The following is a 115343-nucleotide window of genomic DNA, read 5'->3' as shown; positions in this document are numbered from 1 at the left end:
ACTCGGCCTCCCTGATGTAGGATGTGTAGGCGGTGAACACGGCCTGGAAGAGGGCTAGCGCCGCCAGCATAGGCGGCAGGCTGAACCCTGGCTCCAGCAGGCTACTATGCTCCAAAGCCCCAGCCGCCACAGCCATGGCAAGGGTGAAGAGGGCCTGAGTAGCCAGGAGCACCGGGTTCCTGGCGGCCAGGAGCAGCTCCTTCCTCACCAGCCAGAGGAAAGCCCTAGACAGCTGGGCCACCCCCCTCTAGGAGGCCTCCGCCAGAACCCCCTCCTCGAGCGTGTAAACCCTGTGGGCTAGCCCCAGGTAGCGGGGGTCGGGGAGCGGTGTCGTCATGAGGAGTGCCAGGCCCTCCCCCAGGGCTAGCCTGAGGAGCCTGGAGAGGGCCTCCGAGGCCCCCTGGTCGAGGCCCGTGAAAGGCTCGTCCAGGAGGAGGAGGCTGGGGAAGCCTAGGAGGGCCCTAACCATGTCGAGCCTCCTACGCCATCCGAAGCTGAGCTGTGACGCCAGGCTGCCGCTATACCTCTCCAGCCCCATGAGCCTCCAGGCCTCCGCCGCTAGGGGCGACCTATCGAGCCCCGAGCCGTGGAGGGCGGAGAAGAACTCGATGTTCTCCCTGACAGTTAGATCCCCGTAGACCATGGGGGTGTGGCCCACATACCCCACGCACCCCCGGGGCCCCCGGGGGCAGCGCCACCACACCCTGCCGCGGGAGGGCTCCATCAGCCCGGCCGCCAGCCGCAGCATTGTCGTCTTCCCCGAGCCGTTCGCCCCGGACACAACCACCGCCTCCCCGGGCTCCAGGGCCAGGGTAACCCCCCGCAGCACCCAGCGGCCGCCGAGCATCTTCCAAACCCCTTCAAGCCTTAGCAGGGCTGCCAACGCCGGGGCCCTCCTAAGCAGCCTACCACGCGGGGCTGGAGGTGACTGCTGGGGGAGGCTCTAGCATTCCAGGCCTGGGAGCAGATATTCCCTGTAGCCTGTGCAGAGGGCGTTGGCCGCTGCGTTAGCCTCGGGCTGGGTCAGCGGTTTGAGCGGCCTCCTAACCTCGCCTGTCACGGGAGCGCCTAGCACGTGCAACACCGCCTTCAAGACGGAGGGGAGGCTCCTCTTCCCGAGTATCCTGGAGAGCTTGAGGACCTTGGCCTGGAGCCCCGCCACCCTCTCCACAGGCCCCTTCTCCAGGCTATCCGCGAGCTCTACCGCCAGCCTGGGGGCTACGTTGGAGTAGGCGTCAACCACGCCGTCTCCGCCGGAGAGGGATGTGTGGACGAGCATCTCCAGCCCCCCGGCGAGGACCTCGAACCCGGGGTTCCTCTCCTTAACGGCGGCCAGGCCCGCTATGTAGGCGGCGTCGGTGACCGTAGCCTTTATCCCGTCGACAACACCCGCCTCCACAAGGGCCTCAACCTGGTCTAGGGCTAGGGTGTAGCCCATCCTCTCGGGGAATATGTAGATGTATGTTGGCAGCCCCCCGGCCCTCCTCTTGATCTCGCCGTAGAACTCCCTCAGGAAGTCTGTCGAGGGCTTGAAGTAGATTGGGGGCACGGCCATCACCGCGTGGGCCCCGTGGCCCGCGGCCTCCTCCGCCAGCCTGTAGGACTCCTCAGGCCTGTACCCCGAGACGCCCGCCACTAGCCTGAGCCCCGCTATGGCGCTTGAGGCTACTGCGAAGAACGCCTCAGCCCTCTCGTGGGGGTCGAGGAGGTACCACTCGCCCGTGGTGCCCGGGACGAAGACACCGTCAACCCCGCTCTCCGAGAGTCTGGAGGCGAGCCAGGAGGCGGCGGCCTTGTCGACGGAGCCGCCTCGGAGGGGGGTTACCATGGGGACTATAACCTTGGGTTTAGCCAAAACATCGCACCGAGAAACTATAGTGGACGCCGGGGGATTTATCCGGCGGAGGCCTAAGGGATAACTACCCGGCAGCACCACTATCACCAGGGCCGGGTGCAGGGTTTTGGAGATAAGGCCCAGGGCGCCTAGGGAGGCTGTGGAGAGGCTCAAGGCTGTGGAGGAGAAGTGGCAGGAGAGGTGGCGCGAGGCCAGGCTGTTCGAGGCCGACCCCCAGCCGGGGAAGAGGAAGTTCTTCATAACCTTCCCCTACCCCTACGTCAACGCCTACCCCCACCTGGGGAGCGCGTTCACCATCCTCAGGGTAGACATCATGGCCAGGTACAAGAGGATGAGGGGCTACAACGTCCTCTTCCCCCAGGGGTGGCACGCCACCGGAGGCCCAATAGTGAGCTCCGCCCTCAGGGTTAGGGAGGGCGACCCCAGGATAATCAAGGCGCTGAGGGACATGGGCATACCCGAGGAGGATATACCGAGGTTCAGGGACCCCAGGTACTGGGTCGAGTTCTTCACGAAAGCCTGGAGGAGGGACCTGGAGAGGTATGGGATGAGCATAGACTGGAGGAGGGAGTTCTACACCACCAGCCTCAACCCCGCCTACTCCAGGTTCATAGAGTGGCAGTACCTGAAGCTGAGGGAGAAGGGGTTTGTGGGGAAGGGCCGCCACCCGGTGGTGTGGTGCCCCAAGGAGCAGAAGGTGGTGGGGGACCACGATAGGCCCGACGAGTACGCCGGCATAGGCCCCCAGGAGGCGGTGATCATAAAGTTCAGGGGCAGGGACGGGCTGGTATACCCGGCCCTCACCTACAGGCCCGAAACGGTATTCGGCGTCACCAACCTCTGGGTCCACCCAGACGCCACCTACCTCGTGGCGGAGGTGGACGGGGGGGAGAGGTGGATCATTGGGGAGCAGGGAGCCAGGGAGCTGGCTGACCAGGGCCACAGAGTGGTGATCCTCGAGAGGGTCGAGGGGAGGAGGCTGCTGGGGAGGATAGTGGTCAACCCAGCCGACGGCAGGGAGGTTCCCGTGCTGCCGGCAAGCTTCGTGAGGCCAGACCTGGGCACGGGGGTTGTAATGAGCGTCCCCGCCCACGCTCCCTACGACTACGTCGCCCTCATGGAGCTGAAGAGGAGGCCGGAGACCCTGAGGGAGTACGGTCTGGAGCCGGGGGTTGTGGAGGCCCTGGAGCCTATACAGCTGATAGCCGTCCCCCGGGCTGAGGGGCTCCTGGTGGTTGAGGAGGTTAGGAGGAGGGGTGTGGAGAGCCAGCTGGATAGGGAGAAGCTGGACGAGGCCACCAGGGAGGTTTATGCGAGGGAGTTCTACGAGGGGATAATGCTCGAGACGACGGGCAGGTTCAGCGGGTTGAAGGTGGCCGAGGCTAAGGAGAAGGTTGTGGAGTGGCTGGAGTCCATGGGGGCGGCCCTCAGGATCTACACCCTCCCCCAGGAGGTCTACTGCAGGTGCGGGGCCAGGACGCATGTGAAGATCGTTGAGGACCAGTGGTTCCTCCTCTACAGCAAGCCCGAGTGGAAGGCGCTGGCGAGGGAGGCGGTGGCGAGGATGGAGTTCCTCCCCGGCCACGTGAGGAGGGATTTCGAGGCTAACATAGAGGCGCTGAGGGACTGGGCCTTCACCCACAAGGGCGAGCTCGGCACCCCCCTCCCCTGGGATAGGGAGTGGGTTATAGAGAGCCTCAGCGACTCCACAATATACATGGCCTACTACACCATAGCCAAGTACACCCAGCACCCCGAGAAGTACGGCGTAGAGCCGGAGATGCTGACGCCCGAGGTCTTCGACTACGTCTTCCTAGGCGTGGGCGACCCCGGGGAGGTGTCCAGGAGGAGCGGCATACCCCAGGGGCTGCTGGAGGAGATGAGGAGGGAGTTCCTATACTGGTACCCGCTGGACATGAGGATAAGCGGCAAGGACCTCATACCCAACCACCTAGTCTTCTTCATATTCCACCACACAGCCATATTCCCCAGGGAGCTGTGGCCCAGGGCCATAGGGGTGAACGGCTGGGTCCTGGTAGCGGGGGAGAAGATGAGCAAGTCCAAGGGCAACTTCATCCTCCTAAGGCAGGCCCTAGACTGGTGGGGCGCCGACGCCACCAGGTGGGCCGAGGTCCTCGCGGGCGCCGACTCGGGGCTCGACGACGCGAACTTCGAGCCCAGCGTCGCCGACAGCGCCGTCTCAATCCTAAGCCAGTGGATAGACTTCGTAAGGGAGAACTACGGGAGGGCGGCGAGGAGGGAGGAGAGGTGGATAGACAGGTGGTTCGAGAGCAGGCTAAACTCCACCATAGCCAGGGTCACGAGGCTCATGGAGGAGGCAAACTTCAAGACAGCCCTGGTGGAGGCGTGGTACAAGCTGCAGGAGAGCTACAGGTGGTACCTAAGGAGGGCCGGGGGCGAGCCCAGGGAGGACCTCCTAAGGAGGTTCATAGAGGTCCAGACCCTACTCATAGCCCCCTTCGCACCCCACACCGCAGAGGAGGCCTGGGAGGCCATGGGAAGGGAGGGCTTCGCCTCCACAGCCCCATGGCCGGAGGCGGCGGAGGATAAGATAAGCCCCGAGGCGGAGGCCGCCGAGGAGACGGTGCAGGCCGTGCTCGAGGATGCGAGGGAGGTCCTCAAGCTCCTGGGAGGCGCCGACACACTCGTGGTGACAGTGGCGGCCGAGTGGAAGTACAGGGCTGTCGAGGCCGTCAGGAGGGCGAGGGAGAGGGGCGCCAGCATGAAGGAGGCCCTCAGAGAAGCCTTCAACATAGACGGCGTGGACAAGAGGGAGGCGGCAAGGCTGGTCCAGCAGCTCACAAGGGCGCCCGAGGTCCTCAGGAGAGCAGCCCCCCGCCAGGTGGAGCTGGAGGCCCTCAGGGACGCCGCCCAGCTACTGGAGGCCGAGCTGGGGGTTAGGGTTGTGGTGGAGACTGAGGAGGAGGGCGGGAGCCCCAGGAGGGCCAACGCCCTCCCAGGCAGGCCCGCCCTATACGCGGAGAAGAGGGGTGGCTAGAGGGCTTGTCCACCAGTATCCCCGTGGCTGACGCACACATGCACACAAACCCCGTGAGAGGCCTGGGGGCTAGGGAGGCGGCTAGGAGGTTCAGGAGGGAGGGGGGCTGGTTCGCCGCCCTCCTAACCCTCACAACCTGGAGCTACGGCCTAGCCCCAACAGGGGTGGAGGCCTACAGGAGGATGTACGAGATACACCTCCGGGAGTGCAACGCCGCCCGCGGGGAGGGGCTGAGGGTGGCGTGCTTCGCCGGCGTCCACCCCGCTGAGGTTGACAGGATGATAGACAAGTACCGCCAGCCCCCGGAGAAGGCCCTCGAGACCGCCCTAGGGGCGGTTGAGGTCCTCAGGAGGCTCTGCAGGGAGGGTGCTATAGAGGGTGTGGGTGAGGTGGGGAGGCAGCACTACAAGACCAGCCCCCTCAGGGTGGCTATAGCAATGGCTGTCATGGAGGAGGCTGTGGCAGCCGCCCTGGAGGAGGGCTGCCTGGTGCAGCTCCACCTCGAGAACGAGGGGCCCGCCACCGTGGAGACGGTGGACAGGATACTCCGGAGAGCGGGGGCCACGGGGGCTAGGAGGGGCATGGTTATATTCCACCACGCAACCCTCAGGGTGGCGAGGGAGGCTGTGGCCAGGGGGTACAACGCCACCATACCCGGGGTCCCCAAGCTCCTCGAACACGCCATAGCCAGAGAGCCACCCCATTACCTGGTGGAGAGCGACTACCTCGACGACCCCGCCAGGCCAGGCGCAGTAGTAGAACCCTGGCTCCTAGCCAGGAAGCTAAGGGAAGTAGCCTCCACAAGCCTAGAGGCGGAGGAGTGGGTTAGGAAGGCGAGCATAGACCTCGTGGAGAAAGTCTTCCACACAAGGCCGCCATAAACCCTTAAAAGAACCCCGAGAGCCCTAGGCAACCTTTAATACCAAAAAGCTAAACGCCCACGATCCGATAAAACGGTATTACTATCAAAACCATTTTAACAAGACCAAACACAAAAAACTATCTATAGACACAAAACAGAGTGGTGAGACCCGAGGTGAAGGTTAGGAGGGGTATCTCGCCGGTTATAGCAACAGTCATAATAGTAGCGGTGGCGATAGCCATAAGCATAGCAGTAGCAGGATGGCTCTTCGGACTATGGGGAAGCTTCGCAACAGGAAGCCCACAAATACAAGTATCAGCAGCAAAAATCATTTATGATAAAGGCGCTGACCCAAATAGTACTGCTGACGATCAAATGAAGGTTAGCATATACATAGTTAACACTGGCAGTGGAAGCGACAAGATATTGAGCGTAGGTTTATCCATAAACAACGAGTTTTGTGATATAACCGCTAAGTTTAATAACACTACTATAAATGCTAATTCCAGCGGCTGGTATGACTCAAATGCAATAGCTTTGGGAGGCGCAAGTCCTGATTGCAACTTTACCAGCGTGAACCCAGGCGATACAGCTGTGGTTGTTGTTAGTTTCGAGAAAAGCGGACAGACAAGTGTACCTGTAACGATAACGGAAGGCACAGTGCAATAGTTAAGTCTCCAACATTAATTATTTATATTTAATTTTTGTTTCATACATCATACATCATATTTCATATTACATATTAATTAAGGCTCTGTGGGCTCCTAGTCTTCATCACCCCCTCTCTTTCTTTTGGGGTTCTGTGCCAACCACAGTCGTCATCGCCACCATTGCCAGTATTGTTTCCGCCAGTCTTCTCTGTATCCGTGCTCGCCTATTAGTGGTACGAAGAGGAACTCTATGTCCCTCCACTCCCTCACCCGGCCCTCGGGCGTCTTCTCTATCACCGTGAGGACCTGGAGGTCTGGGGTTCCTATGGGTATCACCATTCTCCCGCCGGATGCTAGCTGTTCCACCAGGGGTTTGGGGGGTTTGGGGGCGGCGGCGGCCACTTTTATCCTCTGGTAGGGGGCGTGCTGTGGGAGGCCCCTGCTCCCGTCGCCCACCACAACCTCCACTACCCCCAGGTAGCCCGCCCTCCCTAGGTTCTCCCTGGCGTACTCAGCCAGCTCGGGTATCCTCTCCACCGCGTACACCCTGCCCCCGGGGGATACGAGCTCCGCCAGGAGGGCGGACTGGTAGCCGCTGCCCGCCCCCACGTCCAGCACCCTATCCCCGGGCCTGGGGTCGAGGAGCTGGAGCATCCTCCCCACCACCCCGGGGGCGCTTATCGTCTGGCCGTGGCCTATGGGGAGGGGCCTGTCCTCATACGCCATCCCCCTGTACTCCGGGGGCACGAAGAGGTGGCGGGGCACCCGGGCCATGGCCTCGAGCACCCGGCTGCTGGTGACCAGCCCGCTCCTCCTCAGCTGCTCCACCATCCTAAGCCTAGCCTCCCTGTAGGGGTCGCCCTCCCTTAACACAGTCCACCTCCGAGACGTCCCGGTTGTTGGAGGGGGTGTGGAGGGTTCTAAAACGGCCCTTGGCACCGGGCTTTTCAACCGTCCACCCGAACTGGAGGCCGCCCGGAGGGGTGGAAACTATAAGGTTTTGGCTCCTAGGGATTGTGTGGAGGCCGCGGGTCCGCCCCTGGGGGGTTGTTGTTGGCTGAGGCTGGGCTTGAGGTTGTGGGTAGGTGGGTGTTCTTCCAGGCCTGGGGGCACCCTAACGTTAGGGCTACCCATAGGACAACGTTCGAGATCACGAGCGACGACTATCTGACCCCCAGGGGCGACTGCATCATAGGGATCAGGAGCAGCGTGACACCCAGGAGCCTCCCCCAGTGGTTTAAGAGCCTGGCTAGGAGCCGCGACTCGATCATAATAGTCGTCCTCTGCTCCGGCGGGGTCTGCGACACCGCCGTCGGCAGGGGCCACCCCGGGCTGAGCTTCGGCGACGGGAGGAGGATGGTGTTTAGGAGGAGCAGCCACGTCGGCCCGGAGACGGTTATGATAGGGAGCTCCAAGGCCGCCACCGACCTGAGGAGGGACCTCGTGGAGGTCCTCAGGCGGGGGGCTGTGCTGAGGGTTGGTATGACTGTGGTGAGGAGGAGCGAGGTGGAGGGCGGGGGGCTGCAGCCCCCCTCCGCGGGCCCCCAATATGATAGCGATGGGAGGGCGGGGGCCCGGGGCGTTCTAAACTAAAGGCATTCTAGTAGCCTCTAGGGGGTCCCCCAGGCTACTCACCGTACTCTCCCAGCTGCTCGAGCACGAGCTCGTAGTACTCCTCCCTCGCCTGCTCTATCTCCTCCTTCTCCCTCTGCCTCTTCTTAACCACGTTCACCGTCTTGGTCGTCAGCACGTGGTCCTTGACCTTCTCCACGCCCTTGTACCTGCTGAGGTCCTCGGGCTTGGCCTCTACTGTGTAGCCGCAGCTGCTGCAGACTAGCAGCCTCTTCTCGCCATCCTTCCTGGGCAGCATGACGCCGCCGCACTTGGGGCAGAACTTCACGGGCCATCACCTCCAAGACTGCTGGTGTCCAACTCCTTAAAGACGGCGAGAGGTTATAAGTTTTCCCCCGGGTGGTTTAGAGGGGCCTCCCCCCGAGGGCCCTGGGGTCTATCCAGTAAACACCCTGTGGAGCCAGCCTCCTGAACCACCCTGGTGTCCCCCTCCTCCATCCCCCCCTCACAGGCACCGGGGCCCCGCAGCGGGGGCACCCTCCGCCCTTGGCGAGCTCCATGGCGTCCAGCAGCCCCTCCCTCCTGGTGGCTACCACTGTGCCGCAGCGGGGGCAACGGGTGTCGAGCCTGCTGTAGGGGGGTGAGTGTATGTACACAGGCCAGTGGAGCCTCTCAAGCTCCCCGGCGAGCCTGGTTAGGGGCCCGCCGCCCCCGTGGTCTAGGGCCACGATGTGGAGGGGCGCCCCGGCTTCTCTCGCCGCCTGGAGGGGGGGTGCTAGGAGCGTCGTCTCCACGGGCCGGGGGGTGTAGACTATTATCTCCACCCACACACCCGCCCCGGCGGCCCTCTCCACGGCCCTGGCCAGGGCGAGGTTCGAGCCCCCGCCCCAGAGGAGATAGGTGTACTCCACAGCCAGAGCCTCAAGGAGGCCCAGCTCCCCGCCGCCCGGCTCCAGGAGGCCCTGGGTCCTCGCCACCAGGGGGAGGCCGAGGCGGGAGGCGCAGGGGGCGTGGAGCCACGACTCCAGCCCGTCGAGCACCACGGCCTCCACACCCCACCTCCCCGCGACCCCCCGGAGCTTGTCTAGCCCCACAGCGTAGGCCGGGAAGCTGCCTGGCCTGGAGATCCACTCGCACACCTCCAAACCCCACTCGAGGCAGCCCCTCGAGACGCCAGCCGGAGGCCTGGGGGCTCCGTGGGGGCCAGTATAGAGCCTTAGAGCAAGCCCCCCGGGCTTGTAGTGGTGGAGGGGGATAGACTCGACCGTCGACACCCCGATGGCTGTGACCGCGAGGCCGCTGCACCCCTCCACGGCGCCGCCTCCACCCGGGCTTGTGGTTTGGCGTCTAAGACTGTTTTATATGAGCCGCCCTCCTCCCCCCATAGGCGGGGGGGTCCCGGGGGTGCCTGTCTGGAGGGGGCTGGCTGGGGAGGCGCTGCGGCTCTACTCCTCTCTGAAGAGCGTGTCGGGCTGGCGGGGGGTGCATGCAGGGTCTTCGAGGCCGGCTGTCGAGGTTGTGAGGGGCTATCTTGAGGATGGCCTGGGGGTCCAGTCTAGGCTTCACGAGTTCTGGGTTGACGCCTGGGTCCTGAGGTCCTCGGGCCTCGAACCCCCCGCCCCCTGGCACTCCGTGGGCCCCTATGTTCTGGGGGGTGATGTTGAGGGTAGGCCTCTGGTGCTTGAGGGGGATCCAAGCCTGGCCCGCAGCTGGAGGGGGGTGGACGCGGGGGGGCGTGTGGTCGTGGCCCGGGCTCCGGGTGTTGTGGACGATCTCAAGGCGGCTGCCCTCCTGGCGGCGGAGGCGGGGGCTGAGGCGCTCCTGGTGGAGTCTAGGGACCCGAGGGTTATAGTGACGGGGGGTGACTGGGGGTATAGCACCAGCGTGGGGAGCCCCACCCCCATACCCGTGGCCACAGTCCCCCTGGGCTACTCGGCCCGCGCCCTGCGGGCGGGGTTTGTGAGGGTTTGGGTGGATGCTTGTGTAGAGAGGAGGAGGGACTACAACCTCGTGGCTGTGGATGGTGGGCGCGGGGGGGTGGTGCTGGCCGGGGCGCACCTGGACCACTGGTACACAGGGTTCACGGACAACATACTGGGTGTGGCCCAGGCCGTAGAGACCGTGAGGAGGCTGAGGGGGAGGGGGCTGGCGGCGGGTGTTGTGGTGTTCGGGGCTGAGGAGCACGGCATGCCCGGTATGGCCTCTTGGTACTGGGGGGCGGGTAGCATGAGCTACGCCCGCCTCCTCCGGGAGAGCGGGGCGGCGGAGGGGGTGGAGGCCTATATAAACTTCGACGTCGCCGGCTACAGGTGCCTGGTGGCGAGCGGGGCCCCCCAGCTGGTGGGCCGCGCCCTGGAGGCGGGTGCCGTGGAGAGGTGCTGCGAGTGCCCAGAGTGCGACAGCATCATGATGGCCTGGGCGGGGATACCCACGCTCTCCCTCCACAGCCTCTGGTGCCCCGGGGTGGAGGAGGTGTACCACACTCCTAGGGACACCCCGGACAGGGTCTCGTGGCCCACCGCCTGGGCTGCTGTTGAGGCAGCCGTGAGGAGCATGGCACAGGGGCCCGAGTGGCCGAGGCTGGCCGCCCACTTCCGCTCAGCCCTCTCAGGGGCGGGGTTGAGGGGGAGGAGGCTGCTCTACATACTCGAGTCTATAGCCAGGAGGGCGGGCTGGGGGCCGCTGTTCAGAGAGGCGTCCAGGAGGCTCCTGAAGGTTGTCCACTACGGCAGCCTCAGGTGGGAGTCCAGGCCCCTGGAGGCCCTCTACATGCCGGAGGCCGCCCTGTTCAAGAGGGTTCTCGAGGACCTCGATAGGGGCAGGCCGCCTCTCGCAGTTGTGGAGGTCGGGAGGGAGGAGAGGATGCTCTACTCCCTCTCCCCCACACCACCCCCCAGAGCCATAAGCCGCAGCATACTCTGGGAGCAGCTGGAGTCCAACCTCTACATGCTGGAGGGGGAGGTTGAGGACCTCAGGAGGAGCCTCGTTCGCTAGCCTGGCATGGGGGGTTGAAGGCGCGTGGTGGAGGGGGCTGCCTTGCGCCAGAGGCTTGCTCGGCTCGCCGCGTGCAACATCCACCTGGCGGCGGCGCTGCTGACGCTGGGCCTTGCCATCGCCCTCCACCACCCGGGGCTGGAGTCGCCGATATACTCCGACATAGTCAGCCTCTACCTAGACAGGATAGCCAGGACCGCCCCCCAGGGGGGCGGGGGCCTCCTCCTGCCCTACAGGGACTTCTACCTAGAGTACCCCCCTCTAGTCGGTCTCCTATGGCTCCTCTCGGCCAACATCCGCCTCCCCGGTCTGGGAGGGCTGGAGAGCCACTACATAATCCAGGCTCTCGCAGCCACGGCCATGGGGCTGCTCTCGGTGGAGGCTGTTAGGAGGCTTGCGGGGGTTGAGAGGGCGTTGGCCGCCGCCCTCCTACCCAGCATGGCCGTCTACTCCGTCTACAACTGGGACCTCCTGGCGGCGGCCCCGATGCTCTGGGGCCTCTACATGTTCACCCGAGGCAGGAGCCTGGCCGCCGGCATACTGCTAGGCCTGGGAGGGGCGGCCAAGCTGCTCCCCCTGCTAGCCGCGGCCGCCCTCCCCGTGGCCGCCGGGAGGCGGGGGCTCTGGGCGGCGGCCGCGGCTTTCGCGGTCACCGCCGCCTCCTTCCTCGCCGCCGAGGCCCTGGCGCCGGGTTATATAGAGGATTTCTACCGCCACCACTCGGGCTGGTATATAGAGGGGAGCTGGCTCCTAGTGTTCGGAGACCCCTTCAGCCCCGGGCTCAGGAGGGCCTCCCAGGTCCTCGCAGCCCTGGCTGTACTAGCCGCGCTGGCCGCCTCTAGGCTGCTCAGGCTCGACCCTATAACAGCAGCGTTCACAACCCTCTCAGCCTACCTGCTAGGCACCTACGTCTACACTCCCCAGATGAACCTCCTCCCAGCACTCCTAGCCCTATCGACACCCCTCTTCACACCAGCACTCTACCCCCTCCTCCTAGCCCAGGACACCGCCACAGCCGCGGTCATACTGACTTGGCACACCACCCCCAACCCCCTAGCACCCCTAGCCCCCCCAACGATAGCCACCTACATAAAAGCCGCCCTCCTCCTAGCCATAGCCGGGGCGATAATCCACAGGGCCTACAGACGCCGGGGCACAAGCCCGGGAGCCCCCCAGGCCAGCCTAAACCCCGGAGAGTAGACCCTATACTGGGGGGTTGCTGGAGGGTGGTTGGGAGGGCCTCGCTGCCCGTGGCTGTCGCCATGCTACTCCTGGCAGTTTTAGCTGGCTCATACGCCACCCTCTACTGGAGCGCCTCCCAGGCACTGGAGGACCTCAGGGTCAGGCTTGTGGACTTCGACCGTTTCACCCTACCGCTTCATTCTGTTTATAGTTGTAGAGTTTTGTATCTGTGGTAGGGTGTTCCACCTCGCCCACACGGGCTTGGGCACCCGCGTGGGCTCATGGGTGGCGGTCGGGCCGAACGGCACGCGGCCCCCATCTAGGGTGGGGCCTGCGGGGCTTGGAGCAGCGCTCCCATCACCCCGCAGGGCTCTAAGGAGGAGGTTCCAGGTGGCTACTACATCACGATGCCACTGCTCCCCGCCCTTCCTACACCTTCCCCCCCTCGAGCCATTACTATAGGCGAGCGGAGCGTTATGTAGCGGGCATAGCCTTGAAGTGTTCTTTGGGTTCACATAGACTACTTGGACGCCATACTCCCTTGCCTTCTCCTCTATTGCTCTCTGAACACCTCTGAAGGATGCTTGGAAAATCCTATGCCTTAACTGCTTGTCCTTTACTTTCCTAATCATATTGTTGGCCGGTCTCTTGCCTAACTCCTCAATGACAATGGCATATTGCTTCTCATAAGCGGTTCTAACAATTATGTTAGCAATCTTCCCCCTAACGTCCTGTTTCTTCTTACGCTCTCTGAGCTTCCTCAAAATCATTCTCTTAATCCTCGACTTCACGCCATAGAGTTCATCATATTTCTGTTGCACCTTCTTCCTACGATAGTAGTAGCCTAGGACTAGCTTCCTCATGCCAGTCTCGAAGAGGATGGCAGCGCCGTCAACCAGAATCGTTACATTATTTTCGTTAACATCAACAGGTAGGTATCCTCTAGTCTTATACTCATCAACTTCTTTAACGAGAGTTAGGTAGACTATAATCCGTCTATTTTTCCTGTCAAGCTTCATCTTAGCCTCGGAAGCCAGCCTCCACCCCCTATTAACGTACCTCCAGTATTGCCTGTGAGGCTCGAGCTCCACCTTAATCCACCCCTTGTGAGTCACTATCCTGATAAAGGTTAAACCGATGGGCTTCCATAGGTGGTCGTCGAGCCATATTACGACGCTTCTAACCTCCGGGTGCTCCCTCCTAGTTAAACCCCGCTTCTTCAGCCTAAGGAAGCTCTTAGCCCTGGTGGAGGCGTCCTGGCAGGTCGTGTAGGCGTAGTGCGAGGGTAGATGCGGGTATAGTTTCCTCATCTCGCGGTACTTTAAAGCTTTAAGCCTAATGAAGCTCCGTATCCCATTCCTGACGGCATGCATTACCAGCTGCTCAACCATGTTGCGGTACATACCTTCAAGCTCGACGAGAGCATTGAATTTTTTCCTCGGTAACGGAGCGCTTCTAACGATAACCGTTCTAGCAACCCTAGCCATCCCTCTCAACCTCCTCTAGGAGCTCCCTGAATCCCTGGACTAGCTTTCTTTTCCTATGACTCCTCATCCCGTAGAGCTTGCCTGCGAATGAGGTAACTATAGCTAACAAATCCTCAACCAGCTCCTGGTAGGCATCCTTGGGCTCCTCGCTATAGATAACCTCTATCCTCACGCCGCACTTCTTGAAGAAGTACTCCAGGTACTCAAAGCCAAACCTCGTAAGCCTGTCCTTGTAGGTAACAACTACTACATCTACTTGCCTATCAGCCACGTATTTGAAGAGCTTCAGCAAACCTCTACGGCTAGTTTTTAGCCCGCTCGCTACATCACTTAGGATATCAACTACCTTGTATCCCTTAGCAGAACAATACTGTGTAAGGTATTGAATCTGCCTCTCCAGGTCACTCCTCTGGTCGTTAGAGCTAACACGTGCATAGATGACAGCCCTAACTTCCCTTTCCTCCACTTTTCCCCCAATTATCCTCTCTACCTCGCTCTCTGGAATCATCCAACGTCCAGTAGGAGTCTGGACAGCACGTATCTTGCCAGAGTAAATCCACCTCTTCAAAGTAACATAATGAATACCCAACCGCCTACTCGCTTCCCTCGGATGTAATAGCCTCTCGCTCAACCGCTACACTCCACTATAGAATGCTACAATATACTATAATTTAAATGTTTCTGCCCCGTTGGAGGGGGTGTGGCGGTTATTATTGAGAATCCTACGAGGTTCGGCTTTAGGGTTGAGAGGGTGGAGGTTAGGGTCTACGCCTCCTCAGGCGGGAGCCTGGAGGAGGTCGCCGTGCTGTACTCGAGATCCCCCGTCCACCTGGAACCCGGGTCGTCGAGGACTGTTTACATGGATGTTAGTGTGAGCGCGTTTAGAATCCTAGCCTCCATCCTGGGTGGCGCGGACTTCACGCTGGAGGTGTGGGTGGAGGCGAAACCCTACCTTGGCCCCCTCCCCCTGCCGGAGGTGCGGGGGGCGAAGAGTATAGCCGGGGGGCGGCCGCCGGGTTAAATCCTCGCGGGCCTCCCTTACGTTAGACTGGGTGCGGCCTTTTGCCACTGGATATGGGGCCTGGGGAGCAGAGGGAGCTGGCCAGGATTCTCGGGGCCGCTGTTGAGAGGGTTTTGGAGGCTTCGAGGCTGGACTGGAGGGTGAGGAGCCTCCTGGAGCAACGCGGCCTATGCCGCTCCCGAGCCGTGGTCCTCGCGCTGGGTAAGGGGGCGCTGCAGATGGCCCGTGGGGCGCTGGAGTGTCTCGAGCCTGAGGGGGGTGTGGTGGTTAAGCCCCGGGGTATGAGGGGGGGTGTTGAGGGGCTCGAGGTCGTGGAGGGTAGCCACCCCCTGCCCGACGAGTGGAGCCTCAGGGCGGGTAGGAGGCTGCTGGAGTGGGCCGGCTCCGCGGGGGAGGGCGACACTGTGGTGGTGCTGGTCTCGGGGGGCGGGAGCGCGCTGGCCGAGGTGCCTATGGGGGGGCTGGCTCTCGAGGACCTGAGGGAGGTTAACATGCTCCTCCTCAAGTCCGGCGCCTCTATACACGAGATCAACACGGTGAGGAAGCACCTCTCGAGGATAAAGGGCGGGAGGCTGGCCGCCGCGGCATACCCAGCGAGGGTGCTGGGGGTTTATGCGAGCGACGTGCCCGGGGACAGGCTGGACATGATAGCCTCCGGCCCCACGGTGCCCGACCCCACGACGTATCGCGACGCCCTGGCGGTGCTCGAGAGGTACGGCCTCCGGGGCTCCACGCCGCCAAGGGTGGTGGAGCTGCTGGAGGCGGGCGCCCGGGGCGAGGTTGAGGAGACTCCCAAGCCCGGGGACGAGAGGCTCTCCACCACTGAGAACAGCCTGGCGGCCTCCAACATGGACGTCCTCCAGGACCTCGCCTCCTGGCTGGGCGGCATGGGGTTCAACACCCTTATACTGACCTCGAGGCTGGAGGGCGAGTCCAGGGAGGTCGGCCGCGCCCTGGCTAGCATAGCCCTCGAGGCCCTAGACAGGGGGGTGCCCGTGGAGCCCCCGGCGGCCATACTGGCTGGGGGGGAGACTACTGTGACTGTGAGGGGAGGCGGTAGGGGGGGTAGGAACATGGAGCTCGCCCTGGCCTGGAGCCTGGCAATGGCCTACTGGAGCCCAGAGTCGCCGGCGGCCATACTGGCTATGGATACCGACGGTATAGACGGGAGGAGCGACGCGGCCGGGGCTGTGGCCTGGCCCTGGCTCCCCGTGGCCCTCAGGGAGGCGGGGCTCGACCCGTACCAGCTGCTGGCGGAGAACGATAGCGAGAGGGCCTTCGCCTACGCGGGCAGCCTTGTTTCCACAGGGCTCACGGGCACCAACCTAAACAGCATAGTCGTAATGCTGCTAGGGCCTCCTCCTAAAGCCTATCACGGCGAAACCTAGGGTGTAGAAGGCGGATGCTAGGGCTAGGGCTATGAGGGTGTTCCTAACCCTGTCCATCAATATCCTCAGCGCCTCTATAAACCCGTTCACCAGCTCCGCCTCCGAATGCTGGTTCAAACCGCCCCTAAGGACCTCCTCCAGGGGGCCCGCCACGGCCGATAGGGGTCTGAAGGCCTGTATGACGCTGTACATGCTGTACACGTAGAGAACAGCCCCGGCTAGGAGCAGCAGCACCCCCGCCCTCGAGCTCGGTGGCGGGTACTTGAGGGATAGGAGGGAGTAGACCACCGGGGGGAGGAGGGGGAGGAGATAGAGCGTCGCCACAATGTAGCTGAGCCTAACCCCAGCTGCTATGGAGGACATGTCGCCCGATAGCCTGGAGAGTATGAGTCCCGTGACCACGCCCGCCGCTAGGGCGCCGAGCCTGGAGAGCCAGGTGAAGAGGTGGAAGGCCCTCCTCGCTATGGAGGGCCAGTAGCCCGCTATCCTCTCCCACTCCCTTGAGAAGAGGATGGTGCCGAGTATCCATAGGAAGAGGGCGGCCGCTATGCCCAGGGCGTTCCCGGCCAAGATAGACCTCAGCCCCCCGGTTATGTAGGCCACGAGGGCAGCGGCGTCGCCGGGCTCGAAGCCGCCCTGGCTCTCGAGCTGGAGCGCCAGCCTCTCCGCGCTGGCGAGCACGGATTTTACGCTGCTGAAGAGGCCTAGTATGAAGACTAGGTAGAGGGCCGACACGACCTTGAGAAGGCCGCCTATGAACCCCAGCCAGCCCAGGGTTATAGGGGTCCTCGGCTTGCTAGACTTCTCCTGTGAGGACCTCGAGAAGAGCTTTACCAACCTCAACCTCCCTCCCTGCAAGCTCCCCGGGGTCTATCCGCTCGAACCCCCCGGTGTGGAGCAGGTCGGAGACTATCAACACGCCAGCCGAGCGGAAGCCCCGTATCCATGATAGGCTGAAGAGCGTGTGGAGCTCCATCTCCACAGCCGCCATACCCAGGCTGCTCCACCTACCCGCCGCCTCGGGAGTCTCGGCGTAGAAGGCGTCGCTGGAGAGGACGGGGGCTAGCACCACCCTCCCCCCAAGCCTGGTGTAGAGGCCCCTGTATATCCTCGAGGTGAGGAGGGGGTCGGGGGAGGCTGGGAGGCATATGGGCCTCTCCCCCGCGTACTGTATGCTCCCCCCCGCGCCCCAGTAGCAGCCGGCCCCCGCAGCCACAACCACGTCCCCCAGCCTAAGGTCCTTGGAGAGGCCGCCTGAGGTGCCCAGCCTCACCATAACCTCGGCCCCCAGCATCCTCAGCTCCTCGAATACGATGGCGGCGGAGGGCCCGCCTATGCCGTGGGTGGCTATCGTCACCTCGGAGCCGTTGAAGGATCCGGTGTAGACCCTAAGCCCCCTGGCTGAGGAGACTAGCCTGGCGTCCTCTAGTAGGCTGGAGGCCAGCCTGTCAGCCCTCCCGGGGTCGCCGACCGCCACGGCGAGGGGGGCTATATCCCCGGGGCCGGCCTCGAGGTGGACAGGCTTCCTCACAGCCCACACCCCCGCTCCTCCTAGCCCTAAGCCCCCTGGGGGGTCTGCTGGCGTTTCCACATCCTCGGGTAGAGGCCCCTCTCCATTATTATCCTGGTGGGGCCCACCACTATACCCCTCTCAGCCTGGAGAATCTCCTCCGCGCTCGCTAGGGCTTTCCCCAGGCCTATGAGCTCGCCCTTGAGGGTCATCAGGGCGACCATACCCCCCTTCTCCACCCCCTCCTCCACAGCGGCCACGCCAGGAGCGGCTAGCTGGGCCCCGTGTGTTAGGCTCTCTACCGCGGAGTCCCTCACGAGCACCTTGGGTATGTGGCACACGCTATACTCCCCGGGTATGACCACCCTCCTTAGAAGGTCGTCCTTACCCTCCTCCCGCCACCTTATGACGGCATAGGCCACGTCGTCCAGCCTCACCATGAGGCCGCTGTCCTCGCTGAAGGGGCCTGTCCTAACCCTCCTAAGCTCCCTCATGTGCGCCCCAACGCCGAGCACCAGCCCTATGTCCCAGCAGAGCTTCCTCATGTACGTCCCGGCCTCGCAGTCCACCCTCAGCAGGGCGTACTTCCCTGTGTACTCTAGCAGCTCTATCCTGAATATCCTCCTCGTCCTCAGAGCCCTCTTCACGCTGCTCCTCAGAGGCGGCTTCTGGTATATCTCCCCCTCGAAAAGCCTGAGGACCTCCCTCAGCCTCCCCTCCTCCACGGGCCTGTGCAGCTGCATCACGCACACGTACTCCTTGCTGCTGTGCATCACCGTCCCTATGATCCTCGTCATCCTCTCCAGGGCCACGGGGAGCACTCCGGTTACCTTAGGATATCCCCGCCCCGCAGCCCCCAGAGGGCTGGCTGGGGCTCTAGGGTCCCCCCGTGGCCCGCCCTGGATACTCCCAGCATTCTCTTTATCCACGCCACCACCTCGTGGCTCGTCGGCCCCGGAGGCTTGTCCACCACTATCATGCCGTACCTGAGGTAAACCTCCAGCGGCCTCTCGGGGGGTATGTAGCCGTGTCTAGGGTCTGTGGGCTCGTCGTACTTATAGAGTATCCGGGAGGTGTTGCCGCATATGGACTTGACCCTCTCTATGAACCTAGCCCCCATGCTCCTCGCGTCGACAGCCTCCTCAACCATGCCTCTAGACGCACCCCTAAACTCCCGGGGTTCATATGCCCTTAACTATTTACGTGGACTGCAGGGAGCTATATAGGGAGCCTCTACTTTATCGGCCCCACATCCGGGTAGCCCTGTCTAAGCCCCAGCCCGGCCTGCTTCACTAGGGCCTCAGGCCCCTCCCTCAACAGTGCTGCGAGGTTCTCAGCGTGCTTCCTAGCCCTGTCAACAGCTATGGCCGCGAGCTCCTCGGGGTCCTCGGCCTCGTCCTCGTGGACTGTAACGTCTATAACTATCTTGCCAGTGAGGACCTCAACCATTATAAGCCCGACGCTGGCTGCGAGGTAGCTTAGCTTGTCCGCCTCCCTACGGCCCACCCAGCCGAGGGTTATAACCCCCTCGCAGCCCATCGCCAGCAGCCTCCTGGCGGCGCCGGGCAGGTCCTTTATCCCCGGCACCGTGTGCCTGACTATCCTGTAGCCCGGGAGCCTCCTCCTCAGGACCTCTAGGGCCACGCCCCCCATGTCAACCCGGGCAAAGGTGGTGTCAGCCACTCCAACACACTTCTCCACGGCTACACGCCTCCACTATCTCCTCGCCCGTCAAGAGGGGTATTCTCCTCTCCCTCGCTATAGCCTCGGCCTCCCTAAGCCCCAGGCTCCACCTCTCCCCTAGCATCTCGGCTATCACAAAGCTCGGGGGCAGGCCCGCTAGCCTACCCAGGGCTACCGTGAGCTCGGTATGGCCCCTCCTCCTATCCAGGCTGCGGGCCAGCAGTATGGGCACGTGGCCTGGCGACATGAACTCTTCAACAAGCATCCTACGGGCCTCCTCAACCATCCCCCCATAAGCCTTCTCAACCACCCTGTGGAGCCCAGAGATAGTTACCCCCCTGTCCTCATCGCTTATCCCGGTCTTCACGGAGACGTGGTTAACCCATATGGAGAAAGCCGGGGGGTCGCCATAGCTGGGCGTCTTTGAGGCTAGGGGTGCGAGGCTCTCCTGGGTTAGGAGGAGTTCCTGCGCGAAGGGGAGGCCAAGCAGCCTCCCAACCCTCTCGCTCGTCACATAGCATATGAGGCCCCCCGCCACCGTCCTGAGGGTGTAGACCTCCCTCCAGGAAACCGTGCCAGCGTAGTAGACGAGGTCCACCTCGCCCTCACGCCTGTCCCCATCATATATCATAATCGGCATCCCGTTCCTCAGCGACTCGACAGCCCTCGCTATGGAGCCCTCCAAGCTAGGCCTGTACCTGCCCTCCAACACGCAGACACCTTCGCCAGGAGCTTAGCCCTGCCTCCCCGGCCAGAGCGCGCCCAGACGCATCTATTTATATTGACTCTAGATCCGCGAGGAGTAATATTTAGCTGTTACGAATAAATGCGCCCCCCGTCAGCCGACCTCGACATAAACCTCCTCCAGCACCTCTCTGACCAGCCTCGACGACTCGGAGGATAAGGTTATGTTGTCTGCATCTCTTGGGAACTTGCCGTCGCCGATGTAGATAGCTTCAACCCCCCTCCTCGGTATCGGGTCCAGGGCTTTGAACGTGAGGGACTCGCCCCACTCGGTGACCATTATGTACGAGGGCACTATCTCGCCGGTCCTTAGGCTCGTGAAGAACTCTGGCGTCCAGAGTGAGGGGCCTAGGGGTGTGGAGACGGCTCCCACGCTGCCCCCCCACAATCCCGCTAGAGCGGCTACTCCCCGGGATCCGGCGAGGGCTAGGAGGTGGTCCTCGAATATCGACTCAGCCTCTATAGCCACGTAGAAGTCTCCGCCCCCTCTGGTCGCAAACTCGAGGTTAACGTTGGAATAATATACCATGGGGGCTCCATAATCCTCCGACACCCTGGATATGAGAGAGTCCCAGGGGGAGGCGGCTATCAATACCGCCTCGACACCCTCAGAGGAGGCCTGCTGGTATGCCACCCTCGAGAACAGCTCGCTCCCGTATATATACAGCCTGTGGCCGGAAGCCTCCTTGGCCAGCTTGGATATGCTTAGCCTGAACCCCTCCTCCACAAGGCGTGACAAGGCTCTAACGAGGAGCTGGGAAGCCTTGTCAAGCCTCTCGAAAACACTTTGAACCTCCAACCCCTCCTCCACACTCCTCTGGATAACCCTGCTGGCCACCGAGAGGTAGAGCACAGTAGTGTTTATCAGGGGGGAGGAGGAGAGGTAGACGCCTCCGAGTTCAGACACCATCATGATGAAGCCCCTGTCGGCTATGTCAAGGTATGAGAGGGAATTGGCAATCTCCTCTAGGCTCCTACCCTCTCCAACCCGGCTTTTTATAGTATCCTTGACTATCAAGTTGAAGATCATTACTGATACTTCAATCCTCTTATGAATTCCCTCTCCATACCTGACACCCAGTGCCTCATAACTCATAGGATTACCCCGAATAAACAAACCCAGCTACTCGAATGTATTTGATGTAACATACAAAATACTTATTCATTAGCGAGAGCTACAGGCCCATTTAGGCGTGGTGCAGCGGCTGCAATATAGACCCCAGCTCTAAACGTTTTAATACCCAGCCTATCCTCTCAATCTAATTATCACAAGCCAATAATTAATCAGGGAGGCGCGGAACAGCCCTCAAGAGCATCCACGGCTAACGACCCGGGGGGGTTGTGATACCTTTGGGCGAGGGTGATTGTCAGTTTTTAACCTTCGGCTTTAACACGGGTTTCCCGGGAATATTCTGGGTTCACCTAGTGGGTGCATCCGCTTGGGCGTCATAGATGTGCTTGCTGCAGTCGGCGAGAGGTTTCCCGCGGTTAGGAAGCCTGAGAGGAAGCCCACCCTCTATCGGAGGCTCGCCTGGACGGGCGTCATACTGGTTCTATACTTTATAATGTCCAACATCCCGCTGTACGGCATACCACCGCAGAACATAGGGGGCCAGGTCGACCTGCAGAGGATAATATTCGCTAGCTCCGCCGGGACTCTGATGGAGCTTGGTATAGGGCCGATCGTGACCGCGAGCCTGATAATCCAGGTCCTCGTCGGGGCAAAGATAGTGAAGCTAGACCTCGCGGACCCCGAGGGAAGGAGGAAGTTCACAAGCGCCCAGAAGGTCCTGGCCCTCGCCTTCGCAGCCCTGGAGGCCGTGGCCTTCACTGTGGGCGGGAGGTACTGGGTGGGGACGGCTATACAGCCGGGGCCCCTTGACTACGCTATAGTCTCGCTACAGCTATTCCTTGGCGCCCTACTCGTGATATACTTTGACGAGGTCATGCAGAAGGGTTGGGGCATCGGCAGCGCTATAAGCCTCTTCATACTCGCGGGGGTGGCCCAGGGTGTTGTGTGGAGCATGTTCGGCACCATACCCGGGGTGGCTCTCGACTACGGCCTCGTACCAGCCCTCCTTTCCAACCCCGACCTAACCCTGCTTGCAAGGCCCAACGGCTTCCCCGACCTCACAGGCTTCTTCGCGACCCTAGCCGCGATAATACTACTCGTGTACCTCCAGGCTATGAGGGTTGAGATACCCATAACCTCGGAGAGGTTCAAGGGGATCAGGAGCAGGGTGCCTCTCCAGTTCATATACGTGACCAACATACCCATACTGCTGGTCGGGATACTCGTCTCCGACCTGCTGCTCGTCCAGGGGCTTCTGGCGGACTACCTGGGGGTGGATAGCAGGGCCTACCAGATCTACTCGAGCATAGTCTACTACCTCTCCCCCCCGAGGGGGGTGGTGCAGAGCATAGCCGACCCTGCCAAGACTGCCGTCTTCATAGTGTCGTGGACGCTCCTCTCCATAGTATTCGGCTACATGTGGGTTGAGATAGCCGGGCTCAACCCAAGGGAGCAGGCCGAGAGGCTGGTGAAGGGAGGCCTGGCAATACCCGGTATGAGGAGCGATCCCCGGGTCCTGGAGAGGGTGCTTAGGAGGTACATATACCCGCTGACATTCCTGAGCAGCCTTATAGTAGCGGCCCTCGTCATAGTAGCCGATATTCTCGGCGCCTACGGCACCGGCACCGGCCTCCTCCTAGCGGTGGGTATAATAAACCAGTACTACGCTATGATAACGAGGGAGAGGGCCCTCGAGACCTATCCGCTGCTGAGGAGGATACTGGGCGAGGAGGTGGTTTGACGGTGAGGCACCCCTTCAGAGTCGTGGTGGTCACTGGGGTACCCGGGGTCGGCAAGACCACCGTGATAAGGGAGGTTCAGAGGCTCGCCGAGAAGGAGGGTGTGAGGCTTCACGTGGTAAACTTCGGCAGCTTCATGCTCGACACGGCAGTCAAGCTGGGGCTGGTCGAGGATAGGGACAAGATCAGGACTCTCCCCCTCAGGAGCCAGCTAGAGCTTCAGAGGGAGGCTGCCAAGAGGATAGTTGACGAGGCCTCCAAAACCCTCGGAGGCGACGGGGTGCTCATAGTTGACACCCACGCCCTCGTCAAGACAGTTGCGGGCTACTGGCCAGGCCTGCCAAAGCACGTCCTCGACGAGCTGAAGCCGGACATGATAGCAGTTGTGGAGGCATCCCCCGAGGAGGTTGCAGCCCGCCAGGCTAGAGACACCACGAGGTACAGGGTTGACATAGGCGGCGTCGAGGGCGTGAGGAGGCTTATGGAGAACGCCAGGGCCGCTAGCATAGCAAGCGCCATACAATATGCCAGCACGGTAGCGATAATAGAGAACAGGGAGGGCCAGGCGTCGAAGGCTGCGGAGGACCTCCTGAAGCTGATAAAGAACCTCTAGCCCCTAGGGGGCGGGGGCCGGCATGGTTGTCTACCTAGTACCCGTAGCCACCGGGTTTCTCTCGGTCTACCTCGCCAAGACCCTCTACAACAGGCTTGTCCCCCGGGAGGCTGTTTTGTGGGCTATGGAGGTGTCGAGCAGGTATAGGGAGCTTGAGAGGGAGGCGGCTAGGAGTAGGAGGGCTGCTAAGAAGCTGAGGGAGGCGGCTCCTGAGGCTAGGAGGGCCAGGAGCATTATATTCAGGAGTATTATAGTCAAGATCGGCCTCCTCATGGCTATCTACACAGTACTGGGGGTGGCAGCCCTCACACTGGTCCCAGCCATACCCTCACCCTACAGGCTACCCCTACTCACCATAGACACCCCCCAGGGTCCCATGCTCAGCTCCCTCTTCGCCCACTTCTTCTCCTTCCTCTACGCTGCCCTCCTGTATAGGGATGAGATGGTGTAGTGTGGTAGCATTAAACAGTATTTACGTCCAGAATATCTTTCGGTAGCTGGCTGTGGGCAGGCTGGAATCCGCTGCAGGCTCGATAGCTGCTGGCGTTAGGGGCGCCTCGAGCCTACTCGACTCAGCCCTGGAGAGGGGGGTGAAGCTGTTTGAGGCGAGGGAGCCTAAGGGTGGTATGCAGCCGGGGCTGTGCAGCAGGCTGGAGAGGCTGAACGCCGTTATAATATGCAGGGGCGGGCTCGAGGATAACAGCCCCAACAGGCTTCTTAGCTATAAGGACGTCTACCCGCTCCCCAGGGAGCCCGCGGGCTGGGGCACAGGCCTGCCCCTCGACACCGGTGGAGAGCCCTGGGTGGTCTCGGCCCTGAAGGCCAGGGGGTTCAAACCGTATGCGAGGACCTCGATGGACATCCTAGCCCTGGGGACCTCGGGCTTCAACCCGGTCCTAGGAGACACCCTAAACCCCAGAAACCCCAGGTACACTACTGGAGGTAGCTCGGGGGGAGCCGCATCCACAGCACTGCTCGCGCCAGGCCTCCTAGCCCTGGCCAGCGACGCCGGGGGGTCGGCTAGGATACCGGCGGGCTATACCGGGGTCTTGGGGCTGAAGCTCAGGAGGGGTGACTATAGGGGGCACAGGGGTATGGCTCCCAGCGTCGAGGCACCGGGCATCCTCTCCCTCAGCATAAAGACCCTGATAAGGGGTCTCGAGGCCCTGGGCTACCGGGGTGTGGGGGAGAGGGCTATCCTGGCTGCCGGGGCCGCTGCCGAGGGTTTAGCCACCATAACACTACTCACCCCCGAGGACCTGGGGCTCCTCTGCAGGGAAGCCCTGGACCCCGGGGCCTGCGCCGTCTATGAGGAGCAGGTTGAGTCGGCGAGGTCCTCGGGCGCGTTCTCCACGGCCAGCATAAGGCTCCACAGCCTCTACAGGACGCTGGAGCCTGTTAGAGCTACTGTCACCCTCTCGGAGGCGGCTGAGTGGGCGGGGAGGCACTGCGGCGGGGAGTGTATGGCTAGGCTTCCCGAGAGGCTCAGGGAGCTGCTAAGGCTCGGGTCCATGCTCCACGCCTGGAGAGAGGCGGCGGAGGGGGTTCTGGAGAAGCTTAGGACCTCAACCCCTATACCCGACTCCCCAGTGCTTGCCACGCCGGCCGTCGCAACCGGGGGGTGCATCCCCGTGGAGGATGCGGGTAGGATCGCCTACACAAGGAGGGCCATAGTATTCACATCCCTAGCCAACGCGCTAGACCTGTACAGCATCTCCATACCCCTCGGACCGTCCCGGCTTGACTGCGGAGCCCCGGCTCCACTACTGCTCACATCCGGGAGCCTCGAGGCCCTCCTTGCAGCCGCCATACTGCTACCCTACAGGGCGGAGCCCATCCATTAATAGCCTCCGCCTAACAGGAGCGGTATCCTTGGGTGCTGCGGAGTGGTCAGGCCTGCCCTGAGGAGCAGGAGCCTGAGGAGGGTCTACCGCAGGACTCCAGGGGGCTATACGGTTGTTCACTATGAGAGGCGCAAGCCGGGGCCCGCCAGGTGTGCTAGGTGCGGGAGGCCTCTAGGCGGGGTCCCGAGAGGCAGGCCCCCCAGGGTTAGGAGGCTGAGCAAGACGGCTAAGAGGCCGGAGAGGCCCTACGGAGGGGTGCTTTGCAGCACATGCCTAGCGGAGCTGATATTCGAGGCGATAGCAGGGTCGTCGTGATATCAGGGCCCCCGGGCTCCGGCAAGTCCACCTACGCCAAGAGGCTTGCGGAGGACCTGGGGCTCTCATACTACAGTACAGGAACTATATTCCGCAGCCTAGCCCGGGAAAGGGGCCTCAGCCTGGCGGAGATGAGCAGGCTCGCCGAGGAGGATCCAAGGATAGACTTAGAGATTGATAGGAGGACCCTGGGCGTCGCCTCCCGGGGCGGCGTGGTTATAGACAGCCATCTCGCCGCCTGGCTACTCAAGGATACTGCACACTACCTCGTGCTCGTCAAAGCCCCAATGTGGGTTAGGGTTAGGCGTATAGCCCGGCGAGACGGCGTTACCCTTAGAAGGGCGCTTGTGGAGACTCTCGAGAGGGAGTGGAGCCAGAGGATGAGGTTCAAGAGGTACTATGGCATCGACGTGACCGACACAACCATATTCCACCTTATAGTGGACACCAGCAGGTACGGCGTCGAGGACACATACAGGCTAGTCCTCGAGGGGGCCAGGAGGAGGGGCCTCTGAAAACCCTTAAAATCCCTCGCACGGCCTAGGCGAATGTGGGTGGACAGTATGGCTAAGGTTGTCGAGGTTGGGAGGATATGCGTCAAGACTAGGGGTAGGGAGGCCGGTAGGAAGTGTGTGATAGTTGATATTATAGACGAGAACTTCGTTCTCGTTACGGGGCCCAAGAGCCTCACAGGCGTTAGGAGGAGGAGGGCCAACATAGACCACATCGAGATACTCGACAAGAAAGTCGAGATCCAGAAGGGGGCGAGCGACGAGGAGGTCCTCAAAGCCATCGAGGAGGCCGGGCTGGCCGACTTCATGAGAGAGCCTGTGAGGATAGCGAGGGTATCGCCCTTCACACTCTAACCCTCCTCCCAAACAATTTCGAAGACACAATCCCTCTCAACCCACTCACACATCCTCAACAGCCTCTCAACACCACCCAGATCCACCCTATACAGAGTGCCCTCCCGGCACCCAGCCTCCAGGCCTCTCTCAAGCCTCTCAACCCTAACACCAGGCCTTAAAGGAGGCCATTTAGCCAGCCCCGGCCACCCTCCCTAAGAGGGAAGCCCCAGGGGAATTTCAGTTTTAAAGGTACGGGATCACACCCCGTTAGAGTGGTGTACACGCTAGAGGGGTTACGTTGCGCGCGTCCCCATGTAGGGCTGCGGGAGTCTATGGTGGTTGGATGTGGAGAGGAAGCCTAGGGGTGTCAGCATTAGGAGGAGGGTATCCATACTGATGGATGTTTGGGAGAGGCTGCTCGAGGAGTGGGAGAAGGGGGCTCTCACGCGGGAGAGGGCCGTGGAGATACTGAAGGAGGTGTACAGTAGGGAGAGGATAAAGCCTCTGAAGGGCGCGGCGAACCCGCCCGACCTTTTCGAGAAGGAGCTGGCAAGCCTCTATGTGGTGGGCAAGTATGGCATGGGGCTGGAGAGCGATTATCCAGAGCTCTTCGACAAGGTGTTCCACGACGAGATAAGGTATGAGGAGGCCATAAAGATACTGCTGACGGAAGAGCCCTCAACCGCGAGGATGAAGGTCGAGACTCTGCTCGGGGGGAGCTTCGACGAAAACACTATAGCCAGGATGCTGAGACTGAAGCTCGCCGAAGTCTACTTCGGCTTCTCAAACCAAGACTCGCTCAAGACACTGCTCAAAAGGCTCTCCGAGGCTTTCCCAGAGTACAAGGACATGGCCTCCAAGTACGCCAGATTCTACATAGCCTTCAAAATAGCCGACAACATACAGAAGGGGGAGGTGAGAGACAGGCTAACCAAGGAAGCTACAAAGCAGGCCCTAGCCCTCGAGTTCTCATGGCTAGGGAGGAAGGTGCTCCCCGACGACAAATACATAAGAGTCATAGCGGAAGACGTGTTCAACCTAAACAACAGGATACTAGACTCAATCCTACCAAAATCGAAGGGAAGAAGGGGGAGAAGAGAGGAGAAGAGGCTCGAACCCCCGGAGAAATAGAAGGCGGATAGACAGGACCTCCAACCCGCCAGCGGACCGCCCCGACCTCTCAACCCCTATAGCCCAAGATCTCTGGGCAGGGCTGGATGTTATGAGCTTTCAAGCAGAGTTGGGGTTGCGTGAGCCTCTTACATACCCTGGTAGCCACCGCATTATTTAACCGCTATTAGAGCCTTGAGAATGTCTGTCCTGGTTATTATGCCCAGTGGTCTGCCAGCATAGTCTATAACCACTAGTCTCCCCACGCCGTTGAAGTCCATGTACCTCATAGCCTCGTATATGCTCTCGTCCTCGTTTATAGTAAACACTGTTTTCCTCATATACCTGTCAACTGTCGCATCGAGGTCCTCGCCCCGGGCTATGAGCATTGATATGTCTGTGGTGGTTATGAACCCTATGATGTTATTCTTGTCGTCGACTATCGGAGCCCCTCTAATGCCGTGGCTGTAGAGGAACTTGGCCACCTCCCTAACTGTCATGTTGTGCCTTACCGTTAGGAGCTTTCTAGATATCAGGCTGTTAACCTTGATATTCGGTATCACGGTCATCTTGGATATAACTATCATCAGTTGTCTAGCCTCTTTGCTCACCTTCTCTACCCTCCCCTCCAACGCAAACTTCCGTACGGGCACGCTCTCAACCCTAACCAGATCGCCCTTTTCAACAGGGGCTATGTTGCCCGAGACCGTTACCACGGCCTTCATAGTGTCGCTCCCGAATATACCCATTATCTCCATATCGAGCGCGGCGTACCGGTACTGGTTACCATCCTTCTCCACTATAACCTGCCCGTAGGTGACGTGGCTGAGAGTAGGGGTCTGAACACCTATAACCTCGTAGGCCTTCAGAGTCGGCATGTAACCTCCAGCGGGGCCCGTGCGGCTCTCAACGAGCCCCAGGCTCTTGAGCCACATTATAACGTTCCTCACAGTACCCTCGTCCTTGCCAAGCGCCTCTGCAACCTCCTTACTCTTTATCATCCTCTTGTGCCTCTCATAGAGCGACACAAGAGTCTCAAGAACCTCCCTCTGAAGGCTGGTAAGCATCTTCAAGTCCATAGACCCTCGACTAAATTTGTCACGGTTTAACCGTATAAAACTTTTATATAGAAAATTGAAAGAAACCTAGCGTTCCATAAGCCTATAGCCAGAGAATAATCATAAGGGAGGGTCTCGAGTCCGACGTCAAGCATAAAACTGTGGATTTAGGCATATATTTTCATAACCTTCCCTACATAAGGCTTCATATCGGGCTTCTCCCTAAGATACTTCTCAAGCGCCCTCCGTATTATCTCACTCTTAGTCAGGTTCTTCCTCCTAGCATACTCTTCAAGCAGCTCCAGCAGATCCTCCTCTATCTTGAAACTGACGACGCGCACGCCTCCTCAACCCCCAAACCATAGTTTATAGAGTCTTTTTTCGTGAAATACATTACTCTAATGGGATTCCAGTCTTATTCTCCATGGGGAAAGACATGGACAGATTAATTTAAATACTAGGACTACAGTATTCTTCTTTATGGGGAAAGACATGCCAACGGTTCACCTCTCACTCCCCGATAGCGTGTATAGCGAGCTGAAGAAGAGGGCTGCCGAGCTCGGCGTTCAGGTCACCGACATTATAAAGTTTTACATAAAGATGGGGCTTAACAAAGGGTTCGCCTCAGAGCCGAGCGAGGAATCTACTAAAACCCTGCTCGCTCTAAGCAGGAAGGTGGACAAGCTTGAAAAAGACTATAGGATGAAGCTCACACTCCTCGAAGGCAAGTACAGACAGATGGAAGACGCTATAACCTATCTTATAGAGAGGGTTGAGATGCTAGAGGAGACTGTAATGTCACTTAAGGCATACTCTGCGATAAGGCCTGCGAAGAACGAGTGAGGACGCTAGCAGAGAGGCCTGCAACCTAGCCTTCTAAGGAGTCTCCTGCCCCTGCTTCTAGCCTCAGCTGCTCTCAACCCAGGGTTCGATGCGAGGTCCTCCTCCAAGTTGAGCTCAGTATAGACGCACCTATCGTTGAGTATAGAGTTAGCCTCGTAGATGCTCCTACTATTGGCCACAGCGTGTGGGAGGGGAGTTAGTGACACCACCTTATCTATATCCATTATTGCCGTGGTGGCCTGGAGAGGATCTAGCTCGATAACCCTGCTACCCCCCCTTATACTCCTTCCCCCCCACTCGCCCTTGAAAGCCCAGACTGGGGCTTTCGAGGCTTCACTCACGAAATAACGCTCAATCCTATCTAGAGCCCCTGCGTCCAGTCTTGTTATGCTGGTGAAGCCCACCAACCCCCCTTCTCTGGCAACGTCGGCTATCCTCTTGAGGACGTAGCTCCTAGGTAGCTCACCGTCTACGCCGTAACCGTGTACTGCAAGGAGCTTCACACCAATGTTAACTTCCTTAAGGGACGAGAGGCTGACGGCATCTGCGAGCGGGCTCCACAGGTCCTCCTCGCAGCCCAGGGCAAGCGCGTCGCCCCCGGAATCAAGGGCTATGATAGCGTCGAGCCCGTAGAAATCCTCCAGGGTCTCGAGAGCGTTTGCAAGGCCCAAGGCTCCCCCGTCAACTCCGAGTGCCACGGCCTCAACGCCAAGCACTCTAGAAGCCCTAACTATCTGGGGGATGAACCTCACACCCCCCCTCTCAACATACTCCCAGCCCCTAACTATTGCGGCATGCTCTGCTATCTTCTGAGACCCTATTATGCTCTCCACCGGAATCGGCCCTGGGGTTGGGTCTACAACCCTCCTCTCCCAGACGATGCTGCCCAGTATAGGCCTCGCCCCAATCCTCTCCAGCCGTCTGTAGAGGTGTATGGCGCCGAGGGCATCTCCACCTCCTCCTGCACCGAAAACCAGGACCTTAGCGTCGGCGAGGTCTTCTAAATCCCCTATACGCTTCAAAGCCTCCCCACCACCGCTTGTACTCCGGTTCATAGGAAAATACATGTTACTTATAATTGAAAAATACTATCTACTCCTTTCAACAACCAGTCCGGCTAGAGTTAGGGCTATAGCCACGATCAACACCCAAACGCTTAGAGGCAACCCCAGCACAACCTTAGCAGGGCTCAGGGAGATCCCCCCTCCCATCGCCAGCTGGTAGAGGACGTTGGCAGCAACTATTAAGGGCCCCGCGGCTATGGAAGATATTGCAAAAGCCGGGTTTACCTTCAGCCCGAGCCAAGCTGCTATGGTAACGGGGGCCAGTCCAAGCAGCATAACACTGCTTAACACAGACAGCTGGACTATATAGCCTATCCTGGAGGCTGCAAAAGCAGCCATCAAAACGGTGAAGAGAGCCGCCGCCCCGTATCCGAGCCTCAGCCTCTCCCTCTCCCCTAGCCTGAGCACTAGCAACCCTATATCCCTCGAGGCGCTGCTCGCCAGGGCGAGTATAATGCTGTCTGCTGTGGAGACCGAAGCCGCCACAATACTGGTGAAAACCAGCGCCGCCAGCAGGGGGTGCGCCAGGGATAAGAGTTGGGGGGTAACCTGGTCCCTGCCCTGGGGGTCTATGTCTACTATCCCCAGCTCCACCCCCGCTCTAGCGAGAAAACCTATGGCCACAACCAGGAGAGTATAGTAGAGACCGAAGAGGGCGAAGTAGAGTATCATCCTCCTGAGGCTCTCCTCGTCCTTCGGCATATAGAGTCTCTGGACCACCTGAGGGTTGGTTACGGCGAAGAAGACCCATGGAGTCACAAAGCCTATCAGCAGGCTCGAACTCCACATCCTAAAAAGCCCTGCAGACTCCATGGCTGTGAGGACCTCGCCCGCCCCAGCCCCCGAGAACACCCTGGAGGCTAACCATAGGAACAGCAGGGTACCGGCTGTGAGCATCCACAACCCCTGGAAAGCGTCTGTAAGAACAACGCCCCTAACCCCCGCAACCAGCGACCAGGCTAGGAGGATCAACAAGGCCGCCCCAACCGCCGCTATATAAGCTCCAGTGTTGTCTGGGCTATACCCGGCTATAGCTACTATGGTCTCCGCAATACCCTTCAGCTGGGCCGATGCATAGGGTACAAGGGACACCAGGAAAACAAGGCTGGCAGCCAGAGCAACCCAAGGGCTGCCCAAGAGGTCGGCCAGCATCTCGCCAGGGCTAACCCAGCCCCTTTCCCTAGACATCCTCCAAACCCTATGGGAGAATATTGAGAGCAGCACAACAGTAGCCACAAGATAGGAGAGCTCGAAAACAAGACTGCCAATACCCGTAAAATAAGCGAGGCCTACGAGACCGACGATCATAAAGCTGCTGTAAGTAGTGGCGGCATAGGTCATAGCCGATAGAAACCCAGTTAGCCTCCTACCCGCGAGGTAGAACTCCCCCTCCCCACGAGCCATTCTCCTCCTAGCATAAACAGTTATCAAGGAGCCAAGAGCCAGGTAGAGAAGGAGGACTAGGAGGCTGACGACAACAGCCTGACCAGCCACCCTCCACCACCCCGTTTAAAAGCTAAATCCAACAGCTAAAAGATTAGTACTATAGTTTAGACGTGAAGCACGAGATAGACCGGGGCCTCGATCAGATCGCGGGGATCCAGAGCCGGGTGATAAGAAGGCTGAGCACCGTAGTAGAGTATTTATGGAATTTATAGAAAAGAAATGTGTGGTGGGTTAAGGCGGAACGCCCCCGGGCTCTCACAGCGTTCCAGCTGTTATCTTCTAAGTAGGAAGAACGCTGCTCCCAGGGCGGCTAGTACTATTATCACTGCGGCCGCTATAACCGCTGTATTCGTCTCCGTAACCGTAGTAGTCTCAGTAACTGTCTCCGTAACGGTGGCTGTCTCGGTCTCCGTAGTAGTCTCCGTCTGGGTCTTAGTCACAGTCTCGGTGACCGTCTCGGTCTGTGTTATGACCTTCTCAACCACTATGAAAGTGCCCTGAGTGAACCCGACCATAGTGGCTATTACCTTTGACACGAACTCCGGGCCGTCTAGCTGTACCCCGTAGTACTCGGGGGCGGTCATAGGCTCGTAGCCGCCGTACATGGTCTCGCTGCTGGCGAATATTAGCACGTTATCCTTAACCTCAGCCATCATCAGCGGGAAGGGCCCGGTGTTGTAGAAGTCGCTTAGGGGGTCGTAGAGCACTGCTGGGAGGCCGCCGTTACTCGGGTCCTGGTGCTGCACGCTCCTCGAGTTCTCCGTGGTCCTGACTATGACATACACATTGTCCGGCTTCTTCTCAGGCTCCTTAATCGGGTTAGCGGGGGTGCCGTCGGTGCCTATCACGAAGAGGCCGCCTGGACCGTGGAAGAGCACCTTGCCGCCGTTGGGCAGGCCTTCCTTTAGGAATGAGAAGACGCCTTCAGGATCGACGATGCCCACTACCCTGTAGGACCTCTCGGCGTTGCTCTCGTCATCCTCCACGCTGATATAATCGATCCTAATACTGCTTTCCAGAGCCTCTAGAACCTGGTTTACAACCTGCTGAGCGGTCTCGCTACCCTGGGCTGGGTAGTCGCTGTCCCCAGCCACCCAGACAGCCTTCTTCCCCTGGGAGGCCCAGCTTGCAATAGCTGAGACCTCATCGTTGGAGAGCAGAGAAGCGGCCTGGCCTATGAGCAGCACGTCCACGTCGGAGAGGTTATCCGGCGTTAGCCCCCCATACCTCTTCTCCTGGAACAGCCCGAGAATATCAGGCGTTATGTTCGCCTCCTGAGACTCGTCGGCGAGTATGAGAACCCAGATGCAGCCCGCACAGCTCGACACTATAGTGTCGAGACCCTCTGTACCCTGGCCGTGGCTAACGTCTACCGCCACCATCACTCCTCCGGGAGATGCTAGGGATGAAGCGGACATCAGTAGGGGAGCGATGAGTAGACTAGCCATGAGGATCGCTAGCACAGGCCTAGCCAATACATTCCACCCTGCCAGCACGTCCGGATTCCCATTCAAACCTCTAGGGCTAATAAGAGGGCCTCCCCCTGTTTTCAGCTGCGTGTAAAACCGGTTTTGACACGTCCACTTCAACAGGAGGCCTTCCACTATAAAGGGGTTTACTAGGAATAGGGTGAATTACGGTGTGGTGTTTGAGAACGCCCGTAGCTGGAGCTTCCCTACTCCTCCTCGCAGCGCTAGCGTTACTCGCCCCTCTAGCAAGCCCGATCCCGGGTGCTCCGGAGGCCACGGCAACTGCTGCTATAAGCGAGGCTCCCGAGCCTTGGCAGGCTGTACTCCAGTCCGTCGAAACTGAGGCCCGAATCCTAGATCCCACCTGGGCAAAGCCCCTTGCGGCCAGGCCCGGCGACTCTATAGAGGTGGAGCTTAGCACCTATGTAGAAGTAGCCACAGCGTATGTGGTTAACGTTGAGACGGGATCTAGGGTAGATCTCACGGTAGAGTCCGTAGAGAAGATGGCCGATTCGGTGTCAATAAAGGATGGCTACGTGGTGGGCGCAGCACTGGCTAGACTCTCTTTACCCTCGGACGCGGCCCCGGGCCTCTACAATCTTTACCTAGTGCTCTCCGATGGCGATATCATCTGGATGCCGCACTCCCTTATAGTGTATGACGCCCCGCCGGAGGAGCTTGTTATCCTACACCTGACCGACACGCAGCTTGGGGCTATAGACAAGGGTATATTGAACGATCTAAAGCTTGCAAGGTACGTCGCCCTTATCAACACACTCAAGTACGAGCTGGGCCTAAACCTCGTAGTGGTTACGGGGGATATTAGCGACATCGGCATCAACGTAAGCTCCTATAGAAACTGGGTCTTCGCTATGAACCAGCTGCTCGTCCCTGCGTTTACAGCGCCCGGCAACCATGACTGGGCCCAGGTTCCGGGCCTGAAAGCGTTCTTGCTCGACTTCTACGGCAAATACAACGTTCCAGCCAGATACTGGGCTGCAAAGTGGGGCAACTTCCTGTTTATAGGGCTGGACAGCCAGTCGGAAGGGTATGTCGAGCCGGAGGGCCTGGACTTCCTTGAGAACGTTCTGTCGCAGTACAGTGGAGAAAACGTGGTCGCCATGATAATGTTCCACCACCCCATATTCTCGGACCCAGGAAGGTATAAGGGAGACCCAGAGAGCTTTAGAGGAGCCCTCTACGGCAGCTGGGAATCCCACTTCGACCTAGTGGAGAGGTTTTTCGACATAATAAACAAGTATGAAATAGTCAAGGTGGTCTTCGCAGGCCATGTGCACCGGGACGCCGACGCCATCTACTTTAGACAGGACAACACTGCCGTCTACTTCATAACCACAACCACATCAATGCACGGCCACCCCCAGGGCTACTTCTGGGGGGCTAAGGTAGTTAGGGTGACGGCAGACGGTCAGGTGGAGGTTATATCGCTAGACCGTGAGTACAGGCTTGAGAAGGGGAGCATAGACACCACTGGCTTCGAGGTATACTCATCCTACGGAACCGGCGGTAAGTCCTACTCCTGGATATACAATATCGAGGACTTCGGGGTAGCGCTAGAGAGGCTAACACTGGTCTACCCCCTATCCAAGGCGGTCCCAGCGGAAGTTTACAAGAACAACCTCATAGCTGAGGGCCTCACTCCGGTAGACATCAGGATTGTGGACCAAGGGCTCTACTACCTGGGTATAGGCACGTTCGAAATAGACAGCAGCATAGGGAAGACGGTGATGTACGGCGAGCCCGATGAAACGCCGCCGCAGATAGAGGTCCAGTCTGTAGTGCCAAGCAAGCCTTTCCCAGGCTCCATAGTGACTATACAGGTGAAAGTGTCCGACGTCGGCTGGGGCATAGAGAGGATATACGCTGAGGTCCTGGGGACGGGCGATGAGGTGCCAGTGTTCTCCGGTCTAGACCCCTCAATCTACGTGATAAGAACCCAGGCGGTACCAGGCATGGAGGGCATAAAAGTGACAGCGGTAGACATTGCTGGAAACACCAGCGAGGCTGTTATAGAGCTTGAAGTGCCTGCACCCCAGACCACGACAACCACTCAACCACCCGAGACAACTGAAACTACTGAGACGGAAACGGCAAAGGAGACCGTCCCGGAGACGACAACGATGGAAGAGACGGTGGAAACAACGACAACGGGAGAGAAGACCAGCGTGACCACAACCACCGTGGAGACAGGGGAGAAAACTGCTACAGCCACAACGGTTGAGACTGGGCAAACAGTAGGCGGCGGTTTCGACAGCTCTCTCATAATACTGGGGGCTGCGGTGGCCGCTGCCATCATAATACTAGCAGCTGCTGTATACAGGTCGAGGGCTGGATAGAGAGCTTTGGGAGACAACTGGTTTATGAGAACATTAGGGCTACGGCCGCAACCGACATCAGCGCCGCTGAAACATGTTTTTTAGAGGGCTTCTCATCCTCTCCCCCTACAACCGCCGATATGAGAGCAGTGTTTACTGGGAATAGACCGAAGAGCACGGAGGCCTCAGGCACGGGTATTAGCTCTAGCGAGGAGTATCTAGACGCCTGGGCGAAAGCGACCACAACGCCTGCGGCGAGTGCTGTGTAGAGGGCTGGCCTTCCCCACGAGACCCTTCTGAGCTCGACCGTGGCCAAGGCAAGAGGGTAGGCCCCCGTGTAGGAGGCTATTACCCCCGTTATCGGGGAGTCAGCGTGGAACCCGATCCATCTAACCGCCACCGTTGTGGAGGCGAATATCATGGTGGCCGCGGCCGCTGCAAGTACTGCTCTCGTACGGCTAACGTTCTGGAGCGGCCGTCCCGACGGGTTTCTCGCCGCTATGTAGGCTGCTGTGGTGACCAGGATTAGAGCTGCTAGTACTTGGGGCCTTAGAGCCTCCCCTAGAAGCAGCACAGCCAGGAGGCTGGAGAGCATGGGTGTGGCGGACACTATAATTGCCGCGCTAGACGCTCCCAGACCGGCTACTGCCGTGTAGAAGAAGAGTCTTCCGAAGTAGAAGTGGCCGGCCCCTATGATACAGTATAGAATGAGGTACTCCACCCCGGGGAGGGGAGGCTCTCCCAGAAGCAGCGCCGCAACAGCCAGGCTCGGTATGCCTGAGGTTAGGGAGAGAAACAGTATGCCGACCGGGCTTATATCCCTCGACGCCTTTCTAACGAGCACGTCAGACACTGCAAACAGCAGGCTGGCGGTGTACGCAAGGGCGTACCCCAATAGTGAAGACACGGCTGTATCCCAGAGTGGCCTTCGCATATGTGAAAAGGTAAAATGTATAGTATCTTATAATTCCCGAGAAGTTGAGAGATGATCTGCTAAGAAGGGGTGGGGCCTGTTTGCCTCCTATAATTCCTCCTCTTCCTCCTCAAGCTCCTCCCAGAGCTCCTCCTCTTCCTCAAGCTCCTCTAGCTCCTCCTCGTCGAAAAACTCCTCCTCTTCCAGCTCTTCCTCCTCCTCTTCCTCCCAGAGCTCCTCTTCCTCCTCTTCCCTAGAGTAGACTAGTCTCTTCAATGTAGTCGCCCTCCTACCCCGGTTTAAGGGGTTATCGCCTATGATTTTAAGCGTTAAACATTGTATCAGGCGAGATTATATATAGCCGTTAGCTAATTTAGCATCCACAGCTGTTTACACAATAACCTGGAACCGGTGTCCCTGCGGGGGTGGCTCTGCGGTAGCTGCTGAAGTCTACAGTATCGGGGGCCTGGAGAGGATAGCCCTCCCTTCAAGCCTGGCCAGGGAGCTTCTAAGCGTCTGTAATAGCTGGGGGTATAGCGTCGAAAACCGCCCCTCCCCGGTGAGAGTGGGTAGTCTAGTTTTTGAGGTAGAGTGTCGAGACGGCGAGGCCATCCTGTCAACTGGGGGGTCTAGGTTCGTTGTCGACGAGCACGCAGCATCCCTCGGCGGAAGGAGCATGGCCATCGTGGATGGCCATGGCTTTGTAGGTGCTGCTGAGGCGTACAGAGGCTCATACTACAAGCTCGTCCCCCTACCCGGTGGGAAGCCTCCTACTCTTGAGATAAACGGGATTCACATGCATAGGGTTGTGGACGTCGATCCCTGGAGGGATGCGGCGTCGAAGTCTTCCCTAGTTGTGAAAAGGGGGTTCAGGGTGCTCGACGTGTGCACCGGGCTAGGGTACACTGCGGTAGCCTCACTAGATAGGGGAGCCTCGCTCGTCTATACGGTTGAGGTGGACGAGGTCGTGCTCCAGCTGGCCTCTATCAACCCATGGAGCTACCGCCTTAGGGATGGCAGGGTAAGAGTTGTGCTTGGAGACGCTGTGGAGACTGTCTCCATCTTCAGGGACTCTGTCTTCGACGCTATCATACACGACCCCCCAAGGTTTTCAAAGTCGACAAGCAGGCTTTACACCATGGACCTCTACAAAGAGTTCCACAGAGTTCTTAGGAGAGGCGGCAGGCTTTTCCACTATACAGGTGAGCCCGGGAGGATTAGGGGGCTGAACCTTCCTGGGAGGGTGGCTAGGCTCCTAAGAGAGGCTGGGTTCGAGGTCCTCGGTTTTAGGAGGAGGGCGCTCGGCCTTGTTGCTGTGAAGAGGTGAGGTCTAGCTGGCGGTAGCGGCGGGTAGGCCCGGGCTGGAGAGTACTCCGGCCTAGATGTGGAGCGGCTCTGTAACATGGTTCAGCGGCTTTCGGGTAATTACAGGGTCTTACACACCCTGCCCGAGATTATATGTGGCACCCCTAAAGATGTGGCGGAAGCTCGGGGTGAAGCATGAAGTGGTTATAGACATAGTCAGGAGGCTCGGCATAATAGGATGGGGCCCGGGCGGTAAGGCCGGGCATCAAACTGGTTATGGAGAGGAGGGTGTAGACTACGACGAGATACTGGCTAGGCTTCAGCTTACAAAGACGGAAGTCGACTCCATGAAGAACATTGTGCTAGCGGAGATAAACAGGTTCTACGACAAAATGCTGGACGCCGCTAGGAGGAGGGACTACGATGCCCTACATATACACGCGGCCGAGATCGTTTTGAAGAAGAGGATACTAAAGGCTCTAACAATGTACTCGAGGCTTATCGAGCTGGCCATAGTGAGGATACAGGACGCCAGGAGCATAGAATCCCTTGCCAAGGCGCTGGCGCCTCTCGAGTTCGCCATGAGGGCTATGGACGAGTACCTAGCGGCTACAAGCCCCGAGATAGCGGCGAGGCTAACTAGCATTGTGCAGTCGACCGAGAGGGTGGTGAGGTCTACGGCGCTTACAGTAAACAACATACCCGTCCCAGCCGCAACTGTGGAGCTAGACCCTGAGATAAAGAGGGAGATAAGGAGGGTGTTGAGCGAGGTCAGCAGGGAGGTCGACGACCTCGTCCCCGACCCCGAGCGGATCGTGGGTGGAAAGGGTGGGGACGACGATATAGACCAGAGGGTCTACGACTACGTCAAGAGGAGCGGTGGAGTGGTGAGGATAAGCAAGATAGCAGCCGAGCTAGGCGTGGAGAAGGAGGAAATCATAAAATCCCTTAGAAGGCTCCAGCAGAAGGGTCTCATACGCATTGCATCAGGCAGAGAGGCCTCCCCAGGCTAGCATGGCCGGAGAGCCGGGGGGCTTGTGAACTGTAGGGGGTGGCTTGAGTGAGGGCGGTGCCCTACCTGGAGGGTAGCGCGAAGAAGTATGCCTTAGCCGCTGTTGACGCGGAGAAGAGGGGGGACTACGAGTCCGCTATTATCAACCTTAACAAGGCTATAGAGTATCTTACGGAGATTGTTAGAAACTACCCCGACTACCCTCTAGCCCACATTTACAGGAGGCTGATAGCCCAGTATCGGAAGAAGGCTAAGGACCTCGAGAGGAAGGCGAGAATGATACCGGCGTCTGGCGATGAGGTCTACGTAGACACTAGGGGAGAGGATGGGGGTGGTGATGGTGATGAGGCTCCAGAGTTCGTGTTGAAGGAAAAGCCCAGCATAACCTTCGAGGATATAGCGGGGCTGGAGGAGGCTAAGAAGGCTATCAGGGAGGCCATAGTCTTCCCGGTTAAGAGGCCCGACCTCTTCCCCCTGGGCTGGCCTAGGGGGATACTTCTATACGGCCCCCCGGGCACGGGTAAGACTATGCTGGCGTCGGCCGTGGCCAACGAGATCGACGGAGAGTTCCTCTACGTCGACGCCGCCAACATCATGAGCAAGTGGCTGGGTGAGGGCGAGAAGAACGTTAAGAAGCTGTTCAACTACGCCCGCAAGAAGGCTAAGGAGGGGAAGCCCGTCGTAATATTCATAGACGAGGTCGACGCCCTACTCGGAGTCCACGGCTCGGAGGTGGGGGGCGAGGTTAGAGTTAGAAACCAGTTCCTAAAGGAGATGGATGGCATACAGGACAAGGGCAGCAGGCTTCACGTTTACGTCATAGCCGCTACAAACAAGCCCTGGAAGCTGGACGAGCCTTTTATAAGGAGGTTCCAGAAGAGGATCTACGTCCCCCTGCCGAGCAGGGAGACTAGGAGGAGGATGTTGGAGATGTACACCAGAAAGCTGAGGCTCTCCGGCGACGTCGACCTAGACAGGCTCTCGGAGATGCTAGAGGGGTATACAGGGAGCGACATTGCAGATATAGTGAGGGAGGCCTACATGGCCACTGTCAGGGAGCTGTTCGAGAAGGGTAAGATCGACGGGGAGCCCAGGCCTATAACTATGAGTGACTTCAAAGAGATACTCCAGAGGAGGAGGCCGAGCGTCGACCACAGGCTGCTTAAGGCTTACGAGGAGTGGACGGAGAGGTTCGCGGCAGTCTAGACTACCAAAAGACTTAAAAATACCGGGAGTGAAACTCTGTTAGTGGCCCGGCCCGGCCATAGCGGCCGGGTAACACCCGGACTCGTTTCGAACCCGGAAGTTAAGCCGGCCGCGTTGGAGGCTCCAGTGGGGTCCGAGAGGCCCTGCAGGGGCCTCCAAGCCGGGGCCGGGCCGCTACAGCAGGTTGGTGCCCCCCTCATGGCCCCTAGCATTGGAAGCCAGATAGTCTACACCCTCCTATTCCTAATCCCCCTTGGATCGGTAACCACCTACTCCTCCCTAGCAAGAGCCTCGGGGCTGCACCCTAGAGCAGTGGGGAGGATACTCGCTAGAAATCCAACCCCCATAGTCGTCCCCTGCCATAGAGTTGTTAGGAGCGATGGAAGGATAGGCGGCTACTCTATGGGCGGCCCCGAGGTTAAGGCCGCCCTCTTGAGGCTTGAGGGGGTGAGGCTAGTCCGGTCTAATGGGTCCTACCTTGTGCACCCCAGCCACATCATAGACCTGGCCAGCCTCCTGCTAGACCCTCCTGGCGATACAGAAGCTTTATCAACCGCAAAGCCTGATTAAAGAGCGGGAGCAGCGGGTGGACAAGATGGCTACAAAGGGGGGCAAGCAGTTGGTAAACCCGTTCAAATACCTTAAGGAGCATCTCAACAGCCAGATATACGTTAAGCTGAAGGATGGTAGCGAGTACGTGGGGAAGCTAGTGGCTACCGACACGACAATGAACCTAATACTGGACGACGCTATAGAGGTTGCGGATAACGGGACAAGGCTGGTCGCCAAGATCGGCAGAGTACTTATAAAAGGTAGCATGGTCGAGTTCATAAGCTTCGACGCGAGCACGGCGGCCGAGAAGGCGCTGACAGGCGTGTAATCGAAGGGGGGCCCAAGCTATCCTCCTACCCTTAAAGGAAGTCTAGAACACTCCTCCTACTACCCCTGCCCGACTTCATAAGGCTGTACGCCTTCTTCAAGTCAACCCTCCTAAACTCGAGGCCCAGAGACTCTAGGAGGCTGCGCGCCGTGTCCGAAATGTCTGGAGCCACTAGTATCCCCCTGACCCTTGCCTGCGTCGGATAGTCTCTTACATAGCCCTCCAGCTGTCTTACCGCGGACTCGTCAGCCTTGACTCGCTTGATCTCTACTATAACAATGTTACCCTCACCGTCAACACCATATAGGTCGGCCTTGCCGGTGGGCGTCCTCTTCTCCTCAGCGAAGAACCTTATATCCTCTCCCAGAAGCTCCCTCGGGTTGGAGGCCACCGCCCTTCTCAGGTCGTCCTCGGTCATGTACATCCAGAAGGCGCCCTCCTCTGGGAACCTGACCCACGCTATGTACCATACCCTGCTGCAGGTTATAGTGAGGACCTCGCGGGGCGTCCTCCGGTAGAACTTCATGGTTAGTGTGCCCTTCTCCACCGAAACCTCTGTGTGGGATGTGTTGGGCTGCCAGTTTAGGGGCCTAAACCCGCGGGGGCCGTGGAGTATGACAGCACCCCCCGGCTTGACTATGAGGAGCTTGTCGCCCTCGGTCGAGACGCTCGCCCCACGCCCCTCATACTGTGAGCTGCAGAAGCCTGCGGCAACCACCATAGAAGACCCGTCGATAAGCCTCTTCAGCAGGTCTGCAGCCTCCTCTACAGTGGGGCTTGATGCAACGCCAAACCTCCCGCCCTCCTGCTGCTCCCCAGGCACCAGCCTCCCCCAAACCCCGAGTCTATCCCACCTAATTAGGGGTCTACCCTTTTGAAGAGATTGGTGTTGAGCTATAGGCGTCTCCCGGGTGCAGCGTTATGGCTAGGTTTAGGAGGGGTTTAACGGATCTCGGCGACAGGGTTAGGAGCATCGGAGATGTCATGGAGCACCCCCTGGTGGAGCTGGGGGTTTCATACGCGGCCCTCCTGTCTGTTATAGTCGTTGTAGTGGAGTACACTATGCAGCTTAGCAGGGACTACCTCATAAGACTCTACCTTATAGATCTCGTCCTAGTACTTATACTCTGGATCGACTATGCCTACCGTGCGTACAAGAGTGGAGACCCTCGGGGCTATTTGAAGAAGACTTTCTACGAGATACCCACACTTATACCAGCCGGCCTGTTAGCGCTTATCGAGGGTCATCTAGCGGGTCTAGGGTTCTTCAGGCTCGTAAGGCTGCTAAGGTTACTTAGAATCCTGCTCATCATATCCAGGGGGAGCAAGTTCCTTTCAGCCGTAGCAGATGCTGCGGAAAAGATAAAGTTCTACCACCTCTTCGGCGCTGTAATGCTCACGGTCCTCTACGGCGCCTTCGCCATATACCTAGTCGAGTATCCAGACCCGGAGAGCAGCATAAAGTCGGTCTTCGACGCCCTATGGTGGGCCATTGTCACAGCCACCACTGTAGGCTACGGGGACGTAGTCCCAGCAACCCCCGTAGGGAAAATGATAGGCATAGCTGTAATGCTTACCGGCATAAGCGCTCTAACCCTCCTCATAGGCACGGTATCGAACATGTTCCAGAGGATAATAGGTGGAGAGCTCGAGGAGCGGTGCACCCCCACCAAGCTCGCCGAGATGGTCTCATCCATGAGCGAAGAAGAGTTTGAGGACCTCATAAATACCCTTAGAAGTCTTAGAAGGCTGGAGAAGAGACTGGACTAAGCTAGATTAGGTAATATTATATTTGGAGGAGCCTCCACCCCATCGCCCGCAGGAACGGCTCTACCTCTCCCAAGGACTATATCGACTGCTCCTCCACCGGCTGCCTCCACACGTCGTAGAGGAACCTAGAGAGGCCCCTGAGCATCTCCTCAACTCCACTCAGCGTTACGGGCCCGGAGCCCTGTGCGTAAGCACCCACACCCCCGCCGGCACCCGGGCTGGCTATCCACCCGCCCCAGCGGGATGTCCTCACCCTCCTACACTTCTCAACACCACCTTGGGAGGGAACTGCGCCAGCCAAGTGTTGAAGCAAGCTGGCCTCAGCCTCGCCTCCATGCCCGAGCTCCCGGCCCGGCAGGAAGGCCCAGTAGTTTGCCACGCCAACCACCATGGATAGCCTCCTCGACGCCTCTCTCGCCGCCGCCTCGAGCACGCTAGTGTTGCCGCCATGGCCGTTCACAACAGCCGCCCTTTCAAACCCCCAGCCCTTCAAGCTGGAGAGCAGGTCGAAGAGTATGGAATGGAGTGTAGATAGGGAGAGGCTTATGGTTCCAGGGTAGCCCGACCACTCGGGGCTGAAGCCATAGTATAGCGTTGGCAGGAGGAGGCAGGTGATACCGTGCTCGCGCTCCAACAGCTCGCAGGCGCCCCGGGCTGCAGCCTCAGCCAGGATAGCGTCGGTGCCCAGGGGTAGGTTGCAGTGCTGCTCCACACTCCCTACGGGTATCACAGGCAGCGTCCTCCCCGGAAGCTCCGCCGCCTGAAAGCTGGAGATCCTGACGAGATCTAGCGGCATCTAAACCCAGCACCCCTGAGGCTCTCTAGAGCCCTCTCAACCTCACCCCTGGGGTCATGGCTTCCTGTAATGGCCCCGCCTATGACAATTATAGAGGCACCAGCTGATGCCAGGGCTCCCGCCTCCCTAGGCTTGACACCCCCAGCCACAGCTATGGTAGCATCTATCTCCGAGGACATCCTCCTGACCAGGTCGACTCTCGAGGAGGCTGTGACCCCAAGAGCCCTCTGGACGTCTAGGCCTAGGTGTAGAAGCACTATGTGGACCCCAGCCTCCACAGCCCTTTTAGCGTCGCCCAGTGGATCCCTGCTGACGACGAGGTCGCCGTAAACGGCGAGGCCGCGGGTGCCAGCAGCATCTGAGGCCTGTTTCAGGGTGACTTCGTGGGCCGCGGCCACAACAGTGAACGCGTCGCCCCCAGCTGACGCAACTATATCCGCCTCCACGTCGCTAGCATCGGCCGTCTTAGTGTCGACAACAACCGGGGCTTCCCCCCCTGCAACACCCCTGAGCGCCGCCACAGAGTCCCTCGCCCCATAGGCCTTCAAAAGCGGGGTCCCAACCTCTAGGGCCAGCCCTCTCCACACGCCTATTCTTGAGGCCAGCGCTACAGCGTCCCAGAGGCTTGTGTAGTCGAGAGCCACTTGGAGAACGTAGCCGCACTCCGCTAGGGAGGATCCTAGCCTCCCAGGTACTCTAAGCGGGCCCGCCACCCCGCGTCTACCTCCAGTGCGAATCAATATTGTAATGTGGAAGGAATAACTAGCCTCCACATTAAGTATCTATAGCTGAGACGATGCGAAGTCTGGGGGGTGTCTTGATTTATGGCAGGGGATGTTATGGAGGTTGAGGTTGCCGGAGTCAAGTTCGTCCTCCGCAAGGACCTCAGGTACACGGAGAGCGACGAGTGGGCTAGGCTGGAGGACGGGATAGCCACAGTGGGTATAACAGACTTTGCCCAGAAGGAGTTGAAGGATGTCGTGGGGGTCGAGCTGCCCGAGAAGGGGAGGAAGGTTAGGAAGGGAGAGGCTGTGGCGACAGTAGAGTCCATAAAGGCTACCGCCGATATCTATGCCCCACTCTCCGGGGAGATAGTCGACGTTAACGAGAAGCTACTGGACCAGCCCGAGCTCATAAACGACGACCCGTACGGCGAGGGCTGGATATTCAAGATAAAAGTGGAGGATCCCCGAGAGTTCGAGACTCTCCTCACAGCCGAGCAGTATGTGGAAAGTGTGAGGAAGAGGAAGGAAGAGTAGGGGGGAGGACCCCCCCCGGCTGTTGCGTTGGGAAAAATAAAGCAGTATCGAACCTCAAAATATATGTATTGGGACCCGGGGTGGTCTCTTGCCTAAACCCGAGGTAATAGAGCACGACGTGGTTGTGGTTGGCACCGGGATAGCTGGCCTGAGGGCGGCGGTTGAGATTAAGAGGAGGTATGGGGACAAGCTCGATGTAGGCCTCGTGAGCAAGATACATTTGATGCGTAGCCACAGTATAAGCGCCGAGGGGGGGACGGCCGCTGTCATATATAAGGAGGAGGGGGACAGCTATGCTCTCCACGCGTGGGACACTATAAAGGGGAGCGACTTCCTCGCCGACCAGGATGCGGTGTGGATATTCGTCAAGCTCATGCCAGAGGAGGTCAGGCTGCTGGAGCACTGGGGTATGCCCTGGAGCAGGAGGCCTGATGGCAGGCTGGCCGTCAGGGCTTTCGGGGGCCACAGCGTCAAGAGAACACTATTCGCCGGCGACAAGACGGGATTCTACGAGATGCACACCCTCTACAACAAGCTCCTCCAGTACGACGGGTGGGAGAGGTATGACGAGTGGTATGCCACCAACATCGTGGTGGAGGACGGGGAGTTCAGGGGAGTCTTCGCCATAAACCCGAAGGACGGCGACATATACCTGTTCAAGGCGAAGGCGGGTATAATAGCGACGGGAGGGGCTGGAAGGCTCTACAACTTCGCCACCTACGCCCACACGGTAACCGGGGACGGCTGGGGAATGGCGCTTAGGGCTGGTCTCCCCCTGAAGGACCCCGAGTTCTTCCAGTTCCACCCAACGGGCCTCGTGCCGAGCGGCATATTGATAACGGAGGGTGCCAGAGGCGAGGGCGGCTACCTGCTCAACAACAGGGGCGAGAGGTTTATGCTCAGGAAGGAATGCGCCCCGAAGATGGCGGAGATAGCACCGAGAGATATAGTTTCTAGGTGTATCATAAGGGAGATACTCGAGGGCAGGGGGTTTAGGGACGAGGTCTCTGGCCTCGAGTACGTGCTGCTAGACCTTAGACACCTCGGCGAGGATAAGATAAACGAGCGTCTACCCGCGGTGAGGGAGATAGCTATAAGGTATGCTGGCATAGACCCGGTTGAAGAGCCGCTGCCTGTAAGGCCCGTCGCCCACTACACCATGGGCGGTATAAGGACTGACAGCTACTACAGGGTGCTAGACGCGGAGGGAAGGTGGGTTAGGGGCTTGTTCGCCGCCGGCGAGGTGGCGGCGGCCAGCATACACGGTGCTAACAGGCTGGGGAGTAACAGCACTGCAGAATGCCTGACTTCTGGTAGGATAGCCGGGATGCTGGCCGCCGAGTACGCGCTTAAGGCGGAGGCCAGGGGTGTGGAGCCTGAGAGGTTTGAAAGGGAGGAGAGCTGGGTTTACGGCCTGTTGAAGAGGGAGTCGGGAACCCCCAGCTACGTGATAAAGAGGGAGCTGAGGGACACCATGGGTAAGTACTTCTACGTCATTAGAGATGAAGAGGGCATGAGGAGAGGGCTCCTCACTATACTGAAGCTGAGGAAGATGTTCAGGGAGGATGTATATGTCGAGGACAAGGGGCGAATATACAACACAGACCTGATAGCAGCGCTGGAGACGGCTAACATGCTGGACGCAGCCCTGGCAGTTGCCAAGGCCGCTCTCAACAGGGCTGAAAGCAGAGGAGCCCACTACAGGGTAGACTATCCGAAGAGGGATGATGAGAACTGGCTGAAACACACTCTGGTAACCTCAAGCGGGGAGGACGACGTGAGGATAGACTACGAGCCGGTTAGAATAACTACTTGGAAACCTGTTGAGAGGAAGTACTGATTTAGGAGGGGTTTTAGCCCCGGCCTCTAGTGGTCTCGGAGTAGGCTTGGTGAGAGGGGTGTTGGGAGGTGGCTAGGAGGCCTAGGGACCTTGTGAGGTATCTCGACTTGAGGCCCGGGTGGAGGGCGTTTATAGACCCCTTCATACTGAACATATGGAACAACCCTGAGAGACTGGCCTTCCACATGCACAGGATAACGGGTGTGATAACGGCCTTCTTCATTTTCTTCCACATAATATCGACCAGTGCGCCCGCCAGGGGCGGTTGGGAGGCGTGGCTTGAGGAGGTGGCCAACCTCGACGGCATCACGCCCATATCAATCCTCTTCTACATAGCTATGGGCGCTGTACTCTTCCACGGCCTCAACGGCGTCCGCCTCCTCCTGGTCGAGGCACTGGCTCTGGGGATAGGGAGGCCGGAGAAGCCCAAGCCACCCTACATTGCCCCGAGCCTGAGGGGGTTCCAGAGGAGGCTGATACACGTGGTATTTGCCCTCTGGATAGTATTGTGGATAGCCTTAGGGTATGTGCTCTTCCTGACCTAGGGGGTGTGGGTTGTGGCTGTGAAGTCTAGCTACATGCAGCTCCTCCAGTATGTCACGGCCGCCCTCCTGGTTATACTTGTGTCGTGGCATCTAGCCCTCAGGCTGCCGTGGCTGCACGGAGTCGACGGTTTTATACAAACCCTTATGCCTGAGGTGGTCTATAGAGAGATAACGAGCTTCAGCCTCGTGCTCTTGCTCCTCGCCTACACCGCCCTCATACACGGTGTCAACGGGCTGAGGATAATACTCCTGGAGGTGCACCATGGTGAGCTGTGGGATAAGGCTGTGAACGCAGCGGCCGTCTTAACGCTTCTAGTCTTCGGCGCGCTAGCCACCTACACGGTAGTCGGGGTGGAGCCTCCGCTCTAGCACGGGGGGTGGTGTCGGGCTATGGCTCTGTTCGACCCCAAGGTGGCTACTCTCGCGCCGCCCAGGAAGGTTAGGTTTGTAATCAGAAAGTACGACCCTGAGAGCGGGAGGAGCTGGTGGCAGGAGCACGAGGTAGAGACGTACAGGGGCATGACCGTTCTGGACGCGCTGCTAAAGATTAAGGAGGAGCAGGACCACACTCTGACCCTGAGGTACAGCTGCCGTATGGCTGTCTGCGGCAGCTGCGGTATGACTATAAACGGGACTCCCAGGCTCGCGTGCCAGACGCAGGTTGCCCAGGTTGCCAGGGAGGATAACCCCGTTGTCAGGGTCGAGCCTATGTACAACTTCAAGGTGGTCAAGGACCTTCTAACAGACTTCACCGAGTTCTTCGAGAAGCATAGGCGCGTGAAACCCTACCTCATCAGGAGGGATGTGGAGGAGCAGGAGAACCCTACGCTAGAGTACAAGCTCCTGCCAGAGGAGTACGAGCAGTTCTACCAGTACAGCCTTTGCATAGCCTGCGGCCTCTGCGTGGCGGCCTGCCCAATATTCGCCAGCGACACCAAATTCCTAGGCCCCCAGGCCCTGGCCCAGGCGTACAGGTTCGTTGTCGACCCTAGGGACGAGGGTTATTTGGTGAGGCTGGAGATAGTTGACTCTATAGACGGAGTGTTCGGCTGCCACTTCGCCGCAAGCTGCAGCGCAGTGTGCCCGAAGGAGGTCGACCCGGCGGGGGCGATACAGAGGCTGAGGAGCCTCCTCCTCAAGTACAGGCTGGGACTCTACAGGAAGAGGATAAACGGGGTTGTACCCCCGATGGAGGCCAAGAAGGAGAGGATCCCGCTGCCGCCAGAGGCGCAGCCTCTCGAGGGCGTTGACGTGGAGAAGCTCGAGGAGACGCCGCCGGAGATACCTGTGGAGAAGCTGGTAGGCTAGCGGGTGTAGGGCGGGGTAAGCCCGTAACCCCGCCGCCCTCACGGGGCAGCCCCGCAGCGGCTTGCCCTCGGGCTGGACAGCGGTTCTGCACACCCCGCCCACGCCGCCTCCAGATATTTTCTCTTCGCTGCTGTGCTTTTCACCGTTAGCCTGTCTAAACCGGGTTATGCTTAAATCTCCCGGGTGTTATCGGTTGCTTCTCAGGTGCCCGGTGTGGGGAGAACTGGTGTTAAGCTTGTCTTTCCGGGGCTTGTAGTGGCCGTCCTGGTGGCCTCTCTCATAGCCGCTCCTCTTCTAGGTGTGTCTGCCTCAGCTTCTGATAGAACCATTAAGGTGCTGAACTATAGCGAGTACATCGACTATGAGGTGCTGAGGATCTTCGAGGATAGGTATGGTATTAAGGTTGTTTACGACGAGTATGAGAGTGCTGAGGAGGCGTGGCCCTATCTGAAGGCTGGTGGCGGCGGCTACGACGTGATAATAATAGCCCACTCGCACGTGAAGCTGGCCATAGAGCAGGGGCTTGTTAGGAAGCTTGACAAGACATTGATACCCAACCTTGCCAACCTAGACCCCCGGATAGCCTCCCACCCGGCTGACCCGAGCCAGGACTATGCAGTGCCCTACATGTGGGGTACCACGGGGATAGCCTATGTTAAGGGCTGCGTCACCGAGCCCCCGCGGGCGTGGAAGGAGTTCCTTACCAAATCCTTTATGGAGAGGTATAGTGGTAAGGTGAGTCTTCTCTCCGAATTCTCCGAGGTTGTCGAGGCTGGCATGATAGCGTTGGGGATAGACCCTAGCGATAGGTCCTCGTGGACCAAGGAGAATATAGACAAGGTGGTGGAGCTTATCGTGGGTCTCAAGCCCTACCTTGCGGGCTTCTACGGCGCGAGCCAGTACATACCAGGGCTTGTCAACGGCGAGCTGTGCCTAGCCCAGGCCTGGAACGGGGACGCCCTCATAGCCGCGGACGAGAACCCCGAGGTGGGCTACGTTGCCCCCGAGGACGGAACCCTCTTCTGGGTCGACTACATGGTGATACCCCGGGACGCCCACGACGTTGAGGCCGCCCACCTCTTCATAAACTTCCTGCTAGAGCCCGAGATAGCGGCTATGAACCTCAAGGCTGTCTGGTACGCCCCCTCTATCAAGAAAAGCTTGCTGGAGCCTCTGGCGAGGAGCGACCCAGAGCTCAGGGAGGTCCTAGACAACCCGCTAGTCTACCCGCCCAGCAACACCAAGCTAATACCAAGCCCCGTGCTAGATAGCGAGATGCAGAGCCTAGTAGAAGACGCGAGATCCCGGATACTGGCATCACAGCCCAGCAACCTAGACTCAACACTAGTAATAGTGGTCGGCGTTGTTGTGCTGGTAGTAGCCGCAGCCTTCCTATACAGGCTCTCCCGGGGCGCGTCAAGAAGCTAGGCGCAGCACCGACCGCAATGATGACGCACGGTTAAGTTTTAACCGTTAAGCCCCCCACCAACACTCTAGACCAAACCCGGGGGGGCGGTGGCTGCCTGTTGGGCGGCGTAGAGGTTAGGCTTGAGGGCGTCTACGCCAGCTACGGCGAGGTTGAGGCCCTGAGGGGGGTTAGCTTCAGCTTTCCAGAATCCTCCATAACCGCGGTCCTAGGCCCCAGCGGGTGCGGTAAGACCACTATGCTGAAGGTTATAGCCGGCCTCCTGAGGCCTGCTAAGGGTAGGGTTCTATTCGGGGGTGTCGACTACACCAGCCTCCCTCCTGAGAGGAGGAACGTGGGCTTCGTGTTCCAGGACCTCGCCCTCTTCCCCCATATGACGGTCTACGATAACGTGGCTTTCGGCCTCAGGGCTAGAGGCTTCAGCGAGAGCGGGGTTAGGAGGCAGGTTGAGTGGGCGCTGGAGACTGTAGGCCTAACACCCCCCCGGGAGTACTGGGGCAGGAGGGTTACCAGCCTCAGCGGCGGGCAGCAGCAGAGGGTGGCTCTTGCGAGGGCTATAGCCTACGAGCCTCCGGTGCTCCTTCTCGACGAGCCCCTCTCGCACCTGGATTTCAAGATAAGGCAGCGCCTCCTCGGCGAGCTGAAGAGGCTGCAGAGGAAGCTTGGCTCGACAATGATATACGTGACCCACGACCAGTGGGAGGCTATGGAGCTTGCGGACACACTGGTTATAATGAGGGCTGGCCGGATAGTGCAGCATGGGAGCCCCGTCGAGGTCTACACCAAGCCCTCCAGCGTGTATGTGGCCACGTTCTTCGGCGACGCGAATATACTGCCTAAGGAGCTTCTCAACCCTGGGAGCGGGGATGGGTCGGCTGTTGTTGTCAGGCCGGAGGACCTAGAGATAGTTAGGAACGGCTCGTCTATACCACCAGAGTGGCCGAGGCTTGAGGCGGTTGTCGAGGACCTCGTGTTCCAGGGCCCCCTGATAAGGGTGGAGCTCAGGTGGAAGGGGGGCAGGCTTAAGGCCGTAGTTCCTAGGAGCATGGCGGCGAGCCTCCCCCGGCCCGGGGAGCTGGTCTCGGTAACCTGGAGTCCTGAGAGGGGCGTGGATGTTGCGCTCGACTAAGGTCCCGGCTGCAGCTGCACTCCTGGCTGCACCAGCCGTCCTCTACCTACTAGCATTCTTCTACGCCCCCCTAGCCTACCTCGCGGTGTACAGCGGGGAGAAGGGGCTGCTGGCGCCGTATATTGAGGTCCTCACCAGGCCACACTACCACTTGATTATACTCAACAGCGCCGCAGTAGCGGCGGCGACAGCCCTGGTAGTGACGCTTCTAGCATTAGCCCCAAGCTACTACATCGCCCTGGAGGCTGGGAGGAGGGAGAGGATAATCCTCCTCGCCCTCTTCGTCTCGCCCTTCATAGTAGACGTGCTGCTCAGGACCCTCAGCATAAAGCTCGTACTATCCCTCGCGGGCATAGGGCCCGGGTGGAAGGCTACTTTCATTGGCCTCGTCTACGAGAACCTCCCCCTAGGCATCCTCTTCGCCTTCGCCGGTGTTAGCAGCGTCTCCAGAAGCCTCGTAGAGGCGGCTAGAACCCTTGGGGCTGGGAGGCTCCAGGTGTACAGGAGCATAGTCGCCCCGCTGGCCCTACCATGGCTGGCGGCAGGGTTCGTGGTGGTCTTCCTCGTAAGCTTCACAGACTACGTGGTACCAAGCCTACTCGGGGGGACCACTGGCTTCACTGTCGGCAGCCTCATATACCACCTCATACTCTCCGGGGACAGGTGGGATCTTGGGGGTGCCGTCACCCTCTTGGTAACACTGCTGAGCGCCACAGCCGCCTACGCCGTCTTCAGGCAGGCTTATAGGGTGTTGTGAATGCCCGGGGTAACGCCCTCAAAGGCTGTAACGTACGCCATCCTATCTGCAATGTACCTCCCCATAGTCCTGCTCGCCCTCCAGAGCCTAAACCCCAGCCCCTACATTGGAGTGTGGGAGGGCTTCACACTGAAGTGGTATGGTATGATGCTGGGTGATGAGAGGCTGCAGGACGCAGCCTACAACAGCCTCCTCATAGCGGCTGCCAGCGCTGTGGCTAGCACCCTTCTAGGCGCTGCAGCCGGGCTCGCGGTCAGGAGGCGGGGTGGGGTGGGGCTCGTGGACGCCATAATGTACCCGCCCCTCGTCCTCCCTGAGATAGCTGAGGCAGCCGCCCTCCTACTCTTCCTGACAGCGCTTGGCGTCGGCCTCGGTCTGAAGACTGTGATTATAGGGCATACGGCGTTCAACATAGCCTACGTCTACGTCGTCGCCGCCCCGGCGCTGCAGAGGGCTTCGAGCCTTGAGAACGCCGCCAGAACCCTAGGAGCAACACCCCTCAGGGCCTTGGTGAGCGTGACCATACCACTCGCTGCCCCCGCCATCGTCTCTGGCTTCACCCTCGCGCTCATACTCAGCTTCACCGACTTCATAAAAACGCTGTTCACGAGAGGCCCGGGCATAGAGACCATACCCATACTACTCTGGAACAGGGCTAGAAGGCCTGGCCTGTCGGAGTTCTCCAGCTTCAGCTACCTGGCGGCTATAACCATGGTCCTCCTAGCCGTGTCCCTGGCGGCCGCCCTAGCCTACGTCATCCTCACGGCGAGGCTCGGCGGGAGGAGGTTTAGAGGGGAGACATAATACTCCCCCGGGGCCTCCACATATGGTTTGGGCTGCTGTGTAATGACTGTCTACACTAGGGACTTCACAGGCCTCCTCAAAGCTATAGACTCAGGCGGCAGGGTTCTGATAGCATATATTATGAACCCGGACGGTATAATCTCGGCCTACCACGTTATGAGGCTGCTCAGGCCGGCTGCACGTGATGAGGCTGTTTTGAAGCCCGTTCACTCGTGGAGGCCTGTTATAAAGGCTCCCAGCGAGAAGTTCGACCTCGCCATATACCTAGGCGTCGCGCCCGAAGAGGGTGTTGACGCCTCCAGCTCCTACGCCATACTATACAGGAGGGGGCCACGGCTTAGGAGCGCCATAGTGCTAGACCCGGGCGTGCCAGAGGCCGTCTCGATAGACGCCAAGCTATCCCTAGGCGCCGGAGACTACCACCCGCTGATGGCTGCCGCCAGCATAGTCGCCGTCGCATGGAACGCCTCCAGGGAAAACGCGCTCTACAGGAGGTTCATGGGGGAGGCCGGGCTAGACTCCTCGACAGACTACTGGATACCTGAGACGGTTGCATCAAACCTGGAGGGAGTTGAGGAGGCATGCAAGGTGGAGGCCGCCTCATGGTACCCGAGGCTCTTCAGCTACGATACGGCAGAGCCGGCTAAGTCTGCGTTCGAGGACGCTATGCTGGCTAGTCTTAGGGCGCAGGAGGATCTTGAGGCTGAGGAGCTGGCCTCCAGGCTCGAGGGAGAGGCTGGAAGCATGTGTGGTTGGAGGCTGGGGAGGGTGGACTACACCGGGTTCATACACAAGAGGGTGGCCAGGATCCTCTGGGGGAGGCTGAGGGAGCCGGTGTTCATATACGGTGTCAACCGCTGCGGCGGCCAGCCCGTATTCTCCCTAGCGGGAGGAGGGCGGGGGCTCGTTAGGATTGTCGAGGAGGCCTCCCCCTACTGGTATGGCGGTGAGGGGGGAGGCGAGGCTTTCTACTCGGGCTACCTTGGGAAGACGCCTTCCAGGGAGGACCTCGCCCCCATACTGTGCGGGGGGAGGCGAGGCGGTGGGGAGGCGTAGGAGCGATATATTCGAGGCTGTCAGGCGCATAATGAATTACCCCCTGGAGGATAGAGGCGATTACAGGATAGTGTATAGGCACAGGGTTGAAGGTGTTGGCGAGGTTCTCAGGGAGGCCAGGCTGGAGAGCGTCGTCAGAGTCGACAAGTGGGCTGTACATCTTGTAAACGGGGACTCAATACCCCTCCACAGGATAGTTGAGATTAGAGGACCTCGGGGGGAGACTGTCTGGCGCAGGGGGTTGGGTTGGCTGGAGGACCTATCGAGCCGGAGGAGGACTGCGGGCTAGCGAAAAGAATTGTGGCCGAGTGCAGCTGCAAAGGCTCCGGGCTAACCACCTCAAGCCTCATATGCACCTGCAACGGCGGAAAACTCGTTGTCAAAGACTATTCGAAGAAGAGTCTAAAATGGCTCGTCACACTACCCTACATCCCCGTCTACAGGTACATCTATAGCCCTGAGGGGAGGCTTAGGAACGAGCTGGCATGGTACCGCCGCCTCAGGGGGGCCTACCCGGTTCCAAGGATAATAACCTACTGCATGGAAGAGAGGCCGCTGCTTGTGCGAGAGTTCATAGATGGCGAGCCTGCTTCGGACAGTGTTGACGAGAACGCCTGGAGGGAGCTGGGCTTCGGCCTCGCGAGGCTGCACTTCGCAGTGGGGGCTGTGCTGGGGGATCCCAACCCGGGCAACTTCATATACAGAGGGGGGAGGGTGTGGCTCGTGGACTTCGAGCAGGCCGACGACTACACCCCCTACAAGGCAGCCTGGGACCTCCTAGTCCTGGCGGCAACAACAATAGCACTAGCCTCCCCGCTTAAGTGGAGGTTTGTGGAGATGGCCCTAAGCAGCTATAGGGAGGCCGCCGGAGATAGGTGGAGCGAGGTCCTAGATGCGCTTGGTGATGTTAGGCTGAAGCTCCTAAACCCCCTCCTAGTCTCTCCCCTCCACGCGATCCGATTCTACAGGCTAGCCCGCTCCCTATGAAGCGTTAAAATATGGCGGACAGGTACTGGAGCCTCCTCAAACCCTGGAGGCCCTACACCCCGGTTTAAATACACTCTCCCCCGCAAATATTGGTTGGTGTAGAAAGAGCATATACCGCGCTATAAAAACCTGGGGTGCTGTCCGGTGAAGTTCCTGAGATGCAAGGAGATACCCCCCTACACGGGCAAGACCGTCTCCATCATAGGAGCTGGCCCAGCTGGCCTCGGCGCAGCCGGGTTCCTCAGGTGCAGGGGCCACGAGGTAGTTGTCTACGATATGATGCCCGAGCCAGGAGGCATGATGATGTTCGGCATACCAGACGACCGTATACCAAAGGACAATATAAGGAAGAGCGTGAGGGAGCTTGTTGAGGGGGGTGTCAGGATAATCCTGAACACCAAGGTTGGCAGGGATATAAGCCTGGAGGACATAATCAAGGCCAGCGACGCCGTCCTAATAGCGACAGGCACCTGGAAGCCTCGGAGGCTCGGCGCCCCTGGCGAGGACCTCCCGTGGGTCCTCCCGGCGGCCGACTGGCTGGTCGAGGTCCACATGGCGAGGTACGGCTACCTCCCCTGGTCTAAGGTCCCGAAGGTAAGCGGCCGCATTCTGGTAGTGGGGGGCGGCCTAACGGCGGCCGACGCAGTACACGTACCCCTAACCTACCCCGAGTTCAAGGACGGCGTGAAGAAAGTCGTCCTAAGCTACAGGAGGACCCGAGACTACGCACCCATGAGGAAGAACGAGTTTGAGAGGCTCATAAAGATGGGGGCCGAAGCCTGGGAGCTAACCCAGCCCATAGCCTTCTACGAGGAGGGGGGCAGGAGGGTTGTCAAGTTCGTCAGAATGGAGCTCAAGGCAGGCGACTCCGGCAGGCCAAAGCCAGTCCCCATAGAGGGCAGCGAGTTCGAAGCAGAGTTCGACTGGGCGCTACTTGCCATAGGCGAGGTTCCCACACCACCCTTCAGCAACGGCTGCTGTGGAATAGAGCTGAACCCCGACGGCACCATAAAGACGAATGAGAACTTCATGACGACGAGAAAGGGTGTGTTCGCCAGCGGAGACGTTAGACACGGGCCCAGCCTAATAGGAAAAGCCCTGAAATCAGGTCTAGACGCCGCCCAGAAGATCCACCTATACCTCTCGGGCCAGCTCTAAACCTAACAAAAGCCTGCTACGAATAGGAGGAAAAGCAAGACAAAAATCTAAACACCCTCGAAGGGATCTATCTAGAAGGGCACCCCCGGGGATGCACGACGGGCTATATGCCGATTGCAACGCCTCCGCAACATGACTGTGTGAGGAGGTGTCGCGGCTGCTCACCCCCAGGTAGCCCGGGGGTGCCCTAGTTTACAGTTTCCCCGGCCAGGCCTCTAGGCAGGCGTGTTCTACATCTTTATCCCGGCGCTCTCGCTCTCCAGCCTCACCTGCTCCTTGATTTTGAGCTTTAGCTCATCGTTTTCGAAGGGTATGCTCTCGAGGGTCGAGCCTTCAAACTTTACTATACCCCTCCTCGACAGGTTTACCAGGGTCTTGTACGCGATGTACGCTGCTATCCTGTCGTCGCCCGAGCTTGAGGCTGCTATCTTTTTGGCTATTAAGTAGAGGGCCTTGGCCTGCCTGAGGTTCCTAACAGCCGCGGTTTCACCGTCCTCAACCATGTCGACGAGCACCTTGTATATGCTTAGGGGTAGTACAACGCTTACCGTAGCCCCCTCTATGGCGACGCTCACATCATCTCCTGGAACGTCATCGTCAACATAGGCGACGCTAGTCTCCGGGTATATAGCCACCGGGACGCCCCCGTACTCGTCGTCGTCCGCCACTATGAGCACGGCCTCGAACCTCTTACCCACAGCGCCTTCGACTACAGTCTTAACGAGAGCCCAGACCTTGAACAGGGCCTCCTCAAGCCTCTCTACATCCTCTAAGCTCCCTGCAAAATCTAGGTCCTCCCCGGCCGAGAATGCCTCTGCAGGCGCCTCAGGGGCCAGGGCGAGGCTCCCGGCCTTTGCGTAGAGGGCTTTACCACCGCTCAAATCCTGCCTGCGGGGTAGTGCCGAGAGGAGGAATTCCTGCTCAATCTCCTCAACCTTACTCGAGAACCATCTCAGGATTCTCATGTACACCAGATAGCCCGCCACCATGCCCGCGGCGAACGAGGCTGCAACGAGGTAGACTAGGCTGGTGTGGAGGGTTACAATGCTTGAGGCTATAAACGCGGTAACCGCGAGGATCCAGCCTATCGCGGCTCCGAAGAGAAGCCCTCCCACGTAAATTCTTAAGCCTCAACACCTCCTCCCGGCAGCCAGAATTAAACTGTATAGAACGGGGGGGTTTAAAACACTGCCAACCACCCGGGGGGTCTGCGCGGCCTCCGGGTACAAGGCCTCCTCACCACCCGGGCTCCAGGCCGGGGGTTTGGGGCTGCCCATCGTTCTTCACAGGCCGCGCTCCACAAATATACCTGGCACCAGGCGTCTAAAGAGTATTCTTCTGGGAGTGACTGGCGCCTTGGGGTCTAGGGGGCGTGGTGGCCTGAGGCTTGGTGTGCTGAGCGTTTTCGACCCCTGGGACAGCCCCCTCTGCGTCTGCCCATTCAAATACAGCCTAAACCCCTACACCGGATGCAGCATAGGCTGCAGGTATTGCTACGCTACAGCGTATATCGGGGTTAAGCCTTCGACGCCCAAGAGGAGCCTCGTTAGGAGGCTTGAGAGAGACCTAGGCAGGATCCCCCCGGGGTCCCTGGTCAACATAGGGACGTCTAGCGACCCCTACCCCCCTGAGGAGGAGGAGCTGGGCCTCACCAGGGTGGCCCTCGAGGTCCTCACCCCCCGCGGCTACAGGCTCCTCATAACTACCAAGGGCACCCTCTACGCGTGGAGGGACCTCGACATTCTCTCCAGGGCTAACGCAGCAGTGACGCCCTCTATAACCGGGCTTGACGGTAACACCCTCTTGAGGGTAGTAGAGCCTGGAGCGCCTGGCCAAGGTGAGAGGATAGAAGCCGCGGCCGCCGCCGTGAAGGCGGGGGTGCCTGTCGGCGTTAGGGTAGACCCGGTTATACCCTATGTGAACGACGACCCGTATGAGCTTAGGGAGCTTGTGGCCAAGCTCGCTATGGCTGGAGTGAGGTTCATAGTGACAAGCACCTACAAGGCAAGACCCGACAACCTGTCCAGGATGCGCCGGGCTCTGGGAGCCGAGGCTGAGAAGCTGTACAGGCTTTACAGGGAGAGGGGTGTCTACATGCACGGCTACATATATCTGCCCGAGGATCTGAGGAGGAGCCTCCTAAAGCCGGTTATAGAGGAGGCCGCCAGGCTAGGCCTCGAGTACGCCACGTGCAGGGAGGGGTTCACGGGTAGGACGTGGTTCAAAGCGGGGAGCTGCGACGGCAGCCACCTCATACCCACCAGGGTTAGACCGGAGAGGGCGTTAGCCCTGGAGAGGTGGATGGGAGGAGAGGGCTCGTGACCCTGCTTCTCGTCGGGTGGGGCTACGCCCCCGGAATGCAGACTCTCGAGGCTCTGGAGGCTGTGCACAGAGCCGACGTTGTCTACGTAGAGTCTTACACTATGCCTGGCTCCGACTGGCTCTATAGGAGCGTTGCCGAGGCCGCGGGTGATGGTAGGGTGGTTAGGGCGTCTAGGAGCGACCTCGAGGAGAGGTCCAGTGAGATAGTGTCAATGGCTATCGACAGGGTGGTAGCCGTGGTCACTGCCGGCGACCCCATGGTAGCAACCACGCACTCCAGCCTAGCCGCAGAGGCGCTGGAGGCCGGGGTCAGGGTCAGGTACATACCGGGGGTAAGCGGTGTTCAGGCCGCGCGGGGCGCGACTATGCTGAGCTTCTACAGGTTCGGGGGCACCGTAACCCTTCCGGGCCCCTGGAGGGGTGTGACGCCCCTCAGCGTGGCTAGGAGGATATACCTCAACCTCTGCGCCGACCTACACACTACAGCCCTGCTAGACGTCGACGACCAGGGTGTCCAGCTCGACCCCAGCGTCGGCGTTAGACTGCTGCTCCGCGGTGACGAGGAGTATAGTAGCCTCGCTGGGGCTCCAGCCCTCCTAGCAAGGCTCCCCGCCATACTCGTGTCTGCTGGGGTGGGCGGCGATCATAGAGTCCTCTACTGGAGCAGCCTCGGGGAGCTGGCTAGGGCGGGGGTGGAAAGGGGGGTCTACTCCATGATCGTTCCAGCCAGGCTCTCCCCCGTCGAGGAGTGGCTGCTGGCGGTTGCTGCTGGGGAGCAGAGCCCCTTAGAGTTCGACAGGGATGTCTATAAGATTGTGGGTGAGAACTGCAAAAAAGGCGTCTATATGGAGCCCGTTTAGACTTCCACACTCAACCCTGCTCCTCGACCGGCACCCACTCGTAGGTTAGGTAGCCCTCCGGCTCCCTCTTAACAACCTCTAGCCTAACCTTCATACCCCTCCTAAGCTTCGCGGGGTCGCCCCTGACCCAGGCGAGTATGTTTAGGTCCTCCGCTACCTTCCCTATCCCCACAACGTAGTCGGGGTAATGGCTGAACGTGTAGGGCTTCGTGTTTATAACGGTGAAGGTCAGCAGAACGCCCTCCCGGGGTATCTCAACCCACTCCACCTCGCTGTCCGGGGCGTCGGGGCAGTCCACCTGCGGGGGGAAGTATATCTTACCCGTCTTGACGCATCTTGTGGCCAGTATCTTACCCTCGGTAAGCCCCTCGAAGAACCTCCTTATCTTCTCGATGCTTATGGCGAACCTCAGCCTCAGCTCCCTCTGGTCGAACCACATGGCCACACCAGTCTTCTGGTCTAGGAGTATGGGGAGCCCCATGCTCCTCTTCATCTCCTCCGCGAAAGCCTCAACCTGCGCCATAAACTCGTCCATAAGCCTCTTCTGGCTCACGCGAACCACCCCCCTACTGCTCAATACCTCCTAGGCTTGTCGAGGCCGTAGACCGTTACGAAGGCGTAGTGCCCGGTCCCCCCAACGTTGTGGGCTAGGCTCCTGCCACGCTTTATCTCCGCCTGCCTGCCCTTCTCCACCCTACCCTGGAGCTGTCTCACGTGCTCTACAGCCATGCTGACGCCAGTAGCACCTATCGGGTGGCCCTTGGCCTTGAGCCCTCCGTCTAGGTTAACGGGTATGAGACCGCCTATGTACGTCTGCTCCTCTCTAACCAGCTTGTAGCCCTCACCCAGCCTGGCGAAGCCCATGGCCTCGTAGGCCAGTATCTCTGCTATAGTGAAGGCGTCGTGGACGTTGGCGAAGTCGAAGTGCTTGTACGAGCCTTCAAGCTCTATCCCGAGCTTCTTGAAGGCCCTCTCAGCAGCCAGCCTGCTAGCCCTGTGAACCAGAAAGTCGGGCCTCTTGCTGAGGTTGCTCGTGTCGCTCGCCATGCCTATGGAGTGGATCCACACCGGGCTGTCTGTAAGCTTCTTGGCGAGGTCCTCGCTTGCCATAACAACCGCGGCGGCCCCATCTGTTATGGGGCTGCTGTCGTAGAGCTTCAGGGGCCAGGCCACGTACCTGGACTGTAGGCACTGCTCCAGGGTTATTGCACGGGGGAAGTGTGCCTTGGGGTTCATGCTTGCGTGGTGATGGTTCTTGACTGCCACCCTGCAGAGGTCCTCCTCTGTAGCCCCGAACTCGCTCATATACGCGGTGGCGTAGAGGGCGTAGTAGCCTGGGAAGGTGAGGCCGAAGTTCTCGAACTCCCAGAAGTAGTTACCAGCCCTCCCTATCATCTCGACCACTATGGGGGTGGGGCTCTCGTTCATCTTCTCGACACCAACAACAAGCACTAAATCGGCCTCACCCGCAGCTATAGCATCGTGGGCGGCCTTTATCGCGGCGCTCCCTGTGGCGCAGGCGGCCTCCACCCTGTAAACAGGCTTCCCGCTTATCCCGGCGTACTCGAGGAGGACAATGCTAGACAGGTACTCGCTGCTCCACCCTCCGGCGTTGCCCACTACAACCTGGTCAACATCCTTCAGCTCTATTCCAGCCTCGGAGGCCGCCTCCCTCATAGCCTCCCATGCGAGCTCCGCAATGTTAACGTCGTTCCTGACACCGAACTTCGAGTGTCCGGTGCCTACTATGGCAACAGGCCTACCCAAGCTATGCACCTAATAAACAGGGTTTCACCGAGGAGTAAAGACTGGGCCTGCCATGGGGGCTTATTATACTGGTAAGAAAGCAGCTTAAATATCGCCGCCGCAGGACCTAGGCGGAGGAAACCTCCTTCAGGAACGCCGCCGCCACGGTGAGGAGAACAGCGCTCGCCGAGGTCCTGTGATCTAGCACGCCGGGATCAACCCTCCACCCGTGAAGCCTAGCCAGCTCGGCCACAAGGCTTGGCTCAGGACTGCCATACCCCTCCAGAGCCTCTATGCTCGACGCCAGAAGAGTTCTAAGCCCCTCGGGCCCTAGAGAGGCGAGTATCTGATATATCCCTGGCCCAGCCTCCCCTAGAACCCTCAGCGAGCCCTCTATGTCCCTTAGATGCACAGTCTCCCCCAAGAGGTATTCGAGCTCGGTTAGGGCGACGGAGAGGAGCCTCTCGTCGCTGGACACCATGGAGGCCGTTACACTCGCCACGAATATGTCTACAGAGGAAAGCAAGTCGGAGAACAGAACCGCCCTAGTGGCTGAGTCCAGAGGGCCGACCCTCGAGTCCACAGTCCTCTCAAACGACAATCCCCGGGCACCCCAGGTGTGTCTGTTAGAGGGGGCGGCTGAATAGGAGGTTGAAACCCCGTATTACCGGGGAGTATCGAGCCTGGTGGTGGGCCCGGGGGGATTCGAACCCCCGACCTCCCGGTTATCAGCCGGGCGCTCTACCAGGCTGAGCTACGGGCCCAGGCCACTATTCCCGGTTTAACAGCCAGGGCTTATTAAGCCTAGAAGGCGGTGAGACCGGCATGGTTAAAAATAGATGGCCCGCCAGCGGGCTATCCAGCCTTAGCCTCGCTGTCGCCCTGCTCCCCCTTGGCTTCCTGCCCGGCCTCTCCCGCCGCCCTAGCCCTTATCTCTTCTATCTCCCGCTCGGGGAGGGTCCTTGAGGGGGGCTCGGGTATTATGCCCTGTGGTCTCAGGAAGAGTATGGCCAGTATGAGGGCGCCTATAAGCACGAACTCCAGGCCAGCGGCGAACTTGTCTGTGTCGAAGCCTAGAGCATCTACTCTAAGGAGCCTAGCCAGCTCGGCCTTGTAGAGCCTTATGGGCCCTAGTATGGCCGCGCCTGTGACGACGCTGGCCACCGCCACTCCCCTGTTGCTCGACATTCCCCCCAGTATCATGAGGGCCCAGGGCCAGAAGGTCCATAGCATCCTGTCGAATATCGAGACGGCTGCAACCGAGCTTCCCGCCAGCAGCGGGTTTATCGAGTATAGAACCCCCGCAAGGGCCGCGAGGGCGCTTCCCACCACCATAGAGTTCCTCCTGACCCTGGCCACGTCCTTGCCCAGGGCCTTCGAGGCGTCCTCATCATCCCGCACAGCCCTCATCAGCCTTCCAGCGGGCGAGTTGTAGAGCCTCTCCATGTATACATAGACCAGCACAGCTATAGCCAACGTGAGCAGTATGGAGGCGAGGCCAGGGTCCCCTGTCCAGGCGAGGAGGCTGGGGAGCGTGAGGCCTACTGTGGGTGTGGAGCCCATTAGCCACACACTGTAGGTCGTGTATATCCTGAGCGCCTCAGAGGTAACCAGCAGCATGATAGCCAGATAGTCCCCCCTAAGCCTTAGAGCCGGGTAGGAGGCCAGCAGGCCCAGGAGGCCTCCAAGGGCTAGGGCAGAGGCTATTGCGACTACAAGTATAGCTATAGACTCCAGCGGCCTGTTGGGGAAGAACTCGCTGTTAAGCCTCTCCAGTGTTGTGGTGTTCTCCGCTATAACTAGGGAGGGGTCCATGCCCGCTAGCGCCGCCGCTATCCTGGCGGCTAGGTTGCCTACTACTATGCCCCCCACGGCGAAGAACATCGCCTGCCCGAAGTCGGGTATGCCTGTGACCCCCGCCTTCAGGTTTAGGGAGGCGGTCAGCACGTAGTACACAGCCACATAGGCTACTATGAACTCCACGAGAAACACAACGTCCACCGAAGGCACAGCAACCACCCCCTAACCAGCCCTAAGCCTGAGCCTGGCCAGCCTTGCCTGGATTTTTTCTGAGAATAGAGTGGCCAGCCCCTGTGGCGCGAAGAGCAGCGTCAAAGCCACTGCGAGCATAGAGAGCATCTTGTTATATCTCGTGACGTCTATGCCGGTGAGGTCTGTTATCAGTGAGGATACAAAGATCTCCACACCGCCTATTATGAAGCCTCCCCCTATGGAGCCGAAGACGCTGTTCACACCCCCAACTATGCTGCCAGCGAAGGCGCTTACTATTATCTCGTCGGCCGGGCTAGTGGCTGTGACGGGCTTCACAATGTCGCCCATGAAGAGTATGAGGAAGCCTGCGAAGCCCGCTGTGGCACCGCTTATTATCCAGGCTATCGTGTACACCTGCTCCACGTTTATGCCGAGGACCTCAGCCAGCGAGGGGTTCTCTATCGACGCCCTCATCTTAACCCCGAGTTTCGTCCTGAATAGCAGTATGTAGAGCATTAGGGCCACCACCAGGCTGCCTAGGAAGGAGAGTATCATTATGCTCCTGAGCCTGTAGCCTAGGAAGGCCAGGTCGATCCTGGCGTCGAAGGCGTGTAGGGAGAGGCTTGTAGTCTCCCTGCCGAAGACGCCGCTGACGAGCTCCTTTACGGATATGTGGGTTCCCAGTATGAACAGCGCGGCTATCACGAAAAAGTCGAACGCCAGCGTCGCTATCATCAGCTTGAGGAAGTCGGCGCCCCGGTCTATCAGGGGCTTAAGCACAAGGTAGTACTCAGCAAGGGCCACCACTATACCGGCCAGCACCGCGAATACAATTCCCACCGCCAGCACGTCAGGCGCTATCAGCCCGGTAACCTCTACAGGGCCTAGAGACGCTTTAAACCGGCCTACACCACTGTCCCTCACAAGGTCTACGTAGAGCGCCATCGCGGCCGCGGCGGCGTACGCCCCGACGTTCGCTATCCTCGGATGGGCGAAGTTGAACACCCTAGTGGTGATGTAGGCCAGCGTTATGCCTAGGCTCAGAAGGGCTATAACCCCCGAGTACGCTAGCATGTCAAACAATACCTTAACATCAACCAAAGCCGCCACCCCCTAGACGCCTAGATACATCTTGGCCAGGTCCTTCCTGGCCAGGAGCTCTTCAGCGGGGCCGTCGAACGCGATCCTCCCGTTAACCACCAGCACCCCCTTGTCCCCTATCTCCAGGGAGGCCTTGACGTTCTGCTCGACGAGGACGACGGTGTAGCCCTCCCTGTTGAGTATCCTGACGTAGGAGAGAACCTCTTTAGCCAGCTTTGGAGAGAGGCCTGCGGTCGGCTCGTCTATCAGGAAGACCTTAGGCTTCCGCATTATACCTATAGCCATGGCAAGCATCTGCCTCTCTCCGCCGCTCAGCGTGCCGGCCTTCTGGCCCAGCCTCTCCTTTAGGCGGGGGAACATGCTGAAAACCTCCTCCAGCCTCTCTCTGAAAACATCCTCGGGCAGGTCGTAGCCCGCTAGCCTGAGGTTCTCGTAGACAGTCAGCTCCCTGAATATATTCTCAAGCTGGAATATGAAGGTCATCCCGATCTTAGCCCTCTCGTGGGGCGGCAGCCGGGTAACATCCCTGTCCTCGAAGAGCACCCTACCCTTGTAGACCGTTGTAAACCCGAACATCGTCTTCAGCAGCGTGCTCTTGCCAGCCCCGTTGGGCCCTACTATAACCGTTATCAGCCCGCGGGGTATCTCGAGGCTTACGTCGAAGAGAGTCTGGAGCTTCCCGTAGCCTGCGCTGACGTCCTCAAGCTTTATAATCCAGTCCCCCACGGCTACCCACCCAGGTAGCTATCCAGCACGACGGGGTTGTTGAGGACCTCGTCTGGCTTGCCCGAAGCTATCACCCTACCCATGCTCATAGCGTAAACCCAGTCGACATACTCCTTCACAAGCCCTATCCTGTGCTCTATTATGAGGAACGTAATCCCCTTCTCCCTGGCCAGATACTTTATCCTCTCCATTATAGACCCCGCGAGCCTCGGGTTCACGCCAGCGGCGGGCTCATCCATAATTATCATCTCCGCGCCCTTCATTATAGACCTGGCAATCTCGAGGAGCTTCATTTGGCCTCCGCTAAGCTCTCCCGACCTCCTATCCCACATGTGGTCAAGGCCTACCCAGCCCAGTATCTCGAAAGCCCTGGCCGCCGCCCTCTTCTCAAACCCCAGCCACAGCCTCCTAGCCAGGCCAGCTAGATACACGTTCTCCCCGGGGCTATCCGCCGCAGTGAGAACGTTCTCCAGCACAGTGAGGTTTGCGAAGGGCTTGGGTATCTGGAAAGTCCTGACAAGGCCTAGCTTCGATATCTCGTGGGGGCTCATACCAGTTATATCCCTACCCTTAAACAGCACCCTACCCCCATCGGGCTTGTAGAAGCCAGAGATAACGTTAACCAATGTAGTCTTGCCTGATCCGTTAGGGCCTATGAGAAGAGTCACCTTGCCCCGCTCTATCTCAAGGCCGACCTTGTCTAGCGCCACTATACCGCCGAATCTCTTCTCCAGGTCCTCCACCCTGAGTATAATATCCCCCGCCATTACACGCAGCCTCTACCCCAGTGTGGAAATCACGACTTACTACTATAAACTTTACCTTAAACATAATTCTACACAAATCAAAAATAACAATAGAGGCGGCCAGTCCCCCGAGTGGAGGGTCGGGCCTGGAGGTTTAGAGAGTCAATTGTAAAAATAGGGGAGTATGTGGTTGGGCGTTTTTTCCCGCCTGCTTTACCTAGACCTGAGGAAGAAGTAGGCTGCTGCGGCTAGCACTATAACCACTATTATTATGGCGGCTATGAGGGTTGTTGATACACCGCCCTCCTCGGCTGTCTCAGTCTCCTCTGGAGTCTCAGTGGGGCTTGTGGCCTGTGTGGGGCTCGGCGTGGTTGTGGTGGTTGTCTCCTCCGCGGCGGCGAACTTCTCCTGGAACAGCTGTGGGAACGTCTTGCCCACGCCCTCTATAGTAACCCACTCGTTCTTATCCTCTACACCCTTGTAGACGCCAGCCTTGACCCACTTGTACTCCCCGCCGACCTCTGCGACTATGTACCAGTCATAGTCTGCCGTGGCCCTGTCGCCGCCCTCGTCCAGGGGGAACTTGCCTGTGGCCGCGTATTTGGCGAACTCATCGCTGGTTGTTATCTGGGGCAGCAGCTGCTTTACCTGGTTAACCATCTCGTCAGGGTTGTCCATGGGGCCCGCCTGGAGTAGGGCTAGGGCTATGGCCCAGACTGCATCGTAGGCCGCTAGAGAGTAGGCGTCGGGCTCCTCCCCTATCTTCGCCACAACCTCCTGCCTAACCTTCTCCTGGGCCGCCGTTGCAGCGGGCGAGAATATCGGGTTTATGAAGAGGGTTGAGGTTGCGAACTCCCTTGCTAGCGGGTCTGTCGTGAACTCGCTCAGCTGAGCCGTACCGTCGCTCCCTATCCAGAGCACGCCCTCGAGCGTCTCGTAATCGGCGGCGGCGCTGAACAGCTCTACAACCTCCTTGAAGCCTATAGCAACAACGGCTACCTTATCCTCCCCGTACTTGCTCACCAGGCTCTCCATATCACCGTTGGCCTGGCTGGCTATGCCGGAGAAGTTGGGGGACTCCGGGTTGTAGCTGTACACGCTGGCAACCTCAACACCCTCGCCCTCTAGAACCTCTTTAGTGGCCTCCATGAGGCCGTTGCCCCAAGTGTCGGCCCTGTTTATAATCACAACGCCCTTTATACCGAGGTCCCTGACTAGGGCGCCTATCGCCTTGCTCTGCACATCGTCGGTGGGGCAGAACCTGAACACGTTGTCTCCAGCTATCTTGAGCTCTATGGCGGTGCTGGAGGGGCTTATTATCAGCACGTTGTTCTGGTCGGCCAGGTCCTTGAGCTTCTTCACCTCAGCGCTAGTCATAGGGCCGACTATAAACTTTATCCCCTGGGCCACCAGGGAGTTGAACTTCTGCACCGCCACATCAGGCTTCGTCTGCGTATCCTCAACCTTGAGCTCAAACCTGAACCACGCGTTCTTGCTCTCGAGATAAGCGTTGACATCCTCGACAGCCACCTGCACGGCGGCCTGGGCCCTGACGCCGTAGCTCTGGAGATCGCCGGTGAGCGGGAGGAGGGCGCCTATCGTTATTGTAGTGGGCTGGGCCGCCGCGGTGTATAGTGCGGGGGTGGAGAGGAATATTGGCGCTATTAAAGCAACGGCCAGAAGTAAAGCCCCGATCTTAGCCGCATTCATATATCTTCACCTTTATCCACAGCCCATATTCAGTAGAACCCGTTATATAGTGACTATAAAAAGCTTGACCCACCATGAGATACTATTATTATATGTAAAATTGTGGGTCTTAAACAGGATAAGGGAGGAGGCCGTCTATAAAGATACTGGGTGGAGGAGGTGGGCCATGTCGAGGGAGTTGTGGAGCCCCATAGCCTGGTGAAGCTTCTGGAGGACCTGCTTCGGGGCGAGAATGATGAGGCGCCGAGGTCCTCGATATCCCTGGGCGGCTCGTGGCTGGGTGCCATGGTTGCTGGTGGTATGGGCTACTTCTCCGCGAAGATAGTCGGCGTCTACCCCGAGAACCCTGGTAGGGGGCTGCCTCTTGTGAGGGGTGTTCTTCTCCTCTTCAGGGGCAGTGATGGCGAGAAGCTTCTCGATATCCCCGCGGAGGAGCCTACGGGGTGGAGGACGGCGGCCGCCTCCGCCCTGGCGCTCTCCAAGCTCGGTTTTAGGGGGGGCGGGGTTCTCGGGGTTATAGGGGCGGGGGTGCAGGCTAGATACCACCTCAGGGTTCTCCTACAAATCTTCAGGTTCGACGAGATCCTTGTGGCGAGCAGGAGGATGGAGACTGGGGAGAGGCTGGCCCGGGAGTTCGGCGGTAGGAGGGTGGGGAGGAGGGATCTCCTCAGACGCTCCGATGTTGTCGTGGCGGCTACCAACAGTAGGGAGCCCGTTGTGGAGGGAGATTTCCTGAGGAGCGGGGCTTATGTGGTCAGCGTTGGAGCCCCGAGGCCTGTTAGGGAGCTAGACGACTCTGTGAAGAGGAGGGCGAGCTGCATACTAGTCGACTCCGCCATAGCCTGCGAGGAGAGCGATGACGCCTGCGGTGTTGAGGCGGTGACGCTTAGGGACTATGTGAGGGGCGCGGCCTCCTGCCGCTGGGGCGACGTCTACGTTTACAAGAGCGTTGGAACCCCCCTCTTCGACCTAGCCATCGCGATACACATCTACGAGAGGCTGAGCGGGAGGGGGAAGGTCAGTACTAGTAGCAGCGAGTAGATGAGCGCGGAAGCCACAGACCTCCAGCCCGGTACAGATATCTTTATGGCTGCCCCCGGGTGGCGGCCGGCCGTCATCATGTATATGAGGAGGGCTAGGAGGGCGAATAGCGATAGCTGGGGCATGTAAACCGAGGCCAGTAGCGAGGCTACGACGACGAGGAGGGATATAGCCTGGTGCATACGCTCCCCCACAACACCCCTTATGATGTGGCCACCGTCGAGCATGCCAACGGGTATCAGGTTCAAGAATGTGACTATGAATACTACATAGCTTGCGAACGCTAGGGGGCTTAGAACGACGACCCTGTCAGAGGGGAGTCCGAGGGCGCCGCCGAGAAGCAGCATTACCAGCGGCATCAGCGGTATGCCTATGAGGTCGCCCCTCGCAGCCGCCTCCTGGGGCGGTAGGAGGAGGCTGTGCTGCAGGCCAACCACCGCCAGCGGCACCGCAACGACGAACCCTGCCAGAGGCCCCATGACAGCCATGACCGTTAGAGAGTCTAGAGTCGGGGGTAGCCACCTCATGTTTATGACCGCGCCGAAGGTCCCCAGGAACCCTAGCTGTAGCGGGGGGGCGGGTATCATGTATGGGAGGCTGGCTGGAACCCTGTTAAGCCTCATAACGATCCAATGCCCCATCTCGTGCACCAGAAGGGGGAATAGCAGGCCGACTAGATAGGCCAGGGGGCTCCAGCTAAGGCCTCTGGAGGGGTCCGATAGGGCCAGGCCCGACATGTAGACTGTGGCTAGAGTGGCGGCGGCGAGGGCCAGAGCGAGGGCCCTCCTCCTCGCCCCCGCCTCGGGCCTGTGTATATAGAGTACGAGCCCCAGCTCCTCCCTAGAGAAGTAGGGGTAGCAGCCTGAAGCCGTTAAATCCTTGTAGAGAGAGGCCATAACATCCTCTAGATCCCCGCCCCTCAGGGGTAGCCCTAGGTGTACGGCGAGCCTTCCACCGCCCCTTTTAACCTCCAGGATCTCGAAATGCCTGGAGACTATCTCCACACAGTCTATCAAGGCGGACGCTACACCACCCTCAACACACGTTTGAAGCCGGGCATCAACCACGAGGCCCGGGCTGGAGTGGTCTAGACGTACTCACCCCCCAGTATCTCCCTAGCCAGCTCCGCAAGACGGGATAGCGGTAGGGACTGGCCTCCTCCCCCAGGGAGGTACCTGTAGATCGAGACGGGGAGTATGCCGTTGTCCACCTCATAGCGGGCTATGTCTAGCGGTCTCCGAGAGCCCACCCTCTCGGGGTCTACTAGGGGCGGTGCTCCTATGCTGAGCTGGAAGGCCCTGACCCCTATTATCCGGGCCCGCTCATACTTGGTCAAGTACGGCGGCCCTATATCCACGTCATCGACCACCTTCGGGTATGAAGTGTACCTCTCCACCATGGAACCCCGTACCCCCGCAAACCCTCTTTATTACCGGGGAGCCGTTAAATCTTGGGCGCCGCCACCCCCGCGGGCACGCCAGCTATATATGGGCTCCCCCGTCGACGGGTATAACCGCCCCCGTTATGAAAGAGGCCCTCTCCGAGGCTAGAAACGCCACGACACTTGCAAGCTCCTCCGGCTTGCCGACCCTCCCCATAGGTATCCTGGAGGCCATAGCCTTAAGCGCCTCCTCCACAGTAACTCCGCTCCTCCTGGCCCTTTCCTCCGCGAGGCTCCTTACCCTGTCCGTCAGTATCAGGCTGGGTAGTACCGCGTTCACAGTCACCCCGTGGGGGGCCAGCTCGAGGGCCAGAGTTCTAACCACGCCTATAACAGGCAGCCTCATTATATTGCTGAGGGCGAGATCCGCCCAGGGCCTTAGGAGGGTCACACTACCTATGTAGACCATCCTCCCCCACCCCTTCTCGACCATCTGCTCCGCAGCCCTACGGCCCACCCACACAGCGCTCCTCGCCAACAGCTGGTAAGACTCGTCCCAATCCCCCACATCAAGCTCCATGAACCTGCCCGGCCTAGGGCCCCCTGTGCTGTAGACCAGTATGTCGGCTCCCCCCAGATCCCGGGCTCTGTTGAATAGCCTATCTATATCGCCAGGCTCCCTAATGTCCCCCGATACTATATCTACCTCGGCATCCTCTACAAGGGATTTTATCTTAGAGGCGGCTGTCTCGAGTTTCTCTCTGCTACGGCTGAAGAGAAGTAGCCTAGCACCATTCCTAGCCAGCTCGAGGGCGGAGGCGAAACCTAATCCGCTGCTACCAGCAGTAACAACAGCCAGCTTACCCCTTATGCCGAGATCCAACCAGCAACACCGGGTTACTAAGGGTTAGTGACTGCGTCTAATACGTTAAACGTCTAAAACAACCTATACCCCTGCCTCCGAGGATATAACTTCCGGGAGGATCAGGGGCTGGCCCGGTGCAGAAAACCGTGGATGGAGAGTTGGAATTAGAGTTTGGAATCCAGGACCATGGGATCAGTATTTGGAGGGAGGGCCAAAAACGCTAGTTAAACGGGGTTTAGAACTCGAATTTGCTGCCGCCGCCCTCCTCCTCTTCCTCCTCGCCGGCCTTACCCTTCTTCTCCTTCTTCTTCGGCGGGGCTGCGGCTATGACGTCGTCGATCTTCAGTATGCTTATGGCTGCCTCGCTGGCGCTCTTTATCACCTGCTTCTTGACTAGCACAGGCTCGTAGACGTTTATCTTGGTCATGTCCTCCTCTATCTTGCCCTCCAGCACGTTGACTCCGGCGAACTTGTAGCCCTGGCTGTGGAGGCTCCTCAGCTTGAGGAGGGTCTCTAGGGCGTCCATGCCGGCGCTCTCTGCCAGCACTGTGGGTATCGTCTCTAGGGCCTCGGCGTAGGCTTCAATGGCTAGCTGCTGCTTGCCGCCGACGCTCCTGGCGAACTCTTTGAGCTTGAGGGCTAGCTCGACCTCCACGGCGCCCCCGCCGCCCACTATCTTGGGCTCCCTCAGTATGTTCCTCAGGCCGTGGAGCGCGTCCTTTATGTTCCTCTCGGCCTCGTCGAGCAGCATGTCGTTAGCGCCTCTCAGCAGTATGGTGACGCTCTTCGGGTTCTTGGCGCCCTCTATGAACACCATCTTATCCTCTCCGACCTTCCTCTCCTCAACCAGCTCGGCGTAGCCGAGGTACTCGGGCTTCATGTCCCTCAGGCTCGTCACAATCTTGGCGCCTGTGGCCTTAGCCACCTTCTCTATGTCGCTCCTCTTCACCCTCCTCACAGCCAGTATACCCTTCTTCGCCAGGAAGTGCTGGGCCACCTCGTCGATGCCCTTCTGGGTGATCACGACGTTAGCACCGGTAGCGGCGATCTTCTCAACCATATCCCTCAGCATCCTAGTCTCCTCCTCTAGGAAGCTCTCAAGCTTCTCTATGTCGGTCACCCTTATCTTGGTCGTTAGCTCGGGCTTCTGGACCTCGAGCGGGGCGTCTAGGACCAGTATCTTGGCGTTCTCTACCCTCTTAGGCATGGCGGGGTGGACAACCTCCTTGTCGAGCACTATACCCCTGACTAGCTTGCTGTCTAGCAGGCTACCGCCCTTCTTCTTCTCAATCTTGACGTAGTCCAGGTCTATGTCGTAGCCTCCGTCGGGCCTCTTCTCAGCCACAGTCCTTATAGCGTCGATAACCATGCTGATAATCTTATCCCTCTCGGGGCCGCTGCCCACAAACTTGCTGGCCAGAGTCGTCTCAGCTATCCTCCTGAGGACGCTGTCATCCTCAACCTCGACGGGAACCGCTGCCTCGTCCACAAGCCTCAAGGCCTCCTCCATGGCTTTCGTGTAGCCCTCTATGATTATCGTGGGGTGCAGGTTCTCGTCGAGAAGCTTCTCAGCCTTCTCAAGGAGGGCGCCAGCCAGGACTACCACGCTTGTGGTGCCGTCGCCTACCTCGGCGTCCTGCGCCTTAGCAACCTCCACCAGCAGCTTGGCGGCCGGGTGCTGTATCTCCATCTCCTTCACTATAGTGGCGCCGTCGTTGGTCACGGTTATGTCGCCGAAAGCGTCCACCAGCATCTTGTCTAGGCCCCTGGGGCCTAGGCTGCTTTTAAGCATCTCAGCTAGGACCCTGGCGGCGAGTATGTTAGCCCTGAGAGCCTCCCTACCGTAGGTCCTCTGGGTGCCCTCCTTGAGTATTAGCACAGGATATCCTGTCGCAGCCATCTCAACCACCCGTTACCCAAGACACCATAAGTTCCAGGTACCTATCGTTACTTCCCTTCTATATAAATGTTTACTTGAGAAGAAGAGAAGAAAAGCTTAAATACAAGATATCCTGGTGTCTAAGAGGCCGAAACTAGCCCGAGCCAAAACACCTTACAAGCCTAGGATCCCGGGGAGTTGTCCGAGGGCGGGGGGCGCTATTCCTCGACGAGCGCGTATGCCCTGGAGACCGCGGAGTCGAGGCGTCTGTGGAAGTAGTCGAGGCCCGATACGTATAGCTTGTTGAGCTCGAGCATCCTAAGCCTTAGGGCTGCAGACATCCTGCTCAGCAGGTAGAACTCCACGTTGACGCCGGAGTATGGCCTCCGGACAGCATACCAGCCCCTCTCGCCGCCCTTCTCGATTAGCTTGAAGACCTCGCTGCCCTCCTCCAGCGCCTTCTCCATGTCCCCCGTATATATTGTTTTGGGGCTGTGAAGCCTCAGCTCCCCTATGTCCTCTAGAACCCTCTTGGCCTCGCTATAGAGGAGCCACCGCCTCCCGAGCCCTGCCATGAGAGCCGCCCCTCACCCTTTATGGTGTGTTTAATGTGGGACATCCTTATTAAGCTTATCCACCCTGGGCTTACGGGGCAGACACCCTGAATACCCTTAGCCCAGGGGCTCTGGACTGGGTTTGAGCGCCTCCTCGAGGGTGTAGTACACCCTTTTCCTCCTCTTCCCCTTGCTCTCTAGCTTGGTTATTACCACCCTCCCTATCTCGCAAGTGTTTCTCACGTGAGGTCCTCCGTCGGCCTGCACATCAACCCCGGGTATCTCGACGACCCTGAGTGTCTCCACTTCCGGGGGCAGCTTGTTGGCGAGCTTCACTATGCCCGGTATCTTTAGGGCCTCCTCCCTTGGGAGCCAGTAAACCTTGACCTCTATACATCTCGACGCGATCTCGTTGGCCTCGCGGAAAGCCTCCTCTATAACCTCCCTCCACCCCCCAGCCTCTATGCTGAAGTCGTCCTTCCCATAGTCTGGTGTAATGTGTCCCCCGGTGACAAGGACACCGTGCTTCTCGTAGAGCACCGCCGCTAGTATGTGGCTGAACGTGTGGAGCCTCATCATCCTATACCTCCTCTCCCAGTCTATAACCCCCCTCACCATACTACCGGGCTCGAGGCCCGCCGGATCCCGGTCTAGATAATGAGCAACCACGTCACCCTCGACTGCCGCCCTCACAACCCTGTATCTACTATCCCCGTGCAGCAGGTAGCCTGTGTCGGTGTCGAGGCCGCCGTGAGGGCCGGGGTGGAAGGCTGTCCTATCCAAAACAACCCTCACGCCCTCTACACGCTCAACCCTGGCCTCAAACTCCCTCAAATAACTATCCACCTGGTAAAGCAGAACCGTCTTCACCGAGGACCCACACCCTCCACACCCCAATATCGGGGGTGTGTTCGACTTAACGTTTTCGCACGGCCAGATTAAACCACAGGCCAGACTATTAGCATAACTGGGGTGCCCCGGCTCTGCCTAGGAGGAAGACAAGGGGGTCTAGTGGAGGCGGGAGAGGGAGGTCCTCGAGGGCTAGGAGGAGGGGGCTCTCCCGGGAGCAGCTGGAGAGCCTCTATAGGGGTGTTGAGCACCTCGTCATGAGCAACCTGGGTCTAGACTATTTGGGTCTGAGCGGTGATGAGGTTAGAGATGTGCTGGAGCCCATAGTCTCCGAGGCTGTCCAAACCCTCTCGAGACCCACGGCGGAGGGTATAGCCAGAAAGATAGTTGGGCAGAAGCACCTGTTCCTGAAAGCCTTGGCCTCAAGGCTAGTGGAGAGCGTGGAGAGGCTGGACAGGGAGAGGCTAGAGTTTATAGTGCAGAACGCGCCCGAGATAGCGGGGAAGGCGGCCCCAGCCCTATACGAGGCGGCGGAGCGCCTGGGGGCGGAGGACCTCGTTGAGGAGCTGAGGATGCTCTGGGAGGCCTACGGCTCGCCCACGAGGGCTAGATGCCCTAAGTGCGGCTTCAAAGCTCTAACACCCGATCTATGGTGCCTGGTGTGCCGGAGGACCTCTAGCGAGGAGGAGTTCAAGAGGTCCATAGGGTTCGAGAGCCTCCTCGAGAGCTGGGCCAGCAGGGCCCCCAGGGAGCTTGTGGAGGAGGTCCTGAGGTCCTCCATCATATACTACGACGATGGAACCCTCGCCGCCCTTAGCGAGCCCAGGTCACCCCTCGCAATACCCCTCACACTAGGCTCGAGGGAGAAGGAGAGGCTGAGGAGAATACTACAGGGCAAAACCCGGTTAGGCTAGATTATATGTATTTAAGCCGGAACAGCTATTTTAGACACGACTCTAAACAAATATTCTCCTACGCCCTTCTAACCAGCGTTCTTAGCCCTCTCAGCAGCCAGCCTCTCCTCATAATACCTCTTGAGGTCCTCGTCGCTCATAGACCTGTAGGGCTCCGCTAGAAGCTTCCTCGCCTCCCTGTTCTTAAGGAAGTAGTAGACAGCGTAGCTACAGAGCGGCACAACCTCGAGCCTCCTCTCCCTAGCAATCTCAATAGCCTTCTCAACCATCCTCCTGGCAACACCCTTACCCCTATGCTGCGGCGGGGTGTAGGTTTCTATAAGGTAGATCTTGCCGTCCTCTATCTTGTAGCGGAGAAACGCTTTAGACCCGTCCTCGAAAGGCACGTAGATAACCCTACCTGTAACCCTCACCTCCAGGCTTCCTCCCGTGCTCACGAACACCCACCCCATAATATAATTCATTAAGGCTTGCGCCGTTTTGAATACTCAAAAACGCCGCGTATAGGCCCCCGCAGGTGGCGGGAAATAGTAGGTTGGAAACAGCATATTTCCTCCTAAGTTCTTCCAACAGCCTTACCATCCCGGCATTACATCCATGTAGGTTTGAAGCGCAGAGTAGACGGTCACCTCGGCTACGCTAACCGGCTTCAGCCCCCCACCGTCCAGGGCCCAGTCTATGTCCGCAGGGTTAACTATGAATACCCCAGTGTTTTGCTGGCACCCGGCCCAGAAGGCTAGAGTCCCATACCGGGGGAACGAGTAGTTGTTGTTCTCGTAGAACGTCCCCTGCGGCACTATACAGCTGTCCTTATACACCTCTATGAGGTAGGGGAACTCCGCCTCGAAGGTTATATTGAAAGCCTTAAACCTGGCCCTTGCAGACTTCCCCCAATCTGTAATCTCGGCTATATCGGGTGTGTTGTAGTAGTTCATGTTAAATCCTGTGCCGTCGAAGAAGGCTAGGTTACCCCACAAGGGCTCTCCAGACACCTGAACGAATATCCAGTTGTTATCCGTGACGCTGTCAAGCAGGAACTGATCGTCAGCGCACCCACCGCTCACATCACTTATCGAAACGTCCCCCTGGAGCCAGAACACTATAGCATCCCGGGGCTGGGTAGCCGCAGGGTCTTGGGGGGGTAGTGTGAACAGGAGGTCGCACAGCTTGTTAACAGTATCTATAACAGTGTAGTCTACCAGGCCGGCGAACTCTAGCTCCGCCTTAATCAACCCTAGCAGCTCGCTCTGCGCTTTAACCTTTGCATCATCCAAAGTTAAACCGTTTTCAGCCGCATACTCGGTCTCACCTATATTGTTGATCTTCGCGGGGTCAGGTATAGCCACTATGTAAATTGGTGGTGTTGTGCTGAACAGCGGGTTGTATTTACCATACTCGACAATAATGTACTCCAGCCCGTATGTGAAGTCTATCCACGCAGTGTTACCGTCAGCATCCTCAAGCTCCCTATAATGGTCGTAGAACAGTATACCGACACGATACGTTTTACTCCTATCAAGGGGGAACACCGTTGTAAACTTGAACTGCCTAGGTTTCTCGTTAACATACGTCACATCTCTGAAATGCCTTAGATGCCAGGTACCAGTCGCCTCATCATACTCCCAAGTAGCCACTGCAAACAGCCTTAAAGCCCTGGTAGGCTCTACCCCGCTACCAGAATGGATCATAGTCCAGTAATAGTTGATTTTCAGGGTAACCGTTATGAAGTCCTGGCCTGAGATGTCTCTCGAGATTATGTAGCTCCACATGAGGGTGTCTTCCCTCGAACTACCGTCTTTATCGGCGTCGACGTTCTGCGGCGTGTAGTTGGGTCCGTTCTTGTAGGAGTAGAATACAAGCTCCTCAACATTGTTGGCGTCGAAGTCGGAGATCTCCCAGCTACCTCCTGGATCAATGGATTTTATGCCTTTCTCCCCGAAGCAAGAACTATTGTTCACTACTATATCAGCAGCATAGCCGTAGATGTAGACCGTGGATACTTCCCCCCAGAAAGTGGAGTAAGTGTTGAAATGGTAGGTACCCATAAACCCTAGAAAGTTTACATCACTACCGCTAGATATATAGCAATCGCCATAATTAGTCTCTATTAGAAAAGACTCTGCAGGCCTCAGATAAATCCTGTACATGCCGGGGTGGTCAGGATCGTCATATATGAACGTTTGGTAGTAGGAAACCTCGATAGGACTAGTGATTTCTATGCGTGGTTGATAAGCTGTTAACTCTCCGTTGCTAACTATTTCGTTCCCACCTAGCAATTTAAACCCCGCGTAGGGGCTTAGCGCGCCTTTCCAAGGCTGAAATTCCTGAGTTTCACTGGTGGGTGGAACCAAGTCGCCCTGGCCCTGGGCACCCGACCCCCGGGGGTGTAGTACTCCTTCCGCCGATAGAACTCTCACCCTCAGTTTTGTCGGGTCTTCCATGAGGGGGTGTGCCGAGTTGAATACTATCAGGAGTCTGTCGCCGGGCGATAGTGTTATATACTCCCCCGGTGGAGGCTCTATCCCCGTTAGGTTCTCGTCGGGATTTAGTATTACTTTTGCTATCAAGCTGTTGCTGCCGCTCCTTGCATTAGACATGTCTAGCACTGCCACCGGCTCCCCCGTTGTCTTGTCTATTAGATAGAGGTAGCGGAGTGTCACTGGAACTGTCCCCGTGTTCTCTATCCATACGGAGGGCCACAGGTCGCCCATCTCCTCTTGTGTAGTACCCCTTATGGTGAGCTCCTCCTTCAGCCTTATGTCAACCCTGGTCTCCGCCTGTTTTGCTTCAGACCCTATCCTGACCACGTCGCTTACCGTTTGTAGGGCTAGGGGGAGGAGGAAGACTAGGAGTATGGTTATTATTATCAGGCCTCCTATAACCTCGGCCTGCCCCCTCCTAGCCCTCCTGTACTTCCTAGACGACAACCTACGCACCATTATCACGACAAAGGCGGGCTATGGTATAGCCGCTGCATCCGCATTAATATATTGTGGGTTTAAAACACTATTATGGGTTTTGGCTTGCTGGTGTGACGATATTGACGGTGGCTAGGAGAGGACAGGCTAACCCCATAACCGTGGTGATACTGGTGGCCGTCACCATTGCTCTGGCTCTGGGCGTCTACTCCTTCTTCCAGGCCCAGGCTGGCCAGATACAGAGGGAGAGGCTGCTGATAAATATAGTCTCCGACACGGCCAGCTCCATAGACACCGACATAATAGGCTGGGCTTACGACGACTCGGCGTCGCCCACCATAGTTTGCTACTACATAGACATAATGAACCTCTCCGACACTACGAGAAAATACACGGTCACCGTACTCCCCCTCAGACAGCAGTCTAACGGCCTCTACGTCCCCACAGGTGATATATCGCTGGTACCTGTGGATCAGGATACGCCGGGCGACGGTGTTAACACGTACTATTTCTCGATTGAAGATAGTAACGGCGACGGCCTGCTAGACGTTATAGGGTCAGGCGGATCAACAATATACCTAGACTCGATACCACCCTGCCAGGACTGGAGGGGCAACCCCAGCCTCACCGCGGGGCTCCAGGCAATAGCGATAAACCCTTCCTCCATACTAATGTCTATGGGGCCCCCCAGCCTGAGCGAGCTGGCTTTGTCCTACGCCTCAGTAAACCTCCAAAAGCAGATACCAGCACTCGAAATCCAGCTCGACCCTAAGGCGATTACAACGCTTCTGATAGTAGTGGCTGTAGACGACTGGGACCAAACAGGCGAGATACTGCCCCCTCCACCCTTTATACACCTAGTTGTGCTGGCGGAGTTCGAGGGCAACTACTACCTAGCGACGGCCTTCAAGCTACCCCCAGAAATCGGGTAGCTGCCTGGCGCACCGCCTCATCCCCGTATCGCAAGGTCTAGGGCTATCCACCGGCCCCTAGGCGCCTTTGTGTGCGGTGATACGCCTACCAGAACGAGGCCGCCGCCACAAGCAGTGTGCTTACGCATCAACGCCATACTCTCCCTGAGATCGTCCTCCACCACCCCCCAGTCGCTTATCACGGTCACCAGGTCTGCCTTGCATGGTGTGTAGCGTGAGAGGGGCTTCGACAGACCCGTCCCCCCGGCTGGCGCGAGGTCCTCGCCATGTTTCAAAGCACCCGGCGGAGGGTTAACAATCTCTTTCCGCACGTCGGTGTCGAAAAGGGCTAGGACGCGTGTTCTAGCCGGGTAGCTGAGGGCGTGTGCCGCAGCCTCCACAGCTATACCCAGCTTTCCCTCCATGCTGGCGCTGACGTCTAGGAGTACCACGTGCTTGCCCACAGGCCCCCATGACCCGCCCGGCAGTATGACATCGTCTCCCAGCAACGCCAGCCTCTTAGGAGGACGCTGCCACCCCCTGGAGAGCGACCTCCTCGCTGCCGCCTGGGTTAAAGCCCTGTGTATGCGGGCTGCGTTAACCCTCTTCCGGCTGGAGTCTCCCACGTAGCCCTTAGCCTCTGCCTCTCCCTCCTGGACAGCAGCTATCCTCCTCTCCGTCCTCCCCAGCAGCCACATCAGAAGCTTTACAGCGGCCCCTCTTGGCGTGGCCTCATGTCTAAGCCTATCGAGAAGGTTGAAAGCCTCGGCCGGGTTGTGCGGGTTATTGCCTAGTAGTATTAGTAATAGTAGCGTTCTCCCAATAATTCCCATATCGGGCCTAACGCCTGCACGCCTTGCCACGGCATAGCTCCAGGCTTCCATCGCGGCCAGCTTAAGCTCCAGAGGGCCGGGTAGGCCCTGTATATCTCCCAGGGCCCAGGCCCTGGCCGCCGACGATACAAGATGAGATAGCATGTAGCTGGGCTTAACGGCGGCGAGAGATCGGGCTAGGGTGAGACGGCGGGGTCTTACATAGGTTGCATCGCCGCAGCCCTCAATCTCGACGTGCAGCATAGCTTCGGGGGCGGCTAGCAGGGCGGCGGCTATCGCCCACGATATTCTCTCACCACAGCCCTCCAAGACTCCCTCGCCCTCAACGCCAGCTCTAGAATCCTGTGGAACCTCAGGCTGTAGCCTCTACGGACAACCCTCCTTCGGGGGCGGCAGAGAAGGGAGGGTAGGGGCAGCGTTAGAGAGCCCACTAGAACCACTGCTAGAGGGCCTTTGAAGTAGGCTATCCTCAGCCTCCCCAGGCAGAGTGCCTCAGCGTACAAAACTCTCACCCCAGGTAGTTTGAGAGCTTGCTGAGCAGGCCCTCCACATATCTGCAGGAGCTGGCCACCTCCACTGTATCCACACCCGACAGCATGAGCAGCCACACTGCATAGTGTGCTCCGTAGGAGCCTATCCTCTCCAGAGCCCTGCACACCTCCTCCATGCCTGACGAAGCCAGCCTTCCCGCCTCGACGGCCAGCAGGGTGAGCCTCTCCCTCTCGCCAAGCCTGGAGAACATTGAGATGTCCAGAGACCGGGGGTCTGGCTGCAGGAACTGCCTAGCCTCCTCAGCAGCCCGGCGTCCCACCGTCATAGCAGCTATCCTGAACGCCTCGTCGCCGTGGGCATCCGTTTTGGCGAGCTCCCACGCCAGCTGGCTCCAGGACCGGGGGGTGGGGAACTTGTCCTCCTCATCCTCGGGCGGCCGGTAGATTAGGTTTGGCCTGGCTTTGAGCACAGCCGCGACCCTTCTATCCCACGGCCTTCCAACGGAGTTCATCCAGGAGACCCACTCCCCCGGGTCTGGGGGCTTAACCCTCAGTAGGAGTCTGAACCTGTCTAGCAACGGGGGTGGAGGCCATTGTGCCACGGGGCTGTCGCGTGGCGAGTTGCCTGCGGCCGCTACCTCGACACCGCTTGACAGCTTATAGTAGGCTATCCTCTTGTCCAGAACCGTGCTGAAGAGTATGGTCTGCACCTCCGGCAGGGAGACGTTGGTTATCTCGTCTATGAAAACAAGGCCTCTCACCCCAGGCCTTGTCAGGTAGGCTAGTTTTGAAGGTAGAGCCCAGTCGTAGCCCTCTCCCCTACGGGCTATGAAAGCGAGGTCCTCAGCCCTAACAAGGGGGGCATATATATGGAGGAAGGCGTAAAACCTCCCTGCCTCGAGGTCCTCAAGGCTCTGCACTTCGGAGAGGTCGACGAACTCAAGCCCCTCCCTCGAGGCGGTCTCCTCGGCATACTCCCTAACAACAGTGCTCTTACCAACACCCGGAGGGCCTATGAGCAGTACTCTATCAGCCCCATACCTCTGTAGAATCACCCGAGCCTCGCTGGGGCTTACAGCGTCCATAGCTGTACTAAAACCCCACTACCCCTAGTCTAGATACAGTGTGTGAGAGGTAAATAGAAAAGGCGGCTGCACCGGTCCTCGCCTATCGCCGGAGGTAGAGTGGGCGGCGTCTCCAAATGCATCCATTCACAATACAACAACCACCCAGGGCTCCCCTTCAGTAACGTGTGGTACCTATTCTCTAAGCAGCTCTATAATCCTCAGCCTGCGGAGGAACAGTATTAATGAGGCTAGAGCAGATACCGCCCCTACAAGAAGTGGTAGCACTATGGTTCCGGCTGTCAAGATGTCCCCAGCCTCTATGCGTGGGGGTAGATACCCCACCGCCAGGGCTGCCCTCTCAGATATAACCCTGGCTATGGTGTAGCCCGAGGCGTATGCTAGTGGGAGAGACGCTATTATTGATAGTAGTGTTTGGATTGTTGTTGATGCTGCTATCCTTCTAAACCTGGCTCCCATGGCTAGGAGCCCCGCGATCTCCCTAGCCCTCGACGACGCGTCTACTGCAAATATGGATCCTATCGTTATGGCCACACCCGCCGCCGCAAGGAGCCCAATGCCGCTCATTATGGCCTTGTACAGTATAGAGACACTATCAATGGCATTCACAATATCAGCCCTCGACGCCTTGAACACGACAGTTAGGAAGCCTTTTGAGGAGACCTCTTCTTCAACCCTTGCCAGGAAGTCTTCAGGATCGACACCGTCAGACAGGTCTATATGGGCTGTTGCGGAATGCACCCCCGGCTCCCTGCCCGTGGCCTCCCCAAAATAGCCGGATGCTACAACCAGGTAGAATCCGTTGTTGAGCCTGGCCTTCGAAACCCCCACTACCACAAGCTCCACCTCACCTCCTTCCAGCTTGAGGGCTATTCTATCACCCACCCCCACATCCAGCAGGCCTGATAGAGCCTCTGATACAACAGCCTCACCAGGCTTCTCTGGATACCGCCCCTCCGCTAGGGGGAAGGCGACACCGGGGTCTCCATCGACAACAGCTACCAGCTGCGTGAACTCTTTGATGCCGAGTGCGTTAACATAGCTTGCCGAGTCGAATACAGTGTAGGCCTTAACGCCCTCTAGCCCCCTGAGTATGCCTGATAAAACCTGGGCTGCAGGCTGTGGTGGGGTTCCTAGGGCGAGAGACTGAACCTCTACAAAAACATCGGGGGGCATAACGTTGGAGTAGAGGTTTTTCACATCGTCAAGCGAGTTGGAGAGGGCTGAGGTCGCCACAGGTATCCCCGCTAGTATCCCCAGGGCTAGTGCCAGTGCGGCCAGCTTGAAAGGCCTAGATAGTATGTCTCTGAAGGCTTCTACGATTACTAGGGGGCCCGGCACGTGTATCTTGGGAGGGGTTATCAGGAGGGGTAGTGAGGAGGACTGTATAGCCCGCACGACGTCAACCCTGAGCGCCAGCAGCAGCGGGGCTAGGGCACCAGCTACAACGCCGCCGGCGCCTACAAGGGCTAGCTTCGCTAGGAGGCTAGGCTCCACTTCGAAACCATAGGCATTGTACAAAACCGTGGCTATCTCAGAGTCGCCCACGAAGAGACGTGTATATAGTGGCGCTGAGGCGGCGTAGACGAAGGACAGGCCGAGTGCTAGACCGAGGAAACCCCTAAACAGCCATGGAGCGGCATAGTAGGAGGCAATCTCGGGCAGCCCAGCCCCCATGGCCCTCATAACGGCTATCATCCTAGAATCCCTAACTATCATAGCCGAGCCCGCGGCGGCCGGGAGCAGGGGGATAAGCAGGAAGAGCAGCGACGCAGGCGTTGTAAACACGCTCATAGCCCCCTCCAGCAAAGCTTTCACAGGGTTTTCCTCCGGCTTGTTAACCCAGGTGAACGAAACGATGGCTCCCGAAGCCTCTAGCCTTTGCCTGATCTCGTCGGCCAGCTCGTCTAGATCCACCGCCTCCGGGTTTGGGACTTTGACGGCCATCATTGTATAGAACCCGTTAACAGCATTGTCTATGTCACGCTCGCCGACTATCAGAGCGGTCTGCCTCCCCCCTATCCACTCGAAACCCCTGGCAATACCGACAATTCTAACTCTCAACTCGAGGGGTTTACCCTCGATGCTGTATAGCCTGAGCAACAGCTCCTCACCCATAAGGTCTTCTAGCCCAGCCCTCCCCATACCCCCGAGTGCCCAGTATAGTACGGCTTCGCCAGGCGATTCTGGCATCCTACCCTCCACATCTTTTACCGCCAGCCTGTTAAAATACTGGATGTCGGCGACGGCGACGGTATACTGCTCTCCTTCCACGGTTTCTATCACGGCTAACGGTATGACTTTAGCGAGATCCACGCTCTCAACACCGTCAATACCAGCCGCTACATCCCTGTGCTCCTCAGTGAAGACGCCGGCCACCATTACATCTCCTATCCTATCCCTCATCTGGAGGTACACGTGCCTGCTCATGTTGTCCGCAGAGACTATGAAAACGCCGTAGAGGCCCACGGCCAACAGTATAACTGCCACCAGAGTTAGAGTCTCCAGCCTCCCCCTGAAGCCCTGCCTTAACCCAGCCTTAAACGCTAGCCTCAACACCTGTCACCCGGCCGTCCCTAATCTCCACTATCCTATCGGCCTCCTCCACGAGGTGGGGATCGTGTGTGGCGAATATCACGGTGGCACCTCTCTTTGTCGCCATGCGGAGGAGCCTCACCACCCTAATCTTATTCTCGTAGTCGAGGTTCGCCGTCGGCTCGTCCGCCAGCAACAGCTTGGGATTATGAGCTAGAGCCCGGGCTATCGCAACCCTCTGCTGTTCACCCCCACTAAGCTCCGCTGGAAACCTATCTGCCTTATCCTCGAGACCCACAAACTTCAAGAGATCCATTGCCCTATCCCTATCTCTCCTAACCCCAGCTATCTCCATACCGAGAAGCACGTTCTCCAAAGCTGTTAACGTGGGTATGAGGTGGAAGAACTGGAACACAATGCCCACGTTACTCCGCCTCCACGAGGACCTGGCGCCAGGGGGGAGGGAGGACACCTCCACCCCGTCCACCACAATCCTGCCCCTATCGGGGGTGTCTATACCAGCCAGCAACATCACTAGAGTGCTCTTCCCACTTCCCGACGGCCCGAGAATGCCGACGAACTCCCCCTCGGAGACCGAGAACGAGACTCCCTTTAAAATAGGGGTGCTCACGCGTCCTAGCCTATAAGATTTCCAGACATCATCCACGGCAACACCCAAACCCAGACCTCCCCCGCCTATAAACGAGGCTAAATACCTATATACCCTATAAATGCGTGTATAATCTGGGGGCCGGGCTACGGAATAGGGCGGCAACCAAAGCCTAAGTCTACTCCCCCGCCGCCTAGGAAAGAAGAACATGCTGGCAAACACACAGGTCAAGGTCATTAACAACAATTAAATAACACGCGGCAACTATCAACAAGTTCTAACAAGATAGCCGCCGCGCGCGCTAGCCTATAACCCGCCGTACCTGAGGATAACAGCCAATAGTACAACAGCTATTCCCAGCACTATGTTTATCTCCGATAGCTTCCTTATCCTGGTCTGGGCCTTAAGAGACTCCTCGGGCTCATCCAATCTCGCTAACCTGAGCCCGGTCCTACCTATCATGACTCCCACTATCATCATTAAAAGGAAAAGCACGAGCTTCACCGAGAGTATAAGGCCGTATGTCGAGCTTGTGAGGCCCTCAAAGCTTAGAACACCAATCCTAGCGGCCCTCAGAACCCCCGTAACAGCAATTATGCCCACGGATATCCACACCATGGGGCTAAACCTTCTGGAAATGGCTTGCCCCAGCCTTGCAGCCTGCTCCTGCGTCAGCCCCATACTCCTAATAGAGCCTGGCCTCAGAATCACGTCCAGAACTATAGAGCCTCCTATCCATATAACAACAGCAAGAATGTGTAACCATCCCAAAATTATGTTAGCTAAGTCAGCCATTATAGCTCATCTCCTGCCATAAACCATGAACTTACCTGCTAGACCTCAATATTAGACCGTTTTTAACCCTAGAGAACAAGACCAGACTGCGTAAAATAATTGAAATCGTAAAATAATTGAAATATTGAAATATCTAATGTAAAATATCTCTTTTACGATCAACGTTATAACCTCAGCAAGAATCTATTAATTACGTGTAACTTATACAGTTTATTCTAGGATATATACAGTAAATATTTTATTTTCCAGGAAATACGCAACGGCATACAAATTATGTACCTCATATAACCCCAGTCATAAACACAATTTTCCATGAATTAGGATTAGGCTAACTAAACTAAAAGGGAGTTCTGATAGTATGTCCGGTGTCCAGTCTCAATATCATTAATTATTATCACTATTATTATCAGTCTTGCATCCCTAACACCATCGACAACACAACAATATGTCTCTTCCCCCTTTAGCGACAGACGCTCCATTCCTTGTCATACCCATTAGATAATCCAGGAGTTTGTGGGCCTGGGCCGGGATTTGAACCCGGGACCCCCCGGCTCCGCAGGCCAGCACTTAAATACAAATGTCCCAAGCTTTGATGATAACTTGGGACGTTCTCTAAACTATTCATTCATATCACCCAGGATAACGTGTGGGACAGGTTATCCCATGCTGTAAGAACATAAGAGTTGCTGAGTATTGTAATTAAGGCAGGGAGAGAGGTTGTCTCGTGAGGTAGTGGTTAAGGTTAAGGTGCCCTCCCATTATGTTGGTGATATTGAGAGGGAGGTTAAACTAGCTTATGCTGTCGACCTGTTTCTCCGTGGCATTGTTAGTGTGGAACGCGCGGCTGAGTTGGCTGGAATGAGTCTATATGACTTCCTAGTAGAGCTTCGTAGGAGGAGGATACAAGCTTATCCTTATAGTGATGAGGAGCTTCGTGAGGAGCTGGGGATTGAGTAGCCTGCCGAGCCGCTGCCTAGTAATGAATTCCAGCGTTATAATAGCGCTTGCAAAGTTAAATATGACTGATATAATATCGGTTCTTAACATTGAGATAATTGTGCCTCATGCAGTTTACGGGGAGGTCGTCGCTAAAGGCCGTGGTAGGCCTGGCTCAAAGGAGCTAGAAATCCTTATAAATCAAGGTAAAGTAAAGGTTTTGGCTCCACAGGATAGGGCATTGGTGGAGGCACTTCACGACCCTCTAGGTATAGGTGAGTCAGAGGCAATAGCAGTGGCAGTTGAGCATGGCTGTATGATAGCCCTAGACGATAGAATCGCAAGATCCAAGGCAAAATCCATGAACCTAAAGGTCATTGGAACTATAGGCCTCTTACGACTAGCCTATAATAAAGGACTTATAGATAAGGACAAGCTAATTCAAGCGCTAAGAGAACTTAAAGAACACGGGTTCAGAATATCGGATAATATCATAAATGAGGCCTTAAAGAAGTTAAAGTAAGATTTAATTACAGAAACTGTAGGAGGTTAAGGTTAGATTGGCCTGGGATATATTCTGGTATATTACGAGGCGGGACAAGAAAAAGGAGGAAGAGAGGGGGAGAAGTTTAAGTATCTCCCTCTCAAGAAGAAGCTCGAGAGACTATACGAGATGCAGAGGGACATAGAAAGGACTACGCAAACGCAGTAGAATACCTCAAGGCAAAACTACCAGAGGTAAAAGACCCCTTTTTAAGGAAAACGGTAGAGGCAATACTAACAGAAACAGGGGGAATACGCAGAAAGAACACGCTTCAAAACGTATACAAGATACCAACAATAATAATAGCAGACGCAATAAGAAGAGGGAAGCGCAGAGAGCCCTTCGAATTCACCGCATACACATTTGCCCAAACCTACAAGCTCACGAAGAGGCTCGCAAGAGAGTTCGAAGGAATAAGCGAGCACGACCTATACAGCCTATATCCTGATGAAAATTATAAGTAGAAGGGTTCCGGAAGACGTAAGCTACATAAACCACACATTCAACCTATACGTGCTCGTACAAGCCATAGAAAAGGGTAGAGAGCACTCAGGATACGAACCATATCATCCGATATGGTACCTCACGTTTAGATATTATCCGGTGGGGACGACCGCAGACTCCTTGTTCATACCCGAGAAAAGGAAGGAAGAAGAAAGAATAGAGAAGATACGAAGATACTCCGAGAAATGGAGGAAACGCCCGGAAAAGAAGAGAAACCCATAGAACCACAGATCATGGGGGAAGCGCTACTCGAAAGACAGCCACTGGCAAGCTACAGGATAGCGTCCCTCAAAAACCCACACAACAGACACCCTCACAATCCAAAACATAACAATAGGGCGATAAAGGCCGTGAGCAGGGAGATGATAGGCCTCGGAGCCAGCATCCTCATCAGGCTCCTCCTCAGAAACATAAGGAAGAAGAAGCAGCACCTACAGGAAACCGCACCGCCCCAACTCACAAAGGAGCAGATAGACCGGTACATATACATAGTAGACACGACAATAGACGAGGCATACAAGCAGCTATTGGCGGAGTACGACAGGGCCTACCAAGAGCTCCTACAAAGAGAAAAGGAAATAGACGACCCTCACATAAAAACTCATGCAAAACATAAAAGAATACCACTAACTATTCAGGCCAGACAACACGATGAAACCACCGTGGATGCTCACAGCCATCCTTCTAAACGAAGCCCTAAAACATGGCGTAAAAGACAGGGACAAGATATGCCAGTACATCCTAAAGGCAAGCTGGAAATACTCCAAAGAAATAGCCCAAATCCTCCCCTCAAGAAAAATACCAGGACAAATACCTCCGAGCCTACGCAGACCAAATGAGAAACCCCTACATAACCCTCTCAGAGCTAACAGCCATGATAAACGAAGCAAACAAGGAAGACCCTCAATGGAAAAAATGGAAAAGATTTCTAGATTCCTATCGGACTAAGGGTTATAGATAAGCTTGGAGAAGAAAGAAAGAAGCACCACAAGATAGGAAAATACATACAACTTTTAGAGGAGGCGATACTAGAGGCAGAAAAAGAATCCGGGATAGAACCCTTCTGGCACAAGACCCCAGAAGAGATCCTCGGCATAAAACCCGAACTCTCAGAAGAATACGCATTGTATAGGGTATAGGAAATGGCTTATCAGTATAGTTTTAGATGCCCTCAAAGCCATGGATCTAGAAGAGGTTGCAGAGCTAACGGTTTCATGCTGCGGAGGCGAATGCATATACCACAAGATAAAGAAATCAATAGAGCAATAGAATGTTAGCTTAAGACTCTTCCTGTCAACACAGATTAATGATTTAGTGGATGATTTTGTGGCGGGCCCGCCGGGATTTGAACCCGGGACCTCCGGCTCCGCAGGCCGGCGCTCTGGTCCTGGCTGAGCTACGGGCCCACTGCTACCAGTTCTATCCCTGGGGATTATAGGGTTGTGCAGGCTATATTCTGTCTTTCCTCAAAGCGGGGCCCCGGGTCTTATGCCTACCGATAAAAAGCCTCGGCAGCCTCAATTTTCTTTAAGAACCCTCAGGACACCCATTTAGATAGGGGATTAGCTGGCTCCGTAGCCCTAGCCCCGGGAAGCCTTTATCTCCTAGGCGCCAGCGTGAGCGGTCTCCCGGGGGTCTAGTTAGCCTGTGGGGTGGTTTCGGGGGTTGATGCTGAGCCTCCCAGCGAAGTTTGAAGTGTTCGGTGCAGTGAGGATATACGACGTCAGCCGTGTGTTATCACTTGACGGGCGGCCCAAGTCTAAGCCGTCTAACCTTGTCTATGTTGATAGGGGCGAGCTTGAGGACGCTGCTGCTAAGACCGTTATAGTGGTGCCTGTGAAGGATGAGGATCTTCTCACCCTTGAGAACGTGCTCCGCTCCATACCAACAGAGTCGCCGGTGGTTGTCGTCTCCGCCTCGACCCGAGAGCCTGTGGACAGGTTTTCCAATGAGGTGGAGCTAGCCCGCCTGATAAGCAGGAGCCTGCACCGGGATATAGCGATAGTCTACCAGTTCGACCCGGCTTGGGGCGAGGCCCTCTCCGGCACCCCCCTCGAGAGTATGATCGGCGCCAGCGGTAGGGTCAGGAAGGGAAAGGGGGAGGGCATGCTCCTAGGATTTATAGTCGCTGCGGCGCTCGGCGCCGATTTCGTTGGCTATGTGGACAGCGACAACTACGTCCCCGGCTCGGCCCTAGAATATTCGTGGATATACTACTCCTCCCTCTCAAGAGCCACAAGCAGCTATTCCATGGTAAGGATAGTCTGGCCCTACAAGGGGAAGCTGGCCGCCAGCGACATGTACCTGAGGAAGAGGGGTAGGGTTTCTACTATAACTAACAGCGTTCTCAACTACACTCTCTCCATCCACAAGAGGATAGAGACTGATATCGTCAAGACGGGCAACTCCGGCGAGCAGGCTCTCACCGTGAAGCTGGGTATGGAGATGGATTGGGGGAGCGGCTTCGCGGTGGAGACGTACCAGCTGGTCTGGATGCTGGAGAACTGCTACCTGGGCCTGCGGCAAGGCAAATGCCCTATAGCGCCGGACTATATCGAGGTCAGGCAGGTCTCCCCCCTGAATCCCCATATACATGCCGAGAGGGGTGATGAGCACATTGCTGAGATGACGGCTGTAAGCCTCGGGACCATATTCCACTCCACACTTGCAGGCGAGGAAGTGAGAAGCAGGATACTCGCCCAGCTTAAGAGCCTGGGACTCAGGGAGGAGCCTCCGAAACCCTCTGTATATAAACCTGCAGGGACAGATCCGAGGAAGGTCTTCGCCTCCTTCATAGCGGAGAGTAACGACAGCTACTACTTCGCCGTCTAGCCCTTCCACTATCATAGAGTGGGGCTAGGCTTGAAGGCGAGGCCCTGCTCAGGCGTTATCTTCACGGATCTTGATAACACTTTAGTAGATCCTAGAGGGGAGGCGGGGGAGGCTGGGGATGCTTATCTTGAGGCGCTGGAGCTGGGCTATAGGATTGTCCCTGTCACATCTAAAAGTATATACGAGATAATAGAGCTCTGGGACTCTATAGGCGTTCCTCGCGGTGAGAGGCTGGCCCTAGTCGAGTCTGGCGGAGCATTCTATGGTCCTCCGGGAAGCCTCAGCAGGCCCACGGGGTTTAACAGAGACGTAGGCCTCGAGTATACAGAGTTGGGCAGGCCGCTCACCAGTATAGACGCAATACTCGACTCCCTAGCCAGGACCTGCAGGACGGTGAGACTGTCGAGGGCCAACGCTTGGGAGGCCCGGCTGATAACCGGCTTGCCCCTGGGGAGGGCTGTCCTGGCGGCACGGCGGGAGTACCTGGAGGTTATCTGGAGCGGAAGCCAGGAGTGTCTGGATGCTATTTTCAGCAAAGCCCTTCAACATAGGGAGCTAACCTATGTTCACAGGGCGCCGAGGACGGTGCAGATAGCGGCTCACAGGGGTAAGGGGAGGGCTGTAGACGCCGCACTCCAAGAGCCCCTGCTGAGGCCGTGTTCCCGGAGGGTAGTGACCGCCGGGGACAGCAGCCATGACATACCAATTATCGAGAGGGGAGATCCCTCGTTTAGAGTGGACTATAACAGGGATTGGAGCAGGCTTGCCAGGCCCATCTACCTGGTTATACCCGACAAGCCTCCTAGGGCTTGGAGAAGGCTTGTAGAAACGTTGAAGACACTCTACAAAACACCCTCGCTCTAGCCATAGCGAGAAACTTAACTATAACACCATCTAATTCCTAAATAAAAGAATGGGTGCTCAATGCCGTGATACTCTTCGACTGGGGCACCTATAACGGCCTTAGCAAGCTCAAAATAGCCGCCACGCTCGGTATGAAGCTAACCGAAATACCGCCCTACGACTTTGCCAAGAAGGGTAGGAGCGAGGAGTACTTCGCCAGCTACAGGGAGATGGCGAGGCCAGCCTTCACAACAGTGACCGCCCACGCACCGTATTACAACGTAGTATCCACGGACAAGGAGGTCATGGAGAGGAGCTGGAAAGGCCTCTTGTCTGCCGCTAGAATGGCAAAGATAGCTGGCGCCGAGATATTCAACCTCCACCTAGGCTGGAGGGCATTTATGGACGAGAGGGATCTTGAATATGCTATCGACTTCCTCAAGAAGCTTGCCTCCGAGGCCGACGAGAATATGGTGATAAGCGTTGAGGTGCCGTACACCCCCAGGATGCTTGGCGACTGGGACGAGATAAGGGCCATGAGGGAGGAGATCGGCGAGGAGAGGCTTATAGTCTCTGTCCAGCTGGAGAACGTTTGGATGTATGAGAAGAAGGTCTACGAGACCGGATATTTTGAGAGGGCCAACGCCGAGACTAGCGAGGAGTTCTGGAGCCATGTGCTAGCCAAGACCCTCAGCCTCTCCAGCAAGTACCTCTCGCTTAGATTCAGCCAAGTCATAGGCTTCGCTCTGGGCTCGAGGATCCTAAAGAAGAGGGTTCCCCTCGGCAAGGGATATCCGAGTCTAGAGCCTCTTGCCCGAGCTCTGGCGAAGTTTATGGTGAAGGAGGTTAGACACAAGAACCTTCCTCTGAGGATGCACGTAATATACACAGGACCCCCCTCCACCAAGTACCACGACACACTGTCCCTCTACGCCGCAATCATGGCCGAGGCCGTGAAACACCTATGAATAAACCCAGCAGCTTGGGTTTAGCTGGAGAGACCAGGGTTGAAGCCCCGCGAGTACCAGGTTGAGGCAGCAAAATGGGCCCTAAGAAAGGGTAGGGCTATAGTATGCATGCCCACAGGCACAGGAAAGACGGTTATTGCTGCCCTGTGGATAAAAACACTTCTCTCCAAGGGTAGGGCCAGGCGGGTCCTCGTCTTAGAGCCCACCAGGTTCTTAGTCGAGCAGACATCGAGGGTGCTCCGAAGCTTTGGGATAGATGCTGCCGCCGTGCATGGGAGCATTAGTAGGGGTGTTAGGAGGGCTAGGTGGAGGAAGAGGGTTGTCGTTGCCACACCGGAGATAGTGGTCTCTGAGGGTTTCAGAGAGTTCGGAGAGCCCGATGCTATAGTAGTCGATGAGTGCCACCACACAACAGGTCAAGACCCCTATGTCGAGGTTGCGAAGAGGTACAAGCCCTTCTGGAGGCTAGGGCTCACTGCGTTCATACCCCCCTCCAGGAGGAGAATGCTCGAGGAGTATATTGGAGAGGCAAGATGCTGGAGCTGGGAGGACCCGAGGATAAGGAAGTTCATACCGGAGTGGGCTGGGGAAGTCTACGAAGCCCCCTTGAACGCCCACGAGTCTAGGCTGTACACGAGTTTGGAGAGGATTTGGAGCGAGAGCACGGGTTTGAAGAAGGTAATTGTCGGCAATGCGATTCGATGGTTCGTGAGGGACGGTGCAGAGGCTTTGAGGGAGACTGTCTCTAGAAGTGATAGGATGCGTATGGCGCTGGAAAACCTGTTGCCCCTGATATTCAGCAGGTATGTGAGGCCTGCACACAAGCTCCCTGCCTTGAGACGTGTTCTCAGTGATCACGAAGGCTTCTCCAAGGCTGTCGTCTTCGTAGACAGGATAGCTATAGCCAGAATAATAGCGGCCGAGACGCGGGAGTATAATCCCGTTCTCATGCTTGGAAGGAGGCATGTAGATCCAGCCGCCGTCCTCGCAAAAGCCAGGAGGGAGGAAACGAGACTTATAGTAGCGACCAGCGCTGGAGAGGAGGGTATAGATCTCCCAGAGGTGGACCTCCTTATTGTATGGAGTAACACAGCCAGCCCCCTACGCTTTATACAGCGTCTGGGCAGGCTGCTGAGAGCTGGTCCTAGGCGTCGTATAAAGACCGCAGTGTTTATAGCAACACCAGACACTGTCGACATTGACAGCTTAATCGACGGCATAGTCCTAGCAGAGCGGCACGGCGTTAGAATGGGTATCAGCCCCGACGTAGTCAGGTATCTAATGGAGATGAGCAGGCACAGGAGGATTCTAGAGGTTATAGAGGACACCCCACTCCCCCCAGACTTGGTAGCGAGGGCAGTCGATCTTCCTCTAAAGAGGGTAGAAGACTCCCTCAAATGGCTGGTTCGACACGGCTACGCAGTATACATATACACGCCCTTCGGAAAAGTCTACGGGCCTAGATCGGACATACAAGCCTTCTACAGGGTACACAAGGACTACCTAACCCCGAACACTAGCCTGGAGGCAACAGTCGTGTTGAAAGCCGGAAAAAACCCAAGAACAATAAGAGGGGGATACGAACGAGTGTTTAACAGGCTTTTGGAGGCTATTCGGAGACATAAATCGCTAGACCAGCTGATTGTCTCAGTAAGGGTTTACAGGGAAGGGTTAGAGAGGCTTGTAAACCTCAGGTACAGCTATATAATTGACAATCCCGATCTAGCAAAGCTTATAGTCGATAACGCGTTCTCGGCGGACAAAATAGTCCAACAGCCTTTGCCCGAAATCAAATAAAACAGCCAGAGTGGTGGGCCCGCGGGGATTTGAACCCCGGACCTCCGCCGTGTAAGGGCGGCGTCCTAACCAGGCTAGACGACGGGCCCAAAGAGCCTCCAGTGGTATCAAATCTTAACAGGGCGGGGTCTTATAGGTTTTAGAGTTTTTGAGCCCGTGGGTTGATTAATCTATTAATGCAGTGGAACCGTTCCCGCTGGCGAGGTTAGAGTTGCCTGTGCTATGGGTGGCTAGAGGTGGCTAGAAGATGCTACAGTCGAAATAAAAATCGTTCTCCCCGTTCTTACTGTTCTTGCCTTTTTCTGAGCAGTGGTGCTCGGGGGCCATTGAGCTGTCTCCCTGCGTTCACGATCCGCTCTCCGATCTTAAGTATAAATCTGTGATTTATAGTTTTGCATCATTAAGGAAAGTTTTAAAAGCACTCTCTAAGTAGCTCGACTTCTCTCGAAAACCTTTCTAACCCGATTCTAGACTGAACTAGTATATTGTTGGCCTTCTCCAAGAGTATGTCCAGGGAAGGACCTTCAACTATTCTTATCCCCTTCAGTACTATGGGTACAGACATGCCCTGGCTGCTCATCACCTCAACCACGAGCGTTCGGTCTTCGCCTATGCTTATGATCCCGCTATGCTTAAACCCGTTTTTCCTGGCGGCTTCAAGCAAGGACTTCGCGCACTCCCACCCCTCAACCCTAAGGTGTAGTATGGGGCCCGTCACCTTAAGCCACAAGTTCTTGAAGCCCCTCTTTAGAACCCTTTCAACCTCCCCACGCGATATGGAGTTATGGGTCTTGTATGCTATCCTCGCACCGTCCCTGAGCCAGTGTGACTCGCCATCGACTAGTGTTATGCGTCCTGTGCAGCTGCTTGTCGTTGCTATTCTGGGAGGCCTGTTTATCCTCTTTAAAACCTCCTCCGCTCCCGGGTCTAGGTAGCCTATGAGCCTCTCCTCCAGTAGAACCTCTTCTACGCTACCCATACCTCTCCACCTCGGCGTCGACAACGACCTGGAGAAGCTTAGGTCCTACGCTCCTCACTACCCTGGCATTGGACTTGATAAGCCTCCACCCCCTCTCCTCTACCCTGCTTTTCACCAGCTCGCATGCCCTTCTTAAGTGTCCCTTCCCCTTTTCATAGTCTACATGTAGGTAGACGTGGAGCCAGCCTCTTCCCCCGAGGGCTTCTAAAGCATATTTTATGTAATCTAGGGCTAGGTCGGGTAGGGGCATTAAAATCCTATCTGCGACTCCCCTTAGACTCTCGCTAACCACCCTCGCAGAATCGCCTAGCAGAGGCTCGACAACTCTCTCCACTCTGTTGAGTCTGATATTCTCTACCATTAACCTGTGTGCTTCCGGGTTGATATCAATGCTGTAAACCTTACTAGGCCTGGATTTGAGCGCTATGATTATAGAGAAGATACCTACCCCGGCGAACATGTTGACAACGGTTTCCCCAGGCTTCACAAGCCTAGCTACCCGTAGGTGCTCGTAGCTAAGCCTGGGGGTTATGAAAACCTTCGATATATCCACGAGGAATACGGCACCGTGTTCCCGGTAAACTGTCGAGGTCCTCCTCTCACCCGCTAGATGCACTAGATTCTGCCTGACCTTGTACACCCCACCCACGGGGCCTAGAGCGAGCCACACACTCCTAACATGCGGTAGCCTCTTGAGAAGCTCCCCTGCTACCAGCCTCAAATCCTCTATGCTCACCTCACCATGCATGGGCTTCTTGATAACCGCTATATCGCCGATAACGTCTATCCTCTTCCAGAGCAGCACAGCCTTGTCCCTGCCTAGCACCTCCTCTGCTATATGTTTCAACAGCGCCAAGGCTTCCCCTTCCATTATACCAGGTAAATACCCCGCGGGAGGCTATAGGGTATTAAATGGGGGTGGGGCCTGCTGTGGGGGAGAGTGTAGACAAGCTACTTTCCCTTGTTGAATCGCTGGGGGCTGTTGAGAGGCGGGTGCTGAAATACTTCTTCGAGAATATATCTGTAGGGGAGATCAAAGCTGTAGAGGAGCTTAAGCACCAGGGTGTGGAGGAGCCTGAGGAGGTTATATCAAGGCTTGTGGAGCTGGGCCTCCTAGAGGAGGGTGTGGGCTGCTACAACCTCTCGGCCCCCCTGAGAGACTATGTTAGGAGGAGAGGTGTTCCCCGCGAGCTCCTGGCTTAGCCTCGCCGCGGCTATGGGCGTTTTATACTGTACTCTCGATAGAATGGGACGCCGCCGGCGCTTGCTTCTACGGCTATCCACTCCGGCGGCTTATCGCCGGGGGCCTGCAGGAGCCTTACCCTCTTAGACTCCCCGGGCTTTAGGCTATCTATAGATACCTTGTGCCTAGGGTTCGGCAGCACATATACTGTTATCCTCCTTAGCTCGATAGACCCCTCGTTGTGTATAGCGGCGTTTACTATAGTCTGGCCTCCAGAGTCCTCAAGAGACACCTCGCCGACGTCCACCCTCAGCCCTTCCACTCTAGACTCGTACACCAGTATATCACCCACGATGCTTAGCCTTGGGTAAACGGGCGTGTCAACCGGCTCGTTGACAACGGCTACAGGCACCTCGCTGCCCCTATAGGGTATCTCCACCCTTAACCTCCTATAGCCCGGGCCGGATGCATAGTCCCTCCTGCTACCCCCCGCCACTAGCGACACTCTGAGCCGGGGGCTTGGAACCTGCACTCCCGTCACAGCAAGCCTCCACGCTTCATCCTGAGCCCTCCCAAGGCTGGAGTAGACCTTAACTACGTCTCCCGGCTCCAGGGCTGCAGCTCCAGTGTGGTAGGTTGCCTTGAAGCTGTAGCTATAGCGAGCGTCGGCGGGGGGTCTGTAGATGGTGAGCATGAATACGTCGGCTAGCGTTATAGGCTGTGCCCCGTCGTAATATGTGAAGAGGCTGTGCACACTCCTCTCGCTGAATTTCGACGCCAAGAGTGGGGTGGCGTCTATCACCATCTTAGCATACCTAGCCTCCTCCAGGTCGACAACCACCTGTGGCTTGATCTCGCGGGACAGTGTTGAACCGTCGACCACGAGCTTCCACTTCAACGGGGTCTTAACAGTCCTAGACAGTAGGACCCCCACGGACACCATAACCCTTTCCGCATTGCTGCCGTGGGGCTTGTGCTGCGAGAACTTCAGCGAGAACTTTCTCGCCGCCAGACCGCCGTGGCCTAGGGCTACAGGCCCCGCTATAAAACTGTATACCGCACAGCCCCCGCCAGACTCCCTCAAAACTTCACCAAGCAGGCCTTCCATCACCGCTCTCCTCTTAATACCACCAGGTCAATAGGAATCTATGTTCAGGAACCATTAACCTGTCATCACTATAGGCCTTACAGACGCCCGATAGCGGGCATCCGCCGTTGCACCAGCTCATGCCGCGGCATCGGTCGCTGCAGCCCGCCCTACAGGTGGGGGTGTCGCGGGTGCAGCAGAGTCTCCCGAAGGCCCACAGGAAGTCATCCAGTATAAAGGGGTCTATACCCCCGTGCTGGGCAACTACCCTCCACGCCCTTCTAGCGGCTAGTCTTAGGGCTACATCGTCGAGAGGGTCAACCTCCTTCTGCCTCCTCACTGCCTCCAGCAGGTCCTCTGTAGCGGAAACTATCCCCGTCCTGATGGCTAGTCTAACCAGGTGGTTGTCTACAGGAAGCTCCTTGTTATGGGGATCTGCGAACCGTACGACACCGCGCCGTTCCAGAAACTTGGCCAGCAGAAAAGCCTTCTTCTCAACAGGATCCTGGTAAGCAGTAAACACCTTCAACCTGTCGACAAAACCCTCCCCAACACCCCTCCTCAGGTAGCCCTTAGACTCTACTATGATCCCCCATGCACTCCCCTGGTATAGCAGCTGCAGTTTCCTACCTAGATCCCTTAGAAGCTTCGCCCTAACCTCCGGGTCGGGCGGGGAGGCCCCGCCTACTGACAGCCAGCTCCTCACATCGTCGACGGTGGCTCTCGAGAGCCTTTCAGCGGTGAAGAAGTCTGGATCCTCCTGGAGCTTCTTGGAGCCTAGCCTATACAGGAGGTCGGCGCCGTGGTATAGCTTGCCGTCGACAAAAGCCTCATAGGGTTTTCCAGGCCTGCTCAGCCTGTGGTCCATAGCAACCATAACGAGAAAGTACGTGGCAACCACTTCCCTAGATGCGCTGGCGGGCGGGTAGTACTCGGGATTTTGGAAATCGTCGACCTCCATCGGTTCGACAAGCCTCTTGATCTCCCTCCCCAGCTCTACGCACCTGTCGTAAACAACAGATACTCCCCGCCAGCCGCTTATCAACCGTTCAGCACCCTCACAACTATGCTATAGCATGAAGCTGAAGTCAGCCGGTATCCTGGGTGTCTGGCCGGCGAGCGACCTTACCGGCTCCTCAAGCTCCTCTGCAACTCTCGCCAGCTTGTCTACAGCATCCCCCACATCGCTATATGGTATCACATGCCTCCTCCTCTTCATAGCCTCCAGGTCGAACACCCTGACGTCGAGAACTCGCTCGCCGACCTCCTTAGCGCCTATGAAAACGTTGGCTGCAGGCTTAGCAGTAGACTCTATGTGCCTTACGTCGCTCGAAAGACCTGTTTTAGAAGATTCCTTGAGTGCAACCCTGAAGCCCCTCTCGAGGAGCCCTGCAGCTATACCCCTAGCCAAATCATCTATCTCCCTGTCAACCTCATCCCCAGTCTTAACTGCTATGACGGCGAATTGTATGGGTGCTAGTGTAAATGGCATCCTACCCTTCCTGTGCTCCAGGTAGACTCCTAGAAACCTCTCTATGGAGCCTAGGAGGGCCCTATGGATTATGTAGACCTCCTCTATACCGAACTCCTCTCTAACGACCTCATAGAGCCTGAACCTCCTGGGCAGGTTGAAGTCGAACTGTATTGTACCCATCTGCCACTCCTTGCTGACTCCAGACTCCTCTAAAATCATTATGAAGTCAAGCTTGGGCCCGTAGAATGCTGCCTCCCCCTCAAGCTCAACAACCTCTATCCCGTATTTCTCGTTTATCCTGCCAGCAGCCTCCCTCAGAGCCTCCTCAGCCCCCTCCCACTCTTCCCTGGAACCCATGAACTCCTTCCCTATAAGGCTCTTATCCGACATGCTCAGCCTGACCTTGAATGTCTCGGGGGAGACGCCGAGTTTGAACAGCTTCTCAAGAACAAGCTTCATCTCCTCGAATACATTATATACAACGTCGATAACCATACCCCCCGGCACTATTATGTGGGCGTCATCCTGAGTAAACCCCCTAACCCTCAGCAACCCGTATATACTGCCGCTGGGCTCATACCTGTGAACCCTCCCGAACTCGAACACCTTGAAGGGCAGAGGAAGCTTAGACCTGTGCTTGGCGACCTCGTTGAGGAATAGCAGTATGTGATAAGGGCAGTTCATCGGCTTGACCGCGAACTCGTGGCCCTCGATGTCGAACAGGTACATGTTCTTCCTGTAGAACTCTATGTGGCCGGATACTTTGAACAGCTCCGTGCTAGCTATTATTGGAGTCTCAACAACGTAATACCCCCTTCTAGCGTGGAACTTCGCAAGGACCTCGGCCAGAGCATAGCGCGCGGGGCCGCCTCCAAGGCTGAAGAGAGGCACCCCTGCCCCTGTGAATGTGGCGAACTCCCTGTTAAACACTGGAACCCTTGAGTCAGGCTTAACGGTAATATCGAGCTCGTAAGCGTAGTCTATGTGAGTTTTGTCTTGACCGCCAGCCAAAGACTAACCCCCAAGGAAAGGGCTTTCACCAACTCCCATAAGGGTTTATCGCTCTAGATCCAGAAAGACCCGTCCAGGTGCTCGCGAATGTAGAATGGGTTTAAGGGTAAAAAGATAATAATTATAATAATAATGGGGAGATTCAGCCGGTTCCGCCTCATTTAGGTGATCGCTGAAACGCTGCTCTAGTCCTCCCCCATATAGGGTCTTCTCCAGTCCTTCGGCGGTATCAAAGTCTCCTTTATCGACCTTGGGTTCAGCCACCTGAGGAGGTTTGTGAACCACCCGGCCTTGTCGTTAGTGCCGGACCATCTTGCGCCTCCGAACGGCTGCCTAGCTACTATTGAGCCAGTGGGCTTGTCGTTTATGTAGAAGTTGCCTGCAGCGTATCTAAGCGCCTTCTCAGCCTTTAGTATTGCCTCCCTGTCCTTGGCGAAAACGGAGCCCGTAAGCCCGTAGGGTGCGGCCTTGTCGACCACCCAAAGTATCTCATCGTACTTGTCATCGTCATAAACATAGACTGTGAGGACGGGGCCGAAGATCTCCTCAGTCATCAGCTTGCCCTTCGGGTTGTTGGTAAGAACTACTGTGGGCCATATGAAGTAGCCCTTGCTGTCGTCGTACTTGCCCCCATATATTATCTGGTACTCCTCCGGATGCTGCTTGGCATACTCTATGTAGGATACTATCTTTCTATACTGTTCCTCGCTTATTATCGCCCCCATGAATACTGTGAAGTCGTCAACAGGACCTACCTTAACCTTGTCTAGCTCGGCTTTCATAACCTCCCAGAACTTGGGCCACATGCTCTTGGGGACGAACAGTCGGGAGGCGGCGCTGCACTTCTGACCCTGGTACTCGAAGGCCCCCCTGATTGTCGCCACTACAGCCTCGGTTATGTCCGCGCTCGGGTGGACTACTATAAAGTCTTTCCCTCCGGTCTCGCCCACTATCCTGGGGAAGTTCCTATACTTGTCCAGGTTCTGGGCGATCATCTTCCATAGCCTGACGAAGGTGGAGTAGCTTCCTGTGAAGTGTAGGCCAGCGAAGTCGGGGTGTGAGAGAACTATGCTCGAGTACTTAGTGTTGAATGGGACGAAGTTGACCACGCCCGGCGGCAGACCAGCCTCCATTAGTATCTTCATAATTATGTAGTTAGAGTATATCACCCATCTAGAGGGCTTCCATATAGACACGTTGCCGACTAGTGCTGGTGCTGTAGGCAGGTTGCCTCCTATGCTGAAGAAGTTGAAGGGCGGGACGGCGAACACAAACCCCTCCAGGGGTCGCCACTCGACCCTGTTCAGCTCTCCCGGAGCCTGCTCAGGCTGCTGCTCGAAAATGAACCTTGCATAGTAGGCGCCGAACCTCCAAAAGTCAACCAGCTCCGCCAGGTCTATCTCGGCCTCCCACGGGGTCTTAGAGTGGTTGAGCATTATAACGGCGTCGGCCTCGAGCCTATATGGCCCAGCTAGCAGGTCCGCAGCCTTGAGGAAGACTGAGGTCCTGTGGTACCACTCCATCTCAGACCACTTTGTCCAGGCGTCTAGCGCCTTCTCAATGGCGTCCCTAATCTCCTCCTCGCCCGCTAAATGGGCTACAGCTAGAACAGTATCCTTGTCGTGGGGCGCGCGTATCTCGACCGTCTCACCCGTTTTAACCTCCTTCCCACCTATTATCAGTGGTATCTCAACAGTCCTGCTCTTAACCTCCTCCAGCTTCTTCTTAAGAAGCTCCCTCTCCTTGGTCCCTGGCCTGAACTCTAGGAAGGGCTCGTTCTTAGGCTTCTCAATCCTCCATAACGCCATTGGAAACCACCCTTTAACCGGTGTCCAAATTATAGACCTTATACAGGGAATACTTATCAAGGTGGATTTTAGCCGGATCTAGATCCTAGGCTGGGCTATGGTATAACCCGGCAAATACTGGCTATCACAGGTCTCCTTTTCCACGCCTCAAAACTGTTTATGGGGGTAGCTGTGGCGAGAGCCAGCTCAGCAGAGTCTCTTCCGCCTCCGCCTAGCGATATTGGAGAGTATACCCTGGAGGACGCTGCTAGGCTATTCCTAACAATGCTTGAGAGCACTGGGTGGAGTAGCAAGACGCTGAAGGTGTATAGGGCGGCGCTTAAGGATTTCCTCAAAGGCTTTGGACGAGATAGGGTGAAGGATGTGACCCATATGACGTATGTTGAATGGTTGTCCAGCGTGAGCGATAGGGTTAGGAGGGGTGCTATATCGAGGACGACTGCCCACTATTACAGCATAATGGTTAGGCGGTTCCTAAGATGGGCCGGAGTTGAAGGAGTTATGAGGCCTTTCAGCAGGGGGGAAAGGAGGTTTAGCGGCAGCCTAACGTGGAGGGAGGTTGAAGCGCTGCTTTCGGCGTCGAGAGATATTATCGACGCGCTTATAGTGGCCATGCTTGCTGAAACGGGGCTTAGAGTGTCGGAGCTGCTGTCGATTAGAGTTTCAGACATAGACCTGGGCAGGGGCGTGGTGAGGGTGGTAGGTAAGTATGGGAAGGAGAGGGTGGTGTTCCTAGGCCCGCTGTCTAGGATGCTGCTTGAGGAACACCTAGCCTCAAACCCGCTCCCCCCGGACTCCAGGATAATCGATATCTCGTACCAAGCCGTCTACAAGAGGCTCAAAAGCCTGGCTAGGAGGGCCGGCCTCGACCCCCGCAAGGTGAGGCCCCATATATTGAGGCATACTTTCGCGACGGAGGCGCTGAGGAGGGGTATGAGCCTCGCCGCCCTCCAGAAGCTGCTTGGCCATAGTGACATAAAGGTCACCCAACTCTACCTCCACATGACGTATGAGGACGTCGAAAGGGAGTACCACCAGACCTTCGCAAGCACCATGCCTGCTCCACCGCTCCAAAGTGTGCACCAAGCAACAGCGTATCCCCCCGCCATGGCTTATGGAACATACTACCAGCCTCAACAACCCCAGAGCTATAGCCAGCACCCCAGCATTACCCCGGCTACGTTAACCCATCCTCCCCCCAGATACGGCCAAGGGGGCCCTGGCCTCTGGAGGAGAGGCGTGAGGGCTAGATAAGGGGCAGGCTTTGTTTAAGCGATAAGCGCCATAGGGGGCTACCTTTGTTCCCGGTGTGAGACAGTTTGGACGGCAACGACGTAGACATAGTCCTCCTCCTCCAAAATACTGTAGAGGATGTCCAGCTTGTGGTGGACGAGATAGAAGGCCTGGGCTACAGTGTAGTAACCGTTGTAGCGCCTCCAACCAGGGATTCGCTAGTGAGGATACTGGAGAGGTATCCAAAGGCTATTGTCATTATACCAGGTGGCGTGCCAGGCGATTTTAGAGAGTACGGCGGGAGGGTTGTAAAGGGAACATACTCCCTCAAGCCGTTGCCCAAGGTCCTAAGAATCGTTGACCCCAGAGACCTCAGCCCGGTATCGCCTGCAGAGAAGGTACTGGGAGAAAAGTTTGTTTATGTCGTTGCCGAGGTATTGCGCAACGTTGCCTCAGGGATAAGCGGCTTCAAGCCACCCTTTTCCCCGCCTCCGGTGTTCGTTCTCTCAGAAGTCTATGTAGACAATTATCCGAACGCTTTCGAGGCGCTTCTCGAGATCCTATACAGGGTTGCAGCCGGAGCTGACTTAGTGGTAGTTGGTGCGGCCTCAGCCGAGGCCCAGGAGGCTCTGGCCAATGTTTATACAACCGTATCCAGGGAACTCAGCATAGAGTTTGGCGTCGACCCCCCCTCCCACGGTTTCCAGAAGCCCGGCCTCCTCACAGGCTCTCAGAAGCCCGCCCTATACATGAGCGTCTGGGAGGGGGGAGAGCTTCCCGAGGTTGACAGCCGCTTTACCACTGTTCTACCCCGGTATGGCAGCCGTGACGTGCTCTCGATGGCAGAAGATATATTGAGAGCCTGCAAATGGGGCGTTAAGGAGGGTCTAAACCCCATAGTAGACCCTGTGCTGCTGAGGCCCGGAGCCTCGCCCCATCCCTTCGAGAGCCTAGCTGCCCTGAAGATAGCCCGTAGGCGTGGTATGGAGTGTCCAGCTATGGTTGGAGTTAATAATGTGTACGAGATGGTTGACGCAGACACCACCGGAACCATACCCATACTCACACTAGCCTCGGCGGAGAGCGGGGCGAGCGCGATACTAGTCAGCGAGGAGAGTGCAAAGTCTCGGGGCGCCACAGCCGAGGCTAGGATAGCCTCCTACATGGTCTCGTACACTCTGGCAACAGGCTCTCCCCCTAAGGATCTCGGTTTCGCTCTGCTAGAGTCTAAGGAGAAGGCCCCGGGATACAGGCCTCCATCGGGATGCAATGCTCTAAAACTGTTGCCCCGCAGGTGGGGAGACTTTAGAGTTTAAGAGGTCCTCTACAAGCTTCGCAACTCCATCCCCACTATCCTCGAGAGGTTGAACCCAGCCGCTGTTGATTCTGTACAGCGACACCGGTATGTAGCCCATGGAAAAGAGACGGCCGTCGCAGGGACTGCTCTCCCCGCTGAACAGCCGTGAATGGTCGAACTTCTCGACATGTAGCGAGCCCTCATCCCCTATACCGCCCGAGAACCTGGGAATCCTCCCGCACGGCCTGGCCAGCCTAAAGCCTCTGGGGCTCCGGGGTATGTTCAATACCATAAGGCTCGCACCACTATAGTTTAGAATCTCCCCCGCAGCCTCTACGACAGGGAGTGATACCGCTACTGCCTCCATTATACAGCTACTATCCCCATCCCTGCAGGCTGAGCTTAGAGAGACGGAGTTAAACCCTTTCAGAGCCGCCTCTAGAGCCCCGCCTATCGTGCCGCTGGAGAAGAAGTCGTACACGCCAAGGTTTGGACCGTAGTTTATGCCCGAGACTACTATATCCGGCTCAAAACCTGCTATGTCTATGGCGACACCGACAAGGGCAGCAGGAGGCATGTCGCCCGTTAGGTACTTTAGCCCCCCAGACTCGAAACGGTAAACCTTGCTCCCCCTAAACCTTCCTATGCTTTTCGAGTAGCCGCTCCAGTTGCCGAGCGGTGCAGCCACGACCACCTCCCAACCTAGAGAAGCCAGACTCTGGGCCAGCGCCCTCAGAGACCTGCTGTGGACGCCGTCGTCGTTAGTCACGATTGCTCTAGCCATAGGTAGGGCCACCCAGAAGCTACACTACACCTAAAATTAGTGGATGAGTTCAAACCCAAATTAAGTTGAGCCCTACCCACTCTTCCCGGGAACCAGCGGCTATTGATGCTCGCGCGAGACTGGTTAACGGGGTTCCCTGCTGTGGCTAGGAAGAGGGTTGCAGTTATCGGTGGAGGCGTGTCCGGCCTCATGGCGGCCTTGTGGGCATCTAGATACGGTTACGATGCCACTGTTTTCGAGGCTGATCTAGCCTCACCCACGGCTACCCGGCTATCGGCTGGTATTATAGACCCGACTGTCGATGTTTCCTTGGCCCCGTTTGCACTAGAGGCATTATCTATTTTGAGCAGCCTCGGCTTGGGCGTCGAGTCCCGGCTACTATGGGTTCATCGGCGGGGCTCTTGTAGAAGGCTTGAGAAGCTTCTCTCTGCCGCGGGGCTGGTGGAGCATAGTGTAGCTGGGGAGGACACCGTCGGGCTTGGTAGGTATAGAGTTGACCTCTCTCCTGGGGAGGAGATGCATATACTAAGGACTATGCTCGTTGACACTGGAACGCTGTATAGCCTTGTTTCTTCCTCTCCCGGCGTGGATATTGTGGAGGATAGAGTAGAATATGTGGGGTGCGGCTCGTTACGTCTGAGGAGAGGGGGCTACAGGGAGTTCGATGCCATCATAGTTGCTGCGGGGCCTTGGACGGGGTTCATTAGGGGGCTTGAAACCGTAGCTTCCATGCTCCGCATTTACAGGTGTGAAGCACTGATTATCAGGGCTGGCGGCGGCCCTCTCGCCGTTGTAGATGACGTACTCGACTTCTACATGTCTATACACACTTCTGGCGACGGTATTTTAGGTGATGGATGCTGTGCAGAGATAGAGAGCCCCAATGAAGGGTACAGGTACGACGGAGAGGTCCTGGAAGCCGTGTTAGGCAGGTCGATGAGAAGGCTGGAGGGGCTTGGTGATGCGGAGCTAGTTGCCCCGGTATCAGCTCCCTGCGCTGTAGGTAGAGACAGCTTCCCTGTTCTAGGAGGGCTCCCCAGCTGCAGCAGGATTCACCTGCTGGTGGGGCTAGACGGTGTGGGTGTTACACTAGCCCCCTCCCTGGCACGGCTGGTTTTAGAGTCGATAGCTACAGGCTCTAGAGACTACATCCCCACAGGTATGGCTGCGTGGCGCCGCATATCGCGTGGGAGGGGTGAGGTTAGGGAGCCTGTAGGTGAATGTTGAGAAGAGGCGTTTCCCACGCCAGCTATATCCCTTAGCATGCAGCGCAGAAGGCCTAGGGGGCTGATGCTAGGCTTGCCAGCCATAATCTCCTTATATCTGCCGCAGGTTTTCGCATTTAGCCTCGCCTCCTCAGCAGCACTCAGTAGTATATATGCTATTGACAATAGTATCGATGCTAGTAGGAAGTAGTGTTTAACCAGAGTCGCGCCAAGGAAGGCTGTTAAAGCGGCCGTATAGACTGGGTGACGTACGCACCTGTAAGGACCCTCAGCTACTATGCGATAATCCTTGCATCCTCCAGGCGCTGTGGGCCTCCACGGAGGCCTGCCCATAAACATGCCAGCCACTATATCGAGAATATCGTCCATAGTGTTGGAGAGCATGAGGATGGGGCTGAAGTATATGTAGGTGTATAGCAGCTCAGCTACTCCCAAACCGACTATGAAGCCGCCCACAACGGCGAGAGCCGGGTGCAGAGGGCCGGGGTGGAAACCTAAAACGCTAACCCAAATCCAGCGTGACACTAGAGCTAGTACAGCCAGAAACGCTAGTATCAGCAGTGTCATCACTCCCGCCTTGATTTCTCTCGAAACTGTCATCCCACCTACACCAACCAAAATATAAAATGTTACGACTTATAGAACGCTATAGACTATGGTAAAGAGTTGTGAGCCTATACGTGGTGATATCACCCACAGCTCGGGCCGACGGAATCTACCCCATCAGAGGCTACGCGGGGCCTAGCGGTAGGTTAGATGTTGTGGCCAGGGCTTATCTTGCGGTTCTGGAGTCGAATGCGGTCCTAGCGGCACTCCTCATGAGTGGGGCTCTCTCCCCCAGGCTTCTGATAGCCCCCGCGTCCTGTAGAGATAGGGTTAGGAGTGAGCGTTCATTCATGGTTGAAGCCTCGAGAGCTTTACGCGGTAGGCCTTCATGCTTCATCGTTGAAGATGGCGGTGTTGAAGCCTTGATATTTACGTTGAAGAAGTTTAAACCCCGTATACTGCTTTCCGAGAGGGGTAGAGATGTATCGTTGCACTTAGATGAGGTATGCAGCTCCACCCCAGCCTTCATAGCGGGATCGCATGTTGACCCGCCTCGGGAACTGCTGGAGCGTCTTGAGCGTAGTTTAGGAGGATTCATAAGGGTCTCAGTAGGTCCTTTGAGCCTACATACAGATCACGTCTTCCTACTACTCTCTGCCCTCCGCGCCCATTCATCCCCTACCTAGACAAGGCCTCGTTAACCACCTGGTCTAGAACACTTGCAACCTCACCTGGGTTTTTCCAACCCTCATCTTCAACCTTGACGTAGTAGAGTAGGACCCCGTTAGGGTCGACTATGTAGAACCCGGCTGTATGTACTACGAGGCCCGAGCTGCTGTCCAACTGAACGCTTATCCCGAGCTGCTTGTAAATAGTTTCTAACGCCTCCCTGTCCCCTCCAACCCATATCCACGGCGGGTTGAAGCCGAGCGATGCTGTCGCCTCCCTGATATATGCCTCCGCCTCCTCTAGGGTGCCCCTCCACGGGTCAACCTCTACAGTTACAAAGACGACGTTATCAATAGAGTTTTCCTGGGAAAGCTTTATCATGAGAGACTTCATTATCAGAGTCTCGTAGTGGCATACGTCTGGGCATCTAACGTACTGAGGCACTATAATGTTTACCTTCCCCTCTATAGGTACGGAAACCGTACCCTGGGTGCTAGGTATGGTGACGGGGAAGAGGCGCTGACCCACGCTATATACAGTAGCGTACTCCCCGCTACCTACATCGGCCTTCGGGTACAGACCAGTCACGGCTGTATATAGGCCAATGGACAAGCCGGATACTACAACAAGAAGTGAGACTAGCACAGCCCACTTGAAAGAGCCTATAGCATCTATAAGCGACCTCAGCTCGCTGGACCCCAATCGTTCACACCCAGACTATACGATCCGGATCTAGATCTAGAAGAATCGGCTCCCTAATATAATAACCTATAGGTTAAGCCCCTTTGCAATGCATGTTATTGAGCCTTCTAAAAAATCTTTAAAATATGGGGGGTATCAGTTGGAAAAGTCGTGCTATGATAAGAAGTATTATTAGGCCTGTTAACAGCACGCCAGCCGCTATAGTGCCCAGCGCATACCTGGAGACCATGTGCCACACCCCCAGGATCTAGCCTGGGAAGTATGGCGTGCACGTTAGGACACTCGTTACTGCCGAGATTATTAGTATCGCTATCAACACTGCACCGGATACTGTTATCCCTCTTATTATTATGGGCTCCTCCCTCAGGTGCTGGAAGAACAGGGCTATTAGCGCCGACTGGAAGAGCGCTACAGCTAGCACGAACACGAAGGGATTCCTGGCTATACCCTCCATTACCAGATATACCTCTGCAACCGCGCTACCAACCAGTACAGCCCACACCCCTAGGTATTTAGACGCCTCCTTGACGAGGTCCTCGAAACTGCTGGAAGCCACTCTACATACACCCCCTCACACTAGATAGTAGAGCGGGAACACTAGTGTCCATACTATCTCCACTATACCCCAGTATATGCCTATCGCCAGCACCTCGGATAGCGCTTGCCTACCCCTAAGGTTCCCGTTGAACAGTTTAACTAGAAGGTAGGTGGTGGCTAGCACCCCCAGTATAACGTGTAGTGCGTGTGCTCCTGTGGTCACGTAGTAGGCCTGGAGGTGGATGCCAGCGTTGAGGCCCAGCCCCTCCATCAGAAGTTCCTTCCACTCGAAGTACTTCACCGTGAGGAAGAAGACCGCCATGAAGAGGGTGCCCAGCAGGCCGGTGAGGGTTATCATGTAGCTGTCTCTCTTTACCCCGAGGTATGTTAGGGTGAAGAGCATTGTTCCCGTGAACAGTATTATAGTGTTTATGAGGCCTACGTTGACGTCATGGACCATATATCCTGGCGGCCACGCCTCGGTCAACACCTTTCCAACCGGGTTGAACCGGATGAAGAAGTATGCACTGAATATGCTGCCGAACGTAGCTACCTCGCTGGCTATGAACACCCACATAGCACTCCTTATCTTATCCTTCGGGAACGGCCAGTGCTCTACATAGCCCGGCAGCTCCTCGACAAACATGTTCTTAACATCCTTCCATAGCCACCTAGCGAGTGATACTAGGAACACTATGGCGCCCAGGTATGTTAATATCTTGCCCACGAAGAGCCCAAACAGAGTTAGAGTTAAACCTGCGGCCAGCACGAGGGGGTCTATAGTGCCGTGGTGCGACGCTCCGTGGCTGTGGTGGGCCTGGGCGCCGCTGAGTGGCACGCTGGAGACGTCTACGCTACCATTTACTATAGCGTCCTTGCCATACTTGGACAAGGCTTCCTCGCTGACGAATACAACCGTGTTGTCTCTCCTGACAACGGGGACGCCGTCGAAGTTGTGCTTTGGCGGTGGGGAGCCGGTGAACCACTCTAGCGTCCACGCATTCCACGGGTTCGGCATTGCGACTCTGCCTTTGACGAGCGAGTAGAGGAAGTTGGCCAGGCCTACAGCCATTGAGGTGCCGAATATGAATGCACCCACCGTCGATAGCTGGTTCAGAGGAATCCACTCTGGGACGTCGTATGTGAAGTACCTCCTCGGCATGTCCATGAGGGCGAACTGCGGGAGGAAGGTGAGGGCGACTCCGAGCATTGCCAGAGCGAAGTGTATCTTGCCCAGCCTCTCGCTGTAGCTCCTACCTGTTATCTTCGGCCACCAGTAGTAGAGACCCGCTATCAAGCCTAGGGTTACCGTCCCAACTAGTATGTAGTGGAAGTGTGCTACCACCCAGTATGTGCCTCTGAAGCCTCTGTCTATTGCTATGGATCCCAGGTAAACCCCGGTAGAACCGCCTATTATGAAGTTCAGCAGAGCCCCGACGGCGAAGAGCATGGGAACGGTGTAAATCAGCCTGCCCTTGTAGAGTGTGAATATGAACGACATCACCGCCATCTCGAAGGGTATCGATATCAGTATTGTGGTTATGCTGTAGAACAGTCTAGTGTAGATGTTTGTACCAGTTATGAACATGTGGTGCATCCACACTACGAAGCTTATTATGGTGGCTATGAGGAAGGCTGTGAGAATGTACCTCTTAGCATATATAGGTCTACCGCTGAAGGTAGATATCACATCAGCCATGGCGCCTAGAGCAGGGAACAGCAGTATATACACCTCTGGGTGGCCGAAGAACCAGAATAGGTGGTCCCATAGCAGGGCGCCTCCAGCAGGGTTGAGGAAGAACTCTGTCCCTAGGTTCCTGTCAAGAAGGAGTATAGCTCCTCCCACCATGAGCGGCGGGAAAGCCCATAGCATCAGTATTATGGTGAAGAGTATCGACCATGTGAACATCGGCATCTTAAACCACGTTACACCCGGAGCCCGCATAGTGGCTATCGTTACAAGGAAGTTAATCGTACCTAGAGTAACGCTTAAAGAGAACAGGAATATAGCCAGGGCGGCTAGGTCCAGCCCTATACCCGGCGTGTATATCCTGGCGGTTAGTGGGGCGTAGAGCGTCCAGCCCACGTTAGGTGCTCCAGACTCTGTGAAGAAGCTGGCTAGGATTACGAGGCCGCTGAGAAGGTAGAGCCAGTAGCTTAGAGCGTTGAGCCTCGGGAACGCCAGATCCCTAGCACCAATTTGCAGCGGCACTATGAAGTTGGCGAGCCCGAAGGCAAAGGGTGATGCGAACCAGAGAAGCATTATCAAACCGTGGACCGTTACAGCCTCATAATAGGCGTCGCCTGTTAGGAAGTTCGACTTTGGGATGGCTAGCTGAACTCTAAACAGGAGGGCTAGGCTTCCGGCTATTAGGAGGAATGCTATGCTTGTCACAAGGTAGAGGAGCCCTATATCCTTGTGGTCTGTAGTAGTGAGCCACTTATATATCCAGGCCAGGAAACCCCTTAACCTAGACAACACACATCACCCCCTACTTGTAATTCGATATTACACTATTCACATACTCTCTAAACACATCAGGACCAGAGTTATAAGCATTATAGAACTTGGTCTTGTCAACCACAATAACCTTGCCAACCATAAGGCTATGGCCTATACCACACAGCTCATAGCAGTAAGCATTATAAACTTTACCCGGCTCATCAGGAGTTTTAATCCACATACTATTCAGAATTCCGGGGATGGCGTCGATCTTGTTTTTGAACTCGGGTATGCCGAACGCATGGAACACGTCTCGGCTCGTAACCCTAAACTCTACAAGCGTGTCAGAGGGGACAACCAGGTAGTTTATAGTAGTTACAGTTTCACCGTCAACCGAATACTCAAACTGCCATCCAAACTGGAACCCCACAACCATTACCACAAGGGCATCCTCAACCGGAGGACTCTTCTCGAGATACAGTGTCTCGTCTATTGTGGTTACTATGAGGCCCATAACTATTAATCCGGTCACGAAGAGAAGGTACTTAGACTTACCGGAAACCGGGCTCTCAACCATAATCCTATATATCCTCCCCGCTGCGCTCTCTCCTCCACCAGTGGTCTGACCACTGCTCCTATACTTGAAGAGTGTGTAGATGAAGAACACTGTGACAGTGCCTGCAGCTAGTACACCTACTACCGTGAAGAGTAGGAATAGCCTCCACCATATAGCCTCGGTAGGGATAATATCCACAGGCAACTCCTGAGTCCTCCCCCTGCCCCAATTTAATCCGACATCCTTAATACTTGGTTCATACCCTACTGTAAGCCTCAAGTCTCAGAGACAGTATTTTACAATTTAAAATAACATTCGTATTGACACAGAGTTTTCCAAACTGTACAATCTGTACAGCAGGGTATTAGCAGGGTCCTCTAGAACCTCACCCCTAGAGGCCCCGTTTAAGATATTCTCTAAGCTTGTACCGCATGACCCAACAACCGTGTTAAATACGGTCTAGCCGCAGGGAATCGTACATCGGAGCCCTTATGTAGAGGGCCCTTCACTCTAGGTGTTGGCTCTTCATCCCTCTTCCAACGGGCTATTCTGACAAAGTCTCGACACTGTGGAGAGCACGCTCTAATAACACCACGCTCCCCAGGGGCGGAAGTTGACATCACACTCCCCGGGCTGAGTCAGTGCTGGAACGCATGGTCATCGCGTGGCCAGCTCCCATAGGTATGTTTATGAAGATAGAGCGTACAGGCTAATATCTTGTGCTCCCATTATCGACCTAGTCCTCCCTCTCCCCCTATTAAATGCACTGGGTTAGACGAGCACTGGTCGTTGCGTTTAAATTCGCCGGGAGCTAGATGATTTTTATTGAGTGTACCCCGGTCCCGTGCGAATAGACCCCGGAGCTCGGGGATAGATGTGCACGGGGCGGGTCACTCCCGGCCTTATCATATACGTGCATGTGAATCCCAGGGGATTATTCCCGGTGAAATTGCCCGTATCACCTGGAAGCCTCCCAGGCCTCTCTATAGCTAGAGGATGTATGAGGCTTTCGATTCAGGTAATAGGCTCCGACTGATAATAAACTGTTTAAAGGTGTAGAGGGTAGCGTGATAGGCTATATAATTGTTACTGGCACTGCCGGAGCCGGGAAAAGTAGCTTAGTAGGCGCTCTATCGGAGAAGCTGACTTCCCTCGGCGCTAGCGTTGCCACTCTTAACCTCGATCCCGCAGCCGAAAAGCTGCCCTACGATCCTTCTGTGGACGCTAGGGAGTATGTATCGATTGCAGAGTTCATGGATAAGGGTCTCGGCCCTAATGGAGCCCTTGTAGCAGCTGTCGACTCACTAATAAACCATGTCGTGGATATTAGGGAGGAGCTGGACTATTATGCCCCAGACTATATTATAGTGGATACTCCCGGCCAGCTTGAACTCTTTGCCTACAGGATAGGCGGCCCCCTAGTTCTTAAAGGTATACTTGGAGATTCGAACGCTGTTAACGTTTTCCTCATCGACTCGATATTCGTTGACAACGCAATAAGCTTGGTCTCAGCTCTGCTTCTCGCCAGCAGTGTCGCCGTGAGGCTAGGGCTCCCCCAGGTTAACGCAGTGTCAAAAGCAGACATGCTGTTGCCAGAGGTGCGAGAGGAAGTGATACCCAGACTGGGAGAGCCTGGTTTTCTCGAGTTTCTACTGGAGAAGGACAGGACTTACGAGGGCGCTGGTAAGATTCTTGCCGAGGAGCTCGCCAGAGCCATAGAAACGACAGGGTTCATAGGAGAGATTCTACAGACCTCGGTTCTCGAGCCAGAATCCATTTCTCTCCTCGCCGCTAAAACCCAGCAGATACTGGCTGGCGGTGACGACTACAAGATATACGATATCACAGGCCAGTAAACATGGCGTTAAAGAGCAACACCACCTCCTGCACCAAAGTCTGGTGTATTGTCCCAGCTCAGCCTGAAGGCTTACATGACTGAAATTAAGCTTTTAACCATTGGAACCTAGGTTAGTGAACACCGGGCCTAAACCTGGCCCAGGTGTTCCAAGTATTGGATCTCAAGGCCAGGTGATGCGTTAGTGCAAGGTAAGAGTATAGCCGAGTTTAAAAAGGAAGAAGAGGAGCTACTCAAGACTATTGAAGAGTTGAAAGAAGAGATTGTGAAGCTCAAGGAGGAGAGGAGAAAGCTCATAAATGAAGTGAAAGCTCTGAGGGAGGAGAGGAGGAGGGCTTCGAGAGAGAAGAGGGAGTATGTCGAGAGGCTCCGCAGCCTCAGGGAGGAGAGGAAGAAGATTCTTGATGAACTTGCCCAGCTTAAGGAGGAGAGGAAGAAGGCTAGGGACGAGCTAGTGATAAAGAGGGATCAGCTTAGGGTTCTTAGGAATCTCCTCGAGAAGGAGGGAGGTAGGCTGGCTAAAATAAGCCTCAAGAGGCTGCAGAAGAGGCTGCAGGAGCTTGAGATGATGCAGATGACCAGGGTTTTAAGGCCTGAGGAGGAGAAGAGGCTTGTAGAGGAGATTTCCAGGCTAGAGGAGCTTATAGAGAGGGTTAGGAAGGCTAAGGAGCAGGCCCTCTCAGTTATGGAGCTACAGGCCGAGGTTAAAGCGCTTGTTATCAAGCTTAAAGACCTTAACAGAAGGATAGAAGAGCTGAGGCAGCAGGCGGGCTCTGTTAAGGAGGAGCTGGCGACGCTCAGCAGCAAGATAGAAGAGTATAATGAGAGGATAAAGAAGCTTAGCGACGAGATAGACAAGAGGAGCACGAGGATAGATGAGCTGTCAAAGGATATAGACAACCTGTACTCAAAGTACAGGGAGGTCATGACCAGGCTAAAAGATATTAGAATAGCCATGGCTAGAGGCATGGAGCTCAGCGAGGTAGAAAAGAGGAGAGACGAGGTTAAGAAGAAGCTAGAGCGCGGCGAACCTCTAACCCTAGAGGAGCTGAAGCTCATCTACGGCTTCTACGAGTAGCACGCAAGGAGGAACTGTCTTAAACCGAGGTCAACACTCTTCACCGAGCCTTGGAAAAATCTGTTTCTCAGTAGGTTAGGTTAGAGGCTAGGAGTCTAAGGACTGGACTGTTGTTCTTGGCTCATGTATAATGCGTAACAGGGAGAAATTGAGAGTTATGAGATAGTTTAAACGTTGTTTCCAGTTTCGTGATGATACTAACAAGCTTCTCTCACAGTTCCTTCTTTCCGCCTGCTTCAGCGGCTCTACTGTTTCTTGGATTCTTCCAGCAGAACTGCGTTGACAACACCATCCTGGCCTGGCCTACTGGTTACCACGGCTTTACCTAGTGTCGTGTCTATTACTGCTCCCTTCACTATTATACCCCTGCGGGCGTATTCCCTGTGCGCAGGAGTCTCTACTATCCTGAGTATCCTTGCTTTCTTCGCCTCTCCGGTCTTTGGGTTTGATACTACGGCGAAGGCGACTCTTTTGGCCCTAATCTTATAGTTACCACCCCTTACTCTAAGGAGCTTTCTCTCTTCTTCAGCTGCCGATAAGGTGGTGTGTGTTGGAGGCCTGCCAGCAGCATATTTCCGCTTCACTTTATAGTAGTAGCGTCTCTTACCTCCTGAAGGCTTCTTCCTGTCACGCCACTGATAGATACCCACCTGCTATTCACCCTGCTATTGGGTGAACTCGTAAAGGAGCCTTATATAGCTCCAAGACTGTTGCATTCCACCTTTGCTCCAGCCTGGGAAGCTATCTCCTCCACGGTAGCTATCCTCTCATAGCCCATTAGCCTGGGTATTAAGGCCATTATGACGGCATGCTCGGTCAGCTCCTGCCTCGTTATAGCGCCCCGTGTTGCGACACCAACAAACCCCACCGTCTCCCCCAGACCCCCACGCCGCTCAATATTAACAGCCCTCTCCATCTCAACACCCTTCAACATTAAATCCAGCACCCTCTCCTCCACCTCGAAGGACGGGCTAATGCCTATTGTAACGCGGCAATCTCTATCGACGACGGCGGCCACCTGGGTTTCAACATATCCACCGGAGGAGGGGAATTCTATAGGCCCCGCCTCTACACCTACTCCAAAATGGGAGCCTGCCTTAGCGGCCGCTCTAACCGCCCTAGCTAGCGCGCCGCCCACAACCCCTGCAACGCCCGAAGGCTGCGGCCCCACACCACTTTCAACTCTAACCATCACCACACTAGCATTGTAAAACCTAGAGAAAGCTCTCTTCACAGCACGATACTTAACCGGGTTACCAGTGCCTACAGCAACAGCAACTTCCATAGCCTCCCACCTTCACCATGGTAGGGTGGCTGGATGGAAGACATAAAACAGGCGAAACCGGGGGGCATGCGAGTGCATGACAGTAGCAACTCGTCCCTACCGCCTCTCTAGGATAGAGCTGGTGTTTCTACAGTGTATATAGGCTGTGAGCGGAATACGCCCGGTATAGCATCTGATTTCTCTCAGGACTTGCAGGAGAAAGAACCTACTCTAAAGCCGTAGGCCTGTTGATACTGGAAGAGCGTTATACTCGGTGTCTTTTATATATAAGTTTAATCGGAATGTAAAATATTAAGAAGACACATTTATACCAACAAAAAATCTCTATACATAGACTATTATCGCGACATTATCTATCAAAAACCTATAGTGTTTCCTTATGTTGGATTCTTTGAGCTCCAGCATGCTAGCTATCTTCTTCTGGCTG

The 115343-nt window shown here is 57.0% G+C and carries 120 protein-coding genes, 3 tRNA genes and 1 rRNA gene (2 of these 124 cut by a window edge); 58 read left to right on the top strand and 66 right to left on the bottom strand.

Translation table 11 applies throughout. The features are described from left to right. The 3 genes in view from ACAM_RS03450 to ACAM_RS03440 are tightly spaced (at most 60 nt apart) and all read right to left on the bottom strand, a layout consistent with a single transcriptional unit that may run on beyond the window. Positions 1-241: the 5' end (the start) of an ABC transporter permease gene (locus ACAM_RS03450; protein ID WP_022541415.1), read on the bottom strand. It extends 431 nt beyond the left edge of the window; the window shows 241 of its 672 coding nt (coding positions 1-241); the start codon lies at positions 239-241; the stop codon falls past the left edge of the window. A 6-nt stretch (positions 242-247) separates the two neighbouring features. Then, positions 248-883, bottom strand: a complete 636-nt coding sequence (locus ACAM_RS03445; protein WP_022541414.1) for an ABC transporter ATP-binding protein — start codon at positions 881-883, stop codon at positions 248-250. 60 nt (positions 884-943) lie between these two features. Next, a complete protein-coding gene (locus ACAM_RS03440) occupies positions 944-1855 on the bottom strand; it encodes a dihydrodipicolinate synthase family protein (protein ID WP_022541413.1) in 912 nt (303 codons plus the stop codon). Positions 1856-1961: 106 nt separating this feature from the next. On the opposite strand from ACAM_RS03440, the gene leuS reads away from it, so the two are divergent. From leuS to ACAM_RS08405, 3 genes are all read left to right on the top strand, one after another. Continuing rightward, complete coding sequence (leuS, locus tag ACAM_RS03435) at positions 1962-4874, top strand: leucine--tRNA ligase (protein WP_232502308.1); 2913 nt, start codon at positions 1962-1964, stop codon at positions 4872-4874. A gap of 5 nt (positions 4875-4879) precedes the next feature. Next, positions 4880-5755: a TatD family hydrolase gene (locus ACAM_RS03430; RefSeq protein ID WP_022541411.1), complete on the top strand. Its 876-nt coding sequence runs from the start codon at positions 4880-4882 to the stop codon at positions 5753-5755. A 155-nt stretch (positions 5756-5910) separates the two neighbouring features. Continuing rightward, positions 5911-6405: an archaellin/type IV pilin N-terminal domain-containing protein gene (locus tag ACAM_RS08405; protein WP_022541410.1), complete on the top strand. Its 495-nt coding sequence runs from the start codon at positions 5911-5913 to the stop codon at positions 6403-6405. Between the two features lie 149 nt (positions 6406-6554). Here ACAM_RS08405 and ACAM_RS03420 read toward each other — a convergent pair whose 3' ends face one another. After that, on the bottom strand, positions 6555-7337 hold the full coding sequence (locus tag ACAM_RS03420; protein WP_022541409.1) for a protein-L-isoaspartate(D-aspartate) O-methyltransferase: 783 nt from the start codon (positions 7335-7337) through the stop codon (positions 6555-6557). 102 nt (positions 7338-7439) lie between these two features. Between ACAM_RS03420 and ACAM_RS03415 the strand changes: the two genes are divergently transcribed. Continuing rightward, on the top strand, positions 7440-7979 hold the full coding sequence (locus tag ACAM_RS03415) for a DUF371 domain-containing protein (RefSeq protein ID WP_158318590.1): 540 nt from the start codon (positions 7440-7442) through the stop codon (positions 7977-7979). 34 nt (positions 7980-8013) lie between these two features. Here ACAM_RS03415 and ACAM_RS03410 read toward each other — a convergent pair whose 3' ends face one another. Further along, positions 8014-8286, bottom strand: a complete 273-nt coding sequence (locus tag ACAM_RS03410) for an RPA12/RPB9/RPC11 RNA polymerase family protein (RefSeq protein WP_022541407.1) — start codon at positions 8284-8286, stop codon at positions 8014-8016. 76 nt (positions 8287-8362) lie between these two features. Beyond that, positions 8363-9271 carry a pyruvate-formate lyase-activating enzyme gene (locus ACAM_RS03405; RefSeq protein ID WP_022541406.1) on the bottom strand — a complete coding sequence of 303 codons (909 nt, stop codon included), beginning with the start codon at positions 9269-9271 and terminating at the stop codon, positions 8363-8365. Positions 9272-9362: 91 nt separating this feature from the next. Between ACAM_RS03405 and ACAM_RS03400 the strand changes: the two genes are divergently transcribed. Genes ACAM_RS03400 through ACAM_RS03390 form a run of 3 tightly spaced genes read left to right on the top strand, consistent with a single transcriptional unit; the run spans position 9363 to position 12370 of the window. Further along, complete coding sequence (locus ACAM_RS03400) at positions 9363-10952, top strand: M28 family peptidase (RefSeq protein ID WP_022541405.1); 1590 nt, start codon at positions 9363-9365, stop codon at positions 10950-10952. Positions 10953-10994: 42 nt separating this feature from the next. Then, entirely contained in the window at positions 10995-12152 is a 1158-nt protein-coding gene (locus ACAM_RS03395; protein ID WP_158318589.1) for a glycosyltransferase 87 family protein, read from the top strand. A 26-nt stretch (positions 12153-12178) separates the two neighbouring features. After that, on the top strand, positions 12179-12370 hold the full coding sequence (locus ACAM_RS03390; RefSeq protein WP_022541403.1) for a hypothetical protein: 192 nt from the start codon (positions 12179-12181) through the stop codon (positions 12368-12370). Here the strand turns inward: ACAM_RS03390 and ACAM_RS03385 are convergent. Together ACAM_RS03385 and ACAM_RS03380 are read right to left on the bottom strand one after the other, a co-directional pair. Continuing rightward, positions 12323-13621 carry an RNA-guided endonuclease InsQ/TnpB family protein gene (locus ACAM_RS03385; RefSeq protein WP_022541402.1) on the bottom strand — a complete coding sequence of 433 codons (1299 nt, stop codon included), beginning with the start codon at positions 13619-13621 and terminating at the stop codon, positions 12323-12325. The two genes, ACAM_RS03390 and ACAM_RS03385, sit on opposite strands and share 48 nt — an antisense overlap. Further along, positions 13614-14252, bottom strand: a complete 639-nt coding sequence (locus ACAM_RS03380; RefSeq protein ID WP_062662910.1) for an IS607 family transposase — start codon at positions 14250-14252, stop codon at positions 13614-13616. The genes ACAM_RS03385 and ACAM_RS03380 overlap by 8 nt, the downstream gene beginning before the upstream one ends. 69 nt (positions 14253-14321) lie before the next feature. Between ACAM_RS03380 and ACAM_RS03375 the strand changes: the two genes are divergently transcribed. Together ACAM_RS03375 and ACAM_RS03370 are read left to right on the top strand one after the other, a co-directional pair. Further along, a complete protein-coding gene (locus ACAM_RS03375; RefSeq protein ID WP_022541400.1) occupies positions 14322-14642 on the top strand; it encodes an LEA/WHy family protein in 321 nt (106 codons plus the stop codon). 41 nt (positions 14643-14683) lie between these two features. Further along, the gene (locus ACAM_RS03370) at positions 14684-16030 is read left to right on the top strand and encodes a glycerate kinase type-2 family protein (RefSeq protein ID WP_022541399.1); all 1347 of its coding nucleotides are present in this window, start codon (positions 14684-14686) and stop codon (positions 16028-16030) included. Here the strand turns inward: ACAM_RS03370 and ACAM_RS03365 are convergent. The 7 genes from ACAM_RS03365 to ACAM_RS03340 form a co-directional block, all read right to left on the bottom strand. After that, positions 15992-16867: a hypothetical protein gene (locus ACAM_RS03365; protein ID WP_022541398.1), complete on the bottom strand. Its 876-nt coding sequence runs from the start codon at positions 16865-16867 to the stop codon at positions 15992-15994. The two genes, ACAM_RS03370 and ACAM_RS03365, sit on opposite strands and share 39 nt — an antisense overlap. After that, positions 16827-17561 (bottom strand): purine-nucleoside phosphorylase, encoded by a 735-nt coding sequence (locus ACAM_RS03360; RefSeq protein WP_022541397.1) that lies wholly within the window; start codon positions 17559-17561, stop codon positions 16827-16829. Before ACAM_RS03360 ends, ACAM_RS03365 begins: the two co-directional genes overlap by 41 nt. Positions 17562-17587: 26 nt before the next feature. Continuing rightward, a complete protein-coding gene (locus ACAM_RS03355) occupies positions 17588-18352 on the bottom strand; it encodes an RNA-guided pseudouridylation complex pseudouridine synthase subunit Cbf5 (RefSeq protein ID WP_022541396.1) in 765 nt (254 codons plus the stop codon). Positions 18353-18366: 14 nt separating this feature from the next. Next, entirely contained in the window at positions 18367-18690 is a 324-nt protein-coding gene (locus ACAM_RS08445) for an H/ACA RNA-protein complex component Cbf5p (RefSeq protein WP_022541395.1), read from the bottom strand. 83 nt (positions 18691-18773) lie between these two features. Further along, positions 18774-19241, bottom strand: coding sequence for a riboflavin synthase (ribC, locus tag ACAM_RS03350; protein WP_022541394.1), 468 nt, complete (start codon positions 19239-19241; stop codon positions 18774-18776). Then, on the bottom strand, positions 19216-19932 hold the full coding sequence (locus tag ACAM_RS03345) for a 3,4-dihydroxy-2-butanone-4-phosphate synthase (RefSeq protein WP_022541393.1): 717 nt from the start codon (positions 19930-19932) through the stop codon (positions 19216-19218). Before ACAM_RS03345 ends, ribC begins: the two co-directional genes overlap by 26 nt. Before the next feature lie 129 nt (positions 19933-20061). Next, positions 20062-21063 carry a hypothetical protein gene (locus ACAM_RS03340; RefSeq protein ID WP_022541392.1) on the bottom strand — a complete coding sequence of 334 codons (1002 nt, stop codon included), beginning with the start codon at positions 21061-21063 and terminating at the stop codon, positions 20062-20064. A gap of 343 nt (positions 21064-21406) precedes the next feature. Here ACAM_RS03340 and secY point away from each other — a divergent pair, with 343 nt between their 5' ends. The 8 genes from secY (at position 21407) to ACAM_RS03300 (ending at position 27529) form a co-directional block, all read left to right on the top strand. Then, positions 21407-22780 (top strand): preprotein translocase subunit SecY, encoded by a 1374-nt coding sequence (secY, locus tag ACAM_RS03335; RefSeq protein ID WP_022541391.1) that lies wholly within the window; start codon positions 21407-21409, stop codon positions 22778-22780. Between the two features lie 2 nt (positions 22781-22782). Continuing rightward, positions 22783-23391 (top strand): adenylate kinase, encoded by a 609-nt coding sequence (locus ACAM_RS03330; RefSeq protein WP_022541390.1) that lies wholly within the window; start codon positions 22783-22785, stop codon positions 23389-23391. A 22-nt stretch (positions 23392-23413) separates the two neighbouring features. After that, positions 23414-23842, top strand: a complete 429-nt coding sequence (locus ACAM_RS03325) for a hypothetical protein (RefSeq protein ID WP_022541389.1) — start codon at positions 23414-23416, stop codon at positions 23840-23842. A gap of 52 nt (positions 23843-23894) precedes the next feature. Further along, positions 23895-25235, top strand: a complete 1341-nt coding sequence (locus ACAM_RS03320) for an amidase family protein (protein WP_022541388.1) — start codon at positions 23895-23897, stop codon at positions 25233-25235. Between the two features lie 42 nt (positions 25236-25277). Beyond that, positions 25278-25550 (top strand): 50S ribosomal protein L34e, encoded by a 273-nt coding sequence (locus ACAM_RS03315; protein ID WP_022541387.1) that lies wholly within the window; start codon positions 25278-25280, stop codon positions 25548-25550. After that, on the top strand, positions 25505-26065 hold the full coding sequence (cmk, locus tag ACAM_RS03310; RefSeq protein ID WP_062662549.1) for a (d)CMP kinase: 561 nt from the start codon (positions 25505-25507) through the stop codon (positions 26063-26065). The genes ACAM_RS03315 and cmk overlap by 46 nt, the downstream gene beginning before the upstream one ends. A 48-nt stretch (positions 26066-26113) precedes the next feature. Next, positions 26114-26416 (top strand): 50S ribosomal protein L14e, encoded by a 303-nt coding sequence (locus ACAM_RS03305; protein ID WP_022541385.1) that lies wholly within the window; start codon positions 26114-26116, stop codon positions 26414-26416. Positions 26417-26743: 327 nt separating this feature from the next. Beyond that, positions 26744-27529 carry a DUF2192 domain-containing protein gene (locus ACAM_RS03300; protein ID WP_022541384.1) on the top strand — a complete coding sequence of 262 codons (786 nt, stop codon included), beginning with the start codon at positions 26744-26746 and terminating at the stop codon, positions 27527-27529. Between the two features lie 152 nt (positions 27530-27681). Here the strand turns inward: ACAM_RS03300 and ACAM_RS03295 are convergent, their stop codons facing one another. Continuing rightward, positions 27682-28575 (bottom strand): CBS domain-containing protein, encoded by an 894-nt coding sequence (locus tag ACAM_RS03295; protein WP_232502322.1) that lies wholly within the window; start codon positions 28573-28575, stop codon positions 27682-27684. A gap of 158 nt (positions 28576-28733) precedes the next feature. Beyond that, a complete protein-coding gene (locus tag ACAM_RS03290; RefSeq protein WP_010866106.1) occupies positions 28734-28907 on the bottom strand; it encodes an aCcr1 family cell cycle regulator in 174 nt (57 codons plus the stop codon). Between the two features lie 151 nt (positions 28908-29058). Between ACAM_RS03290 and ACAM_RS03285 the strand changes: the two genes are divergently transcribed. Beyond that, a complete protein-coding gene (locus ACAM_RS03285) occupies positions 29059-29409 on the top strand; it encodes a hypothetical protein (protein WP_148706383.1) in 351 nt (116 codons plus the stop codon). Positions 29410-29414: 5 nt separating this feature from the next. On the opposite strand, the gene ACAM_RS03280 is transcribed toward ACAM_RS03285, so the two are convergent. The 3 genes from ACAM_RS03280 to ACAM_RS03270 form a co-directional block, all read right to left on the bottom strand. Further along, positions 29415-30431: a DUF1152 domain-containing protein gene (locus ACAM_RS03280; protein ID WP_022541381.1), complete on the bottom strand. Its 1017-nt coding sequence runs from the start codon at positions 30429-30431 to the stop codon at positions 29415-29417. Positions 30432-30497: 66 nt separating this feature from the next. Further along, positions 30498-31967: a sodium:solute symporter family protein gene (locus ACAM_RS03275; RefSeq protein WP_022541380.1), complete on the bottom strand. Its 1470-nt coding sequence runs from the start codon at positions 31965-31967 to the stop codon at positions 30498-30500. A gap of 224 nt (positions 31968-32191) precedes the next feature. Then, positions 32192-33394, bottom strand: coding sequence for a hypothetical protein (locus ACAM_RS03270; RefSeq protein WP_022541379.1), 1203 nt, complete (start codon positions 33392-33394; stop codon positions 32192-32194). A 164-nt stretch (positions 33395-33558) separates the two neighbouring features. On the opposite strand from ACAM_RS03270, the gene ACAM_RS03265 reads away from it, so the two are divergent. Continuing rightward, positions 33559-35745, top strand: a complete 2187-nt coding sequence (locus ACAM_RS03265) for a metallophosphoesterase family protein (protein ID WP_148706381.1) — start codon at positions 33559-33561, stop codon at positions 35743-35745. A 22-nt stretch (positions 35746-35767) separates the two neighbouring features. Here the strand turns inward: ACAM_RS03265 and ACAM_RS03260 are convergent, their stop codons facing one another. Both ACAM_RS03260 and ACAM_RS08390 read right to left on the bottom strand, forming a co-directional pair. After that, complete coding sequence (locus tag ACAM_RS03260) at positions 35768-36631, bottom strand: DMT family transporter (RefSeq protein ID WP_158318588.1); 864 nt, start codon at positions 36629-36631, stop codon at positions 35768-35770. A 114-nt stretch (positions 36632-36745) separates the two neighbouring features. Beyond that, the gene (locus ACAM_RS08390) at positions 36746-36913 is read right to left on the bottom strand and encodes a hypothetical protein (RefSeq protein ID WP_022541376.1); all 168 of its coding nucleotides are present in this window, start codon (positions 36911-36913) and stop codon (positions 36746-36748) included. Between the two features lie 289 nt (positions 36914-37202). Here ACAM_RS08390 and ACAM_RS03250 point away from each other — a divergent pair, with 289 nt between their 5' ends. The 6 genes from ACAM_RS03250 (at position 37203) to ACAM_RS03225 (ending at position 41040) form a co-directional block, all read left to right on the top strand. Next, positions 37203-37964 carry a methyltransferase gene (locus ACAM_RS03250; protein ID WP_148706379.1) on the top strand — a complete coding sequence of 254 codons (762 nt, stop codon included), beginning with the start codon at positions 37203-37205 and terminating at the stop codon, positions 37962-37964. Positions 37965-38130: 166 nt separating this feature from the next. Next, a complete protein-coding gene (locus tag ACAM_RS03245; protein WP_022541374.1) occupies positions 38131-38955 on the top strand; it encodes a hypothetical protein in 825 nt (274 codons plus the stop codon). 47 nt (positions 38956-39002) lie between these two features. After that, complete coding sequence (locus ACAM_RS03240; protein WP_022541373.1) at positions 39003-40160, top strand: ATP-binding protein; 1158 nt, start codon at positions 39003-39005, stop codon at positions 40158-40160. Positions 40161-40208: 48 nt separating this feature from the next. Then, positions 40209-40329: ribosomal RNA gene (rrf, locus tag ACAM_RS03235) — 5S ribosomal RNA — on the top strand. Positions 40330-40358: 29 nt separating this feature from the next. Further along, the gene (locus tag ACAM_RS03230) at positions 40359-40730 is read left to right on the top strand and encodes an MGMT family protein (protein WP_082398346.1); all 372 of its coding nucleotides are present in this window, start codon (positions 40359-40361) and stop codon (positions 40728-40730) included. 25 nt (positions 40731-40755) lie between these two features. After that, the gene (locus ACAM_RS03225; RefSeq protein ID WP_062662566.1) at positions 40756-41040 is read left to right on the top strand and encodes a U6 snRNA-associated Sm-like protein LSm6; all 285 of its coding nucleotides are present in this window, start codon (positions 40756-40758) and stop codon (positions 41038-41040) included. Between the two features lie 31 nt (positions 41041-41071). On the opposite strand, the gene nucS is transcribed toward ACAM_RS03225, so the two are convergent. Next, complete coding sequence (nucS, locus tag ACAM_RS03220) at positions 41072-41863, bottom strand: endonuclease NucS (RefSeq protein WP_022541370.1); 792 nt, start codon at positions 41861-41863, stop codon at positions 41072-41074. Positions 41864-41961: 98 nt separating this feature from the next. Here nucS and ACAM_RS03215 point away from each other — a divergent pair, with 98 nt between their 5' ends. Next, a complete protein-coding gene (locus ACAM_RS03215; protein ID WP_022541369.1) occupies positions 41962-42810 on the top strand; it encodes a voltage-gated potassium channel in 849 nt (282 codons plus the stop codon). 76 nt (positions 42811-42886) lie between these two features. On the opposite strand, the gene ACAM_RS03210 is transcribed toward ACAM_RS03215, so the two are convergent. Next, the gene (locus ACAM_RS03210) at positions 42887-43606 is read right to left on the bottom strand and encodes a creatininase family protein (RefSeq protein WP_022541368.1); all 720 of its coding nucleotides are present in this window, start codon (positions 43604-43606) and stop codon (positions 42887-42889) included. Beyond that, positions 43597-44319, bottom strand: coding sequence for an orotidine 5'-phosphate decarboxylase / HUMPS family protein (locus ACAM_RS03205; protein ID WP_022541367.1), 723 nt, complete (start codon positions 44317-44319; stop codon positions 43597-43599). Before ACAM_RS03205 ends, ACAM_RS03210 begins: the two co-directional genes overlap by 10 nt. A 111-nt stretch (positions 44320-44430) precedes the next feature. Between ACAM_RS03205 and gcvH the strand changes: the two genes are divergently transcribed. The 13 genes from gcvH (at position 44431) to ACAM_RS03145 (ending at position 55875) form a co-directional block, all read left to right on the top strand. After that, positions 44431-44865 carry a glycine cleavage system protein GcvH gene (gene gcvH, locus ACAM_RS03200; protein WP_022541366.1) on the top strand — a complete coding sequence of 145 codons (435 nt, stop codon included), beginning with the start codon at positions 44431-44433 and terminating at the stop codon, positions 44863-44865. Between the two features lie 88 nt (positions 44866-44953). Continuing rightward, positions 44954-46705 (top strand): succinate dehydrogenase/fumarate reductase flavoprotein subunit, encoded by a 1752-nt coding sequence (locus ACAM_RS03195; RefSeq protein ID WP_022541365.1) that lies wholly within the window; start codon positions 44954-44956, stop codon positions 46703-46705. Positions 46706-46773: 68 nt separating this feature from the next. Beyond that, complete coding sequence (locus ACAM_RS03190; protein WP_022541364.1) at positions 46774-47250, top strand: succinate dehydrogenase, cytochrome b556 subunit; 477 nt, start codon at positions 46774-46776, stop codon at positions 47248-47250. Positions 47251-47262: 12 nt separating this feature from the next. Then, a complete protein-coding gene (locus ACAM_RS03185; RefSeq protein WP_022541363.1) occupies positions 47263-47619 on the top strand; it encodes a succinate dehydrogenase, hydrophobic membrane anchor protein in 357 nt (118 codons plus the stop codon). A gap of 21 nt (positions 47620-47640) precedes the next feature. Continuing rightward, positions 47641-48558 (top strand): succinate dehydrogenase/fumarate reductase iron-sulfur subunit, encoded by a 918-nt coding sequence (locus ACAM_RS03180; RefSeq protein WP_022541362.1) that lies wholly within the window; start codon positions 47641-47643, stop codon positions 48556-48558. Between the two features lie 213 nt (positions 48559-48771). Continuing rightward, positions 48772-49986 (top strand): ABC transporter substrate-binding protein, encoded by a 1215-nt coding sequence (locus ACAM_RS03175; protein WP_062662529.1) that lies wholly within the window; start codon positions 48772-48774, stop codon positions 49984-49986. Between the two features lie 98 nt (positions 49987-50084). After that, on the top strand, positions 50085-51113 hold the full coding sequence (locus ACAM_RS03170; protein WP_022541360.1) for an ABC transporter ATP-binding protein: 1029 nt from the start codon (positions 50085-50087) through the stop codon (positions 51111-51113). Then, entirely contained in the window at positions 51100-51870 is a 771-nt protein-coding gene (locus tag ACAM_RS03165) for an ABC transporter permease (protein ID WP_062662526.1), read from the top strand. Before ACAM_RS03170 ends, ACAM_RS03165 begins: the two co-directional genes overlap by 14 nt. Next, on the top strand, positions 51871-52674 hold the full coding sequence (locus ACAM_RS03160) for an ABC transporter permease (protein ID WP_022541358.1): 804 nt from the start codon (positions 51871-51873) through the stop codon (positions 52672-52674). A 42-nt stretch (positions 52675-52716) separates the two neighbouring features. Further along, positions 52717-53730, top strand: coding sequence for a hypothetical protein (locus tag ACAM_RS08340; RefSeq protein ID WP_022541357.1), 1014 nt, complete (start codon positions 52717-52719; stop codon positions 53728-53730). Next, positions 53717-54019, top strand: a complete 303-nt coding sequence (locus ACAM_RS03155; protein WP_022541356.1) for a DUF504 domain-containing protein — start codon at positions 53717-53719, stop codon at positions 54017-54019. Before ACAM_RS08340 ends, ACAM_RS03155 begins: the two co-directional genes overlap by 14 nt. Continuing rightward, positions 53977-54717 carry a phosphotransferase gene (locus tag ACAM_RS03150; RefSeq protein ID WP_022541355.1) on the top strand — a complete coding sequence of 247 codons (741 nt, stop codon included), beginning with the start codon at positions 53977-53979 and terminating at the stop codon, positions 54715-54717. The genes ACAM_RS03155 and ACAM_RS03150 overlap by 43 nt, the downstream gene beginning before the upstream one ends. 144 nt (positions 54718-54861) lie before the next feature. Then, the gene (locus tag ACAM_RS03145) at positions 54862-55875 is read left to right on the top strand and encodes an FAD-dependent oxidoreductase (protein WP_022541354.1); all 1014 of its coding nucleotides are present in this window, start codon (positions 54862-54864) and stop codon (positions 55873-55875) included. Between the two features lie 230 nt (positions 55876-56105). On the opposite strand, the gene ACAM_RS03140 is transcribed toward ACAM_RS03145, so the two are convergent. Continuing rightward, positions 56106-56990, bottom strand: a complete 885-nt coding sequence (locus ACAM_RS03140) for a hypothetical protein (RefSeq protein WP_022541353.1) — start codon at positions 56988-56990, stop codon at positions 56106-56108. Between the two features lie 148 nt (positions 56991-57138). On the opposite strand from ACAM_RS03140, the gene ACAM_RS03135 reads away from it, so the two are divergent. Continuing rightward, positions 57139-58197, top strand: coding sequence for an SPL family radical SAM protein (locus ACAM_RS03135; RefSeq protein WP_338029089.1), 1059 nt, complete (start codon positions 57139-57141; stop codon positions 58195-58197). Then, the gene (locus tag ACAM_RS03130) at positions 58173-59057 is read left to right on the top strand and encodes an SAM-dependent methyltransferase (RefSeq protein ID WP_022541351.1); all 885 of its coding nucleotides are present in this window, start codon (positions 58173-58175) and stop codon (positions 59055-59057) included. The genes ACAM_RS03135 and ACAM_RS03130 overlap by 25 nt, the downstream gene beginning before the upstream one ends. Before the next feature lie 10 nt (positions 59058-59067). On the opposite strand, the gene ACAM_RS03125 is transcribed toward ACAM_RS03130, so the two are convergent. The 9 genes from ACAM_RS03125 to ACAM_RS03085 form a co-directional block, all read right to left on the bottom strand. Continuing rightward, positions 59068-59592, bottom strand: a complete 525-nt coding sequence (locus tag ACAM_RS03125; protein ID WP_062662565.1) for a Zn-ribbon domain-containing OB-fold protein — start codon at positions 59590-59592, stop codon at positions 59068-59070. 38 nt (positions 59593-59630) lie between these two features. Next, positions 59631-60824: a thiolase domain-containing protein gene (locus ACAM_RS03120; protein ID WP_022541349.1), complete on the bottom strand. Its 1194-nt coding sequence runs from the start codon at positions 60822-60824 to the stop codon at positions 59631-59633. A gap of 106 nt (positions 60825-60930) precedes the next feature. Further along, positions 60931-61404: a hypothetical protein gene (locus ACAM_RS03115; protein ID WP_022541348.1), complete on the bottom strand. Its 474-nt coding sequence runs from the start codon at positions 61402-61404 to the stop codon at positions 60931-60933. 86 nt (positions 61405-61490) lie between these two features. Beyond that, a tRNA-Ile gene (locus ACAM_RS03110) sits at positions 61491-61567 on the bottom strand. A gap of 91 nt (positions 61568-61658) precedes the next feature. After that, complete coding sequence (locus ACAM_RS03105) at positions 61659-62813, bottom strand: branched-chain amino acid ABC transporter permease (protein WP_022541347.1); 1155 nt, start codon at positions 62811-62813, stop codon at positions 61659-61661. Positions 62814-62825: 12 nt separating this feature from the next. Continuing rightward, complete coding sequence (locus tag ACAM_RS03100; protein ID WP_022541346.1) at positions 62826-63896, bottom strand: branched-chain amino acid ABC transporter permease; 1071 nt, start codon at positions 63894-63896, stop codon at positions 62826-62828. Positions 63897-63908: 12 nt separating this feature from the next. Continuing rightward, entirely contained in the window at positions 63909-64622 is a 714-nt protein-coding gene (locus ACAM_RS03095; protein WP_022541345.1) for a branched-chain amino acid ABC transporter ATP-binding protein, read from the bottom strand. Positions 64623-64624: 2 nt separating this feature from the next. Beyond that, complete coding sequence (locus ACAM_RS03090) at positions 64625-65389, bottom strand: ABC transporter ATP-binding protein (protein WP_022541344.1); 765 nt, start codon at positions 65387-65389, stop codon at positions 64625-64627. A 192-nt stretch (positions 65390-65581) separates the two neighbouring features. Continuing rightward, complete coding sequence (locus tag ACAM_RS03085) at positions 65582-67078, bottom strand: ABC transporter substrate-binding protein (RefSeq protein WP_022541343.1); 1497 nt, start codon at positions 67076-67078, stop codon at positions 65582-65584. 159 nt (positions 67079-67237) lie between these two features. On the opposite strand from ACAM_RS03085, the gene ACAM_RS03080 reads away from it, so the two are divergent. Continuing rightward, positions 67238-68119, top strand: a complete 882-nt coding sequence (locus tag ACAM_RS03080) for an ornithine cyclodeaminase family protein (protein ID WP_022541342.1) — start codon at positions 67238-67240, stop codon at positions 68117-68119. Here the strand turns inward: ACAM_RS03080 and ACAM_RS03075 are convergent. The 6 genes from ACAM_RS03075 to ACAM_RS03050 form a co-directional block, all read right to left on the bottom strand. Next, positions 68068-69135 carry a site-2 protease family protein gene (locus ACAM_RS03075; protein ID WP_022541341.1) on the bottom strand — a complete coding sequence of 356 codons (1068 nt, stop codon included), beginning with the start codon at positions 69133-69135 and terminating at the stop codon, positions 68068-68070. The two genes, ACAM_RS03080 and ACAM_RS03075, sit on opposite strands and share 52 nt — an antisense overlap. A 71-nt stretch (positions 69136-69206) precedes the next feature. Further along, the gene (locus ACAM_RS03070) at positions 69207-69518 is read right to left on the bottom strand and encodes a DNA-directed RNA polymerase subunit K (protein WP_022541340.1); all 312 of its coding nucleotides are present in this window, start codon (positions 69516-69518) and stop codon (positions 69207-69209) included. 82 nt (positions 69519-69600) lie between these two features. Continuing rightward, positions 69601-70383, bottom strand: coding sequence for an SDR family oxidoreductase (locus ACAM_RS03065; protein WP_022541339.1), 783 nt, complete (start codon positions 70381-70383; stop codon positions 69601-69603). A 217-nt stretch (positions 70384-70600) separates the two neighbouring features. Next, positions 70601-72265 carry a thermosome subunit alpha gene (thsA, locus tag ACAM_RS03060; protein WP_022541338.1) on the bottom strand — a complete coding sequence of 555 codons (1665 nt, stop codon included), beginning with the start codon at positions 72263-72265 and terminating at the stop codon, positions 70601-70603. 197 nt (positions 72266-72462) lie between these two features. Next, a complete protein-coding gene (locus ACAM_RS03055) occupies positions 72463-72819 on the bottom strand; it encodes a hypothetical protein (RefSeq protein WP_022541337.1) in 357 nt (118 codons plus the stop codon). A gap of 96 nt (positions 72820-72915) precedes the next feature. After that, complete coding sequence (locus ACAM_RS03050; RefSeq protein ID WP_022541336.1) at positions 72916-73668, bottom strand: alanyl-tRNA editing protein; 753 nt, start codon at positions 73666-73668, stop codon at positions 72916-72918. Between the two features lie 236 nt (positions 73669-73904). On the opposite strand from ACAM_RS03050, the gene ACAM_RS03045 reads away from it, so the two are divergent. Beyond that, positions 73905-74561: a hypothetical protein gene (locus ACAM_RS03045; RefSeq protein ID WP_022541335.1), complete on the top strand. Its 657-nt coding sequence runs from the start codon at positions 73905-73907 to the stop codon at positions 74559-74561. Positions 74562-74629: 68 nt separating this feature from the next. On the opposite strand, the gene ACAM_RS03040 is transcribed toward ACAM_RS03045, so the two are convergent. Further along, positions 74630-74998, bottom strand: a complete 369-nt coding sequence (locus ACAM_RS03040) for a GNAT family N-acetyltransferase (protein ID WP_022541334.1) — start codon at positions 74996-74998, stop codon at positions 74630-74632. 138 nt (positions 74999-75136) lie between these two features. Beyond that, positions 75137-77488 (bottom strand): hypothetical protein, encoded by a 2352-nt coding sequence (locus tag ACAM_RS03035; RefSeq protein ID WP_148706373.1) that lies wholly within the window; start codon positions 77486-77488, stop codon positions 75137-75139. A 119-nt stretch (positions 77489-77607) separates the two neighbouring features. Between ACAM_RS03035 and ACAM_RS03030 the strand changes: the two genes are divergently transcribed. Then, positions 77608-78411, top strand: a complete 804-nt coding sequence (locus ACAM_RS03030) for an archaellin/type IV pilin N-terminal domain-containing protein (protein ID WP_338029095.1) — start codon at positions 77608-77610, stop codon at positions 78409-78411. A gap of 17 nt (positions 78412-78428) precedes the next feature. Here the strand turns inward: ACAM_RS03030 and ACAM_RS03025 are convergent, their stop codons facing one another. The 6 genes from ACAM_RS03025 to ACAM_RS03000 form a co-directional block, all read right to left on the bottom strand. After that, the gene (locus ACAM_RS03025) at positions 78429-79532 is read right to left on the bottom strand and encodes a vWA domain-containing protein (protein WP_022541331.1); all 1104 of its coding nucleotides are present in this window, start codon (positions 79530-79532) and stop codon (positions 78429-78431) included. Then, positions 79496-79726: a hypothetical protein gene (locus tag ACAM_RS03020; protein ID WP_022541330.1), complete on the bottom strand. Its 231-nt coding sequence runs from the start codon at positions 79724-79726 to the stop codon at positions 79496-79498. The genes ACAM_RS03025 and ACAM_RS03020 overlap by 37 nt, the downstream gene beginning before the upstream one ends. A gap of 5 nt (positions 79727-79731) precedes the next feature. After that, on the bottom strand, positions 79732-80799 hold the full coding sequence (locus tag ACAM_RS03015; RefSeq protein ID WP_022541329.1) for an AAA family ATPase: 1068 nt from the start codon (positions 80797-80799) through the stop codon (positions 79732-79734). Between the two features lie 174 nt (positions 80800-80973). Then, a complete protein-coding gene (locus tag ACAM_RS03010) occupies positions 80974-83355 on the bottom strand; it encodes an ABC transporter permease (protein WP_022541328.1) in 2382 nt (793 codons plus the stop codon). After that, positions 83339-84013 (bottom strand): ABC transporter ATP-binding protein, encoded by a 675-nt coding sequence (locus ACAM_RS03005; RefSeq protein WP_022541327.1) that lies wholly within the window; start codon positions 84011-84013, stop codon positions 83339-83341. Before ACAM_RS03005 ends, ACAM_RS03010 begins: the two co-directional genes overlap by 17 nt. A gap of 237 nt (positions 84014-84250) precedes the next feature. After that, on the bottom strand, positions 84251-84739 hold the full coding sequence (locus ACAM_RS03000) for a CopD family protein (protein WP_022541326.1): 489 nt from the start codon (positions 84737-84739) through the stop codon (positions 84251-84253). A gap of 717 nt (positions 84740-85456) precedes the next feature. Between ACAM_RS03000 and ACAM_RS02995 the strand changes: the two genes are divergently transcribed. The 3 genes from ACAM_RS02995 (at position 85457) to ACAM_RS02985 (ending at position 87562) form a co-directional block, all read left to right on the top strand. Beyond that, positions 85457-85696: a UPF0175 family protein gene (locus tag ACAM_RS02995; RefSeq protein WP_010866051.1), complete on the top strand. Its 240-nt coding sequence runs from the start codon at positions 85457-85459 to the stop codon at positions 85694-85696. Next, on the top strand, positions 85689-86198 hold the full coding sequence (locus ACAM_RS02990; protein ID WP_022541325.1) for a PIN domain-containing protein: 510 nt from the start codon (positions 85689-85691) through the stop codon (positions 86196-86198). The genes ACAM_RS02995 and ACAM_RS02990 overlap by 8 nt, the downstream gene beginning before the upstream one ends. A gap of 710 nt (positions 86199-86908) precedes the next feature. After that, positions 86909-87562: a hypothetical protein gene (locus ACAM_RS02985; RefSeq protein WP_022541323.1), complete on the top strand. Its 654-nt coding sequence runs from the start codon at positions 86909-86911 to the stop codon at positions 87560-87562. Positions 87563-88050: 488 nt separating this feature from the next. On the opposite strand, the gene ACAM_RS02980 is transcribed toward ACAM_RS02985, so the two are convergent. Further along, a tRNA-Arg gene (locus ACAM_RS02980) sits at positions 88051-88129 on the bottom strand. Positions 88130-88391: 262 nt separating this feature from the next. Between ACAM_RS02980 and mpgS the strand changes: the two genes are divergently transcribed. The 4 genes from mpgS (at position 88392) to ACAM_RS02960 (ending at position 93163) form a co-directional block, all read left to right on the top strand. After that, on the top strand, positions 88392-89555 hold the full coding sequence (gene mpgS, locus ACAM_RS02975) for a mannosyl-3-phosphoglycerate synthase (RefSeq protein WP_232502321.1): 1164 nt from the start codon (positions 88392-88394) through the stop codon (positions 89553-89555). Positions 89556-89585: 30 nt separating this feature from the next. Next, positions 89586-90419, top strand: coding sequence for an HAD-IIB family hydrolase (locus ACAM_RS02970; RefSeq protein ID WP_022541321.1), 834 nt, complete (start codon positions 89586-89588; stop codon positions 90417-90419). A 65-nt stretch (positions 90420-90484) separates the two neighbouring features. Further along, positions 90485-91366 carry a TIM barrel protein gene (locus ACAM_RS02965; RefSeq protein ID WP_022541320.1) on the top strand — a complete coding sequence of 294 codons (882 nt, stop codon included), beginning with the start codon at positions 90485-90487 and terminating at the stop codon, positions 91364-91366. Positions 91367-91405: 39 nt separating this feature from the next. Beyond that, on the top strand, positions 91406-93163 hold the full coding sequence (locus tag ACAM_RS02960) for a DEAD/DEAH box helicase family protein (protein WP_022541319.1): 1758 nt from the start codon (positions 91406-91408) through the stop codon (positions 93161-93163). A gap of 11 nt (positions 93164-93174) precedes the next feature. Here the strand turns inward: ACAM_RS02960 and ACAM_RS02955 are convergent. From ACAM_RS02955 to ACAM_RS02945, 3 genes are all read right to left on the bottom strand, one after another. Then, a tRNA-Val gene (locus ACAM_RS02955) sits at positions 93175-93252 on the bottom strand. A gap of 323 nt (positions 93253-93575) precedes the next feature. Continuing rightward, the gene (locus ACAM_RS02950; RefSeq protein WP_022541318.1) at positions 93576-94142 is read right to left on the bottom strand and encodes a tRNA-wybutosine modification methyltransferase TYW3; all 567 of its coding nucleotides are present in this window, start codon (positions 94140-94142) and stop codon (positions 93576-93578) included. Beyond that, entirely contained in the window at positions 94135-95013 is an 879-nt protein-coding gene (locus ACAM_RS02945; RefSeq protein WP_148706370.1) for a class I SAM-dependent methyltransferase, read from the bottom strand. The genes ACAM_RS02950 and ACAM_RS02945 overlap by 8 nt, the downstream gene beginning before the upstream one ends. A gap of 59 nt (positions 95014-95072) precedes the next feature. Here ACAM_RS02945 and ACAM_RS02940 point away from each other — a divergent pair, with 59 nt between their 5' ends. Then, positions 95073-95345 (top strand): PolB1-binding protein PBP2 family protein, encoded by a 273-nt coding sequence (locus ACAM_RS02940; RefSeq protein WP_022541316.1) that lies wholly within the window; start codon positions 95073-95075, stop codon positions 95343-95345. A gap of 11 nt (positions 95346-95356) precedes the next feature. Here the strand turns inward: ACAM_RS02940 and ACAM_RS02935 are convergent, their stop codons facing one another. The 4 genes from ACAM_RS02935 to pruA all read right to left on the bottom strand — a co-directional run bounded on the left by ACAM_RS02935 (position 95357) and on the right by pruA (position 100705). Further along, positions 95357-96433 carry a hypothetical protein gene (locus tag ACAM_RS02935; protein WP_022541315.1) on the bottom strand — a complete coding sequence of 359 codons (1077 nt, stop codon included), beginning with the start codon at positions 96431-96433 and terminating at the stop codon, positions 95357-95359. Positions 96434-96446: 13 nt separating this feature from the next. Beyond that, positions 96447-97457 (bottom strand): hypothetical protein, encoded by a 1011-nt coding sequence (locus tag ACAM_RS02930; RefSeq protein ID WP_022541314.1) that lies wholly within the window; start codon positions 97455-97457, stop codon positions 96447-96449. Positions 97458-97481: 24 nt separating this feature from the next. Continuing rightward, positions 97482-98897, bottom strand: a complete 1416-nt coding sequence (locus tag ACAM_RS02925; RefSeq protein ID WP_022541313.1) for an aminoacyl--tRNA ligase-related protein — start codon at positions 98895-98897, stop codon at positions 97482-97484. Positions 98898-99082: 185 nt separating this feature from the next. After that, complete coding sequence (pruA, locus tag ACAM_RS02920; RefSeq protein ID WP_022541312.1) at positions 99083-100705, bottom strand: L-glutamate gamma-semialdehyde dehydrogenase; 1623 nt, start codon at positions 100703-100705, stop codon at positions 99083-99085. 171 nt (positions 100706-100876) lie between these two features. On the opposite strand from pruA, the gene xerA reads away from it, so the two are divergent. Together xerA and ACAM_RS02910 are read left to right on the top strand one after the other, a co-directional pair. Then, the gene (xerA, locus tag ACAM_RS02915; RefSeq protein WP_022541311.1) at positions 100877-101959 is read left to right on the top strand and encodes a site-specific tyrosine recombinase/integron integrase; all 1083 of its coding nucleotides are present in this window, start codon (positions 100877-100879) and stop codon (positions 101957-101959) included. Positions 101960-102024: 65 nt separating this feature from the next. Then, complete coding sequence (locus tag ACAM_RS02910) at positions 102025-103254, top strand: dihydropteroate synthase (protein WP_022541310.1); 1230 nt, start codon at positions 102025-102027, stop codon at positions 103252-103254. Here ACAM_RS02910 and ACAM_RS02905 read toward each other — a convergent pair. After that, entirely contained in the window at positions 103213-104019 is an 807-nt protein-coding gene (locus tag ACAM_RS02905) for a 5'/3'-nucleotidase SurE (protein ID WP_062661896.1), read from the bottom strand. The genes ACAM_RS02910 and ACAM_RS02905 overlap by 42 nt on opposite strands. Positions 104020-104124: 105 nt before the next feature. Here ACAM_RS02905 and ACAM_RS02900 point away from each other — a divergent pair, with 105 nt between their 5' ends. Then, positions 104125-105246 (top strand): NAD(P)/FAD-dependent oxidoreductase, encoded by a 1122-nt coding sequence (locus ACAM_RS02900; protein ID WP_338029094.1) that lies wholly within the window; start codon positions 104125-104127, stop codon positions 105244-105246. On the opposite strand, the gene ACAM_RS02895 is transcribed toward ACAM_RS02900, so the two are convergent. Continuing rightward, positions 105165-105845, bottom strand: coding sequence for a methyltransferase family protein (locus ACAM_RS02895; RefSeq protein ID WP_022541307.1), 681 nt, complete (start codon positions 105843-105845; stop codon positions 105165-105167). The two genes, ACAM_RS02900 and ACAM_RS02895, sit on opposite strands and share 82 nt — an antisense overlap. Positions 105846-105913: 68 nt before the next feature. On the opposite strand from ACAM_RS02895, the gene ACAM_RS02890 reads away from it, so the two are divergent. Continuing rightward, positions 105914-106477 (top strand): hypothetical protein, encoded by a 564-nt coding sequence (locus ACAM_RS02890; protein WP_022541306.1) that lies wholly within the window; start codon positions 105914-105916, stop codon positions 106475-106477. Here ACAM_RS02890 and ACAM_RS02885 read toward each other — a convergent pair. From ACAM_RS02885 to coxB, 4 genes are all read right to left on the bottom strand, one after another. Next, complete coding sequence (locus ACAM_RS02885) at positions 106470-107162, bottom strand: SCO family protein (RefSeq protein WP_022541305.1); 693 nt, start codon at positions 107160-107162, stop codon at positions 106470-106472. The two genes, ACAM_RS02890 and ACAM_RS02885, sit on opposite strands and share 8 nt — an antisense overlap. Before the next feature lie 247 nt (positions 107163-107409). Beyond that, positions 107410-107718, bottom strand: coding sequence for a cytochrome C oxidase subunit IV family protein (locus tag ACAM_RS02880; RefSeq protein WP_022541304.1), 309 nt, complete (start codon positions 107716-107718; stop codon positions 107410-107412). A gap of 15 nt (positions 107719-107733) precedes the next feature. Beyond that, on the bottom strand, positions 107734-110178 hold the full coding sequence (locus ACAM_RS02875; RefSeq protein ID WP_158318587.1) for a cbb3-type cytochrome c oxidase subunit I: 2445 nt from the start codon (positions 110176-110178) through the stop codon (positions 107734-107736). A gap of 13 nt (positions 110179-110191) precedes the next feature. Continuing rightward, the gene (coxB, locus tag ACAM_RS02870; RefSeq protein ID WP_232502320.1) at positions 110192-110896 is read right to left on the bottom strand and encodes a cytochrome c oxidase subunit II; all 705 of its coding nucleotides are present in this window, start codon (positions 110894-110896) and stop codon (positions 110192-110194) included. Positions 110897-111765: 869 nt separating this feature from the next. Here coxB and ACAM_RS02865 point away from each other — a divergent pair. Both ACAM_RS02865 and ACAM_RS02860 read left to right on the top strand, forming a co-directional pair. Beyond that, the gene (locus ACAM_RS02865) at positions 111766-112554 is read left to right on the top strand and encodes an ATP/GTP-binding protein (RefSeq protein WP_022541301.1); all 789 of its coding nucleotides are present in this window, start codon (positions 111766-111768) and stop codon (positions 112552-112554) included. Between the two features lie 183 nt (positions 112555-112737). Beyond that, on the top strand, positions 112738-113631 hold the full coding sequence (locus ACAM_RS02860) for a coiled-coil protein (RefSeq protein WP_022541300.1): 894 nt from the start codon (positions 112738-112740) through the stop codon (positions 113629-113631). Positions 113632-113876: 245 nt separating this feature from the next. Here the strand turns inward: ACAM_RS02860 and ACAM_RS02855 are convergent, their stop codons facing one another. The 3 genes from ACAM_RS02855 to ACAM_RS02845 all read right to left on the bottom strand — a co-directional run. Further along, positions 113877-114281, bottom strand: a complete 405-nt coding sequence (locus ACAM_RS02855) for a 30S ribosomal protein S8e (RefSeq protein ID WP_022541299.1) — start codon at positions 114279-114281, stop codon at positions 113877-113879. Between the two features lie 41 nt (positions 114282-114322). Next, the gene (locus ACAM_RS02850; RefSeq protein WP_022541298.1) at positions 114323-114916 is read right to left on the bottom strand and encodes an inosine/xanthosine triphosphatase; all 594 of its coding nucleotides are present in this window, start codon (positions 114914-114916) and stop codon (positions 114323-114325) included. A 324-nt stretch (positions 114917-115240) separates the two neighbouring features. Continuing rightward, positions 115241-115343, bottom strand: partial view of a transcription initiation factor IIB family protein gene (locus ACAM_RS02845; protein ID WP_022541297.1) — the end only. Its footprint extends 809 nt past the window's final position; 103 of the gene's 912 nt are visible here — the last part of the coding sequence; its start codon lies beyond the right edge, outside the window; its stop codon occupies positions 115241-115243.

The organism is Aeropyrum camini SY1 = JCM 12091, assembly GCF_000591035.1.
GTDB lineage: Archaea > Thermoproteota > Thermoprotei_A > Sulfolobales > Acidilobaceae > Aeropyrum > Aeropyrum camini.
The sequence above is the reverse complement of the archived record's forward strand: the minus strand, read 5'-3'. Positions and strand labels throughout refer to the sequence as shown.

Bases quoted from the DNA above. Each gene is read 5' to 3' on its own strand.
- ACAM_RS03385 (WP_022541402.1), bottom strand. From the start codon at position 13,621: ATGGCTAGGGTTGCTAGAACGGTTATCGTTAGAAGCGCTCCGTTACCG.
- ACAM_RS08445 (WP_022541395.1), bottom strand. From the start codon at position 18,690: ATGGTTGAGGAGGCTGTCGACGCGAGGAGCATGGGGGCTAGGTTCATA.
- ACAM_RS03340 (WP_022541392.1), bottom strand. From the start codon at position 21,063: ATGAGTTATGAGGCACTGGGTGTCAGGTATGGAGAGGGAATTCATAAG.
- ACAM_RS03325 (WP_022541389.1), top strand. From the start codon at position 23,414: ATGGTTGTCTACCTAGTACCCGTAGCCACCGGGTTTCTCTCGGTCTAC.
- cmk (WP_062662549.1), top strand. From the start codon at position 25,505: ATGCCTAGCGGAGCTGATATTCGAGGCGATAGCAGGGTCGTCGTGATA.
- ACAM_RS03305 (WP_022541385.1), top strand. From the start codon at position 26,114: ATGGCTAAGGTTGTCGAGGTTGGGAGGATATGCGTCAAGACTAGGGGT.
- ACAM_RS03295 (WP_232502322.1), bottom strand. From the start codon at position 28,575: ATGCTTACCAGCCTTCAGAGGGAGGTTCTTGAGACTCTTGTGTCGCTC.
- ACAM_RS03285 (WP_148706383.1), top strand. From the start codon at position 29,059: ATGCCAACGGTTCACCTCTCACTCCCCGATAGCGTGTATAGCGAGCTG.
- ACAM_RS03230 (WP_082398346.1), top strand. From the start codon at position 40,359: ATGGCCCCTAGCATTGGAAGCCAGATAGTCTACACCCTCCTATTCCTA.
- ACAM_RS03225 (WP_062662566.1), top strand. From the start codon at position 40,756: ATGGCTACAAAGGGGGGCAAGCAGTTGGTAAACCCGTTCAAATACCTT.
- ACAM_RS03215 (WP_022541369.1), top strand. From the start codon at position 41,962: ATGGCTAGGTTTAGGAGGGGTTTAACGGATCTCGGCGACAGGGTTAGG.
- ACAM_RS03210 (WP_022541368.1), bottom strand. From the start codon at position 43,606: ATGCCGCTAGATCTCGTCAGGATCTCCAGCTTTCAGGCGGCGGAGCTT.
- gcvH (WP_022541366.1), top strand. From the start codon at position 44,431: ATGGCAGGGGATGTTATGGAGGTTGAGGTTGCCGGAGTCAAGTTCGTC.
- ACAM_RS03180 (WP_022541362.1), top strand. From the start codon at position 47,641: ATGGCTCTGTTCGACCCCAAGGTGGCTACTCTCGCGCCGCCCAGGAAG.
- ACAM_RS03160 (WP_022541358.1), top strand. From the start codon at position 51,871: ATGCCCGGGGTAACGCCCTCAAAGGCTGTAACGTACGCCATCCTATCT.
- ACAM_RS08340 (WP_022541357.1), top strand. From the start codon at position 52,717: ATGACTGTCTACACTAGGGACTTCACAGGCCTCCTCAAAGCTATAGAC.
- ACAM_RS03125 (WP_062662565.1), bottom strand. From the start codon at position 59,592: ATGGACGAGTTTATGGCGCAGGTTGAGGCTTTCGCGGAGGAGATGAAG.
- ACAM_RS03090 (WP_022541344.1), bottom strand. From the start codon at position 65,389: ATGGCGGGGGATATTATACTCAGGGTGGAGGACCTGGAGAAGAGATTC.
- ACAM_RS03085 (WP_022541343.1), bottom strand. From the start codon at position 67,078: ATGAATGCGGCTAAGATCGGGGCTTTACTTCTGGCCGTTGCTTTAATA.
- ACAM_RS03070 (WP_022541340.1), bottom strand. From the start codon at position 69,518: ATGGTGGAGAGGTACACTTCATACCCGAAGGTGGTCGATGACGTGGAT.
- thsA (WP_022541338.1), bottom strand. From the start codon at position 72,265: ATGGCTGCGACAGGATATCCTGTGCTAATACTCAAGGAGGGCACCCAG.
- ACAM_RS03055 (WP_022541337.1), bottom strand. From the start codon at position 72,819: ATGGCAGGGCTCGGGAGGCGGTGGCTCCTCTATAGCGAGGCCAAGAGG.
- ACAM_RS03045 (WP_022541335.1), top strand. From the start codon at position 73,905: ATGAGCAACCTGGGTCTAGACTATTTGGGTCTGAGCGGTGATGAGGTT.
- ACAM_RS03015 (WP_022541329.1), bottom strand. From the start codon at position 80,799: ATGGACGCTGTAAGCCCCAGCGAGGCTCGGGTGATTCTACAGAGGTAT.
- ACAM_RS03000 (WP_022541326.1), bottom strand. From the start codon at position 84,739: ATGGCTGACTTAGCTAACATAATTTTGGGATGGTTACACATTCTTGCT.
- ACAM_RS02985 (WP_022541323.1), top strand. From the start codon at position 86,909: ATGGAGGAAACGCCCGGAAAAGAAGAGAAACCCATAGAACCACAGATC.
- mpgS (WP_232502321.1), top strand. From the start codon at position 88,392: ATGCTGAGCCTCCCAGCGAAGTTTGAAGTGTTCGGTGCAGTGAGGATA.
- ACAM_RS02950 (WP_022541318.1), bottom strand. From the start codon at position 94,142: ATGGGTAGCGTAGAAGAGGTTCTACTGGAGGAGAGGCTCATAGGCTAC.
- ACAM_RS02945 (WP_148706370.1), bottom strand. From the start codon at position 95,013: ATGGAAGGGGAAGCCTTGGCGCTGTTGAAACATATAGCAGAGGAGGTG.
- ACAM_RS02935 (WP_022541315.1), bottom strand. From the start codon at position 96,433: ATGGAAGGCCTGCTTGGTGAAGTTTTGAGGGAGTCTGGCGGGGGCTGT.
- pruA (WP_022541312.1), bottom strand. From the start codon at position 100,705: ATGGCGTTATGGAGGATTGAGAAGCCTAAGAACGAGCCCTTCCTAGAG.
- ACAM_RS02905 (WP_062661896.1), bottom strand. From the start codon at position 104,019: ATGGCTAGAGCAATCGTGACTAACGACGACGGCGTCCACAGCAGGTCT.
- ACAM_RS02900 (WP_338029094.1), top strand. From the start codon at position 104,125: ATGCTCGCGCGAGACTGGTTAACGGGGTTCCCTGCTGTGGCTAGGAAG.
- ACAM_RS02895 (WP_022541307.1), bottom strand. From the start codon at position 105,845: ATGACAGTTTCGAGAGAAATCAAGGCGGGAGTGATGACACTGCTGATA.
- ACAM_RS02850 (WP_022541298.1), bottom strand. From the start codon at position 114,916: ATGGAAGTTGCTGTTGCTGTAGGCACTGGTAACCCGGTTAAGTATCGT.